Genomic DNA, 115343 nt, shown 5'->3' on the forward strand with positions numbered 1-115343 from the left:
CTAATATAGCACCCAAGGCATTTAATGCACTGCAAGAATTATTTAATGATCCTATAGTTTCAGTTTTAGTTGAAATAGTAAAAGCAAAGCCTAGTTTAGTAAAAGAAGCATTGAACATATTGAAAACACTAATCCGTAATGCTAATTATGTCAAATTTGATACTGTGCAATGTTTAAAATCAGAATAACTATTTGGTAACCCTAATAATGAAATTTTATATCAAGCTACTCGAAGCTTAACTGAAATGCTAAGTGTAATGCATGAACAAGAAGCTTTAAATACATTGCAAGATCTACTAAATGATTCTAATATTTATATTAAGGCTACGGCTGTTTTAAGCTTAGATTTAATAATATTGTACCAAGTTTAACATTAGCAATATTTAGTATATTGAAAGAAGTATTAAACGATTCCAGCAACAAAGTCAAAATTGTAGTTATTTGGAGCTTAACTGAAACAGTACGTATAAATCCTAGTTTAGCCCAAGAGACATACATATTAAAATATTGAATACACTACTTAATAACCCTAGTAATTATATTGAATTCACAATCGCCAAAATCCTAGGTTGGATAATACAAATAAACCACAATGTATCACATGACGCATCTAAAATAAAAATCTATTTAGTAATTCTGACTATAGTATGAAGCTGCTTGGAATTTAATTAAAATATTAAAAGTAATGTTAGTTAATAAAGGAGGTCATAAACAATTTAATGAATTATTAAAAATAATTTACTTTAATTAAAATTGAAGCATTCCAATTTGATAAAGATTTACACACAAAGGCAAACAACATCCTACACAAAATAACCGACCATATCACTGAAGAATATAAGAAAAGTAAAAATCCTTGAAGTATATAGAATGGTTTACTACAAATTTTAACGAATTACCAAAAATAAAAGAAAATAGCCACTATTTATCCAGCAGAAATTAACACAGAACTAAGAGGGTAACTATTAAACGAATTAGCAGCCCAAGAACAATGTGATTGCTTTATTAAGAATGAAAAGCTTAAGTCTGAAGAAGAAAAACAGATATTTAAACAAGTAGTAAGCTGAAGTTTGCAAGTGAAGTAATTCAAGGTGCAAAAATAAGGTTGAAAACCAGTAATTTAAAATTACTAGATGCCTATAAAATTAAGATAGATAGCCACAATAAAACACTAAAAGCTAGTGGAACAATACAAAAAGCAGAAATCTTTAGAGAAATTGAAAGTTTAGCACAAGAAAGCCCATTATTATACGATTACTGTAATGCATTTTATTGGAATATAAAAAATATCATAAATGTTTGCTGTATTGCTGAAACTAAAATATTTAAAAATAATATTAATAAGAAAGAGAGGGTATAATAAAAATATTAGCAAAAGGTATAGATTTAATAACGCAAAGTTTCTTAATAGATATTATTAACAGATTTGGCTTGCATTATAATAAGTAGCAGCAAGGCATGAGAGAAAGCATGGAAATAAAGTAATTAGTATAAACGATATTATTCGCAATAAAATTGGAATGGAAGATTTAGACGATAACTTAAAGAAAATAGCTATCATTAAAACACAAGAACGTAGAAACGAAATAATAAATCTCTCAAAAACACCTATATCAAATTCTTATTCCACTAAATTTCGAGCTAATATAAAAGAATTAGGTAATGTAGTTAAAGAATTTGGTCTTCCTAAAGCTATAGAAAGACATGATAAGGACAATATAGCTGTGCAACTAGCTTTAAAAAGGACTCTATTTTATTTATTGAATCTTTATATACAAACCGTGATGATATATTGAATGAAAAAAACGATTTTTACGTGCAGGATGAAAAGGGTGAAAATAGTAATATTCTCTAATGTTAATCTCTTCTGACACCTAATAAATGTAAAATCAGATAAGCAGCAATTGCCACTCTTCTAAGAATCGTGTATGCTGGTTTCCACGCACACAGCTCAAACCTTGTTAGACTCAGCTATTTTGTGTGTCACCTTACTCCCATTCAATGGAGCGTTTTATTATGAACCTAATGCACATGTGATGAGTTTCTTTTGAGTCGACTCACGCTTTTCAAAATATTTCTTATATGCCGGATCATATATTGTAGTATCCTTTTTAACTTTCACATGTCTTACAATCGGTAAATATTTCATTTTGAGTCTCTTTATTCATACTCTTAGGTTTCATCTAGTGACATAGATGGTTGCCTAGTGGAAGCAACTCTTTGATACAACCTCGTGTCACACACTATTTGATTATATGGCTTTTCGGTTATTTAGGTATATGTTAAATATTGCTGAATATCATAGAAAGTACTAAAAATACAAAATTTCCTTTCATATATCCGTTAGTGTTTTATAATGGTATACAAAAATATACTGCTCCTTTAAATTTATGAGAATTATTTGAAAATAGTGAATTAGTAAAAGCTAACTGGATTAATGATTATCAGCTAATTAATGTTCATGAAATTCCTGATGAAAAATTGACAGAAAATACTTGGTCCGGAATTTTATAATTTTTTATGAAGCACATTCATACACGAGATTTGTTAAAGAGATGGTAAGAAAAGTAGCGGACTTTTTACCTATATTTGCTGAGGTTAATATAGGGATTGATTATATAGAGTTAATTTTATTCTACATTTTGACCAAACTTGATCAAAATGATATAATAGAAATAGAAAAAATACTTAAATCACAATATAATATAGCCAAAAATTTAATCAAAGCCGGTGTAAAAACTGATTTAATAGCTACCTCAACCGGATTAAAGAATGAAGAGGTTGAAAAACTTAAATAAATTACTTATACATGTATTTATTATCATTTATATTAGGAGGATTAAATACATTACTCCGTCAATTACGTTTATCAATTAGCTCTATAGAGTTTTATAAAGACGTATATAAAAACTATCAAGGGTACGGAATAAGATATGTATTTACCTTATCTTTTATCCCATCAATAATTTATTGTATTTTTATATTAAATTACATAATAACTTTAAAAGATTATTTTAACGGAATACAATCATCATCAAAAGTTACAGCCAACATTGAATATATTATCAATCAATTACCAGAAATTAAATATAATAATTCAAACATTTCAGTTGAAGAAGTAGAGCCTATATATTTATATAGCAAGAATAACAATAAAATAGTCGTCATTGATACAAAAAATCAAGTTTCTAACAAAGAAAAAAGCAAAATACCGTTTGTACTTGAAGAGAATAAGCTGAAGATAAATTTAATTGTAGCTAATACTAAGAAAAATTTCCCAAGTACTGTTAACTATTCTGAGATATTCAAGCAAAATGAAGTAATTTTAACTCCTGAAATAATAAAAAAATATTTTGCCGATAATTTATTATATGCACCAAATTTATTTATTTATTTCGGTATGCCGGCTATTATATTATTTTGGTTTGTAACATTCTTATTAGAGAGAAGTATTATAGTTTTGTTAGTATATAGCTTAGCTAATTTACTTACTACTAAAACTTCAATACAAACTTCTATAAGGCTAGTAATGTTTTCAAGCGGAGTCCCGATAATATTACAACCGGTTATTATTATATTAATACCGGAATTAAGCATATTATTACAGCTACTACAAATGTTTACAACTTGTTTAGTATTTGTCGCTATTTGGCAAATTAACAAGAACCTATCGCACTATATATAAGAAAAATCAGTTATCATATAATATGTGATTTTAAATCCTCAATTTACTAAAAAACAACCTATTATTAAAAAAATAAAAGTTTTTATTGTTAAAATGAAGCCTAAAGTTATTTATAAATTTAGGTAATTTAAATGGGTAAGGAAAAAAAGAAAGTAAGGTTTGCAGAAGAGCCACCAGTTAAGGAATTTTCACAAGATAAGGAAGCAACAGAATTAGACCTTATAAGAGGAAGAGTAATTAATATTTATGATAAAGGCGGTTACTTAAAGTTGGATCAATTGGTAATTCATGAACGAGAAGCTATTGGAGTAAAAAACGTTGAAGTAAAGAGAAATCTAAATTTCTTTCAACAAATTTTCGCTGCAGTAGGTCTTATAAAGGACACAAAAACAATCAAAGAAGAATTTACTTATACTACCAGCGATATACAAGGAATATTAAAGGATAACGGTCAATTTATTAATAATTCTGAAGAAATTAGAAAATTTGTTGATAAAAATAGAGATATTCAAATTGCAGATATTGACGGTATCGGTATTGGTAATTTAAATCATCAGGGTAAAATACAAATTAATTCAAAGTTTGGACTAAGTAATGAAAAAATTATTCTTTATAAGGATGGTCAATTAGCTGCTATTGAAAGAAAAGGTCCACTTATAAATCAAGAAGGAGCGCCTTTATACAAAGATAACTGAGTCCAAAAAGATAATAAAGTTTATCTAGTTGGAGATGCCGGAAGAAATATTGATACACCTTTTAGAGATCCCCAAACTAGAGCTAGAGATAATTGGAATAGATTAATAAAGAAATTTAAGCATATTTTAATACCGGAACATGAGTTAGGAAAATTAAACGATGCTATAGTAGATTCTGTAAGAGTTAAAGTAGTTCATCCAAATCCAAAACTTGCAGAAAGAACATCATCTTCACGAAATAGCTCAAGGTAAACAAATATGGGATGGGTATGAATTTGAAATATTACGTATGGGACCAGAGGAAAAAAATCACCAATTATTCCATGATACCTCCTCTCAAAGATTACTTGATGCTAACGGTAAAGTAGCTTCTACTATCGGTAAAGAAAGTAAAAGCATGAATAATGTTCAAGCATTTGTAATGGGAGAGGATGGAACAATTTATATGGGTACTCATAAAAATCAATATTTGCCAAATACTAGAAATCTTGTTCACGGTTCATTTTTAAGTGGAAAGCCTGCGGAAGCAGCAGGAGTTATAGGTATAAAATGATAGGGGAAAAATTGATTACCTTCGTAATAATAGCGGTCATTATCAATCTGAAGCTTTAGATATTATACCGTGCTGTAAAAAAATACAAGAAACTATGCCCGGTGCTTTAGATAAAAATTGTCAAATTGATATTCAAGGGTATTCACGAATACTTGTTACTGATTTTGTAAAAAATATGGAAACCAAAGTAGGTTTCGGAAAAAATGCTAAGACTCATCTAAGAGAGGAAAGAATAAAAATTATCAAGCTAATTTAAAAAATATTGTTGCTTCTTCAAAACCTAAAGCTAGAAATAGAACAACAAACAGAGGGCGTGGATAATAAAATAATTAACTATTTATAATTAAATGTCATTCCTACGAAAGCAGGAATCCAGCTAAATTTCATACTCCAGCATTGTTGCATGGATTGGTAAAACCCACTATGTCACCCAGTTCTCTTGATCACTGGGACCATAAAAATAATTTAAAGTACTAATATTTTGGGTCCCGCTACAAGCTTGCGGGGTAATGACAAAGCAATTTTGGATTCCCGCTTCTAGCTAGGAATGACATCGAAGGTATTTTTTGCACCATGCAACAACGTTCCTATGTAATGTTAGGTTAATCACTTATTTATAATATTCTCTCTTTCTTTTTTACTTCTACTAGTGTTTCTACACAATTAAATTTTAGTTTATATTAACAAGCTAATTTTTTATTAAATAATATAATTATATACTTGACTAAATTACTTGGGTATTGTAGATATAAAACAATTTTAAGTTTTAATAGGTTGGTTATATGATGCTGACGACGAAAGGAAGATATGCCGTAATGGCAATACTTGAAATGGCTTCAAAATCAAGTGCCGAACCGGTCACTTTGAATGAAATGTCCGTAAAACAAAATATATCGCTTAACTATTTAGAGCAGATATTTTCTAAACTTAAAAACGCTGATCTAGTTAAGGCTATTAGAGGATCGAAAGGTGGGTGTATATTTTAATAGGTAACCTAGAAGAAATAAAAATTTCCGATATTATGGACGCCGTTAACGAAAATTTTATAATGACTACCTGCTATAAGAAGTCAGTTAAAACTTGCGTGCCTGATACAATAAAATGTAATTCGCATAAATTATGGCAAGGTTTTGGTAAGCATATTAGAGATTATTTTGAAAATATCTCAATTAAAGATGCTTTAAACTCAAATTTAAATATATGATATATTTAGACCATAATGCTACTACTTTTATCGACCCTAGAGTTAAGGAATTCATAATAAGTTTAATGGACAAGGAGCTTAACCCTTCATCAGCACATAGTTCAGGTAGATTTGCTAAGAATCTCATAGAAACGGCACGCGCACAAATAGCGGCGGCTCTTGGTATAACCTTATCACCTAGAGAATATGGTATTACTTTTACTTCATCAGGGACTGAAGGTAATAATTTAATAATGAAAAATTTTTATGACGGCGATATTTTTATTTCAGCTATTGAACATTTATCGATCTATAACCATATAGACTACGCTCCAAATATTAAAGTTATAAGAGTTAATACGCAAGGGCTAGTTGATTTAGAACATTTAGAAGAGTTGTTAGCTCAAAGTAATACTAGTAAAAAACTAGTTTCCGTAATAATGGCTAATAATGAGAGCGGAGTTTTACAAGATATACCTGAGATAGGTAAAATAACTAAAAAATATGAGGCAAAATTTCATAGCGATTTAGTGCAAGGTTTTGGCAGAATACCAATAAATATCAAAGCATTAGGATTAGATTTTGCTACAATTTCAGGGCATAAAATAGGAGGGGGGCAGGGTGGTGCTGCTTTAATTTCTAGCTCTAATTTTCAAGTTACTCCAATGATTATAGGAGGAGGGCAGGAAAAATCAGTACGCTCAGGCACTGAAAATGTTTTAGCAATTGCAGGATTTGGTTTAGCTTCTGCATTGAGGACAGACAATATCTCAGAAAATTATATAAAAATCAAAAAGTTACAAGAAAATTTAGAGAAAAAATTAAAAAAATATCCTAATGTAAATATTGTTAGTAATAACGTAGCTAGGTTGCCTAATACTACCTTAATTACTATACCAAATACGGATGCACAAGCGAAATTAATCGGGTTTGATTTACATAATATTTGCGTAAGTTCCGGTTCTGCTTGTTCATCGGGAAAAATATCTAAATCGTATGTATTAACCAATATGGGTGTAGGGGAAGAAGAAGCAAAATCTTCGATTAGGATATCTTTAAGCCATACTAATACGGTAAGTGATATAGAGGCTTTTATAGAGGCTTTTGAGGCGATTTACGATGTCATTTCTAGCTAAAAGCGACGTTGTTGCACGGCTCCGTTTATATGTCATTCCCGCTTCCGCGGGAATGACATCGATGACTGTTTAAACTATACCAAAACATGAATTAATTTAACCATATGAACTCACAATTAAACAATTTAACCTTACCTATATATATGGATTATCAGGCGACAACTCCAATAGATCCAAGAGTAATGGAGGCAATGTTGCCTTATTTTACTACCAAGTTCGGCAATCCTCATTCACGCAGCCATTCTTTCGGTTGGGAGGCAGAAAACGCCGTTGAAGAGGCAAGGAGTATGGTAGCAAAGTTAATAGGAGCCGATACTAAAGAAATTATTTTCACTTCCGGTGCAACTGAGTCTAACAACCTTGCAATAAAGGGAATAGCAAAATTTTACAGCAATAAAAAGAATCATATTATTACCGTAGTCAGTGAACATAAATGCGTACTTGATGCTTGCAGGCATTTAGAGCAAGAAGGTATAAAAATCACATACTTACCGATTAAGCCGAATGGAATAATCGATTTAGAAACTCTAAAAAATGCCATTACCGATCAGACTATGTTAGTTTCAGTTATGGTGGTTAATAATGAAATAGGTGTTGTTCAGCCTTTAAAGGAAATCGGGAAAATTTGCCGTGAAAAGGGCGTTTTTTTTCATTCCGATATTGCTCAAGGTTTTGGTAAAATTCCAATTGATGTTAACGAGTTTAATATTGATCTTGCCAGTATCTCAGGGCATAAAATTTACGGTCCGAAAGGAATAGGGGCATTATATGTAAGGAAAAAACCTCGTGTGCGTGTTACACCGCTCATAAACGGTGGCGGGCAGGAGAGAGGTATGCGTTCAGGTACGCTACCGACTCCTTTAATCGTAGGGCTTGGCATGGCTGCTGAAATAGCGTATAGTGAGATGGAAAAAGATACTAAGCACGTAAATTACTTATTCGACAGATTTTTAAATAATATACATAAGCGAATTTCAGAAGTTTATTTAAACGGCGATAAAAATCAAAGATATAAAGGTAATTTAAATTTAAGCTTTGCCGGAGTTGAAGGAGAATCAATTATCCTTGCCATTAAAGATTTAGCGGTTTCCTCCGGTTCTGCTTGTACTTCTGCCTCTTTAGAGCCATCATATGTTTTACGTTCTATGGGAATCGGTGAAGAGCTTGCCCATACTGCAATTAGATTCAGCATAGGTAGATTTACTACCGAGCAGGAAGTTGACTACGCAGTAAATTTAATATGCTCAAAAATCGATAAACTAAGGGAATTAAGTCCTCTTTGGGAAATGATGCAAGAGGGAATTGATTTGAAAAAGATTAAATGGGCTGTACATTGAGAATATCGTCATTGCGAGCAGCCGTAGGCTGCGTGGCAATCTTGTCAAATATCCTGAGATTGCTTCGTCAAAACTTGCAGTTTTCCCTCGCAATGACGTCTCAGGTATTCACGCAAGTATAACATACAAAACCAAATTTTAGAGAATAACAATGGCTTATAGCAAAAAAGTGATAGATCATTATGAAAATCCTCGTAATGTTGGATCGCTTGATAAAGAAAATAAAAATGTTGGTACAGGACTAGTTGGAGCTCCCGCTTGCGGTGACGTTATGAAGTTACAAATCGCAGTTGATGATGACGGGATTATTACAGATGCTAAATTTAAAACATTCGGCTGCGGTTCAGCGATTGCTTCAAGTTCTTTAGTAACGGAGTGGGTTAAAGGAAGATCGGTAGAAGATGCAGAGACTATTAAAAATACCGAAATAGCAAAAGAATTGTCACTTCCACCGGTAAAATTACATTGCTCATTACTTGCTGAAGATGCAATAAAAGCAGCTATAGCAGATTACAAACAGAAAAAAGAAAGCAAAAAAGACTCTTAAAATATGAAAAATGTTATTTCATTAACCGATTCTGCTGCAAAGCAAGTAAAATTGCTAATAGAAAAACGCACCAAGCCTACCTTTGGTATTAGGGTAGGGGTTAAGTCAGGCGGTTGTGCCGGTCAGACTTATTACGTGGAATATGCCGATAGTAAAAATCAATTCGATGAAGTAGTTGAAGAAAAGGGCGTACGGATACTAATCGACCCAAAGGCATTAATGTATATTCTAGGTTCTAAAATGGACTATTTAGAGACTAAATTCAAATCCCAATTCACTTTCACCAATCCCAACGAAAAAGCTAATTGCGGCTGTGGCAAATCTTTTAGCGTGTCACACTTTAAAATCAATAAAGGTTTTAAAAGTTTATAATAAAATATTCTCTTATCCTTCACCTAATATTGAAAGCTTACGAAAAAACTAGAGAAAAGAATTGATTTCTTTTTGGGTAATATGATGTTTTCAAACTTTTTTTCTGATTCGGCATTGTGGATGTTTTTAATCTTATCCAAATTTCACCAAGAACGGTTTATATTATTTAATAAAATGAGCATGGAATCAAAATAATTCAGAGTACGAATATTCGGTTTATAATATTAAAGTTAATGGTTTAGAATTTGCTGAATATGTTTTAAATGTCAGTAATATTAAAAGTTTGGATTCTGATAAAAAAATTGCCGTTGTTGGAGGAAATCTTAAATTTAATAATCAAGGCGTCCCTTTCTCTATTATTGCAGAGAAGGTAGAAAATATAGGTTTTGATTTAAGAGCAGCCTCTACTTTTCAAGAGATATTCACAAAAATGTTTTCATACTTTTGTTTTTCTATGAAAATATATAATTTGAAAAATAGTCATATTGTAGGAGGAAAAGATACTAGTGGGCATTATGAATATGTTAATAATACAAACACAACCGGACATTTAGACAAGTTTCAGGATAATGAAATTGTATGCTATGAAAACCCTAATGGTAATTGTTTTTAGGTAATGAGTCGGATATATTAGGTCAATTGATGGATTCATGATAGGGGAGATTACAAATCCCACCTGGTTAATTACCCACTATGTATTATTCTATAAGCTATGATATAAAAAGTAATTTGTATGACTCAAGCATGTATATTAAAACCGGATACGAAAGGAAGAATAACACTTGGTAAATTAGCTAAAGGAGTAAGTAGCTTTCACGTTATTGTTAATAGTAAAAAAGGACAAATTATTTTAGAACCCTATACGAAAATACCTTTAAAGAAAGTTGGCTATTTAATCACAAAAAGGCTTTAACGCAATTAAATAACGGTATTAAAGATTCCGTAAAGGGCAAGTTAAATTTATAGAAGATTTCAGTAAATATTTAGATGATGACTTTTAAAATTCTTTTTACTATTCAAGCTAGTAAAGATTTGGAAGAACTCGAAAATAATAAAGGATTAGAAAAACGTTTAAAAGCAGTAAAAAACACTGGCATATCTACAGGCAAATCCTCGTCATCCTAGTTTAAATACCCATAAACAGGAGTACCATAATTTTGTGAAATTTTTGATAAAGCATCTCCTGATTTCGCTGTATAAACTTTAGCGGTGTGATTTGTGGCATATTAACTCCTAAGATTATTTTTGATAGCTTAAAAAATATCAATCTTTTGTTTAGAAATCAAGAGTAAAATAATTATAGTAGTTTTAACTATTGCTAAAAATCATTATTTCAGCTATTTTAAAGCTGTTTCTTTAAATTAGATTAATATGTCACAAAAATTAGGTTTCTGGGCGGTTTTTGCCTTAGTAACCGGCAGTCAAATCGGTACTAGCGTTTTTATATTGCCGTTAAGTTTAGCACCGTTCGGTATATACAGCATTTTGGGCTGGGTACTTTCATTATTCGGTGCTATGAGTATAGCACTTGTATTTTCTACCCTTTGTGCAAAATTTCCTAAAACAGGAGGTCCGCACGTTTATGTACGGGAAAATTTCGGGGATAAAATAGCTTTTTTCACCGGTTGGACTTACTGGGTTATATCCTTTGTCAGTACAAGTATAGTAGTCATTTCGGCAATAGGTTATCTAACGCCTTTTTTTAAATCACAAGCAATTTTAGACTTAATATTACAGATCATATTATTGGGTGCTATTATGGTTTTAAATTTAAAAGGTCCTGAAGTAGTAGGAAAAGCAGAGTTTTATTTAACTCTCTTAAAATTTGTTCCATTACTTGTAGTAGGTTTATGTGCTTTATCACATTTTAATATAGATAATATAACTATTGCCGAGGAAGTAGAGAATTTAAGCATTCCGAGCATTATGGGAAGAGTTGCACTTCTTACTTTTTGGGGATTTATCGGCGTAGAATGTGCAACTACCACGGCAGGTGCGGTAAAAGATCCAGCAAAAACCATTCCACGAGCCATAATAGTTGGAACTTTTTGCGTAGCAGTGTTATATATTATTAATAGCATAGGTATAATGGGCTTAATCCCTGCTTCTGAACTTATTAGTGCTAAAGCTCCTTATGCCGATGCCGCTTCATTATTATTCGGAGGTAAATGGTCAAGCGTAATTACGGTTATAGCATCGATTATATGTATAGGTACACTTAATGCTTGGGTGCTAACTAGCGGACAGATAGCTCTTGGGCTTGCAGAAGACGGTTTATTACCGAAATTTTTTGCTAAGAAAAATAGCAATAACGCTCCAACTCACGGAATTATTGTAAGCTGCCTTGGCATTGTGCCGTTATTAGTCTTTACGGTAAATGATAATTTTGCCAAACAGATTACACAAATAATAGATTTTTCGGCAATAACATTCTTATTCATCTATTTAATTTGTAGCTTAGCTTTCTTAAAGGTGATTTTTAGCTCAAAAAAAAATTTTTCTTATTATTATTTACTTATAGCTATAATATCGATTATCTTTTGTGCATGGGTTATCTATGAAACGCCTGTTAAAACTCTGATTATAGCTAGTTCTTTTACTATCTTTGGTATTCCTTTGTATTATGGATGGTATAAATGTCATTCCAGTCTATGAGCGTTGCCTAGCTGGATGCTGAGCCGTTATTGCGAGCGACTGCAAGGAGCGTGGCAATCCAGAAAAAATAATAAAAAAATTCTGTAAATCAGAATTTTTTAACTGGATTGCTTCATCAATTACTTAAGTAATTTCTTCGCAATGACGGTTCAGTCTCCAAGCGGGCAAGAGCACGACATAAGAGATATAAACATGACAAAAATTCGCATTAATCTGCTTAGAAATTTATTCACAGAATATGATATAGACGGTTATATAATTCCGTCTAACGATAAATATATGAGTGAATATGTTCCAAGCTATGCAAAGAGACTTGAATATATAACAGGTTTTACTGGTTCAAACGGTATAGCTATTATATATAAAGATACAGCATTATTCTTTACCGATGGACGTTATTTAGAGCAAGCAAATAAAGAGCTGGATTTAGAGCTTTTTAAGCTTTTTGACTTAAAAGATATATCTAAGTTTAGTAAAGATGCAAAAATAGGATACGATTCTGAATTATTTACTTATCCCACTATATCAAATTTAAAGTTCAATTTTCAGAAGATTAATGGAAATTTAGTTGATAAGATTTGGCAAAATCAGCCGCTAGAGCCAAACTCTAAAGTTTATTTGCATGATATTAAGTTTGCGGGCGTTAGTCATACTGATAAAATAAGTAAATGTCGTGAAATTTTTTTGGATTCCCGCTTTTGCAGGAATGACACCGAGCAATCTGCCTTAGTCATTCTCGATAGCTCCTCCATATGTTGGTTACTAAATTTGCGGGCTAGTGACGTTGCTTATACGCCTTTAATGTTTGCAAAAGTTATACTCACTTCTACACAATTATATTTGTTTATAAATCCTACAAGAATCGATGCCGAAATTATTAATGCTCGTCCTGAAATAACGATTTTGCCGGAAGAAGAATTTGAAAATATTTTAAGAGATAGCGAGAATAAACATCTTTCCAAATGCAGCACCGCAGCGTACACGAGCGTACGTGAGGATGCGAGTATCGGATCGATGTCTAAATTACCTCTAGAAGTGAAGTTTGGGAAGATGTCTAATATTTTTATTGATGATACTATAGCATCTGTTCATATAATGGACTTAGTAGCTGATAAAAAAGTACAAAAAATTACCGATCCATGCTTAATGCTTAAAGCTTGTAAGAACGATGTAGAAATTAAGCATGCAATCGATTCGCATATTAAAGATGCAGTAGCTTTATGTGAATTTTTTGCTGATTTTTCTCAATGTCATCCCCGTGAAAACGGGGATCCAGAAAAACATAATATGGATTCCCGCCTTCGCGGGAATGACATAGGGAATAACAAATTGACCGAGTATTCACTCGGTTTAAAGCTTACAGAGCAACGAGCTAAACAAGAGGGATATGTTTCGGATAGTTTTCCTGCTATTTGCGGATTTCAGGAAAATAGTGCTATTATTCATTATAGAGCTGACCAAAAAACTGCTAAAAAAATTGAAGGGCATGGGATATTGCTGATAGATTCCGGCGGTCAGTATCAAGGTGCTACTACCGATATAACTAGAACAATAGTAATAGGTACGCCGACAGATGAGCAGAAAAAGCGTTATACGCAAGTACTTAAAGGACATATTGCTTTAGCTAAAGCCAAATTCCCAAAAAATATCATCGCAGGAGCTAATCTTGATATACTCGCTCGGCAATATTTATGGCAAGAAATGCTAGATTATCCACACGGTACAGGGCATGGGGTAGGGAGCTTCTTAAGTGTTCACGAAGGACCACAAAGTATAAATCTTCGTAATAAAACAATACTTAAAGCAGGTATGATCTTATCTAATGAACCGGGTTTTTATATTCCTGGAAAATATGGTATTAGAATTGAGAATTTGATGTATGTAAAAGAAAATAATGGATGGCTTGAGTTTGAGACCTTAAGCCTAGTGCCTTATGCTAGTAAATTGACTGATATGAAACTACTTAATATTGATGAAATAAACTATATCAAGGAATATTATAACAAAATTAGAGCTAAAATTTATGATTTATTATCCACGCAAGCGAGGAATTGGCTTAATAATGAGATAAATTTATTTTTACAATCATTATTGTAATTGACGTTTCCGCTATTTATTGGTATAAAGTCTATACATATTGGGACGTCGCCAAGTGGTAAGGCAACGGTTTTTGGTATCGTCATCCGGAGGTTCGAATCCTCCCGTCCCAGCCATTCGTCAATTTTCAATATTTTTACAATCCCTGAACATATAGCAATACTATATTTTAAGAATTAAGTAATTGCTCTATAATCTATATTATGGAAAATAAAAGTTAATTTAGTGGTGGTGCATTCGATTGGATTTGAACCAACGACCTTTGCCTTCGGAGGGCAACGCTCTATCCAGCTGAGCTACGAATGCAAATATTGCAAGCGAACGTAGACCTTGTTGCATGGCTCAAGAAATTTGCTCTGGATTCCGTGAATAAACCGGAGGACAGGGGCAGAATTGATCGACGCAACAATGCCTTCACGCAATAACTATTAATAAGAGCGATCCAAAATAAATTTAATAATCGAAAACAAATAGTCTTTATAAATATTCTGAACCGGAATTTTATTTAATAACTTACTTGCTTTATTTTCTAAGTTACTCAAATAATTAACTGTTTCATTGTAAATTTCATGCTTTACCATTAAGTCATGTATTTTTACAAAGTCATCTTTAGTATGCTTATCACATTTAATTATATTTTCGAGCCAAAGCTGCTTATCTTGCTCTAACTTATTATATAAAAAAATCAGCGGTAACGTAACTTTTCCTTCTAAGAAATCATCGCCAATATTTTTGCCTACCTGTTTATCATTACCCAAATAATCAAGCAAGTCATCTATAACCTGAAATATCGTACCGAGTAATTTCCCAAAGTCCTGCATATCTTTAGAAATATGGTCTACCTGCTCTGTTATAATAGCTCCAACTTCACAAGCAGCTCCAAATAGTTCGGCGGTTTTAGATTTAACTATTTGCTGATATTCGTCTATAGTTATAATACGTCGCTCATTTAACTTCACTAGCTGTACTACCTCCCCTTCGGAAATAATTGCTGAAGCTTTAGCTAGAACATTCATAGCTTTAATAGAGTCGGAAGCTACCATTAACTTAAAAGACTGACTAAAGAGGAAATCACCCACTAAAATACTTGTTTTACTTCCCCAAATAACGTTAGCCGTAGGTTTGAATCTTCTTAAAGTGCTGTCGTCTACCACATCATCATGAAGCAATGTGGCAGTGTGAATGAATTCAACGGCACTTGCAAGCTTTATATGATTATCGCCTTTATAATCAAACATTTTAGCAGTTATTATAGTTAAAAGCGGACGAATTCTTTTACCTCCTGCTTCTAGTAAATATTTACCGACCTTTTCTATTAACTCTTCATCACTTTTTAAACAGCTAATTATTAAATTGTTTAACTTAGTTACTTCATCTTTTAAATCTTGCTGTATTTTTACTATAATATTCATGGTATTTTTATAAATTTTCCCGTCATTGCGAGAAGAAATTGAAAATTTTGACGCAGCAATCTCGTGCCAAAATCCTGAGATTGCCACGCTCCTTTCAGTCGCTCGCAATGATGATTAACGAAGTTCATCGAGTATACATTCCTCTAATATTTTTTGATTAACATTAGGAATTAACTCCATAATTTTTTCTTTTACATTTTCACCGGGTTGCACTTTTTTTACTGCTGCTTGATATAAAGATAAATAATATAAAGGTATAAGTTTATTTATATCATCTATATTACCTATTTTAGCTTTGTTTAAATCGGACAAATCAAACATATACTCAATGCTAGCATCAATTAAATTAGATGAATTCGGGTGATCGGAAATAGTTTTTAAAAATGATTTCAAAGCATTCCCGTATACTTCCTTACTCTCTTCCGAAAAATTTTTAAAATCCCCTACTCCGTGTATATATGCACTTAAAACATCTATTATTCTAGAGTAATCATTAATTACTATCGTACCTTTACTGTAAGAATCTTTAAGAGCATTTACTATAGTTTCATTTGTTATATTAAATCCCGATGCGTTTGAATAGAGACTTAAAGCATTTATCTGTGCTCTAGTTAATTTGTTTAATTCAGTCACTAAATTAATATTTAAATTAAAATTATATTCCCTATCTTCAAAAATACTAAAATTATATTGTTTATTATTATTTAAAATATAGCTTAGTTCATTATTAAAATCTTTATATAGCTTGTTATCAGAAAGTTTAAATAAATAGGTTTGCTTATCGTAATATTTCTTTATAAGTTCTAATGAACCTATTATAAAACCAGGTTTTAGCTTAAATTGCGAATCTACCAAAAGATCAATATTATTATTGCCGAAATCGTTTAACTTACCTTTATATAATAAATTAATATTATTTTCAAAGTTATTACTATTGATTTTTGCATTAGTAACTTCAATTGTTAAATCTTTAGCAATATCTTTAAAATACACACTACTAGTACTAATCAAGAAATTACCGGAAAATTTGAAATTATTATTCCAAGCGGGTCTATATAATAATAAGCCGGCAGGTATTATTCTATCTTCAAGGTTACTTTGTACTATTTCGGTTTCATAATAAATTTCTAATTTTTGTGGTATGTTATCAAGGAAATCCTGTTTACTTGTATAATACTTACTTTTGTCAAATAACATAGTAAGTATAGTATGATCTTCTTCATATAATTTTTGATTATCGACTAAGTCAAAAATTTCTGTTTTACCGGAAGTAAATTTAATATTTTCTATTAAATTTATAACTTCAAATAAATCTTTTTTAAATCGTACTATTTCAAATAATTTAAAATTTAACGGTATTTTTGTTGATAATATACAGTTCTCATTATAAAATCTTACTCCAAAGCCTCTTTGAACCGGCTTAAATTTTCCGAATGCTTCTCCGGAAAAATGTATAAATAATTTCTGCTTAAGTAAATCATAACCGATATTTATCGGTGTGGTAAATTCAGTTGCTCTATTAATACTCTCTTCTTGCCAATTAATTACTGAAATACCTAATTTGAAAGGAAAACCATATGGCTGAACTTTAGAAAACTTAATAAGATATTGCTGATTAGGATTATTATAAGCCTCTTCTATATTAAGTATATTAAGGTTGGTACCGGCATATTTTTGATTTATAGAGTGTGATAAAGAGAACATAATAGTAAACCACAGCCCACTATATGCGAGTATAATAAAGATAGTTATAAATAATATTATTTTAAGAATTTTTTTCATCTTTAAATCGGTATTATAGTGTGATTTTCTGTTGTTGTATGGATAAGTTTTTTCATCATTGCAAGGAAAAATTGAAAATTTTGACGAAGCAATCTCAGGAGTTTGTTATTGTTTCGTGAGATTGCCACGTAGTCTACGACTGCTCGCAATGACTGGGTGGTATCCACGCAACAATGCCCGCTCGCAATGACGTTTACTTACACAGCTCTATATATTCCTTATTCAATTTTATAACGTTCCAAATCCATAAACTCATCATAACTATAAAAGTTACTAATAAATATATTATAATAGAATCAAAGGTAGCAGTCGGAATAATAATAAATATCAAAGACTGTATAAATGCTCCAAGCGATTTACCGAATTTAGTACCTATTACCTCTACTGCAGCTTTTCCCTTAGTTCTAAGCTCTAAAGATAAAGGAATATACGTCATTTCTTTTGTTGAATCGAATAATGAATATTTGGACGATTTACTCAGTATGTTCTGAATTGCTCCAACAATAATCGCTGCATATAGAAGATTAAAATCACCGAAACATGCTCCTATTTCTTCAATAAAAATTATAAAGATAAAAAATATCAAGCCGGTAATAGACAACATAATAGGAGTTAATAATGCAGAAATGAGCCAACCGAGTCTTCTAAGAATATTACTGCCTATTATCATGAAAGTAACGCATGATATCCCCATCCAAATATTAAACCTGCCCATAAAGTTAACATAGTCTATAGTGTTTGGATGTAATTCTTTTATTTTTGCTTTCCAAGGTCCTTCAACTATATTTATTAATAATCCATAACAGATTATTAATAAGGCAATACGACCTATATATTTTGAGTGAATTACTAATTTGATACTTTCAATTACCGAAAGTTTTGTTTTCATTTTAGCTGTAACTTTTTTTGCATTTAAAACATTTATGGAATCTGTTAAAATAAATCTATTTATTATTCTAAATAGAAGCATAGCAATTATTCCTGCAGTAACAATAATTGACATGATTGGCTGAAGCATTATAGCATTTCCGGCAGATGAATTAAAAGAATCCGGTAATAATTCTGAATCAATGACGTCCTGTCCGCTTGAGAAAAAGACAAGTACGCTGCCTGCTATTATAAGACCGATATTACCAACCATTCCAAGAATGGGATAGAATCTTTTAGCTTTAGAAGTATCAAAAATGTGATTGGCAAACTGCCAAAACATTAAGTTTATGACTACTGCACTCCATAATTCTGCGAAAATATACATCAGTGCATAACTCCATTGACTACCTATTTTAATAAACCATTTAAAATTAGGGTATGAAGCAATTAAGTTATTTATCATTTCATCATTAGGATGATAAATATCTTGATTTGGATAAATAATATAGGCAAATAATAAGAAAAATAGTAAAAAACTGCCGACTATAATGTAGAAAATATATTCAAAATTTAATTTATTACTAAGCTTAACATAAAGTATGGTAAAAATTACGCACGAGGGTAATACTAACCATAATTTTAAGAAGCTAATAATTTCAGCCCCCATAGAGGGTACTACTAAACTATCTTTGATAGATCTTAAAGCCCCAAAGTTAAAAAGGATACATAACATCATTAAAGCCATATATATAAATAGCTTTAATTCTTTCCTTTCTATAGGCCACATTATTTCTTTAACTTTTCCAAAGAAAATTTTAGGCGGTAACATTTTTATTGTAACCTTACATATTAAAGTTAATTTTTAAATCTCTTAAGTGCTAAAGTCAATTAAAATAATTAATCTATACTAATATCGCCAGTAATATTTTGTGATCTTATCTAAATTTGTCCTGATTTGTCTTCCATAATTCCTGCTTATCGGGTAGTCCATGGCTTAGGTCCTGCATAGTGTAAAATGAAATAAGAAAAATAAGGGCTTTGAGTCTCAAAATCAAGATATAATATAGAATCTAGATGAGGAAAGATTTGATCAAAATATAGCCTATACGTTATTGAACTAGGTCAATTTTGATATATTTCATGGAAGCTAATTTTTCTATTGATTCTTGACTTAACGGGGTCATTAGAATTCATAACAATATGAAATCTATAGAAATTATCTAAGTCACTATCCTTGTGTGTTCTACAATAGTGTGCAAAACTATATAGATTATATAGAGCTAATTTTGTCCTACACCTTGAATAAGATTAGGGAAAATGATAAAATAGAAATAGAAAAAATGCTTAAATCGCATTTAAACCCTGCATGCAGTTGATCTTTGTCTATCAATTCTTCATTTACTCGAAGTATATAAATTCATGTTAAATAACTCTCGTTTATGTATTATTTGGTTGTTTGGGCTTATTAGCGGTTTTAATCTAATGATTACCGGTAATACTTTAAATTATTGGCTTGCTAAAGAAGATATAGCACTGCAAACAATCGGTATATTATCATTCATAACGTTTCCCTACTCTATTAATTTCTTGTTAGCACCGATTTTTGATGCAGTGCAAATTAAATATTTAAACAAAATATTCGGTCATAGATTATCTTGGATTTGCTTAACTAGTAGCGCATTGATATTTCTTATATATATTTTCAGTTTTCTAGATCCTAGTACTAATCTATTATTATTTGCTTTCACGGCTTTAATTATTTCTTTTTTTAGTGCTGCACAAGATACTATATTAAGTGCTTTAAGAACGGAAATAGTACCTAAAGAATCTCTTGGGTTTACTTCAGGAATATATATATTCGGTTATCGGGTTGGTATGCTTTTAGCCGGTTCCGGAGCTATTTATTTATCTATTTATTTAACATTTAATGAAATATATAAAATCTTTGCCGGTTTAGTATTTATTTATTTAATTTTATTGATTGTAGGAATTAAGTATTGTTATTTAAACGAGAATATACATATACAGATAATCAAGAATGATATAAAAAATAATCACAATAAAAAAAACATAATAAATTTTATATATAATGCGTTAAAACCTATAGGTTCTGTTTATTTCATTATTCTTATATTAATTTTCCTAGTATTATATAGATTAACGGATAACTTAATTAATGTTATGATTAATCCGTTTTTGCTGCATCTTGAGTATGATGCTTTTGAAATAGCAAGCGTTGGAAAGTTTTGGGGAGTTGTAGGAGCTATAATCGGTGGACTTATCGGTGGTGTTATTATGAAACATAAAAATATATTAAATAGTATATTTTTATTTGGTATTATTCATGCTTTAGGACATATTTTATTTATTTTTCTTGAAATAAACGGTAAAAGTTCTTTATTATTATTTATTACGATAGGAATAGCAAGTATTACCGGCGGTATGACGATGACTGCTTATATCGCTTTTATTTCTTCACTCTGTCAAGGTAAATTTCGAGCTACTCAATATTCTTTTCTTTCATCGATGATGGGGATTTCGCGCTCAATTTTTCCTATAATTTCAGGCTATATGGTAGTAAATTTCGGTTGGCAAAATTTCTTTTTATTTACTACTATTATAACTATTCCATCTTTATTAATATTATTAAAAATAAAAACTAAATTACAATAATGAATGATATAAAGTATAATATTTTTAATACCGTATACCCAAGTATTTTTATATTAAATCAAAGTGCAAAAAAATATCGTTGCTTCAAAAAAGCTCTACCTAGTGTAATTGTTGCTTCGATATGTTATAATATAACTTATACATATATAATCGTTTTCAATCATGATTTCTTCTTTATTTTTATGATTTGGTATATAGCAATCCCTCTTTTCATAATTGGATTTATTTTTTTAATTTGTATGGAATATAATACTTGGAATCAATCATATTTTAATTTAACAATATAGAACCTTAGCCTATTTCTATGTGGAAACAAATTTTAGTTTCTATATTGTGAATCAATATTATCTATATTAAACCCATATATAATATTAAATATAATTAATAAAATAGGAGCAGTAACAATTTGGAGCATAGCTCTAGTATATATCGGACTTGATAAGTTCAATAAAATGGCTATTTAAATGAATAATGATATATTAAGTGCTTTTTTACATGGCATCGTTTTAGCTCCCGGTTTAATAGTGCCGCTCGGAGTACAGAATATTTTTATATTCAATCAAGGAGCAAAACAGCCAAAGTTTAGCAAAGCTTTACCTAGCATAATTGCAGCCTCAATATGTGATACTATGCTTATATGTATGGCAGTTCTTGGGATATCTTTGTTAATTCTTGAAATTTCTTGGTTAAAATTATCTATATTTATTGTTGGATTTATTTTCTTAATTTATATGGGATATAATACTTGGAATCAGCCGCCTATTGATCTTACAATGAATTCCGGGGCTTTTTCAGCTAAAAAACAAATTTTACTTGCTATATCGGTGTCAATATTAAATCCGCATGCAATTATGGATACGATTATAGTAATAGGTACTAGTGCTTTAAAGTATAGCGGTATTGCAAAAATTATATTTACCTTAACTTGCATACTTATATCTTGGATATGGTTTTTTTCTTTAGCAGTTGCAGGTTATAATATCAGAAAGCTAAATAAAAGTAGTACGATTTTAACTATAATTAATAAAATAGCTGCTATTATTATTGGGGCAGTTGCTTTTTATATTGGAGTACAAATATTGTATGAAATCGGTTTTATTAACTAGACATATTGAAGAAAATAATGAAACTATAAAGGAAATAAGTAAATATAATTTAGATTTACGTGATATTCATTGTCCTTTAATTAAATATAAAACTCTAGATTTTAATATCAATATTTTAGATAATTACTCGAATATAATAATAACTAGTAAATATGCGGCAAGTATCTTAACCGGTCATAACTTAAAACAAGATATTTGGGTAGTAGGTAATAAGTCAAAACGATTATTAGGCAAAAAAGTAATGTATACTGCTAAAAACGTGGAAGATTTGATTAAGCGTTTTCCTCCTGATTTATATGAGCAGACTATATATTTATCTTCAAATGAAATTACTAAAGATTTACCTAGCAAAATAGCTAGACATATCATTTATGATGTAGAATATTTGAATGAGCTGCCCGTATCTATTATAAAAGAATTTAAAAATAATATTGATTTTATATTACTTTATTCTCAAAATAGTGCTAGGACTTTAGTAAAATTATTACTTCAAAATAATTTATTAGAGTACTTACAAGATAGTTTAGTTGTAGCCATAAGTTTGAAAGTCGCAAATATAGTTAGACCTTTTATAAAAAATGTGGTTTATTGTGATGATCAAAACCTTAACGATATAATCAAGTTATTATCTGAAAATGCACAAATTCAATAGTTTATTTAAAAGCAAAAACATCTTTTTTATAGCAATAGTAATATTTGTCTTATCTTCTTTTACTCTTTATCATAATAGATCCGATATTTTAAAACTGTTTAAAATTGAAAATAAGGATTTAAGCAAAATTCCTGATCAAGTATTAGAAAATAAAGACAATACTACCCTGGAAGAAAAGGAAGCAGCTCCTCTATTATCTACCGAGCCGCTTTTAAATTACGTAAGTTCTTTAAAGTTTCCTGAAGCACCGACTAATTTAGTAGAACCAAAATTAGAAACTGTAGTCAATTCAGCCTCATTCGGATACAAGGAACAAGGAGCAAAGCCTATAACTAATAGGAGAGCGACGAGTGACGAGGTAGGCGGATGGGTATCACTTGACTATATTAATTACTTATTAAATGTAAATCTATTAATATATAATTTCATGCAAGATAAGGATTATAGTAAAGAACTAAGAATAGTAAAATCCCGCCTGCTGTCTCAAGATATAAGGAATATTTTAAATAACTTAGAAGCATATAATAATTATCTTTTTTCTAAATCAAGTAGTACGGAAGTAATTTTCCCTACCAACCATAAGTGGCTGGAGAAGTTTATCAAAATTGAAAAAAAAACTTCTGCTATGATGATAAAAGAACAAGATAAAGCTCTAATTTTAGAGAACTTAAACTATCTAATCAATTTTCTTTATTCAGAAAAATTTATGCAGGAGTTTGTAAATAAAGATGTTTAGGTTATTATTAATATGTGCTACTTTTTTACTGCTTTATTTCGGATTTACTTTTATAGAGAGCTTTGATTCAAAAGTTTTTATTAGTTTATATGATTATAATATTGAGACTACTTTGTTCTTTAGTCTTATTTTAGGGCTTTTATTACTAATCTCTTGTTTTATTGTCATTAGATTTCTAATATTAATTATCGATTTACCATCTAAAATACGTAATATTTTTAGTAAACGAAAAATTAATCATGATAGATATGCTTTAATTTTAGCTTTTGCCGAATATATTATGAATAATAAAGCTAAATCTGCTTCTATTGCTCGCAAAAATTTATCTTCTGAAGCTTTAAAAGATTCACAAGAATTCCATAATTTAATCTTAGCTGTAACTGAAGAGGATGTAGATAGAAAAATTTCCTATTTTCAAAAACTTGTTACATCTAAAGAATTTGTTTTTTACGGTAGCAAAAATCTAGCAAAACTTTATTATGATAAATCTTTGTATGAGAAAGCAGAAAATTACGCAACAAAGGCTTATAATTTCAATGAACTTGATATTGACAATTTAATTACTTTAATGCGTTGTTATGCTAGGCTTTCTCTATGGACGAAATTTATTTTTATAACGAATAAGCTCGCAAAATTTCATAAACATGAGTCTATGCCGGAAATTGCTGAGTATTATTTATTAGCAGCGAAGCAAGAAGTAGAAAGGAATAATACGGCTAATGCTATAGATTATTTGGCAACGGCTGTAGATTTAAATTTTTATAACGACGAATTACTAGAATTTTACTTTAATTTAAATAAATAAGCTTAATGTTAATAAAAAGATCAAAATATTAAAAGATGCTTTTCGTATTATCTTATCTCATCTTTAAAATTAGTGCAGTTATTTAAAAAATTTACTTCTCTATCAGATAGGCAAATTTACGAAGAATTAACTAAAGAGTTAGATGCTAAAAAAGATGAAATATTAATTTTGGCAATAGAAGCTTATTTAGAATTGTAGACGTTGTGATATGGATTCTTTTATGTCATTCCCACGTGGATATAGCAAATCGTCATTGCGTGCGAGCAACCGTAGACTGCGTGGCAATCCGGAAAAATAAAAAAAATTCTGATTTACAGAATTTTTAACTGGATTGCTTAGTCAATTGCTACGCAATCTCCTCGCAATGACGACTTTGGTACCTACGCAACAACGCCTGCTTGTAATGACGGATAAGCCGAACCACACAACAAAAACTAATATAAAAATAATTTCTTTCGGCTCTTACTAATTTCTTCATTTACATTATTATTATGGTGATGATAATTAGATTGAATTGTTATTAAATAAGCATTTATTGCTTTAGAAAATTCTTCAGTTTTATAACGAAAGAAATGGTCAGCTCCATTGATAATTTTATAATCAACTTTAATATGGGATTGTTGCTTAGATAATCTATTTGCTAGGTCTTTTACATCATCTGCCGATACTATACTATCATTATCTCCCTGTAATATAAACCCTGGAATAGGACAAGGTGAGAGGAATGAGAAGTCATATTTATGAATTGTATTAACCGGCGGCGAAATAGCAATAAAATGATTTATTTCCGGACGTCGCATTACAAGTTGCATAGCTATCCATGCTCCGAAAGAAAATCCTAATATCAGATTAGACTGAGCATTTGGGTTATTCTGCTGTAACCAGTCGAGAGCTGCCCCCGCATCAACCACTTCACCGACTCCGTTATCAAATTTACCTTGTGATCCCCCTACTCCTCTAAAATTAATACGTAAGACGGTATAACCGTTATCTGCTAAAATCTTATAGGCATTATAAACTACTTTATTATTCATATTACCCTCATATAAAGGATGAGGATGAAGAACTAATGCAATAGGGGCGTTAGGTGAGGTAGCTTTTGCATATCTTCCTTCAATTCGTCCTTCCGGACCGTTAAAATAAATTTGCGGCATAATTATTCATAATATTTAATTTGTTCGATATGATATTTTACCACTTTTTCTTATTAGTGCAACTATTCTTAATTAAAATATGATTGTATTGACGCATGCCGCCATATATACAAAATGTAGTCAAATCAGTTGGATTTAATTACAAGGAGCGAGAAGCGCAGCCTATAGATAATAGGAGAGCGACGAGAGACGATGTAAGTGAATTCAAATCATTTGACTATAGCGGATAATAATAACTGAATGGAGCTATATTATGAATATATTAGATTACGTGTTTCAGCAGATATAAAAATTGAAGCAGAAGAAATATTTAAGCAAATGGAGATGACTATGTCAGAAGCCATGAGGATATTCCTAAATCAATGTATAAACAGCGGCGGTTTGCCTTTCAAACCACATATTAAGATTCCTAATGAAAAGACTATAAAAACTTTTGAGGATACAGATAAGCAAATTGGTTTAACTATCTCAAATAATACAAAAGAAATGTTTAATAAGTTAGGCACCTAATTTGTATCATCATTGCAAGCGACTAAAAACCTTGTTGTACGACTTCTATGTCATTCCCGCGGAAGCGGGAATCTAGAAAAATCACCTTAATACTAGTATAAAAATTACAGATTATTGACAAAATAAACCTAAAAAACAAGTTTTTTATAGGTTTTACTGGATTCCCGCTTTCGCGGGAATGACATATAAAGATTATCTAAGAAAATACTGTTCGCTCCACTGCATCTACGCTATGTTGCACTAAATCCTTAGCAATTTCTTTAGTAATCATCTTTTTTAGACCATTTTTAAGTTTTTGTCTAACACATCCAAGCATTTGCGGTTCTGCTACAATAATCAATTCCTTATATTTAGCTTGATCAGCAGTAGTTACTTTCTCTAAATGTTTAATAACGCTCCTTGCTGCTTCTTTATGTTCTATATCTTTTAGCGAAGTATGCGGCTCAAACAACGAAGCCGGTGTAGATTTATTTTGGTAAAGGCTTTGTCTTTTTTCTCTATGGTGGTGACGCTCCTCTAAATCCAAAGATAATTTTAAAGGTGTATTAGTAGTAATTTTAACTCCTTGAGCGTCGTAAAGCATCATTTGCTTACTATCGATAACCGCAATTAATTTTAACGGTGCTGTACTTACCATAAATACCTCCATAAGAACTAAGTTGTAATTTTATGATAATACTAATTATTTTTAAAACCTAATATTAATTTAATAATTTTTGCTTTTCACTGTTAATAATTTGCTCAACCTTGTCATTAAGTATACGTACGTCTGTTTGCTCTATTTCTTCTTTTTCTATTACACCTATAATCTTTATCTTTATAGTTCCAGGTTGCTTAAACCAAAAACCTCTAGGCCAAAATAAACCGGCATTATGAGCCATCATCACAATTGGGACTTTAGTAATTGAAGCAAGCTTTACGGCACTTGGTTTAAATTTTACCGTTCTATCAGGCGGAACTTTAGTTGATTCCGGAAATATTATTAACCATAATCCTTCTTTTATTTTTTCCTGACCTTCTCTTAAAATCTGAGCAACCGAGCTATTAGTACCACGGTCAACCGCAATAGGTTTAACCATCCGAAGTCCCCAACCAAGCAGGGGTATATTAAATAATTCACGCTTTAATACCCAAGAATGTTTAGGAATAATCAGTTGCATAAACATTTGATCCCAAAAGGATTGGTGATTAGACACGACTATTGAAGTAGTCTTCGGTAATTTCTCAAGCCCCTCTACTTCATATTTTAAACCGCAACAAATTTTTGCAAGCCACACAAAAGCATAAGAAAAGATAATGGCAATTCTATATCTTATTTGATAGTTGACATTGAAAAATGTTACGGGTATGTAACATATAAGAAAAAAAATAAATGTAAATAACGATAATAATCCGTAAAATGATAAAATTCTTAAACGCCACAGCATAATTATTAAGATTAAGATAATTATATTAATTAAAATGGTATTTATAACATAATTTTACAATGAGTAAAATAAAAAGGTATTAAATGAAAAAAACTGTTCTTTCCGGTGTGCAAGCAACCGGTGCTTTACATCTCGGCAACTATCTTGGTGCAATTAAAAACTGGGTTAGAATGCAGGAAGAATATAATTGTTTTTTCTTCTTAGCAGATTTGCATGCTATCACGGTTGATATTAAGCCATCAGAACTTAACAATTCAATTATGGAGGTGCTTGCTGTTTATTTAGCAGCAGGGCTTAACCACGACAAAGTAACGATTTTTGCCCAAAGTATGGTGAAAGAGCATACTGAACTTGCTTGGCTACTAAATTGCGTTACACGGCTTGGATGGTTAAAGCGCATGACGCAATTTAAAGATAAAGTAGGTAGTAATCAAGAAAAGGCTTGTCTGGGGTTATTTTCCTATCCGGTACTTATGGTAGCAGATATCTTAATATATAAAGCCGATATAGTGCCTGTAGGTGAGGATCAGAAGCAGCATTTAGAGCTAACAAGAGATATTGCAGGGGTAATAAATAGAAGATTTAACAAAGAAATTCTAAAAGTTCCTGAGGTTTTAATTAATGAAACAGGCACAAGAATCATGAGCTTACGGGATGGATTAAAGAAAATGAGTAAATCTGATATTTCGGATTTTTCCCGTATCAATTTAAAAGACGATAACGATCTTATTCATCAAAAAATAAAAAAAGCCAAAACCGATCATTTAAGTTTTGTTAGCTATGATAAAGAAACAAGACCGGAAATTAGTAATTTATTAGATATTTATAGAAGTTTATCCGAAGAAAGCTTGGAAAAAATAATCGGTAATTATCAAAATCAAGGTTTCGCAAAATTTAAAGAAGATTTGGCAGAAATTATTATTACAAATCTACAACCGATACGTGATAAATATTTAGAATTAATGAATGATAAAGAATATTTATTAAAAATACTGCACAAAGGAGCAGAAAAAGCAAGAATTAGAGCTTCTGAAACGGTTAACGAAGTGAAAGAACAATTCGGATTTGTAATTTAAATTCATATATTGCAAGATTTCTCTTGAAATATATAAGATTATTTGGTATGAATCTTCTTGGATAGGTGGCCGAGCGGTTTAAGGCACTAGTCTTGAAAACTGGCGTACGGGCAACCGTACCGTGGGTTCGAATCCCACCCTATCCGCCAGCTCAGTTTATAGTATTATGCCCTTTTATTTTCTTTATAGTGCTTAGTATATTTATCTAGTAAAATCCTAATCATTTTTCGATAAGGAACATGTGCAGTTGCTGCTTCTGATTTAAAAAATTCTACACTCTCTTTACTTAAAGAAATGGTTACTGTTACTGAATCATCTTTTAATAGCAGTTCTCTAGGATGAAGAAATCTTTTACTATTTTTACTTCCCCTATTTCCCCATCAGTGTATTTTATTCTCTTGCTCATAAATTCAACTTTACCTAAACAAAAATATCTTTTTTCTGCAATACTATGGTCTACATCTTGAAGGATTATCCTTTTGATATCTAGAAAAGTTTTTTGAGCTTCATAAAAGCCTACGTTATGCTTACCAATATTAATTTTATTTTTTTCTTCGTCCCATTCAAAAGAAGAATGCATTTTTAGCCTTTAATCGATTAATTTAATAATACTTAGCTCTATACTAAATGTCCATATATTTATATGGGTAATAAACCATACTGTTTAGTTTTAAATTAAAATTTAAGAAAAAATTTATTAATTATTTTATCGCCATATTTCATTATTCCAAAGAGTATCTAAAAATTCTTGAATAGGCCAAGTGGTAATTTTTTTATTTTCTAAATTAATTATACGTTTTGTTTTAAGATATAGCATGTAATTTAAAATCAATTAAAATTTATTTACAGATAGCTTCCAACAGCATTTTAGCGGCTTTTATGCCTGCTTCTGTTGAAGTTTTTATATTGGTAGTTTCGGTATGGAAAGTTATTTTACTGCCGTCAAGGTTACCGAGCATAAAATCGGTTTGTATATTAGACATCTTCCCAAACTCTACTTCTAGGGGTAATTTGTACGTTAGTCCGGTACTCGCATCTGTGCAATCGCTTTTGTACGCTGCGGTGGCAAGTGCTTCCGTGTTTCCTTCAAATGCCTCCCTATAAGGGAGTTTGGGAAGATGTCTAGGATCTGCATCTAGATATTGTGAATAAGCAGCAATCGGGGTGCGGCAATTAGCATCTAGATACTCTAAAAATGCTCTTTCGGGTTTTATTAGTTCAAAAGTGGGAAGATGATTAATTTGGTTGCATATCTTAAGTATAGCATTATCGTCTTTTCTAATCTCAACTGCAATGACTCCCTGCCCTATGCACGGTAACATCTGTGAATACTCTATCAAATGGCAATACTCCGGATTAAACGCCTCTAACCTTTTAAGACCTGTATATGCTAAAATTGTTGCATCAACTTCGCCGGTCATTAGCTTTTTTATTCTTGAATCAACATTCCCTCTAAAAACCGTTACCTTTAAATCCGGTCTTATTTTTTGGATAAATGCTTTTCTTCGTACTGCCGAGCTACCTATTACAGCATTTTGCGGCAGCTCTTCTATAGATTTATATTTTAGACAAACAAAAACATCTCTGGGGTCTTCACGCTCTAAAACAGCAGCTATTACTAGCGGTTCAGGTATTCTACCCGGTACATCTTTTAAAGAATGAACAGCTAAGTCAATTTTTTTATCAAGCAAGGCTTGCTCTATTTCCTTTAAAAATAAAGCTTTACCGCCTATATCGTATAATGGTTTATTTTGGATTAAATCCCCGCTAGTAATAATCGGCACTATTTCACAATTAATATCAGGAAAAAATTGTTTGATTTGCTGAATAACTAAATTAGTGTGTATTAAAGCAAGTGGACTTTTTCTTGTACCTATTCTGATAGAGTTTGTCATTTGTTTTCTACTATTTCAAAAGGGTTAGTAAAACTTAAAACATTACTGTTTATAATTACTTCATGATTCATAATAACCGGATAATTTACTTCTCCATGCCCTATCCCTGCTGCTTTATAAGTTCCAATATTTTGAATATGATTTAAACAAAAACTTTTTATAGCTTGTTCTACAAACTCATCCCCTTTAGTAAAATCACCAAAGATTATTGCCTTTATGCATTCAAATATACCGGTATTTTTTAATTGAACTAGATTACGATGCACGGCATAGGCTTTTTCATTAACGTCTTCAAGCAATAGAATTTTATTGTCATCCCCGTGAGGATCCAGTATTATTTTTTCTGGATTCCCGCTTCCGCGGGAATGACATAAAGAAGCATAGGAATGAGAATGAATTTGCAAACCAGTACTAATCAATTTAGTTAAAACCGTTAAATTTCCGCCTGTCATTGTACCTGTTATATTTTCCTCACTAATTTTCTTTATAGGTATAAGTTGTATTTCACTCTTTTCTCCTTTAAGAACATTTATTATAGGCATAATATCCTGATTAGTAGGCAGTAGTAACGAAGTTAACACTGAGCCATGAATAGTTGGGATATTATAATGGTTATTTAGTAATAAATGCAAAACGGTAATATCGCTATAGCCTGTCAGGACTTTATCCCCTTTTTGTTCTATATTAAAACAATCTTCTACAAATTCACTGCATCCATATCCGCCGCGAAAAGCCCAAATTATTTTAACCTGTTCATTTTCCATAGCTTCTTTAAACATTCTCAACCTTTCCTCTTTAGAAGCAGCGAAAAAAGGCAATTCATCACCTGAAAAAATCTTATCATCTACTAAAGTTTTAAAATCATGCAACGCTAGTATTTTAATAGCTTCCTTTAATTTATCTTGTGCATCTGGACAGCTTGACGCCGGTGCTATAATTGATATAAAATCTCGTTGTTTATTAAAAATAATTTTTTTCATAATAATGTCATACTGTGGCCCCGCCACGGCGGTATCCGGTAAAAATGTTAAAAATGCGTGTTATAAGTTGTTTTTTAGATACCGTGGCGGGGCCACAGTATGACAGCAAAAAGTACTGGATTTCTGTGATCAACGGAATGACATTTTCAATTACAAAGGCATCGTAAAAATAAAAGTAGTCTTTTCCCTGTTTATCGTTTTCTGCCCAAATTTTTCCGGCGTGCAGTTCTATTACTTTCTTACATAATGCAAGTCCTACTCCTCTACCTCCTGCCGGTGTAAGTGTTTTAGAGCTTACGACAAATACACCGAATATACTCTGAAATTCCTCTTTCAGTACTCCTATGCCATCGTCTTTTATACTAAACAAGATATTATTTTCTTGCATGTGTAGATCAATTTTTATTATTCCCTCACTACAATAGCTGATAGCATTTATTATTAGATTATTGAATGTGTGTTTTAATATAATGAGGATCACAGTTAAAATTGAAAAGAATATAATAATTATATTCTTTTCAATATCAGATACAAAATTTAAGATTTTGCCGTTTAGATATAATTTCTTACATATTTTAATCCTTTCATGTAGCAATTCGCTTAAGTTTATATCTTTTTTATTTAGTTCATCATTAAGACTGGATAATTTTGAAAAATCTAGAATATTATTTATCAAGCTATTTAATTTAATAGAGCTTTTAGCTATAATCTCTACTGCATTGCGACGCTGATCTTCATTAAATTTATCATAATTAGCCCATAAGGTTTCACCAAGGCTAATAATACCGGTTAGCGGCGTATTGATTTCATGGTTTATATTACGTAAGAACTCATGTTTCAAATCAAGTAACTTCTCTAATTCTTGCTCTCTATAATTAACTCTATTACCTAAAGGAGTATTTTTTAGGTTAACTAATTTTTTTTGCTTTTGCCTTGGTTTTAAGCATACTATTAAAAGGCTACTAAATAAGGTTAGGAATATACTACTTTGAATTGAGAACTATCTATGCTAATTAATAACTTCTCATCCATAAAATATTTATAAAACTCTATTATACTAGCAAACACGCCTGTAACGGTCATAAGTAAAGTAGCTTGCCACCTGAATATCGTTGCAATTATAAGTAAGTTAATTATCGAACACATTAATTGCAGTTGATTAAAACTACTTGATATAACAAGTAAACTACCGAACAATATTAATATAATGAAAGTAGCCACAAACCAAGATAAAGATATAATATAATTCTTCTGAAACTTTAAAGACCATAAAGGATAAGTAATTAATATTGCAGTAGTTATAAGTGTGGTATGGTAAATAATATTATATATCTCCAAATGGTTCATTATTCTGCTACCTGATGTGGTATATAAAGATGAGAACATCGATATTAAAATAAATATACCGACATAACTATAAGTAATTTCTTGATTTAGTAGGGTACTTTCCCAATATTTAAGGATGTTAAAATTCTTAAGATCACGAAATAAAGTCAAACCTTTTCGTTCTCTTTCTTGCCTGATTATTTTAACGGCTAGCGGCTCTTTTAAAGAACTAAACTCTCCAGGGTGCTTTAAAATATAATGGCTTCCAAGGAAAAAGAGTAAATTTACAATAGTTGCGGGTAGTATCGGATAAATACCTAGAACTGCTCTTAAAGAAAATATTTGCCACAATATAATAGTTAATATTGCAGCAATCATACCGATAAAAAAACTTTTTGCACTTGATTTAAAACCGTATATTAACAAAATTAACGACAAAGTGATTAGCGGTAAATATATGCTAGTCAATAATAAAAATAGATTTATTAAATCTTTAGTGTAGAGCGATATAATAAAACCTATTAATCCTATAGTAATTGTAGTTATATAATTATAATTTAATGAAGCTTTTTTAATGATGTCATTAGTAAAAGTTACCACTGCGACGTTAATATAAGAGTTCGTACTTGCGATTATTATTGCCATAATAACGCCGACTATTAACCCCTTAAATCCTATATAACTTTTAATGATCCGTAAAAACAATTCATTGATGTTAACTACCGGATCTTGAGGCAATAATAATATTGCAATCCAAATGAATAAAACGGATAAACAAAGACAAATAACTGCCGAAATAAAAAATGTTCGTGATATTTGCCTTGTGTCTTTTGCCATCAATATTCTTTGAAAAATTGAAGGACCAAGTGACGGAATCGCAAAATATATAAAAATATTTAAAGAAATCCAAAATTTAGGACTAGTATAGTGAAACAATCCTTGTAAATCAGTAAGACGAGTTTGTACATTTGAGTCTATAACTATATGCGGATCGCTAAAAACATTCCATACGACAATTCCTATTACCGGAATAATTGCACTATAAGTAAAAAATTGTACGGCTTCGGTAAAAGTAACCGATTTTACACCGCCAAAAGCAGAATAGCTTATTATTACAGTGGCAATACATAAATCTATGTAAAAATTTGAAATGTTAAAGAATATCTGTAATATTAAACTTGCTACGTGGAATTGTATGGCAATCCTACCTATAGATATTAATATACTAACTATCGACGTAAGAATACGAACTTTGTTACCGTACGCCTCCCCTATTATTTCTGCTGCCGATAAGCTACCCAAAAAATTCTCAAAACGAGGAGCTATAAAGTCACTAATTAATAACCAACTAACGATGCTACCGAATACACTAGGTAATAAGTACAATAATCCGTCCCTATATATTCTTGAATTATCGATTAAAAAAGTACTAGTACCGATCCAAGTAGCAATAAGAGTTGCAACTATTGTACCTGTAGAAAAATTCCTTGTTCCTATCGCATATTCGCGAATATTTTTTATATTTAGAAGTCCAACTAGCAAATTAATCGCTAAAAAGCTAGTAAAAATAAGGAGATCTATATTTGGCATAGAGTTAAGTTATAGGGATTTTCTATGCAAATAATAATAAAGATAAAAAAAGAAACAAACAATAACATTTTTGTGGAGTTCAAAAAGTATGTCATTCCTATGAATACACATGGGTGTCATAAGACTCTATGTTATTCCCGCGTAGGCGGGAATCCAGTACTTCAAAACTTTTTAAAAGATTTTTTTAAAGCTTGCTTTATCTCGCTTTATGCTGAATTCCTGCTTCTGCGGGCATGACATAAACGAGCCATGCAATAAGGCCGCTTTTAGCTAGGAATGACATACAAGACTCATTTTTATTCATAAAGATTAAACTCTTCTACTGCCTGACCTAATGATGCTACAGTATAATCATTATTATACCAAGTTGTGTACTCATCAAGTGCATTATGACAATCATTGTAATCAACTATAGCTGTTTTTTCTCTTCTAATACATTTGCTGCAGTTTTATTACCCACCATCTTGATACTTGGATCAAACGGCGGCTTGTTTTCTTTGTTTAATAATGCTTTTAGAGTTGAGTTGGAAGTTTTGGGTTGCTAGCATTAACTTTTGAATTATTTAAAAATAATCTATGGCTAAGAGTAGCTGCATCTTGAGTACACTGAAGATTTACATTACCGCCATTTTGTATTAAAGTTTCTACGATTTTAGTAGCGTTATAATCGCTATACCAATCAAGTAGCGTTTTACCACTCTTATCATAGAAATTTACATCAGGTTTTGTATGTGTATTTTTTATGCATTTTTCTAAGAATGTGGCTCCAAATTCACCGAATCATGCTATTGCATTAGAATTCAATTGATCCATAATGTTAGGATTAAATCCTTGCTGTTTTACTATTTTTTCTATTATAGGCTCAGCTCTTGACCGGATGCTTTTGAAATATCTTGTTTAATAGACCATATTATATTACCAAGCATAGCAATTATATTATTACTGCCGGTAGAATTTTCAAGGTTACAATTTTCTAATGTTTTTTCTACTAATTCCTTTACATTCATTATTAAAGTTTTAAAACCTGCTTGAGCTAAATATTTATGACCGTTATCGGACATTTTAGATATTGTATTTTGTATTTGTAAAGTACCGGTAATAAATTTTAATATATTATTTGCTTCAAGCGAAGAATTAGCGCCAAATTTAACTAGATTCTCAATTATTTTATAATATTTATCCATTTGAGTTTGAAATAAACTTGTATTTTGATTACTCGGATTATTAGTAATAAGCTGATATTTATTTAAATATGTATTGTAGAATATAAAGCAATATGATTATCTTAACCAAGATCATTATTAATATCTAAACCTAATTGTGTAAATTTTTCAATTTGTGTCTTATGGAAATCATCAGAAATATGCGACTCCATAGCAACACGGAAAAAATTATGAATTTGTGTTTTCTCAGTTGAAACAAATTTTGCCATAAGTGCAGGGTTATGATGAAATACATCAATAACATTGGAACTATTACTCTAAATATCCCATTCAAGCATAGTATTACCATTTGTATCTTTCTTATCCCAATTAGTGTCAGGGATGAGGATCATTTTGTTTAATGTCTGTACAGCAGTATTTTCTAAAACATTTTTAACATTCTGATCTTATTGTTGATAAGCTACAAAGAGCTTCAAAAATATTAAGTTTGTTGTTAATATTAGTTCCGTTTAATATAGTCGGTATTAATTGTATGTTTCCTGAAGTTAATAATTGAAAAGGTGTATACATAAAAGTCTCAAATTTATATTAATTTTTTATAAAAAAATACCATGAAATATGGTTTATGTCTAATTATTATAATACATGAAAACTTAATAAATATCAAGTAGTTATTAAAAAGTTAACTATTATTTAATACCAAGGTGCGAGAGATAAGTTTATTTTAATCCCTTTAATGGTAACATCAGCTTCTTTATCGGCAAGATATTTTTCTTCTCTGATTAAGGCGATTGCTTTATTGTGATAACTTGAGCATATTACGCCGATTTTATTGTTATCTGCGAGTATTTCTTCATCTTTAACTAATGAAGATAAATCTTCATCTGCTGTAATTTTATATATCTTTCTTCTTATAACTCCTTGATATTTAGCCCTTGAAATCACTTCCTGCCCGACATAACAACCTTTATCAAAACTAATTGCATTTAACTCCTCAGCACCATACACATTTGGAATAGATTTACCTGTGATTAAATCTTCCACACCATCTATTATTGCAAAATTATATTTATCTTCTAGGTATATTGGATTCCAGCTTTCGCTGGGAGATGTTGTTGAGGGTGGCGGTTCCCCCTCTGTCACCCCGTGGCTTGACCACGGGGTCCAGTCTTTTTTAATTATTTTCTGGATACCGCGGTCAAGCCGCGGTATGACATCTAGCTTATTTATTGAGCGGAAACCAAGCTTAGCATAACGAGGATCACGAACCGTAATTAGCGAGTCTATATCTAATTTTTGAAGTGAGTAGATAACTTTATATTCGTCACTACAATCTATTACTTGTATTTTTGAGCGAAATTTATAGAAGTTTAAATGCTCTATCAAAGCAGCTTTATTACTTTTATCAATATCAAGGTAAATTTCCTCAGGGTTATGAACATACACGAAAAAATCAAATAAATATCTTCCTTGATTATTAAGTAAATAAGTATAGCAATAATTATAGTCAATTGATTTGGATTCACCTACTGCGTTACTCGTCGTCTCGCCTATTATTATAGGCTTCGCTCCTCGCTCCTTGTATCCGAATTCAACTGAATTGATTATACTCTTACAAATATCGTTAGTAATGAGATTTTGTAGGAACTTTACGGAATCGAAACCTATTATTTTGATAACTTCTCTATTACTTAATATTTCATACATAATTATAATATTATTGACTTTATAGGTTCCTAACTACTATACTCTAAATTTATATAAATTAAACTTAATAATCATGAGATGTTCATCTTACTGTACTTCTTCCGAATATGAGATGAGTGATCTAGTTACTAATTTAAAAAAGATTGGTCTTGAACCTCAACATTTTGACGATGTTTTATATATTCGGAAAGAGATAAATAAAGATTCTGATTTTATAGAGATATTTTTTTTCCCGTTTGGTTGTATAACTATTTGGGGCGGCGATGAAATTCAAGAAAAAATAGTTTTAAGCGATACTGATTTAGTACCAGTAAATAAGCTTAAAGAGCTGGTATCCGATTATATTTATTTTGAATATAATACGGAAGTCAAGAAAACATTTATTGATGAAGAAAAAAATAAAATAATCTTAGCAGATAAATCAGTTTTTGTTAAACTTTCTATTTCCCATGCTCTTGCACAATCGGTTAAACTTAGCGTTCTTGAGCAATCTGTTAGTAACTTGATTGTTCAGACAACCCCTATACAACAGGAACTAGCTAGAACCGGTAGCGTATCGCTTTCTAAAAAGGAGATATTACAGCAAATAGGTATATTATTTAACGAGCGTTATTCAATCAGTTTGCATAGCGATATATTTGATACTCCGGAATTCTTTTGGCGTCGTCCGAGTTATGAGCCTCTATATCTCATGACGGCAGAGTTTCAAGACATAGAAATACGGCAAAATATAATGAATCATCGTCTTAATATGATTCATGAGCTTTTAGACATTCTTTCAAACGATCTTAATTATAAACATTCCACCAAACTTGAGTGGATTATTATTATTTTAATCGGTCTTGAAGTTGTTCTGTCGTTATCTCATACTAATCTTTTCTTAAAAATTATCGGAGCTTTATAAATAGCTTCTATGAAAATTATTGATAATCAAAAAACATTAGAAGAATTTTGTAACCGGTTAGCAAATAAGGCATGCTTAAGCATAGATACGGAATTTGAGCGTCGCTATACTTATTATGCTCAGCTTAGTATAATTCAAGTTAAAGCAGAAGAATATTGTGGAATAATTGATGCATTAAGCAATTTAGATCTGAATATTTTTAGTAAGCTGCTTGCAGATAATAATATTACTAAAATATTTCATGCTCCTCGTGAAGATTTAGAGATTTTCTATAATTTATTTAAAACACTACCTGCTAATGTTTTTGATATACAAATTGCAGCAAATATTTGCGGATTCGGTAAACAGCTAAGCTATGATGACCTTTGCTGTAAGCTAATCGGTATTACTATCGATAAAATCCACCAAAAATCTAACTGGCTAAAACGCCCTATTACTAGTGATATGTTAAATTATGCAATGTTAGACGTGGAGTATTTGTATAAGATATATAAAGAGTTAAATAATATAATTATTAGAAATAATTTAACTAATAAATATCAAACTACTCTTAGTTCTTTATTAGATGTTAGAAATTATAAGGTTGAGTCGAAAGATGCTTGGAAAAAAATAAAATATAGAAGTGATGATAAGAGTTTTAATCACAAAATTCAAATGCTTGCAGCTTATCGTGAAGAGAATGCACAAACTATAAATATTCCTCGTAAGCATTTTATTTTAGATGAAGATTTAATAAAGCTTAGTAAATACCCGCCATTGAATCACAAGGATTTTAAAAATCTAAATTTAAAAAGCAAATATTTACACAAACAAAAATATAAAGATGAAATAATAAGTTTGTGTAATAACTTATAAGAAAAAAGCTATAAATCAAATAACTTGTAGCCTATTATGAATAGAAAAAAAATTGGCCAACTAAACTAATGTAACTTGTATCTCACTATCTTGTACTACTTTGACATGTTCGTTGTATACATCATCAGGCAAGTTACTAAATGCTTGATCTATAATAAGTGTTCCTACTCCTACTAATGCTAATTGAAAGCAAATATCTCCAGTCTGAGTATCGCCGGATATTTGTCCTATTTCTAGCCAATCTCTAACTGCTTGCGCAAAAAAAAAGCAAAAGGTACACCGCGATCAATACGACAATTTTTTTTATTATATCAACCATTTTACCCTAAGTTGATTTTTGTAATAAAAATATATAAGTATAATATTTTATACAATAAAAAAAGTTAAAAAAATTAAGGTTATTTATACCGAAATCATAAATTTAAGCTTACGATCATGAGATTCAATCAGAAAATTATCTATTAATTGTTCTTTTAAACAAACTCCGGCGGTTAATATATTTCGGTTATTATTAAGATATCGGTCAAAATATCCTTTGCCGTATCCAAGTCTATAACCCTCCTTACTAAACGCAAGCCCTGGGATAGTAACTAACTCAGGAATAAAAAAATCATTATTTATAGGTTCATAGGTTTTAAAAGCCCCTAAAGCCAATTGATCGTTATAATGATAAGGACAATATTTTATCTCATTTTTTATGATTTTCGGTAGGAAGAATCTTATTTTAGGATGTAAGTTTGTTATTTCAAGTAAGTTAATTTCGTATTTTAGAGGAAAGTAAAGTCCTACTGTCTTTACTTTTAACTTCTGTAATAACCGGCTAATTTTATTGATTAGAGAGTTTTTGACTAAATCGGAATTAATCTTATCTTGGTTTTTTATTAAAAATTCTTTGAAATAAAGACGCAGCTCTTGTTTGGTCATAAATATCCTTAAATTCGTCATTGCGAGCGACTGAAGGACTTGTGGTATGGCTCGCTTCATCTCTGTCATTCCGCGACTTGTTGTTGGATCTAGTTAAAAATACTAATAATATTAGCATTTTTAGTGGTTTTACTGGATACCGTGGTCAAGCCACGGGATGACACCGAACTGGTTTTTCAAGTCATGCAACAACGCCGCGACTGCAAGGAGCGTGGCAATCTCATAAGGCAGGACTCCTGAGATTGCTTAGTCAAAACTTACAGTTTTTCCTTGCAATGACGTAGAAATATATCACATATTAATAGTCCTCTTATCTACACTAAGTGCTGCCTCTTTTATAGCCTCGCTTAAAGTTGGGTGAGCGTGGCAGGTTCTTGCTATATCTTCTGAAGCTGCTCCGAATTCCATATAAGCTGTAAGCGCGGCAATTAACGTACCTGCATCAGCTCCTATAATATGAGCTCCTAAAACCCTATCGGTTTTACTATCGGCAAGGATCTTAACCATCCCTTCCGTACTACCGATTGCTCTTGCTCTACTATTTGCTAAAAACGGAAACTTACCGACTTTATAATTAATGCCTTTTTCTTTTAGCTGTTCTTCCGTTTCACCGACGCTTGCTACTTCAGGATAAGTATATATTACGCTTGGAATTAGGTTATAATTAACATGTCCTGCCTGCCCTGCCATAATTTCCACGGCAGCTACAGCCTCTTCCTCGGCTTTATGGGCAAGCATAGCTCCTTTTACCACATCACCGACTGCGTAAATATTTGAAATTGCTGTTTGAAACCGGTCATTAATCTCAATGCTACCTTGCTTATCCGTAATAATACCGACAGACTCAAGTCCTAGATTTTGCGTATAGGCTTTTCTGCCTACCGCCATCAACACAACATCGCTTGTTACTACCGAACTCTTACCGTCCTCCCCTATTGTCAGATTTACTTTTCCTGACTTTACTTCAGCAGATAGCACTTTAGTATTCAGTTTAAACTCTATACCTTGTTTTTGCTGTAGTTTCATAAATTGTGTAGAAATTTCTTTATCAAGCATAGGTACAATGCTCGGTGCATACTCAATAATCGTTACTTTAGCTCCCAAACGACGCCAAACTGAACCAAGTTCTAAGCCTATATACCCTCCGCCGACTACTATTAAGTTCTCAGGTACTTTAGAAAGTTTCAAAGCACCGGTAGATGAAACAATAAATTCTTCGTCTATTTTGATATTCGGTATTTCTATGACGCTGGAACCTGTAGTAATTAGGATATTTTGGGCTTTAATTTGCTCTTTATTTACTTCAACGATATTACTAGAGATAATTTTAGCTTCACCTTTTATCCTAGTAACTTTGTTTTTGGCAAATAGACTTTCTATACCTTTTGTAAGATCAAGAACTACTTTATCTTTATTAGCTAGCATTTTTTGTAAGTCTAGTTTTACATCTGCAGTAATGCCTATATTCTCAAAATGTTTTAGAGCTTCTTCATATTTTTCGGAAGAATTAAGTAAAGTTTTCGATGGTATGCATCCTATATTTAAACAAGTGCCGCCAAGAGTATCGCTTTTCTCAATACACGCTACTTTCATACCAAGCTGAGCAGCCCTAATACTGCCTGTATAACCGGCTGGACCGCTACCTATTACCACTAAATCAAATTCTTGCATATTTGTTTGACCTTAATAAATTGTTGGATCGTCATTGCAAGCAGCCATAGGCCTGCGTGGCAATCTTATCAAATATTCTGAGATTGCTTCGTCAATTACTTACATAATTTTCTCGCAATGACGTAATACTGCTAAAAATACACCACTATCACCTTTATCACAACTTTAATCTTATACTATTCTTATTTGGTGAAGCAATAAAACTAATTAAATTAATATTATCTTCAAAGACGTTTGTATAATTTTGTAGTAAAGAAAACATCTTTTTAGAAATAGCGTAATTATGACTAGCATTTAGTGAATTTGCCTCACCTATATTTTTTATTTCTCTCATTAAAGCTAAAGGATTATCAAATTTTAGCTCTATATTTTCATAGTCAGCAATTACTTCAGCAAATCTTGCTTGCGAAAATAAGATCGGAACATGATCAAAATGAATAAAAGGAGCAATATGAGGAGAGTGTTTAAAATCACTTGCTATTTCGGCATCTATTAAGGATTTACGTAAATTCTTTAAGCTATTCCCTCCGACAAAATTACCGATAAAAATACCGTCAGACTTTAAAAATATTCTTGTATTAGATAAAAAGCGTTGTACATCATTTATCCAGTGTAACCCTAATGAATAAATAATTAAATCAAAAGAGTCTTTTGGCAATTCTAAATCTTCATCATCGATTAATAATTTATGATTATGCTCAAAAGAATCAAGCAATAAAGGCGACATATCTGTTACGGTAATATCGGCACTTCGATAAGCATTTTTTAGTAAGCTCGTAAGATAACCGCATTTAGCCGATATTTCTAGAATATCCGAAAAATCCTTATCAATCATCCCTAATCGACTTATTATATCATTAGCTGCATGCTTGATAAATAAGCTGTTACTTATCCCCTGTACTGCATTATTCCGGTGATTTTTTAGCTTTAGTCTGTTGAATATATAATCCTCTCCTATCTTGAATTTTCTCTCCTAAAATTGTTGGTGGCGGTCAAGAAATAAAACCCCCTAAAAAATCTCCTAGTAAACTATTTGGAACAAGTTCTCTCTGTCTTGCAGTGCGAATATCATCCCCTTTAACTCTTCTATCTAGCCCTTCAAAATTCTCCTGAATATCTACAACTATAGGTTTCGTATTGTTATTATTAGGCGATAAAGGTTCTAAACTCAACAGGCTTTTTTCTGCAGGATTTAAATCCGAAGTTAGATCCAAATGCTCTAAGTAGACAGGTTTTAGTTGTTTATCATTACTAGAAACTTTTTTTCTTTCTATCGCTGAAACATTGTTCTTGGTCTTATTAGATTCTCCTAGAGATTTATAACTACTTATACACAACAATACTAATATAAATTTCTTTAACATAAATAACCCTGTACATTATTACAGTTAATATATTAAATAATATATGAATTAAGTACTGAAATAAATTAAGGGAATTATATACTTGTATAAATATTTATTTACCCAAGATGTAAATTCAGACATACTAAACACTTCTATTAAATTACTGCGCCAACTTGATCCTTGAGGCATTTCAAGGCTTCTTTTTTATATCCATCACCATCAATTATTATTATAGTATCATAAATTCCTTGTTTTTTTATGTTTAGTACAAGATAAGGATATTTTTCATCAACCGATCCTCCTGATTGTTGCCACTTAGATTCTATAACTAGGCAATTGGGGTGACGTTCTAGATGATATAATATAGCATTTCCATTTAGTATAATATTTTTGCCAACTTCAAACTGTCTAGTATAAATAGGCTGCTTAAGGATCCTAGCTGCACTAAATCTTTTATTAGGTACACAAAATAATACCCTTCTCTTTTTAGTCGATCATGTATAAAAATCTCAGGTTTGTTCCCAGTTTTATTAGCTTGTAAAATTGCAATTTGTTTTACCATTGTACTAATAATTTCTTATTAAAACTTCATTAGCTAGCTCTTTGCCTACTGTCGGATTTACAATTTATGCTTCTTGGTGCATTTTCATAAAGCTTAACCTGATCTGCCTCTGTAAAGCCAAGTTTTGTATATTTTGTAAATGAAGTATTATTAATAGGTTGATATGGCGGGTCTATATAAACGAAATCTATTTTGTAAAGCTTTACTACATGCGAGTATGTTATCCTTATCAAGAATATTAGGATTCATATAAGCTCCCATCGGGACATTGCACTCTCCTTTGCTATTTACTCTATAAAGACCATTATAACAAGTCTTGTTAAGGTATATGAAACGTGTTGCTATCTCAATAGGGTTATCGCTATTTGCGTTCTTTCTAACAGCATAGTAATAATCTTGAGAGTGATTAGCTTTATGCTTAGCTAACAGCTCAATTAATGCTCTAGCTTCATCCTTAACTGCCTTGTATGTAATAATCAAATCTAAGTTTATATCTGATATAATAGCTTTGTCTGAAACGAGTGCAAAAAAAGTGCTCCTCCTATAAAAGGCTCATAATAATTATTGTAACTAGCAGGTAAGCGTAAGCACAACTCTTTTATAATGCTTTTTGCCCATTTTATAAATGGTTTAGGGGTTTCATCTTCTTCAATCTCTGGAGAATTAATTTTTAACGGAGCTTGACCTATCATTGCTAAAGCCTCGTTAAAAGATAATTCTCCGTTTTTAACTACTTTGAGTTTTATACCGACCTGCCAAGGCTTTATTAAGATAAATAATTACCTGTATTTAAAAGTATAGCATTAAACATATTGCTTACGTTATAGTTTTTATAGTTGCACCTAAATACAAACTCGTTTAAATATCTCTCTATGTGTTTTTTGCTAATAGAATAAGATCCGACTATACCACGCTTAAACACCGCCCAAAAGCTTTCTATCGTGTTTGTGGACACAGACTCTCTTTATATATTTACCTAAGTCGTGATTTATATATTCATGATTATATAACTTTTCTAATACCTTATAAGCTCTCCATTCATCAGATAAAATAGTTGACCCTATTAGAATATTATTTATTGGAATTTTTTCTATGGTCTTTGAATTAACCTTTGTTATAACTTGAGCCTTAGCGTTATCTTTTCTCTCTATCATGCCGATTACAACGGTTTTTGTCTTTGTGCTGTGGCCTTGTGTACCGTCAGTTTTTTTATTTTGATGTTTGTCCTTTTCTTTACCACCAATATACGTCTCATCTATTTCTACAGTGCTTTTTAAAGGAATACTAAAACTTTCTAGTTTAGTCACTTCTCTAATCCTATGAAGCATAAACCATGCAGTTTTTTGGGTAACATTAATATCTCTTGAAAGCTGTAACGATTATAAACTTTTTTTTGGGCGTAGTAACTTGCAAAATTGCTGTAAACCATTTCTTTAAAGAAATCTTACTATTTTCAAAAATTGTGCCGACTTTGATACTAAAACGCTTTTTACATACCGAACATTTGTGATGCGTTCCATCCGCATAATGAAAAATCTTTTGGTTGTCGCAATACGGACAATAAGCTCCGTTAGCCCAACGTATATCAGTAAAATAATTTATGCACTTTTGTTCAGTAGGTAATTTTTCGAATAAATCAACAACACTTTTAAAATCTAACACTTAACTATACTAACACAATTTTATATAAAATTGTTATATCGAAACAATTTAGGTTATACAAGATATATAGTTGCCTTAATTATTTCTAAAGATATTATCTTCGTATTTTTTTCTATAATATATTTTGTAATTCTCATTTCTTATATCATTAAACCATTGGTCTTGTTGTTTTTTAATATAATAATTTAGGGAATTAGATTTATTTTTACGAGTTTGAAAATTATCTTCACAAAATTTTAAAAAACCTGATATTAAAGTTTCTACTCCATTAGTCTCAGATTTTTTCTCAAGAAATTGCATAGAAAAATTAGTAGGATTACTATGTTTTAAATAAAATTGTTTATATTTCTCATGAATTTTATTTTCTTTTTTTATTTGTTGTTCTGAAAAAGATAATTTTTCCTCTAATAATTTGTGAATTTCGGTACAATCGCTCCAAGGTAATTCTATTGTTAGTTGCTCTTCCTGATGTTCAAAATTATCTTGAATATTGTTAAAATCGGCATTTACTTTTACCGCACTTACTAATATTAAAAAACATGTAATTAATTTAATATTCATAGAATTAATTAATTTTAGCAGGAACCGGTATCATAATACTACTTCTGTATCTTTTATTGCCACTAAAAAGTGATTTTTTTTGAACTTTGTTATTATTTACTGGAATTGTATCTTCTAAAACCCCTTCATTATTATTTAGATAACTATGTAAGGATGCTTTATAAAGAGCCATATTACTTGCTATTTTAACTACGTCTTGTTTGTATTTAAACCCTAAAGAATGTGTAGCCGAATGATAATGAGCTATCGCCTTGTGCCAGCTCCCTAGCTGATCATACTTTGAACGCAAAAATTTTGCACCGTAACGAATGTTATTATTTGGATCAAATGCCTGTTCAAGGGAATTAAAAGCCCCTGAATGATGCCTTAAGTTAATCTGCATGCATCCGACATCAATACTCTCTCGCCCTTTTATAAGCTCTATTCTAACAAAACTTACAGCTTCTCTTTTTGTGTTAAAATAATAGCCTTTTCCTTCAACATTTACCGTCCAAGGCCATACTACTCTAATTTTACGGGTTGTATGTTTTTTTCCCGATTCTTTTAAAGCTATTGAATGTAACGTATTAGATGGGATATTAAATTTTTTTTCAAAGTAAGGAAAAAGTTTTGAACATTTAAAGGATTCAGCTATTTCAGGATCGGCAATAGCCGGCTTAGAGAAGAGGATAAAGGATAATAATAGGAGTAGTATGGTTTTAACGTCATTGCGAGGGAAATTACGTAGTAATTGACGAAGCAGTCCAGTAAAAAATTCTGATTTGCAGGATTTTTTTATTGTTTTGCTGGATTGCCACGCTCCTTGTAGTTGCTCGCAATGACAATTTTGGCATAATTCCCAAACCATACCGGCAACGCTAAAATAACTTGAGTTACAATAAGATAAACTAGCCTACCATAACTTATCTTATGAAGCAAGGGAAGTTATAGCATTTAAGAGGTAAGGATTTAATCTAAATCCCAAGCAGCATCATTAGTGTTTTGAGGATTACCTAATATATCGGGTACACCATATCCAACAAATTATTAATATCGCCTCCTGTCGCTTGTAAAAGATTACTTACTTATGTTACAAAGTCTTCAGCAGTGCTACCTTGAGCATCTTGAGGATTAGTAGAGTCCCATCTAAAGCTTGCACTCCGGCATTAATTAATGTTACTAAATCCAGCTTGCATACCTAAAATAGTATCTTCTGTACCGCTCTCTCCTCTATTAGAACTAATAGAAGGTTCTATATGTGGTATTTCCTCTCTGTTAGCGTGAGCAGTTGCTTGATGAACCAAAGCTACAAGTTGTTGATCGTTAAGATTATTTTGTTCCTTTGACATTTCTGGAGATATAGTAGAATCATCCTCAGATAGATCAATTAGATCTTCTTCTTGCAATATAGAGCTTGTATCCACACTATAGCTTAAAGCTTGTAACATTGAAAAATTATCATCTTTAATTACACTTTCATACCATTTTTTATGTTCGTTAGCTGCATGTTTTGCATTTTCATTATTTTTATAATTATTTGGAATAGCGTATAAGCCGTATTCTCCTTTATCTGCTTCGCCTATTATGATTTTAGCTATCTTCAGCTCATCTATACTTAAGCCAATACTTTGTTTAAAAGAAGTTTCAGTATCTGATCGCCTTGTGCTGCCCCTTTATTATTTTCCCAGCCTCTTCTCTTATTAAACTACAATAATCTATACCTGATGTTTTAGCATGCTCTTCTAGTACTGCTTTTATAGCTTTCCATTGATTATTAGCTTTTTCATTTTTACCTTGCTGCTCATCTTTAATAGCATTCTCAGCCCATTTAGCAAGTTGAGCATATGATGCTAGCTCCCCTACTGCATTAAATATGGATACATATTTACCTGGATAATCTACTTTTGTAATTATTTCAGATAGATCAAATTTTTGAACTAATTTCGGTAATTCAACAAGAAATTCATCATAATATGGTTTGTCTAAACTCCATTCTCTTCCATTTTGCTTGATTTCATTTATAGTTTCTTGAGTAAAGTTATACAATGAATTCATAATTTGATCACTTTGTAATTATTGGTTAAATTTATATTTAAAAACCACTAAGCATGCTATTTTTTAAATGCTTTAAATTGTTAGGTTCTGTACACTTTTGATTAATGATTATAATTTTGAGATATTTTTTAGCAAAAATTATAAGATTTTTGCAGAAATAGTTATTCATATTTCAAAAAATTATAATTTGCAGCTAAAAATAGTCATAATTATGATTATTCTATTACAAGAGTACAGAACCTAATTGACTGATTAAATAAAAATGTTTATTATCAATCCAAATTAAATGTAAAAGTATATTTTATGAAAGTTGTTAGCTCATTAAAATCGTTAAAAAAACGTGATAAAGATTGTCAGATCGTTCAAAGAAGAGGCAAAATTTTTGTAATAAATAAAAAGAATAAAAGATTTAAAGCAAAACAAGGTTAATTAATCGTTTTTGGAGAAAAAGAATATACTCGATGAACTTGAAAAATTAGTTACGTCGTCTTTGTAAGTCCTCGGGTGCTGAGTGTTTATTATATGCTCCGCTCCTCGGTTTGCAGACTTCTTGCTCTTTTTCAAGTTGACCTTCGTATATTGCTTTTCATTTTACTTCAGAGTATATAATATTACTTTTGAAAGACAAAGAAATAAATATGGCCGGTCATTCAAAGTTCAAAAATATTCAGCATCGTAAAGGGGCTCAAGATAAAAAAAGAGCAAAAGTTTTCACTAAATTAATTCGTGAAATAGTTACTGCAGCTAAAACCGGTTCTTCTAATAACCCTGAAAATAATCCACGTCTTAGAAGCGCTTTAACCGCCGCACGTAGTCAAAATCTTCCTAAAGAAAGAATAGATAAGGCTATTAATAGTGCTAATGATTCTTCTAATACCGAAAATTATACGGAAATTAGATATGAAGGTTATGCACCGAATGGTATTGCTATAATAGTTGAAGCTTTAACCGATAATAAAAACCGCACTGCTGCAGAAGTACGCTCTAGTTTTACTAAATATGGTGGGAGTTTAGGCGAAACCGGTAGTGTCAATTATTTATTCAACCATTGCGGAGTTATTCAGTATCCAATAAATATAGCATCTAATGAAGATGTTTTAGAAGCAGCCATAGAAGCCGGGGGGAATGATATTATATCCGATGATACCACCCATACAATCTATACGGATATTGAAAATTTCTCTAAAGTTCTAGAATTTTTAACTGGCAAATACGGCATACCTGAAGATTCGTATATAGGCTGGATCCCATTAAATACAATAATTATAGATGATAAGGAAAAAGCTGAAAAATTACTAAAGCTTGTGGAAGTTTTAGAAGAAAGCGATGATGTGCAAAGAGTTTTTGGGAATTATGAGTTATCTGATGATGTTTACGAAATAATACAAGGAGAACCATGACTTATAACGATGCAAATTATCAAATAATTATTTTAGCAGCCGGTAAAGGTACTAGAATGGAGTCCGATTTACCGAAAGTAATGCATAAAGTCGGTGGAGTTCCAATGCTTGAAACGGTATTAAAGAATTCGCTTAACGTCACAAATGATGTAATTATAGTTTATTCAGAAGAACTTAAAAAACATTTAACGCCCTATGAAAATATGTGTCGCTTTGTACTGCAAGAAGAACCTAAAGGCACAGCTCATGCTACTTATGCAGCAATAGATTTAATTAATAAAAATAAAACAATATTAGTTTTATACGCCGATCATCCTCTTATTACTCCAAAACTTATGCATGAATTAATAGCTTATTTAAGCCTTACTAATTCTGCATTAGTGACTTTAAGCTTTGAGAGAGCAAATCCGGTTCAATATGGAAGAATAGCTACTGATAAAAATGGTGAATTTTTAGAGATAATCGAACATAAAAATGCAAGCGAAGAAGAGAAAAACATAAAGCTTTGTAATTCAGGTATTATGGCTTTCAGTAGCGAAATTTTAAATAAATACTTACCTTTATTTGCTACTAATACTAATGGTCATAAGGAAGTTTATTTAACTGAAATAGTAAAAATATGTAAAAATCACGGTGAAAAAGTTTCATATTTATTATCTACTGATCATGATTTAATTGTTGGTGTTAATACTAAAAATGAGCTAGAAGAAGCTAATAATATTTTTTCTCAGAATAAGTCTTAGCTTTGTCGTATGGATACCCGAGTCGTCATTGCAAGCGACTAAAGGCTTTTTGCAGCATAGATCATTTTATGTCATTCCCGCGAAAGCGGGAATCCGGTATAGGTTTATTTTTTTGGCCCCTTGCTTTTGGGATGATATCGAGTAGGCTTTTTACTCTATGCAACAACATCAATACCTTGTGAGAATGACATAGGAAGCCATATAGGCAATGCTAAAAATTTGGAGAGATGGCCGAGCGGTTTAAGGCGCACGCCTGGAAAGCGTGTTCACGGTAACGTGTCGGGGGTTCGAATCCCCCTCTCTCCGCCAGCTCAGTTTATGGTATACTCTTCTGCTTTTAAGAATTGAATTTGTTATCTTCATGAATTCACGTACTCACTTATTAAGTATAAGAGCTGTATACACTCACCATTTGATAACAAACTCAATTCTTAAAAGCAGAAGAGTATGTTATGCTCGTTTATTTTCTTTATAATACTTAGTATATTTATCTAGTAAAATCCTAATCATTTTTTGATAAGGAACATGTGCAGTTGCTGCTTCTGATTTAAAAAATTCTACGCTCTCTTTACTTAAAGAAATGGTTACTTTTACTGAATCATCTTTTAATAAAAGTTCTCTAGGGTGCGGCAAGAAATCTTTTACTATTTTGACTTCCCCTATTCCCCCGTCAGTATATTTTATTCTCTTGCTCATAAATTCTCTCTTACCTTTACGCCAGTATCCTGCTCTAAAAATTCTTATATGATTATCTCGGAACGTAAAAAGGACTGTTAAAATATTACCATCAACTGTACCTAAACAAAAATATCTTTTTTCTGTAATACTAACGTACCACGCTCTAGTCTGGACAGTTAGCCAATTTTTGTAGTTTATCGAACCGGAAAGCCAAATAGTAATCAAGGTTTCCACTGTCGAGTATTTAAGTTTCATATGCATTTGTTATTACATTTATAAAGTCTAAAAGCTTTTTACAAAGCTTATCGTCTACTAATTACCTCATATTGATAGTCTTTTGATTTCTATTTTTACTTTTATAATAAAAATAGTTGTGTATTTATATTATTTGTTCTATTACAGCTATTATTTTATAAGTTACAATTATATACCTAATAATCAGTTAATTTATATTAAGTTATATAAGGATTTATCACATTTAACAGAAGAACAAATTAAAGATTTAATAAAACGTTATTATAACTATGAGAAAATAGCTAATTTATTAGAAGAATTTAATGTTAACGTATCTCCCAATAGTTTAGTTAATTTATTTCTGCTTGTTACGCATCATAAATTGTTCTGTAAATACTGCCGAGATACAAATTTAGTTATTAAGCTAAAGAGTAGAAATTATTATAGCTATGTTTATGGAGAAACGAGTTTTACTCTATTGGGTCCTATATGTAATCGTAACAATAACTCTAGTTGTTTCATGTGATAATTGTAAGAAAGCTATAAAACAGCAAAAACACACTGAAGAAGAAGCAAAAAGACGTATTTTAATAGATACATTTTTGTATAAAAATATTAAAGCTCCGCCAATTGAAGAATTAACTCTAAAAGATGCTTTTATATTTATTAAGTGTAGTAGAACATTCTGCTTCTGAAGACCTTGAATTTGTAAAGCCATATTTAAAAGGATATTCTGTACCGAGTTTAGCACTGGACGAAGATTTAAATGATCATATTGTAGGACATCTAGGTCGTAGAGGTTTTGTATTAATTAATCCTTTAACAAGCAGTCTTGATGTCTTCAAATTCAATTCAGAAAAAGTATTAACAGACTATTATCCAAACAAAGTTTTATGTGATCTTTTGCCTAATATGGATATTGAAGAAAAAAAGAATATTTAAATTCTGTGCGAAATATAGTTAAAGGCGAATGGTCTTCATCATGGAAAAAAGAAGTCAGTGATATATGGCATCAAATTGCTAAATATGAATGTATAGAAAATTTTAAATATTTATTGAAAAAACATAAATTTTCATAGATTAATATGGAGAGAAAGCAGCTTTAAAAGCTTTCAACATTTTATTACTATTTTTTTCAGTAGAGCACGTGTTTAATTTATCATGGCCAAGCAGTACGTGATGCACATATTAAGGATTTTTTATTAGAACTCGGTCAAGATTTTGCATTTATAGGTAATTAATACCATATAGAATTAGAAGGAGTGGATTATTACTTAGATTTAGTTTTTTATCATGTTAAACTTAAATGCTATGTTGTTATTGAATTAAAAACAGGTAAATTTAAACCGGAATATGCAGAAAAACTAAATTTTTATTTAAATTTAGTAGATCATAAAATTAAAGATGACACTGATAATCCTACAATTGGAGTAATTCTATGTGAAGAAAAACGAAATATTACAGTAGAATACGCTATAGAAAGCTTGCAAAAACCTATAGGAATAGCACAATTTAAATTAACCGAAGAATTACTACGAAATTAAAAAGCTATTTACCTAGTCCAAAAGATTTAGCTATGTTAAAGAAACGAAGAGAAAAAGGATAATTATGAGTAGTGTAAATATTAGTTTAGCAACTCCTGATAATATTACAAATATTTTACCTTTGATGGCTCAACTTGGCTATCCTTCTAGTTCAGAAGAATTAACAGCACGTTTTAAGAATTTTATAAATCGTGAGGGATATGGTGTGTTGCTTTAGCTAGTTTAGATAATAAAATAGTTGGATTTATTGCTTGGTCTAAATCGCTGCTTTTCGTCTCAGATAAAACTAGAATTCATATTGAATCTTTAGTTATTGATGAGAATTATCGGGAAAAGCAAATAGGTAAAAAGCTTATGGAATATTTAGAAGAAATAGCAAAAAAATATAGCTCCGTAATCGTTGATCTTACTTCTAGTTATCGACGTGCTAAAGGACAGTACGCATATATTTTATGAAGTGCTAGGTTATCATAATTCTGGAGAAATGGCTAAATTATATTTAAGAAAAGAGTTATGAAGAATGAATCTGTAAAGAATATACGTTTAACCACTGCAACCGTTGCTGATTACCCTCTAATCCAAAATATGGCACGGTTTTATATATATGATATATCGAGTTATTGTGGGTTTGAATCAGATGAGTATGATTGGACATTGCCACGAGATGGTTTATATGAAGCTGATGATTACAAAAAATATTTTATAGAAACGGATAGGAAAGCCTATTGAATTAAAGTAAATGGCGAAATAGCAGGTTTTATATTGCTTAATAAGGTTGGAATGCATTATAAAATCGATTGGAATATGGGGGAATTTTTTATTATAGCAAGATTTCAAAATAAAGGAGTTGGTAGGCAAGTAGCTAAGCAAATTTGGCAAATGCATAAAGGATTATGGGAAGGAAAATAAACCGGCATTAATATTTGGGCGGAAAGTCATTAACGAATTTACCAAAGGTAATTATCTTGAAGAAGTTAAACTTGTTCAAATGAGTGATTATAAGTTATTTTTGAATTTGGTGCCAATATATTATGAATATAAATTTTACTACAACCTAATCTCTGCTTTTGCTAAATCTTTTAAAGTGCGTGATCCGGTGCATAGCATGGTAATTTTAAGCTGCTCGATTATCAATTGTATCTCTTCGGAAAGCAAGCTTTCAGAAGTATCTGCCGCTTTTAAAAATTGACTGGCAAGTCCAAAAATATTAGCTCCTATACGAATTGCTTTTGCACCGTCAATGCCGGATTTTAATCCGCCACTGGTAATAATCGGAATATCTTTTGAAACTTCCCGCACCATTTTTAGAGAATCTAAAGTCGGGATTCCCCAGTTAATAAAGCTACTAGCTATACGGTTTTGTAACGAATTTGTAGCACGATAAGCCTCTACTTGACTCCAAGATGTCCCACCGCTCCCTGCAATATCAAGAACCTTAACCCCTGCGTCAATAAGACTCTCAGCAACTTTTTTAGATAAACCATATCCTACTTCCTTAACAATTACCGGAACAGAGAGGTAATTAACCACTTCTCTTATCTTAGGTAACAGCTTTTCCCAGTTTCTATTACCTTCCGGCTGAGTCAGTTCCTGTAACACGTTTAAGTGTAAAATTAAGGCATCGGCTTTAATAGCATCCACTAAATACTGACATTCTTTAGGTGTCACTCCGTAATTAAGCTGTACTGCACCGATATTGGCTAGTAAAGGGATATCGGGAGCTATATGCCTTACTGCAAATGTCGTGATTGTATCCGGTTCCGTTAACAAAACCCGCATAGAGCCAAGCCCCATAGCAATACCGGCTTTTTGAGCGACCTGTGCAAGTCTATAGTTAATATCTCTAGCTCTAGTCGTGCCTCCGGTCATACTAGAAATTAGGATAGGTGCTTGTAAAGATTTTCTGAGAAAAGTAGTAGTTGTATTTACGCTATCGTAGTTAATTTCCGGTAATGCATTGTGAATAAATTGAATAGATTCAAAACCGCTTTTAAGTTTAGATTCAACGTTTTTCGTAAGATTAATTTCAATATGGTCTTGTTTTCTTTCTATATCTAAATTCTGATCTTTTAGCATTTCTCACTAATTCTTTTTACACTTAATCTATATTAATATATCTAGGTTCTGTGAAGATTTCTAATTGATTTTTTATTTTGAAGTATTTTTTAGCGAAAATTAGTAAGATTTTTGAAGGAATAGTTATTCATATTTCAAAAAAAATCTTATAATTTGTAGCAAAAAAGAGTCATAATTATGATTATTTTATTAAATGTCCACAGAGCCTAAGCATTAAAGAAATAATCAAGTGTTGTAAGTTTTGAAGGTAAGTTTATTAATGGGTCTGAACACTCAAAATCATAAGCATTGTAAATTTGGATGTATCCATCTCATAGGAGTACGGTCTGCTTCTATAATGTAAGCGTGTATATTTTTAGGCTCATTATTTTCTAGCTTATACCCTCTAACATAGCTTGAGTATTTTTGTTCGATTAATTCTAAACTCCATTCTATATCCTTATCCCACCATAGTTTTATATGTAGCATTTCTAGCCATTTTAAAAAAAGCAAAAAATGAGAAGTAGAAAGTGGGGTAAAATAGCAATAAGACATGGTGGAGCCAGGGGGAGTCGAACCCCCGACCTTTTGAATGCCATTCAAACACTCTACCAACTGAGCTATGACCCCAATATAGTCAATTGATTTGGATCTGCCTGCATCGTCACTTGTCGTTCTCCTATTAGTTAGGCTTAACTCCTAGCTCCTGGTGTACAAATCCCACTGACTTGACTATAACAAATTAATTCTCTTATACTATAATAATAAAACTAAATCTATAAGATTTTTTTATAAAATTTAATCTTTATTTTGTTAACAATGCCATAGCATCTCTAGAAGAAATTATATTATCTACTAATCCAAATTTTTTTGCTTCTTCCGGTGACATGAAATTATCACGTTCCATACTTTTTTCAATATGTTTTAACTCTTGTCCAGTATGTTTACTATACAATTCGTTAAGTAACCTTTTGATTTTTAGGGTTTCTTGAGCGTGGATTTCTATATCGGTAGCTTGCCCTTTATAACCTCCTGACGGTTGATGGATCATAATACGACTGTGAGGTAAACTATAACGCATCCCCTTCTCGCCCCCGCACAGTAAAAGTGAACCCATAGAACAAGCTTGACCTATGCATAATGTAGCAACTTTAGGTTTTATATATTGAATTGTGTCATAAATCGCAAGACCTGCGGTTACAACTCCTCCGGGGGAATTGATATATATATATATATCTTTTTTAGGATTTTCTGCTTCAAGAAACAATAATTGTGCAACAATTAAGTTTGCCATATGATCCTCAACAGTACTACATACAAAGATTATACGTTCTTTTAGCAATCTTGAATATATATCATAAGCACGTTCACCGCGTGATGTTGATTCAATTACTATCGGTACATACGACATTAATATTTTCTCCTGAGATTGATGAATTAAATAGTTTTTCGTCATTACGAGGAGGTTATTTTAATAACTGACGTAGCAATCTCATGAAGTAGCATAGAACTCCTGAGATTGCTTCGTTGAAACTTACAGTTTCTCCTCGCAATGACTTATAGATTATTACTTCTTATCTTCTAAAGCATTAGCAAGTATATCTCCCATATTGGTAGTATTATCACTAGAACCATATTCTTTGAGAGCTTTTTGACGCTCTACTATTTTATGAGCTTTTACCGATAATAAAATTCTACCGGTTGATTTCTCTATAGAAACAACTTTTGCTTCTATTTCTTCATCTATTTGAAACATTTCAGGCTTCTGCTCGTCTTTTTTATCCGATAGTTCAGTTCTTTTAATAAAACCTGCTACTTTATTGTTTAATAATACTTCGAGTCCCTCATCTTTAACTTCTGTTATAAGGGCTTTAACTATTGTGCCTTTTTTATATTCATCACTGATTTCTTGATATGGATTTGGCGACAATTGTTTTATACCTAAACTAACTTGTTCTTTTTCAATATTAATGGCTAGAACTTTGCATTCTATTTCGTCACCTTTTCTATATGATTTTAATAGATCCGTTCCTTTATCTTCCCAGCTAATATCACCTTCATGAATCATGCCGTCCATATTATTACCGAGTGCAACAAAAATACCGAAATCCGTAATATTTCTAATCGGTGCTTTAATTATAGTACCGACAGGATTATTTTTAGCGAACTTTATTAAAGGATTTTCTTGGCATTGTTTAATACTTAAAGAAACACGATGCTTTTCAGTATCGACCTCTAAAACTACGAATTCTACTTCTTGTCCTATAGTTAGTGTTTTTCTAGGATTTTGATTAGATTTTAACCAACTAATTTCGCTTGAATGAACAAGTCCCTCAAGCCCGTCTTTTAATTCTATAAATACGCCGTAATCAGCAAAATTTGTAACTTTACCGGTCATTTGTTTACCGACGGGGAATTCTTCTTTAATTGCTTCCCATGGGTTAGAATCAAGTTGTTTTATACCGAGTGATATTCTTTTGGTTTTTTCATCAAACTTAATAACCATTACTTTAACCTTTTGGTTAAATTCTAACACCTCTGAAGGATGGTTAACTCTTCGCCAAGAAATATCGGTTAAATGTAATAAACCGTCAACACTTCCAAGATCGATAAACGCACCGTAATCAGTAATATTTTTTACGTTTCCTTCTAATACCATGCCTTCTTTAATTTTAGATAGCATCTCATCTCTAGCTTCGGAACGTGATTCTTCTAAAATAGCTCTTCTTGAAACTACTATATTACCAAGCTTTTTATCCATACTTAAAATTTTAAACGGTTGCTTGATATTTATTATAGAAGTAGGATCTTTAATAGGTCTAACGTCAACTTGGCTTCCCGGTAAGAATGCTATTACACCGGATAAATCCACGGTAAAGCCTCCTTTTACACGACCGAAAATCGTACCATCGACAAATTCGCCCTTGGAACACATGATTTCTAGTTGTCCCCATAATTCTTCTTTAACTGCTTTTTCACGGCTCAATATCGTTTTGCCGTTACGTCCTTCAATTTTCTCGATGAAAACTTCAACTACGTCCCCAACTTCAGGTAAAGCTAAAAATTCAGACTTAGGTATTCTACCTTCATTTTTTAATCCAACGTCAACAATAATCATATCGTTTTTTATTTCGATTACTTGGCCTTTAACTACCGTTTTTTCTTTTATATGACTTGTATCAACGGTTTCAAGCATTTTAGAGAAATCTTCTTCAAATTCGTGATTCATTGCTGCAAGTTGTGGAACAAATCGTTGTTTTAGTTTTATTGACATATTCTTCTCGTAATATTAGCTAAAGTGCCTAGGCTAATAAAATTTTTTTGAAAGGTTAATAAAATTGGAGGCTCTTGCATGACTAAAAAAAGCGTTCTATGTCATGCAACAACGCCATAAAATCGAATAAAATACCCTAGCACTTTTTCAAGTTATTTTATTCTTTATATAATTTGTTACTTCTTCTACGACTTCCATAGCTGAAAGCTTTGAAGTATCGATAATTAAAGCATCTGAAGCCGGTAATAACGGTGCAGCTTTTCGCTCTTTATCTCTTTTATCTCGCAAAATTATTTGCCGTAAAATCTCATCGAGTATACATGTTTTTCCTTTTGCTTGCAACTGCTTATATCGTCTTTCAGCCCTAATTTGAGGATTTGCGGTTATAAAAATCTTTAAATCGGCGTCAGGTGCAACAACAGTGCCTATATCCCTACCCTCCATAATCATTCTAGGTGTTGTTTTTACTAGATTAATCAGGTATTTGTTTAGATTATTTCTAATTTCACTTATTACGGCAATTTGCGATGCTATATTTCCTATATTCTCATTCTCTAAGTCAAAATTATTGTCGAGTTTTAATTCTTTAGATAAAGCAATTACCGCATCTATATCAGTGACATCTATTTTTTGACTAATACAGTCAAACGCAAGTTGCCTATAAACAATACTTGACTGAAAATATTTAAGAGAAAATTTCTTGGTTAGTATTAGACCGATAGTCCCTTTACCTGAAGCAGCAGGACCGTCAAGAGAAATAGTGAAATTTTGAGAAATATCAAAGGCTTTAGTTTTTAAATCCACCATAAAATTATAGACTAAATAATAAAATATTATAAATAATGGAAATAAAGCTTGAAATCTAGTACATTAATGAATTTTTTAAAAAAACAAGGGTTAAAAACTACATACAGATTTAGTAGTAGTACACCCTATGGGGTAATCAACAAATTAATTTTTTGATTTACAGCTTTAGCGTATTTTTGAAGGCTTAAGAAATTAGGAATATGATGTCCGCTTTCCATTCTTGCTATTTGAGCTTGAGAAGTAGACATTTTTTTAGCAACATCCGCCTGAGTCATATTAGATGCAAGACGAGCCTTTATTAAAGTGCTTGCTATCTCAAATTCCATTTTTCGTTCTTCATAAGCTTTTTTTACTTCAGGATTTGATAATAACTCTTTTTTAAATTCATCAAAGTTTTTCATTAAAACCTTCCTTTAATCTTAAGTTTTAGCTATTTGAAATGGCTGTTTTAGGAGTTTTTTCTGTTTTTTTAATAAATGTATGCAATATAACTATTTTTTTATCCATAGTTAAATAATAGTTCCCAAAGCTTGCCTTCGATATTTTTTGTGTAGGGCATCCATACGTTATGTGTACTAAACTCAATAAACAGTTCACATAGATGTAAAAAATCAGCTTGTAGATCATATAAGTAAGCTTCTGTACTTCTTTCTCTGCAGCATTATTGATAAATTCTATAATCCACTTTGTCATATGTATAATATATCAAATTTGATATATTATACAACTATTTTTTATCAATATAATCTTTTTAACATATAACTTGAACTAATCAATTGACACTTATCTTAATTGTAAATATTATAAGGTCCATATAAAGCCAAAACTACATAAAGATTAAAAAAATTATAAGGGTGATTAGCTCAGTTGGTTAGAGCATTACGTTGACATCGTAAAGGGCAGAGGTTCAAGTCCACTATCACCCACCACCTTACCTCCAAGCTTTTCATAATCTACTAATTTTACCTCCCTACTCTGTATGCTGCTTATATGCTCCTCACATTTTTAAAAATACTGCTTTAATTGCCTTATTACCTTGATTAAACCTGATGTTTAAGTTGAGGTCTTATGCACACTATATGCTGCTCACATTTCACTCCTGATTGTGTAATCCATGATGAGCATGATAATAATCTCACTATCTTCTATAATTTTGTTGGTAATTTTATCCCTCCTGAATGGAGTAATCTGGTCTCGAGTAATGGTAAGATATTAAGTAAGACTGCAAGACAGTTACTATTTCTAATAGTCTTCCGCATGCAAATCTATCATAATAATAGCATTGATGAACTTCAGGAAACCTATGATTTCTTTTAAGAGTCTCTCGGTGTTTGTCAAGAAGTATAAGACAGTGTCTACTTGAGTTAAAAAAGAGCGGCTTTATTGAAGTTTATAAAGCAACAGTCGTGAAATATGGCATTAAATGCCGTAATACTCCTTGTATTAAGCTAGCTAGAAATTTCCAACCTGCTTCTAGCAAAGTACCATCTGAAAATGAAAAAAATTTTGTACCTACTCCAAAAAACTTTGGGGTGAAACCTAAAGAAATTTTGCCTCAACCCCAAAAAAGTTTGGATGAGACAATATATATAGATAATAATAAAAATATATCTAATAAATCTAGATCTAGCAAATTTACAATTTTTCAAAATGAAAAAAATAAATTTAATTATAATAACCAAACTCAGTTACAAGAACAACAACTTGAAACAAATTTACAATTCAAAACAGCAAGCTCAAGCAACACTCAACAACAAGCTGATAATACCAGTGTATCTAGTGCTAATATCACAACAGGTGCTACGCAAATTAATACTGTACTACAAACAGTTATTAATAAAATCTCTAAAAAATATGATGTTGCAGTATCAAATAGCAATAATGTAGCAATGAATGCCGTTAATCATAAAGGCTGGTTCAAAAGAAAGAAATTAGCAGATTTTTATCCATTAAGCCAAGAAGATGCTGATTTACTGCAAGTAAAATCAAAGGGTGAATTTAATCTGGAATTTATTAATAAATTACTCTTAAAGCTTGCAGGAGAATATTCCAATCACCATTTTGGCCATAAGAAAGTGTTACTAAACTATATGGCTAAAGCTTTAGCTCATGAGTTACGTGAAACTACTAAAGCTAATAGTGCTACATTTCAGTTTAAATCCAGTGACTTAAACAACACTAAAGAGCGATATCTAGATAAGATAGAAAACAGCCTTGATACTAACTTGCAAGCTCAGTTAAAACGTAAAATCATCGGTATTTTTGATCCTGATATAGCTTATGAATTACTAAGCTGTTGCTGCTTTATTGGGGTAGTAGGTAATAGCTATCAAATAAAATTGCTTAAAAACATTACGCTTTCAGAATATATCCAAGATAAAATACTACAGCAAATACAAATGATCTACGGCAGTAGTATTAGGCAAATCATACCATTTACTGAGCTTGAAGCGAAGCAGAATAATACTAAAGATGAAAAATAAGATTATCTACTGCAGCTTAGCAAACAATTAAATCCTAATTCAGTATGGTACAGGGTACGGAAATTTCTTATTGAACGTTATAACCAATATATTGATTTTGGGGTATTGAGTAAATTAGTAGTAGTAAAGGAAGATATAATCAATAAGAAAATAATCCTTAAATCAATATCAGCTTTTAATGATTATTATATTAGGAATCGTCATATGCAAGATCTAGAAGAAGCTTTTGAAAACTCAAGATTATTGCTTTGAATTAATCAAGTTTGAATATAACTAAATTGTTGTGGTAATTGATAATTTGTAATAACTACTTCATCAGATATTTTATTGTGTTCAGGCATGGAATATTTAACCTTAATAGTACTAATATTAAAATTTTTGTATAAGTTTCTAATAAAAGGAGTGTCCCTATTAGAAATCATTATTTTAACATTTTTATCATTGAGTTCTGTAGCAAAATCTTTAAGTCTCGTTTGCTCATTTTCATCAAAGGGTAATCTGGTATAAAACTTCTCACCTGATTTATGATAAGGAGGATCAAAATAAACAAAATCATCTTTTTGTGGTTCAATGAAAGAAAAATCCATAGCACAAATAGATGTACCAGCTAAAAGCTGACTACACTATTTTAATTTAAAGGCAATATCAGATTTACTATAATTCCTACCAGAGAAAGTTTGAGCTGGTTTGCCATCAATATTAATCCGGTAAATACCTTTAAATGAATATCTATTAAGATAGATAAATCTTGCGGTAATCTTTGCTGGGTCATTACTGTCATTATTAATTCTAACTTGATAATAATGTTCTTTAGAGTGTTTTTCTTTATAGGAGTCTAGTAATTTACTAACCTTATCTGGATTCTTCTTTATTGCGTTATAGCTAGTTACTAGCTCTAGATTAATATCAGATAAATAGCATTTTTAAATTTATCTCTAATTTGAAAAAATAAAGCCCCACCACCAAGGAATGGTTCATAGTAATTATTTAGTAGTGATGGAAGAAACTTAATTAATTGATCGGCAATTTTTCTTTTACCACCAACCCATTGTAAGAATGGTTGTGCCTTGTTTGAGTTATTTACTGACATGAAATTATGATTAAAATATTTATACCATAAATTATAGTATTAAATAGGCTTAAATACCAGCAAAATACTGTATATTACAAGAGATTTTGGTGTTTTTTATAGCATAATTAATGCTGATTTTGATTTATATGTAATGGATAAAGAGTTGAGATAATAAACAATATTAATTTAGCACTGTTTCATTTGTGCAGCTGTTTGCCTAATTGTATAAAAATCTGTCAAAAAAGCTCTTAAATCCTCTGTACTTCACACAGAATTGTGGTGATATCTGTCCTTGTTAAGAGCGGCCGTGGTGCAACTCTAGTTCAGAGGCTAAATTCAAATCAACAAAATTTTATCTACTTAACCTCTGAGCTGTTTTCTTAACTTTAACAGCAAGGAAATGCTATGACAATTAATAACCAAAATCAACAAAAAGATAATCATAATGTTACTAATCTTACTAAAACAAATTGGAATCTTCAATTATCTCCCATATCTGTCACATTAATACCATATCAGCAAGAAGAGAATATCATTAACTCGACGATCACAAATTATACTGATATAATTAAATATAAATTAGAATTACAAGAAGCAAATAATAAATTGAAAGAATCTGAGTTATTTAAAAGAGATGTGGTGCAAAATATGGTACATGGATTAAAGATTCCATGTAATGGGATTTTTTCATTAGTAACAGCCCTTTATGAAATAGAGGATCATCCTGAAAAAAAAGGATTATTTAGCTAGTGTGGTAAGTTGTGCTGAAGAATTACTGGATTATTATAACAATATACTTAGTTATCTACAGAATAATTCTGGATTACCTCCTATAGTTTTAATAAGTTTGATCCAAAACAGTTGGTAAATAAGATTATTGATAAAGCGATGCCAATAGCTTAACGTAAGGGATTAAATTTATCTTGTAATTTTCAGTATGATTTAACAAATGCTATAATTAGTGATACTTATAGAATAGGAGCAATATTAGAGCAGTTAATAGATAATTCTATTAACTTTACTAAAGCAGGAAAAGTTGTGGTAACAGTGAACATGTTTGCTATTAGTCCTGCATTATCAGAATCAGAACAACAAAACAGAGAAATGGTATTCCAATTTATGGTGCATGATAGTGGCGTTGGGCCTGTCTAAAGAAATCAGGCAACATTTTCATGAAAAGATTGATAAATTTGATGTTGCTATGCAATATAAGGGACTTGGATCAGGATTAAGTTTTGTAAAACGTCTAATTGGTGAGCTAAATGGAGAGATTGAAGTAACAAGTGAAAAAGGTAAAAGTACTACTATCGTCTGTAATATACCAATTAAGTTACCTCTTCTTGATGATCTGATTTATGATACATAATGTTGATATTGATAAGGTTTTGATGATTATGCATTAACTAATAATGATGATTTTCTTGATTATTGTGCTTTACTTGTTACACTTAAGTAAATTATAGTAAGGAAGGATATATGGCAAGAAGTCAAGAAAATCATCAAAAAACTATAGATTCTATTATAGGAAAGTTAAAACCTAAAAGTATAGATCTTGAGCTAGACAAAATAAAAGTTACAGATCTATCAAATTGCGGATATAGTAAAAGGCTATTAACGAAGATCATTCTTATTAATAAGATTTCTAAGAACATGGTTGATCTTAATAAAATTAAAAAAGCAATTTATTTTGCTAAAAAGTATCATGGCAGGCAAAAGAGAGAAACAGGAGAATTCTATTACTCACATCCTTTAGAAGTAGCATACATGATTTCTGATTATTTATTTAGAACAGATATTATAGTAACTAGCATATTGCATGATTGTATTGAAGATACGTTACTTACTAAAGAAATGATTATACAAGAATTTGGCCATAAGATTGCTAATCAAGTTGAATATTTAACACGAGTTAAAAATGATAAAAAAATTAGTTCAGCAGAAATAGTTAAAATATTATATCAGCAAAAGAAAGAAGAGTTGCTATTAATTAAATTATTTGATCGATTACATAATATACAAACAGTCGGAGCTAAAATTCCTGAGAAAGGATGGAAAACAATTTTAGAGACTTTACAATTTTTCTTAACTATTGCTACTTATCTCAAGGTACCGAGAGTTGCAAGGCAATTATATACACATTGCTTAAATATAGCTGCAAATTACAAAAAATTAAATGTACTGAGAGTATTGCAAGATAAAATTTTTATTTCAGAATGAAAGTATTACGATTTCAGGATATAGATTTTATAGTGTGGTTAAAAATTTTTTGTAACACTCTCACATATGCTTAAGTAAATAATGTTATATCAAAATATCACCAATAATTCATGCATTAATCAAGCTTTAGAGTTATACTATCAATACTGCTCTGATAAAACAACAACCTATCCTGACCAAATACATACCATTATAAAAGCATTACAACTAGATTCTTCCTCATTCACAGCAGTACTATTACATGAAAATATACAACATCTTAATCTAGAAGATTATAATCATTTTAATAATAATATTATATATCTAGTTGATGTTATTAATAAATTATCTACTACTCACGATAAACCATATGCTGAGCAATATATCCATTTCAATAAGCTGTTATTAACTATTAATTCCAAACTACAGGAAACAGCAATATTAACTTCGCTTGTTCCATTATTACATAAGGTGAGTATCTTTAACCTTGAGTATAATAATACTGATGCTCAGCATATATCAGAGATCATCACTAATTGTTATATCCCTTATCTTTTATCATATACAGCACACAATGACCTTGCTTATCTTTTACAAGATTTATGTTTTAAGATTCAATATCCTGAAGAACGTAATAGAATTCTTCATTATATGAATTGGCTATATCCTGACATAGATAATATAGTTCACAATATAGAACAGCAATTTAGAAATATATTTAGAAAACTAAATATAAAAGCAAGCCTAAGCTACAGACTTAAGTCCCCGTATTCTATATGGATAAAAACACTTGTTAAAGATATCCATATTACAGCACTTAATGATATTTTGGCTTTTAGAGCAATTGTACCAAATAAAAAAGCATGTTACGATTTTTCTAAATTAATTCATCTACATTATAATACCATAACATCACAGTTTGTTGATTATATTAGATATCCCAAGAATAATGGATATCAATCAATACATTTAGTCATATCAGGTGGTAGTAATAAAGGTAATATTGAACTTCAAATACGCTCTACCACTATGCATAGGCAAACACAATACGGTAGTGCACATCACACTTATAAAGCAAATAAGTATTATATATCTCGTACTAATAATAATGTCAGTGTAATATTATGTAATATTACATTAAGTTATAGTAATAGCATACTCAATGTTGATATAAGCATCGTAACTATTACCAGTAAAATAATCAATAACGTGAGTACTTATAATACTTTTGCTTCATTTACCCACACTCAACATAGTACTCATTTTGTTGTCAATAACACTACAACATGCACATTGTCTCGGACCACCACCCCAGAATATATAACGTATTATAATAATAATTTATCACTTTTGATAAAAGACACTGATACTATACCTTACAACTTTTCTCTAAATATAAATCTCAATTTGCGTAATATTTTAGAATATGAATTAGTACCTTTAGCAGTAGTACAGATTCCGGCAAGTAATCTATTATTCGAACATAATAGTGTTTTTATTAACATCACTTACAAACCAATATTAGCTGAATGTGCTTTTCCGGCAACTATAACTTATACAAAGAGACATGAAGATTCCAATATCAGATCAATATTTAAGCCACCCTCGCCAAAAACAGGTATAATTAACACAATATACAATACATTATTGGCTACCATAAACGATAAAGTTGTTTTGGAACAATATGGTCAAAAGGAATTTTTATCAACTACTATAAACACAAACATTACTCAAATGCTTCCTATAATAACCTTATTAGTAGATCTATCAGAGCTGAATAAGAGAATAAATGATATATCAGATAGTAATAAGGACCAGTTATTACATCTTGGACTTCAACTTGGCTGTGTAGAATCAGTGCCATTATTAATCACACATGGTGCTAATCCTAATGCTACAAATTGTCATGGTGTAATATCATTACACTGTGCTGCTAAGAATGGTAACTTAGATTTAGCTAAATTATTAGCTAAAAATGGTGCTGATGTTAATGCTAAAACTAATAGTGGTGAAACAATATTATGTTCTGCAGTTGATTATGGTAGCCCAGATTTAGTATACTTACTAATGGTCTATGGTGCTGATGTTAATGCTAAAACTGATGATGGTCTAACAGCATTACACTATGCTGTTGAGTCTGGTAACTTAGCGTTAGTATCATTGCTAATGGTCTATGGTGCTGATGTCAATGCTAAAACTAATAGTGGTGAAACAGTATTAAACATTATTATGGATTTTAACAATTGTAATATTTTAAAATCTTTCATATTAGGCGGTGCAGACATTAATTTAGAAACAATGTTACCAGATGATCAGACAGACAGTATAATCAATTTGTGCGGTGATTTACGTATCAGTTAAATTGTGGAATATAGTGGGAAAAATGTGTGATTTATAGACATAGTTATAAATGTAATATCAAAGTATATGAAGTTACAACTAACTTTTATTCTTTAAACTCTAGTTTCGCAAGAGATCTAATAATAATAAAATCCTTTGATGCTATTATACCAATAGATGGTTTAACAAGACTCAATAATTATGATGTTGGTATACAAGATAAACAACAATAAAATAACTGTTTTGTTAATAATGAATTTGTTTTTACGGTTCAACAAGATAACTTTTTTATAAAACCAACAGAGTTAACAGGAGATATTGTATCAATATACTACTTAAAAAAGTGCCAAGAATAGAGCTATTGCTTATGTTCTCTAAATAATGAGGCAACTCTGTAATGAGGTTTTCAGATAATGGTAAAATAGAGATTGATAACAATGTTGCTGAATGAGCATAGTGGTAGGTATAAAAAACTGGCTTTTTTGTTGGATTATATGCTGGTGGAGAAATCACAGCTGTTATATATAATCATATAATCAAAAGATATAGGATTACTTGGAAAATTTAGGTAAAAAGTATTGAAAATAATTAATAAGCATTAATGAAAAAGATAGAAGGTTATCAAACAAATTTTGAGATATGTGTTTATGCTAAGAAGTTATTAGATAAAGTAATATATTTAAATAGTGTAGTAAAAGTACCACCAGTGGGTGTATTGGAGGTAAAGAAAGCTATATACTATGCTAAGAAATATCATGGTAGTCAGATGCGTCAATCAGGAGAACCATTTTATTCACATCCGATAGAAGTAGCATATATGATATCAGATTACTTATTTAGAACAGATATACTAGTAACTAGTATATTGCATGATACTATAGAGGATACAGAACTTACCAAGGAGAAAATATTACAAGAATTTGGAGAGAATATAGCCAATCAAGTAATGGATTTGACGAGGATTAAGGAGAATGGTATAAAGATTAGTTCTGCTGAAATGGTAGAGATGTTATACAAAGAGAAGAAACATGATGTACTTCTGATAAAGTTATTTGATAGACTGCATAATATACAGACAATAGGTGCTAAATCTCCTGAAAAAGCTAAAAAAATTATAAATGAAACTTTAATAAGTTTTATTGTTTTGATGCCTTACCTTGGAATTTCATCATTAGAAAAACACTTTTATCGCTTATGTTTTAATATTACACATAAAAGTAAATTAGTCGAAAATACATTATTAACTAGTAATCTTAAGTATAACTTTTGGAGTTATTTTAAACACAACACTGAAGCTATAAATATAATTTAGCATACTACTTGATTATTTATAGAATAGATTATTTTGGTAGTAATTGAAATACTTTATGCTTTAGGTTAATTCTATTAAATGTATATATTACATGAATTTCATTGTTATCAGGACTCATAATAATAGCAGGATATGAATATTCTTCAGACAGGATGTTATTATATTCTATATCCCCTTCAGGATAGATAGAATTTCTAATAGTGATAGGGTGCCAATTTAACCCCTCATCATAGGATGTAGCTACACTTAATATATTTCGTGATTTATGATTATTGATTACTCGATTATATGTAAGTAGTAATGTATCATCACCTAAATTAATGGCATCAATGGCACTATCAGGGTTTAATAAGTTTACTGGTTCTAAATTACTCCAATATATTCCATTATTTATGGATATTGATCTGTGTATGTAAGTAGACATTAAGGAATCAGTTTTTCTAGGTCTTACTAACATTATGATTTTATTTGGTAAATTACTACTAACTAAAGTTGGCTGTATAAAACCTCTGTAACCTTTTTGAAAAATTTGAGGGTTAGATGGTAATATAGGATTACTTAAATTCCATGTATGTAAATCTGATGAATATTCTATATATGAAAAATCATCAATACAACTTTCTCGAGAACACGGAGATAAAATATTATTTTCATAAATTAGTGGCTTATTACGTGCTGGTCCTAGAATACCATGTAATAGTTCTGGTTTTTGCCATGTTAATCCCTGATCATAAGAACGAGATAATATTCCACTCCATGTTCTTGGATAAGGTCCAATTTTACTAAAAATGAGTAACTGATTATTCAAGAAAGTAATTACTGGATTTCCACAACTGATTATCCCATTATCTTGCTTTAGAGGGATATGATGATCACGGAAATATTGCGGTGAAACGATTCTTTCTGGAGTAGTCCATTGATAATGATTATTACTTTTAAATCCTAAACTGATCCAAATGCTATTATTTTCTTCTGACTTACCTGATTCAGATCGTGTTTTACCAAAAAATGATGTTATTAATTTTTTATCATCAAAAGCAAATATGGTCGCAGCATGAACATCTTTTAGATCTGAATTATTTAAAATAAATTCTTCTATTTTTGTTTCTAAAATAAACATGATGTTTTATTTTTTTCTAAATTATTGAAATAATTTAATCCAAGTGTAAATCCTATTATTATTGGAAACAGTATCATTTGTATTCCCCAATGGCCAAAATATTTTGTTAAATATATAAGACCAAAAGATATAATAATATTCATGGAAACAGTCGATAAAGCAAAAATTATACTTGCTGTTCTAAAGCGTTTAAAAACTGGAAAATGTTTTAGAAAAATTGGCATAGCTGGATTGGCACTAAGAAAAAATAACATTACAAATGATTGAATTAAGAACAAATGAACAGAAGTAGTAATATTATTTAGTAAATAAGGACAAATGAGAGCAAAAATAAAAAATATTACTAATTTAATCTTAAGAATTTTTAATGGGTATATAATATAACTTAAATAAGTTAATATTAAATAAGCACAAAAATTTACTATTGCTACAATAAAATTGTGATGAATAACTGCTTCTGCTGTAAAATTAAAAGAATTTTTTAAAATTTCACCACAATAAATATAAGTAAAATAAAAACATATTGGCCAACCACATGATATTAATAATAAAAAGAAGACTGTTTTTAGATTGACCCTTTCATTGTAAATAAGATTATCTTTTAATGGATTATCTGTAGTTTTTTGTATTAAAGTAATATTTTTCTTAACACGACGTTTTGCATCAGCAAATTCAGGAGTTTCCCGTAAAGCAGTTCTAGCAACTGCTCCAACAATTGCTATTATAGTTCCAAGCAAAAACGCTATACGCCAATTAAATCCAAATGAGGTGACTAAAGATGCAACAGCTAAGGCTGTCATTCCTCCTAAATTAGCAAATACTGATGTCATTAAAACAATAGGATATTGTATAGGAGGTTTTGTTATTTCTAGTAAGTATAGTTGTGCTCCAACTATTTCACCCATAGAAGATAGACCTTGAATAATACGACATGTTATAACTATCACAGTAGCAATGAGTCCTTTCTCAGCATAAGTTGGGACAAGCGCCATTGCAAGACATGAAGACGACATTAAGAATGTAGTAATAATTACAGTTGCTTTACGACCAATTATGTCACCAACTAAGCCAAAAATTATGGCTCCAACAGGTCTCATCACATAAGTGGAACAAAATGCAAAAGCAGAGTAAATAGCTTGAGTATGAGGGTCTGCCTTAGGAAAAAATAATTCATTTAATAAAACTGTCATATGAACATATAGCATCAGATCAAAATATTCTAAAAATGTTCCAATTGATAATAATCCTACAGCTTTTTTTTGTTCTGTTGTTAATGAAGTAAATGTTCCTTCATTATGTTTAATATATTCTATCATTACTTGACTGTTTTAAATACCATATAATAGTATATCAGATGATATACAATTTATCTACTCCTTAATTTAAATATTAAAAATTTTTATATATGATATTAATATTAAATTATCTTAATTCGTGATTATCAAAAATACTTTTGCCGATTTTAGTCCACTGATCTTGGATATTAGGATTTTGTATTAATTTTTCTTTTAAAGAAACAAAAGCTCCTAGTAAACTGTTAGTGGGTAAATCATCAAGTTTAGCTTTAACAACTAAGCCACCGATTTCAATTAAACGACGGGTACGAGCTTTTCTTTCTTGAATTTTAAGTCTTGCTTCTTCAGTAATAATTTGAGCTTTTTTTTGTTCTAATTTTAATCTACGTTTTATGAGATTATCCATATAGATAGTTTTTTCATGATTATTATAATCATTATGAATCATCAATAAATTATGGAAGTCAACTTCATAACTATAAGTGCTAGGAAATTCTATAAATTTTTTCTAAAACAGACTAATGTTTGATACAACTTGTAAGCTTGTAAAGTCTGACATATTGGTAGAATAACAAGCCATTCAAAATTAAGATAATCCCTATACCTAACTGAACCAGCAAAACTAAGATCAACAAAAACAAATTAAAGATGATGATTATTCATCAACTATGTACAAAAGGAATGAATAGGAGGTTGGTACTTGTTGCATAAACAAAGTACCACTCGATATAGAAAAAGCAGTAAAAGAGATTAAAGAAGAAGCAGAGAAGTTCAAACTAATAAGGGAGGTATTAAATTCTGATAGATTAATCAAACTATATAATGAAGATGGCACTAATACTAAATACTATACTACCAAAGGCGTGCGAGATGAAGAATTAAGGATAGTTAGAATAGCAGATAAGGTAAATAGCCAGATAAAGTAGGTAATTGGTTTAAAGGGGTAGTGTAGAAGATATTAAGGATAGATTACACAGTAATGATAACTATTATCACTTAAGAGTGAAGTTAGAGCCACCTGCTAAAGTAGCAGAGATCTTAGGAAGTACTAGCACAAATCTTGCCACAAGCCATAAAGCCCAAGAAGAGCGAAAAAGCTCTTCTTATAACCTCAAGAATTGTAATAAACAAGATACAACAATAAGTGTTAAGTTACAAGAGGATATTATGGCAAAGACAAAAATAGATTATAATTCTATTAATAAACAAGAAACACTGGAATTAAAACAAAAATTATCATTTAAAGCTGAAGAAATAGGACGAAGCTTACTTGGTAGTCCAAATAAGCATTTATCAAATAGTCAAGTACTCCGCTGGGAGAAAGATGGTAAGATAGCGATGAAGATAAATGGCAGTAAAGCCGGCAGATGGTATGATTTTAGTAAAGGAGAGGGAGGAGATTTATTTACCTTAGTACAAAGAGAAAAAAATTGTGATTTTGTAGAAGCTAAGAAATATTTACAAAATATGGTTGGTGTGTCAAACAATAGCAAGTTATTAGAAGATAAGATAAAAGAGCAATTTGACCAAAAAGTTAAGAATCAAGATCAACAAGCGAAATATGCTGAAATATCTAAGATAAAGAGAGCTGAAGAATTATATGAAAAATCAGATTCTATAATCTATATGACGCCAAATAATATAGCAAAAAGATATTTATCAGAACATCGTGGAATTAAAGAAGTATTAAACAAGATACCAACTAAGTAACGATCTTAGAACCAATATGATGTGGGATATAGTAAACAATATTATCATGCATTAATTGCTTTTGCTAGAAATAAAGATGGTAATATTACCGGTGGACAATCAATTTATTTAAACAAAGACACAAATAATAAAGCTGATATTGAGGTTAATAAACGTTCATTTGGCAGAATCAGAGGCTCTTTTGTTGAGATTAATAAAAATAATGAACAACAAAACGTACAAAGCAGGAACGTACAAGTCAGTAAAGATGGCAATAATTCAGCAAGTAATGTAACGATTATAGCAGAGGGGTTCGAGACCGCTTTTAAGTATTAGGGAAGCTGGTATTAAAGGCAAAATTCTTTGTAGTTTAGGTGTAAGTAACATTAGGAACTATGAGCCTATCAAAGGAGAAAGAATAATAATTGCTGCTGATAATGATGGCAAAGACGCAGTATCAGTTAATACTGTAATTAAGGCTCAGGAAGAATTAATTAGGCAAGGAGCGACGGTAATAATACGACCACCGGAAAAAGGTGATTTTAATTATATGTTAAAATCCCAAGGAGCAGAATCTATAAACAAGCTTATAGAGCCTGAAATAGCAAAATTAACAGCAGCTAGTAAAGTAACAGAACTTAAATCATCCTTAAAAACAAGTGATGATAGAAAATCACAAATTAAATCTATAGAATTATTATTTTCAAAATTTGCAAATAACGATAATAACGGACTAAATAATTTGCAGCAACAGCAAATAAAAGCTCTAGCAAAGTTTGGCACAGCAGAAAATATCGATACTGCTTTACAAATCTACAGAGAAAAAGGTATAGATTCTTGTACTGCTTATAGTAACAAGATTTGCATAGCAGCAATAGAGCAGAAGATACAGAAAGATTTACAAATTATGCAGAATAAATTTATGATCTTGGTGATAGAAAATTTTGTGATATAGTAATACATGATTTTCAAGGCAAAAGCTATCTCGTCCCTGAAGATTACTTAAATGCCATAGGAAGAGATAAACAAGTAATGCAATATATAAAGTCTAAGCTCAGAAATAGGTAAAGAAATAAGAAGTGCGGTAAAGCAAGTATCTGAGATCAAGCTAAATCAAGGAATAAGAGTTTAGAGTGTAGTGTAATAATATTTTATCAAGTTAAAAAATATAAATATATAAGTGAACAAGGAAATCTGCTGGGTGATCCAGATAAAGGCACAAAGAAAGCTAAGCATGATAAGATATTTCGTAAGGCACTAGAGAATCCTCTAGTTGCCCATGAATTCTTTAATGCACATTTGCCCCCAAATATTAAAAGTTTAATAGATTTTCCTAGTTTAGCAATGGAAAATACCACTTTTGTAGAAAGCTCTTTAAAAGATTCTATCTCTTATGATTAATATTTGTGAGCGATATTTAATACAAAATCCTAAAGCTAAGACTTTACCATTAATAATACCCGATGATATTTTTCAATGGTCAGGAGAAATATAATGTTGCAAGGAATTTGTGGGATTTATTTGCTAATAACAAATTAGCAAGAGAATTATGGATTAGTGATTACCAATTAGTGAATGTCCATGAAATTCCTGATGAAGAGTTTAAACAAAGGATATGGTCAGGGATATTAGAATTTTTTCTCAAGCATATACATGAGAGGGAATTATTAAAAAGATGGCAAGAAATATCAGATATATTACCGGAATTAACCAAAATAACGATAGGTTATGATTATCTAGAAATGATATTATATTATACATTGACGAAGATAGAGCAAGATGATAAAATAAAACTAGAGAATTTATTATCAACAAAGTTGAATCCGAAAATAGGGACAAGGCTTATGAGAAGTTTAGCAGAACATTGGCAACAAGAAGGAAAAGAATTAGGCATTCTTGAAGGCTTACAAGTTGGTGAAGCTAAAGGTATCCAGATTGGAAAAGCTGAAGGGGAATATAATAAAGCAGTAGAGATAGCAAAAAAATGTTAGCTCCAAGGTTGTAATGTTTCTTTAATTTCTAGTGTAACCGGTCTTGATGAAGCTTTTATTAGTTCTTTAGAGTAAACATATTTCTTGTAAAATTTACTCTGCTGTTTGAAAAATCATTTATAAAAATTCTGAAATAACAAAAAAGTTTTTTATACACAGCTTACCTCTAAAACTCGTAATACTAAATTAGCGATTTAAAGGGGCATTATAATAGGATTTTTCTTTATAAGGTAAAATCCACCTATCAAACAATTGAAATCTTTTAAAAATGCCATTAAAATGGTTTGATATTTTTAGATTTAAATCAAGTTTGTAAATTCATTGGTAATTTAGTAATTGGGAAATTACCCGCAGGTTTTACATAACAGGTAAGATCTGGTAGATTCATAATTTAAGATGGCATTACTAATAATTTTCTTTTCTCTAAGCTATGCATATTTACTCCATCACGCATGGAGTTAGCGCCATAAGAGAGATTCTCTTGAGTTCCAATAATTTCTTGCTCACCAAGCATTAAAGCTGATTTATGTGCTGTCTGCTGATCACTCAGTCGAAAAATAAATTTACTGCCAAATAAATCAAGCATTGAAGCTGCTCCTGCATGACCATATATCTCCTCTAATTGATGAATATTCTGCATGCCTGCATGCAACAACGGCAGCCACCATATTTCCTGCTTTCAGCTAAAGCTATAGGGAGTGAAGATATCTTGTGTAAAGCTGGCAGCTCATCAATCACAAACCACATATTACTATGAGTATTATTGATGTTCCTATTCATTAATGCTTTTATCGCTATGCTAATCCATGCAGCAATAAGTGGTCGTAGCATTACTCGTTGATTAGGAGTACTAGTTATAAAAATAACCAACCTTTGTCCGCAGTAAACCACTTTCTAATACTAAAACTACCATCAGGCTTTAAATGTTGCAGAGCTTCAATATTTTTACTAATAGTTGCTTGAATACCTGAAGAAGTCTCAGGTGCACTACTGCTAATTATACCAGCTACTGGATAAATCGAGCTTTTAATTTTTTAAATTTAGTATGTCTAGACTTTTTAGTAACTGGATTCCCGCCTCCGCGGGAATGACATCGCGACTCATACAACTAGGTTTTTCATGAGTTATAATATTAGTTTTTTCTGTGCAAAACATTAAAAATCATCTCAGCAAGTGACTTGTTAATACCTTTTACTTTAGCAAGCTCATCTATGGTTGCATCGCATACTGCTTTATACGAACCGAAATAATGCAGTAATGCTTTTTTACGAGTTTCACCTACGCCATCTATATCGTCAAGGCTTGATATTTTTATAGCACGTGATCTACCTAGTCTATGATTCTTTATGGCAAAATTATGTGCCTCATCTCGCAAGATTTGTAAATATTTCATAACCGGTAAATTCTTATCTAGAGTAAATACTTCCTTACCTATCACATGGAACTGTTCAAGACCGACATTTCTATCTACTCCTTTTGACATACAAACAAAAGGAATATTCATTTCAAATTTATCCATCACCTCTTTAACGACGCCTAAATGCCCTTTGCCGCCATCTATAATCATTAAGCTTGGCAATTTATGCGGCTCTTGCCTTAACCTTGTAAGCCGCCTTATTATGACTTGCCGGAGCATCTCATAATCGTCACCTTTTATGTCACCCACACAGTTCTTTATGCCATCATTCCGGCGAAAGCGCGAATGACCTACGAGAGAGGGAGCATTGACATTAAAAACCCGATATTCTTTTTTATCAAAACCGACTTTACCAGTAACTACCATCACTCCAACCGCAAACTTACCTTGAATATGGCTATTATCATAAATCTCAATTCTTTCAGGAATTTCAGAAAGACCAAATAGCTCTTTAATTTCAAACATAATCTCTTGATTTTTTGCAAATTTCTTCAAATACTGCTCTAAAGAAAATAAAGCATTTGTCTCGGCATTTTGAACTAATTTAGCCTTACCACCTTTATTAGGTACTGTAATATTAAGCTGAAGTATATTGTTAATTTTCTTAATCGCCTCTATCACCTCTTTATCATTAATTTCATGATTAATTATAATTTCCGCAGGCACGTGTTGTTTTTGGTAAAATTGTAATAAAAAATATTCTAATACTTCTTCTTTGGTACTATTTTCGGTAGAAGTAGGAAAATAAGGAATATTACCGCATGCTTGCCCTGCCCTATATAAAAACACTTCCACGCAATAATTCCCGTTCTTTTCCACAATAGCGATTATATCTGCGTCTTTAACGACATCTGAACCCCCTGCCTTAAGCTGCACATAACTAAGTGCTTTAATGCGATCTCTAATTTCTGCCGCCTCTTCAAAACGCATCTGACTACTTAGCTCTTCCATCTTTCTAGATAGGTTCTCTTGGAGTTCTTTAGTGCGACCTTGTAAGAAATCTTTAACCTGAGTTACTAAGTCTCTATAGACTTCCTTGATTATTTTACCGACGCAAGGAGCATAACAACGTTTTATTTCATATTGTAAGCAAGGGCGAGTACGTGAATTAAAGTAATTATCCGTGCAGGAACGTAATTTAAAAATTTTTTGTAGTTCGGTCAAAGTAGTATTAACTTCCGCACTCGAGGCAAAAGGACCAAAAAACTTCCCGTCACTTAGAGTTTTACCTCGATATTTTAGTAATTGCGGGAAATCATGATCTAAACGTAACTTAATGAAAGGAAAAGACTTGTAGTCCTTAAGAAGAATATTAAATTTCGGCTGAAATTTCTTGATTAGCTGTGCTTCTAAAAGTAGTGCTTCAACCTCGGAATTAGTGATGATATACTCTAAAAAATAAGTATTTGCAATCATCCGAAGCGTCTTATTATCTAAATCGCTTTTAATGTAATTAGTAAGGCGTTTCTTTAAATTTTTAGCTTTACCGACATAGATAACTTGCTTGTTAACGTCAAACATTCGATAAACCCCTGAACGTTCAGGAGCATCTATAAGTTTAGATTTAATTAACTCACTTCCGGTAATTTCTAGGGTCATGTGTATAGTTTCCTATGTCATTCTTAGCTAAAAGCCGAAATCCAGAAAAAATAACCTTAATATTGATATAAAAATTACACATTAAACCTAAAAAAACAAGTTTTTTATAGGTTTTACTGGATTCCTACCTTTGCGGGCATGACATAGAAGAGTGAACCATGCAACAATAACCTTCAATTCCCCGTTTTATTATACGGATTGTCATTTGCGACTTTAACATTCACTATTTTTCGTGTATTGTCATCAAAGAAAAAGGTTATTTTAAACTCATCTCCTACATTTAAATCTACTTTTGGGTCATAAAGCATAATATGCATGCCACCGGGCTTAAAATCAACATTAATATTACCGGCAATTGAAAATGGATAATCCACTTTTACCATTTTACTAACACCTTGATCATTAATTGTTTGATGAATTTCTATTCCACTTATCTTATCTGAAGATATATTCACTAAATTATAACTCTTACTTTTACTATTTATTAATGTAAAATACATAGCAGAATTGCTAACTTTACCTTGCACATTTGTTGTAGGTCTTGCCCAAGGCTGTGCAAAGTGAACAGCTGCCTCTGCAGGTAAATCATCGGGCTGATCAGAGGAAGAATTTGTAGAATTAGGATTTTGAGCTGTTTGGTTATCAGCATAGCTTATTGCACAAATTAAAGTTATAAAACTAATTAGTAATGTTTTTAGCATAATAATACCCTTAATAAATTAAAATGAAATGTTAGCATAGATTAAATATAAATCTAGTTTTTTAAAAGATATTTTTTGTACAATTCTTGTGGTAATCTCTCTATAGCATAATGAACTGCGGTTCTTGGCATTTGTAAAGTATAGCGATCCCAAAAATCTATTAATTGTATTAATTGTTTTTCATCTTTTTTTCCTGTTTCACGTAGCATCCCAACCTACTGCTTTATGCATTAAATCATGTTTATCGTTTAAGAATAATTTTGCTATTTCAAAAGTCGTATCTAATGTATTATTTTTGATAAAATACCAAGTAGCAACTATAGCTATTCGTCTTTCCCACAGAATTTCCGATTTTGTTAGTGTAAAGAGATAATCCTTTTCTTTATCCCATAAATAAGCTCCGATTATATGATGAACTGATGCATACACTAAATTCCAATTATTTACGTGTTTTATATTGTTTAAATAAAAATTATACAAAAACTCTTTATCTTGTGCTGTCTGATATTGCATAATCAAAATAGCTAACGCTAAAAATCTCTCTTCATTAAATTCTGAAGTAATAAGTCGGCTTAAATCCTCCATATCCAAATTATAATAACTTTTAGCTATTGTACGTAAAGTCAGCACGGTAACACCAATAAATCGGTCATGCTCTCCATACTCTCCTTCTCTAGTTTTCAAGAATAGCGTTCTACGTTCTACAGGAATAGTAGCATTTTCAAGTAAAATATTTCTAATTTGTTGTAAATTTTCTCTCATGTTCAATAAGCCATTTTTTACGATGTAATCCCCCACCATATCCTCCAAGTTTGCCATTGCTATTAATAATACGATGACAAGGAACAATGATTGCTAACTGATTCATACCGTTAGCATTTGCAACGGCTCTATAAGATCTTTCCATACCTATTAATTTAGCTTGGGTAAAGTAACTTCTTGTTTCACCGTAAGGTACATTCATTAGCTCTTGCCATACTAATTTTTGAAATTCGCTTCCTAAAAGATATATAGGAGTATTAAATTTTTGCAAAGTACCGCTAAAGTAAGATTTAAGCTCCTCTTCAATTGATATAATCGGTCTAGTGCGATCTTCAGTAATAGCCGATTTTGTGTTAATTTTAAGTCTTTTAATTTTATACTCTAATCCTTTACTTTCAACAAAATCGAGCAAATAAAGCCTCTCTGTATCACTAATTGCCAGCATAGAACCAAGAGGCGTATCAAGCCAAGCGGATTTTAAACTCATTATTTTACCCTAAACTAACAATTTATAGGTAATCACTATGATAAAAGCTCATGTTTTTAAATATTCTCAGGTAATTTTAACCAAAAGGGAACTCTCTATAATAAAATTTAGCGAATACAGCAGACTAAGTATACCGGATATTGCTACTATGGCACAAGAAGAAGAAAAACCTAACGGAATAATAGATCAGTATAAAAACGGTAAAATAACTACCGCAAAATTTCGTAAGAAAATGAATGAGCTTATACAAGAAAAAAACGGTAATCCTATACGAGATAATGAGGTATTTGATAAAGGCTGGAATGCTATGGCTATGTGCAAAATAGAACCTGCAAAGCTAACAGAGCTATATAACTTACAACAGACGCATAAATTTCATATCCACATTATAGGTAATACAAACGAATTACAGCATAATTATATTCAACAAAAAATAGAAAAAGCTACAAATCAACCTACCATTTCTTATTACACTTTCATATAAACTTGGTAACTCAGGTGAGAGAGAATTAAAACATTATACAAAACATTTTTTAGCAGCTCACGATTATGAACCGGTATGGCATATGGAAGTTCAAAATGACTATGACCAAAACGCTTTAGACATATTAGGAAAATATTACGATAATACGACTACAGATATTATATAAATATTGATAGCTTAAAAATTCTACAATAGCGCATTATGCAATAATTCGCTATTTGCATTATTTCAGCCAAATCATTTAGCTTCATGATCTTTAGCAAAATCAATTAGGCTTTCCACAACATCACTTAAATTTTCATTATTAAAGTCAATCCTCATTTCTTTTTTAACAACATCAAAAAAATAATCATCAAGTAAATTTCTCATTTCATTTAAAATGGAAGTGTTTTTTGTCCAATGAACAATTATTTTCTGCTTCATGATGTATGTCATAGGTATCAAGAGCAATTTGAATGGCATTTTCACGCTGATTTTGATCTTTTTGATTCTGTAAGAAGCTAAGTGATTTTCTATAAAAAGCTATTATTGTTTTATTAGTGCCGAGTTCACTTGGCACATCATTTTTAAATTCAGCTCTTATTTTTTTAACTCTTAACTCTATTTAAAAGATCACTATCCCGACAAACATTTATTATGATGCTGTATTATTGTGTTATTTATAAGGATAGAAAATTTTTGATAAAAGGCAGGATCGATATTGATATAATCCTTAATAGTATCTTGTATTTGATTAGCCATATCCATCCATGACCGTGATATCTGTCCTTTTGATAAATTGTTCAAACATTTCATCGTCAAAAATGTTAACCGCTTCAGTTTTAGTAATATGACCGGCAATAACATGCTCATCAAGCAACTTCATGATTTGAGCGGTATATATTTTTTATCCAGTTTTTCTTTATAACGCTTTTCCACTATCTCTTTGAGCTTATTAAATTTTATTCATATTGTAAATTAACTCGTTCTTTTTCTTCATAAAATTTATAAGAATTAGAAGCTATAGACATCAGATTTTTAAATTTATTCAACAAGAAATAAAACTTATTGCGTATAGCTTCATCGGCTAAATGCTGTTCAAGCTGTTCAGAATCCAAATCGTTAGGCACATTTATAAAAATATTTTTAATCTCTTGTAGTAAAGGGAAAAGTGCTTTCAATTTATCATCTACAAAGAATATAGCATCTTCTAAATCTTCTTTATCAAAATTGTTTAAACCATAATTTTCAAATTGATGTGCTTGTTTTAATTGATTCGACAACCCTACATAGTCAATTATGTAACCGTATTCTTTAGTTTTCCCTTTTTCTTCAAATAGACAATTCGCACGAGCAATTGCTTGTAAAAGATTATGCTCTTTTAATTCTTTGCATATGTAAATAACGACATTACGCGGTGCATCAAAACCGGTTAGTAATTTTGAAACTACAATTAAAATTTCAGGATCATCGGAACTTTTAAATTTTTTAATAATTCTATTATTGAATTTTGCTCCATATTATTCCCTCATGTTTTTTATAAATTTATCTACTTCATTTTCGCTTTCAATATCTTTATAACCGTTCCGGTCATCAGTAGAAGACATAACAACTTCAGAACTTACTTGTCCTATATCATCTAAAATTTTTTTAAAACGAACGGCAATTAATCTAGAAGGAGCTATTAACATACCTTTTAAACCCGGACCTTTAAACGTTTTTAAATAGTGCGTTGAAATATCAAATGCTTTGGCATAAATAGCTTCCTTTGTTTGAGCAAGCATCTTTGAGCGACTGAATCTTGTTTTCAAAGCTGCTTTTTCTTCTTTATTTAATCCATTAGTAATCATATCAAAATATTTACAATGATTCATCTTCAAGATATTGCCGAATAATACGCCCTTCATAAAATAACGGTATAATCATATTATCTTTTCATCTTTTATAGTATATTTATGAATTAGCCCACCAAACTTTCTCATAGTGTTTTTTTGCTCTTTTAAAAGCGGTGTACCAGTAAATGCTATATAACAAGCGTTAGGCAAAATAGTTCGCATGCTATCTGCTAAATCACCGTATTTAGTACGATGACTTTCATCAATAAGAACCAAGATCTTATCGTTAGAATCTTTACAATAATCTTCAAGAACTATTTTAAATTTATTAATTACCGTAGTTATAATAGATACATCGCTTCTAATTAATTTAATTAGCTCTGCCGATGTAGTTGCAAGTTTAGGTTCAAGTTCACAAGTACTAAAAGTACTTTCGATTTGCCGTCAAGTTCAATTCTATCGGTTATAATTATGATATGTGGACTCGCAAGATTAGCGGATTTTAGTAGACATTTGGCAATCATTACTATTGTTAAAGATTTGCCCGTACCTTGCGTGTACCATAATTACCACACCTTTTCTAATGTTATACTTTTCACGTTCTCCTATCCTTTTTATAGTTGCATGCGTGCCGAAAAATTGATGATGACGAGCTATTTTTCTTATATCGTTATCAAAAACACAAAAATTTTTAACTAAATCAAGTCATCTTTCAGGGCGATATAGAGCATAAAGTACTTTATCTTGTTCGGTAGGTTCTACGCTACCTGCTAATTGTTGTTTATCAAAATAATTTCTATAAGTAGCAAAATCACCAGCCTAAAGAAGATTTTTGACCTCTTTAGTTAACGGCTTGTTAATTAAATTACGTATAATATTGATATTTTGTTTTTTTCTCCCTCTTCTCACCAAATCTCCAATATTTGTCCGAGCTGCCTACAGTAGCGTATTTCGCTTCATTTTTATTTATAGCAATTAATAATTGAGCATAATGAAAAAGATGCGGTATTTCATCTGACTTTTGATTACGTATATGCTGAGATATAGCTTGATCTAATGATTCGATAGGCGATTTACATTCAATTACTACAAAAGGTATGCCATTAACGAATAATACAATATCACATATAGGTATACTACCTTTACGTATTTGACTCTACCGGCATTTCAAAAACAGCATGATAAACATTATTTTTAGGCGTTATACCTACAATACTATCGGGAAAGGCTGAATCGAAATCAAGTATTGCAGTAATTTCTATGTTAGCTGCAATTGCTAATACAATAGTCCCTTTAGGAAATAATCTACTTACTTTTAAGCCTTTTTCGTTTAAAGTCTGTTTATAATATCTAACGTAACTACTTGACTTAGGTATATCACCAGTTTGGATAAAAAGAATTTCACCACCGTAATATCTAGGATCATTTCTTGGACGAATAGAAAACTTACCACGTTAAATATAAGCTATCTCTCCAAGGGTACTCTTGAATCATCCTTTAACAACCCCAAGCTCTTTTAGATGAATATCCAGCTGTGAACGATATTTACTAAATCTTTTTCGAGTTATTGGATTTCTTTTTGTAGTTCTGCTATGTTAACTTCTTCTTCATTCTCATATCTACCAATATAACGAATTTTATTAATATGCTCGTCTTCTAAAAAATTCTGCCCTTTTTTACCTGTGTTAAAAAATCCACTAGCATCGATAAATAATATATCTTTTCGTTGTTGGTTTTCTCCTTTCTCTTCTCTTGAGCGATCAAATACTAAAATAGCAACAGAAATACTAAGCTGAAGTAAAAAGATTAGCAGGCAGACCAATTACTGCATCTAATAAATTATCTTCGATTAAACTCTGACGAATTAAACCTTCGCTTCCCCCACGAAATAATACGCCGTGCGGTACTACTATAGTATATAGCAGCACGTCCACTCTGCAGCTTAGTGGTTTTAATCATATGCAAAATAAAGGCATAATCTCCCTTACTTTTAGGAGGGATACTACACTTAAAACGATTATACTCATCATTAGCTGCGTTTTCATGTCCCAATTTTTCTAAACTAAAAGGTGGGTTAGCAACAACTATATCAAACTCCATAAGCTTATCGTTTTCAAGTAATGCCAGATGATTTAGTGTATCACCCCAATAAAAATATGTACTCCACCTTTCGCATGCGAAAACATATTCATCTGTGCTAATGCCCATGTTGTATTAGTCATTTCTTAACCGTAAAGTGCATAATTATCATCCTCTACTTCTTTAGCCGCTCTAATTAATAGTGAACCAGAGCCACAAGCCGGATCACAAAATTGTATTGCCGGATTCCGGAGCAGCAAACTTGGCAAGTGAAGCTGATACGGCAGCAGGAGTATAAAATTCTTCGGCTTTTGTGCCTGCATCTGAAGCAAAGCGTGATATTAGATAAATATAACATTCGCCTATAATATCTACACTGACTCTATCGGAACTTAAATCTAATTCCGGTTTGTTAAAATCTTCTAACAGCATTTTTAAACAACGATTTCGTTCTTTGATCTTACCTAAATTATATTCTGAGTTAAAATTAACACAAAATACTTCACCTAATTTAGCAGAGCTCTCCTTTTCTATTTGTTCTAAAGCTTCATTTATAAGTTCACCGATATTAGATACTTCTCGTTGTCCGAAAACATCATAAAAATTTGCACCTTGCGGTATTATAAATTGTTCTCATTTTAATTGTTGTTCGGCTCTTAAAGGTTCGTCTTTATATTTTTCTTCATATTTTTTTGCATGCACTTTCCAAACATCTGAAATATATTTAAAGAATAGCATTATATGTAATCTTTATAATTTGCTGCATCCATCACACCGCGAAAAGTATCACAAGCAGCCCAAGCAGCACTATTTATTTGATTTTGTTTTACCTGATCAAGCATATCTTTATTTGATTTATTTTATCTAGTGATAGATTATATAGGTTAAAAATTGCAAAGCAACCAATCTAGTTTTCATAAAAATAGATGGTAACAATTATTTTTCAACTATATGTTCGTTTATAGCTCAAAATTAATAATAAAATATTTAGTTATAAATAAAAACTTACTTAATCTGAAAAATTAGTTTATTTGCAGCATATGGAATTTTTAGAAAATTTAGAAAGGTTGGAAAGCCTGAAGATATTTGGTGGAGACAAAGGGGTTCAAACCTGCGACCTTCTGTGCGACAGGCAGATGGTCTATTTTTATATAATTCGAGAACTATCATAATTTCTTCTTATTTTCCCCCTGAAATCCTAATAGTTATAACGTTTTAATCAATTTTATTCAAATAGTCCTTGAATACTATTTTAGATTGCCTTATCTAGCAATTATTATTAAATTCCAAGTCAAATTTTAATTAAATAGAACATATTGGGAACATTATAATTTCGTCAATTGCTATGAATTTTTTTGCAATGATGTTAATTTATTAACTCATCTGTTTTTAGTTAGCAATGCCATAATATTTTTTAAAATTAGGACTTGCATATCCTTTTTAATCGAGTTATATCAGTCAACTTATGGTTAAATATAAAATTTAAATTAAAAAATAATTATGACTAAGGACTCATTTAATTTTACACATAGCACATAGCGAGCTTATTAAAATTACAATGCCCAAAGAAGGTCAAGTAAAATATAAAGACGATAAATTACAAGGCCTAGTATTAATAGCATCTTATGGCGGTAGTAAAACTTTTTATTATGGTAAAAAAATAAACGCTAGGTACAAATTAAAGTGGATAGGACGCTTTCCGAAATTATCAATTGCGGCAGCACGAAAGAAAGCTAAAGCTACTGAATTTAAAGAGGAAATTGCTAGCGATGACAACACAAGTAATTTATCGAAAGAAGAAGTAAAAGCTATATTAAACTTTAAAACACTATTCGACAAATATATAAGTTATTATGCACAATATAAAATAAAAAGATGGAAAGATATTATTGCCGATATGAATAGACAAGCAAGTCATTTGTACGAAAAACCAATAACAGATATCACAAAGGAAGATATACAGAAAATTTTTAATGATTTAACTAAGGTTAAAAAACTTAGAACTACAAACGTAGCAGTGGAAAGGTTTAAAAGAATATTTAATAAACTTGATTACATGGGGTTTTCTTGAAAAGAACCCTATATATGATTATAATATAACACTTAATGATGAAGAAGAACGAGTTAGATACTTATTAGAAAAAGAAATACAAGCTTTTTTTAAAAGCATTAAAAAATGCTACACCGTTAATGAGAGATTATGTTTGTATTTCTCTTTATACTGCCGCTAGGAAAGGAAATGTATTAACAACGACATGGAAAGATATTAATTGGGAAAAAAAGACTTGGGAAATTCCAAATACTAAAAATGGGAAACCGCATGTAATACCACTTATTGCCACCAGCTATAGATATATTAGAAAGAAGACAAAAAGAAGCCGACACAAAAGAAATAATTAGCGAGTGGGTATTTCCAAGTCCTAGAAAAAGTAAAACAGGTCATTTACAAGAACCTAAAAAAGCTTGGAATAAAATTATTAATAAAGCAAAAATAGAAAACTTGAGAATACACGATCTTCGTAGAACCTTAGCCAGCTGGATGGCAAGTAAAAATATTGATACAAATACAATAGAGGTAAAACTCTTGGTTATAAAAGTATTAAGTCTACTCTAATTTATGCAAGGCTTAATGTTAAGGCAGTAAGAACTCACATGGAACAAGCACTAGAAGGGAAAATACCGATTATTCAATAATGAATATTGTGGCATTTATATCGAATATAATGCTAAGGGTGCTATTACAGTAACTGTTAATTCATTTGATAAAGCTCACCAAGAAGTAAAATACGATAAGCCTAAAGAAGTTGTTTTAGAATTCATAATAAAGTCGACCAAACCGATTCTATCTAAAGAGGAAGAGCAACTTATATATATATTGCTATAACAAAAATTCCGTTTCAATTTAAACATAGTAATGCATTTATTTTATCATTCACTGGTAAAGATAAATTCCTAGTTATTGAGGTGATGTCTTTAAGATTCATTTTTTCAAGAAGTAATTCTGTTATGTCAGTATCACCATTACTAACAGCCCAATGTAATACAGTTTGACAATGCTTATCAACTGCATTTAAAAGTTGTGATAATTTATTTAAATCAGTGCTAAGAACGCTTAATAGTTTTGTAACTATATTTTTATTACCACTATGCACTTCTAAATGTAAAACAATATAGCTGTTGCTATCTTCAGCTGATTTGATAATATTTTCAAAATCCATTGCTTCAAGAAGTAATTTTGTTATATTTGTATTACCTTTGCTAATCGCTAAATGTAATGCAGTTTGACCACTTTCATCAACAGAGTTTACAAGTTGTAACAATTTTTCTGTGTCACTTAACAAGCTAAACAATTTTTGAACTATTATTAAATTACTATTTTGTACTGCTAAACGTAAAACAGTATATCTATTACTATTTTTAGTTGGTTTAATAATAGCATCATTATTCATATTCTCAAGAAGTAACCCAACTATTTCAATGTTTCCTATATCAATAGCCATATGTAAAAGAGTCTGCCTATCTTCATCACATATATCGGTAAATTCTGAAGCAGTACTCAGCACTGGCTTAACTTTTTCTATACTATTATCTTGTACGGCTAGGTGTAATAGATTTTCTTAATTTCTCTTTTTAAAATATACTACCTTATTTATCTTTTTGTTACTACTTGAAGTTTATTTAGATCTTGTAACAGTGGTTGAATTGCCGGTTGATTACAAAATGTTTCTACTTCAGTTAGCAATCTATCAAACTTCTGTAATTTTGCTAAAGTCGTAATACCTCCCTTTTGTGCAAGATTAGTATTACCTTTATATTTTGTTAATAAATTAATTGTTTCCTCTCTACAAGCAGCAGATGAATCTTGTAATTCACACATATTTATCTCATCATATGGTATTAAAATATTAACTGCTTTTTGATTTGATAAAGATTTTATACTATCCAATAGGGTTGCTATAATATTTAATACCTTTTTGTTGTTCTTCGTTTAATTTAAATACAATTTTAACTGCAACATCTGTGCAATCTCTTGAATTATTTGTTCCTCTTCCAACAGGTATTGTTGGATCAGATTTATAAAATTTTTGCTTATTACCGTGAATATTTTGTTCTATTTCTATGGTGAAAGTTGCGATTAGGCTAGGAAGTAGAGATGACCCAAGAAATTTAACAAAGTTTTCTAATGGATTACTAAAAATGAAATTATTTGGATCAATTAAAGTGACTATATTATTTTCTTTTTTCAATAAACATACAGTATGAATGCCAGCAGAAAAACCAGTAATATTATCTATTTGTATTTGCTGAGTACCTAGATCTCTTTTAAAAAAATCTACTAATACTACGTTATTTGGAAAATTACCTGGTCCAACAACCCCAATAATAGAGCTTGCAGGGCTTGTAAGCATTAATTCATGCAAGACATAAGTAAATATATCTTGTTCAATTTGGGTTAATCCTGAGATTGAGTTAGGTAATATATGACTGTTCAAACTTACAGGATCTGAAGGATCAAATTTTATTGCAAAACGTATAACATATAGATTTGAATATCCATTCTGCAGAATATGTTCTTGATATTCTTTAATAATAATAGGCTCTGTTCCTCCTACGGTTGCTGTTATCGGAGTATTAATTACTGCATTCATTGTTCTAGGAGTAATAGATGCAGATTCATATTGTGGCACTGGAGTAGAACCTGTAGGATGAGTTGGAAGCACTCCTCCTAAGCCTTGGTGATCTACGTAAAGTTTATACTCTCCATAACTTAATACAACTACTTTCGCATAAATATTGCTACAAAACGCTTCAAATACTTTTGAATCAATTTAAACCTATCAAATTTTTTGGAGTCTTTTCATTCTTTATTTCAATAATTTTATTATCTTCACTAATATACGCTGAAACTTTCTTAATTATCGGAGAATAAATAAGGTGGATTTTTTGTCCATTAATGGCGGTTAACTCCTTAATCAATGGATTTTCTTCAGAAGATGATAGATGATATATTATTAAGTGACATATGTGGAATCGAATTTATCTTATTTAAAGTATCCAATATATTAAAAGAATTGTTTTCTATATATAATTTTAATGTGGCGTCTTTTTGTTCAATTTGAGATTCAAAATCTAATATATTTTGTTACTCTTTTAGGTACATAATTAATTTAACTAAATAAAATATTAATTTATTTATCTTTAGTTAAAGTGAAATTATCTTGCTAAAATTTTATTTAGTCAAGATAAAAATTGAAAACTATATTATATAAATTAATTTTTAGATGCTAAAATGACACTCTATAACGATGATTAATAAAATAATTTTGTATTCTAACTTATTTAATATTCACCTCATTTTAGCCAAGTAGACGAAAGTATATAAGGTCTCTTCGTCGTTTTTAGTCATTATATAATAAGGCACTTTAAATATATACGCATTTGTTCTACTTGATCATTTATTTTAGCTTTTGCTGAAAAAATAAGTAACTTATGAATAATATTGTTTTCAATTCTATTTATTACAGTTGTTCGAGAATTATCGTTAGAATAGTTTAACACATCTTAAATAACTGGTTTAATTTCCAATCATTTTCAAGCTCTGGGTGTGTTAATAATCTTACTTCTTCTAGATGAAAATATTGTTTAACCTCTTCAAGTGCCAAATAGCTGCCACGGTTATTATTAAGAAGCTTGCACAAAAATATTTTATCTAAATAGGCAGGTATTATTTTTAAGCCCTTATTGATAATTTGCTGTTTATAAAAAGATATTTGTACCATTGTTAAATTACTGTAACCAACAGTGGTATAATATTTCTTATATTTCGATCTAAAAATGAATTTATATCTATTTGCTCTTTTAGTTACTAAATTTATTTATCATATATTTATCGTACCACTAATAGAGTAAAGTAAATTTTTTTGATAATGCCGTTGTCGGCACTACATCTCGGCTAACTACTTCAGCTTTACCTCCTAGCTCCTTATATGTTCCGGCATTATTAAAGCCAACGCTCATCTGCATACCAAACATCCGTGCTTGTATTAAGTCCTGCAAACTCTCAACTACTAAATTATTTGTAGTACTTACTCCCCTTGATACCTACATACCAAATCTTACAGAGTCAAGATTTTGTAAATTTTTCTTTAAGTCTACCAGCGATGTGCTTGCTACTAGCTTTCTTATATCGCCTGCTATCTGCATAGTCTGAGTACCTAGCTGGTATAAATTTAATGCCCGATCTAGAACATCAAGCCATTGCGTACCATTTTTATGTATTAAGTGATTGGCAAGCTTTGCCGTGTAGCTTAAATCTTCTTGCATGCCAATATGTATGCCAGCTTGCATTGTAGTAGATAGAGGATAATTATATAGAGGATTTAGCTGTCATTTGCCTATTATATCGACTTCGTCCTCTAAAAATAAGAAGCTATATGATATTTTAGGTCAACAAGCAGTAGATTAAGGATTGGACTTTCTTCTAAAGATTTGTTTACTAATTTAAAAATGGAGTATGATCTTTAAAAGGATTTCCAGTTTGATCAGAGCTATAAAAAAGCTTATAATTTTGTCCTATAAATAAATTTAATGCCTCTTTATCTATTGCTTTATATTATTTATCTGCAATCTCCTTTATTTCTTCTAGCATATAATTATTAGATAAAATTTTAACAAATTCTGTATGAGGTAGATTAGCTATTTTTGCTAACGTATTTATATCTTGGAAACTCATTTTATCTTGATAATGATTTGTAAAAGTATAATATTGCTCATTTTCATAGATAAAATTAACTTTAGCATTTTGCCCCAAAGTTATAGGCATAGAAGGACATTCTTCGTCTAGTATTCTAAGAGCAATGCCTTGATATATCTCTATTACAAGAGAATCATAGGTGTTAAACTCTGCAATTTTTATAGAAAAAATCCTCGTCTACAATCAATTTAAAAGGTCTGTTATTAGCATTTATTTCTAAAGCTCTATTAGTTATATTAAAATTAACACGTGCATTATTTATGTCTATACTATACCTAAGCCATTATAGTAATTCATAGTATCGGTGATACCTAAAAAAATATTACTATTAGTATCTAAACTAAAAGAGTGAGTAATATTATCACCTATAGTAAAGCCAACTATCAAGACCCACACTTGCTGCTCCCTTTGCATTTATATTTTTTGTTGTACTACTCATAGTCCTTATTTTTTTGTTAATTTATAAGAAAATAATATTAATAAGTCAATAAGTTGTATTTAATAATTTATTATTCTCTTCACTGCTATAATTTTACTGAGTTCTAGCAAAGCTTCGTGTATTTCTCTTTCTCAAGTAAATAGTAACCTAAGCTTTTGAGTATGTAGATTATTGTTTTTGCCTAGATTCTGCTATTGTAAATACTTCCCATAACCAATAGTAGGTACAGAATATTTTTTTAGCAAGACATGGAGTGAAAATTAAAACAAAAGGAACATTCAAAGTTTTTACTAAATTTCAAAAAGCCTTGAAATCCTTATCGGAAGTGGTGGAGGCAAAGGGGATCGAACCCTTGACCCTCTGCGTGCAAAGCAGATGCTCTACCCCTGAGCTATGCCCCCGATTATTTATTGGCGAGATTTTTGGAAGTGAAAATATTAAGATAAGCTTTTAACTAATCCCCAAGGTAATGGCTGACCATTGCTCCCTACGACTAAATCTCCGGAAGATTCATATTCGGCAGCTAGAAAAGACTTTTGAGCAGCAATAAGCTTGACCGGTTTGATTTTCTGACCGTTATGAAAATATTCTTTAGCCTGTTCCCTAGAAGTCGGGTTATTTTTGGAAGCTGTTTTTGCTTTAGACATATACTATTAACTTTTTCTTAAACTTGTGAAGAATATAAAACTTTTTCCTAAACTTGTCAATAACTACCGTGTCAATAAATAGGCATTGCCTAGAAAAAGTTGATAATTTGAAAAGTTTGCGTCATTGCGAGGAAAATTACAAAGTAATTGACGAAACAATCTAGTAAAATGCGTAGTATTTTTATTAACGCTCCTTACAGAGTCGCTCGCAATGACGATTTGGTATCCATGCAACAGGAGCCTACAACCGCTTACAATGAGGGTATCAACGATTTCTAGGCAATGCCTATAAATATGTTAAGATATCTCAAAACATCATTATTCTTCCGTTATTACTTCACTTTCACCGACGAATGCTATTTTAAATTCTACTATTTCTGATATCGTTTTTCCATCATATATACTAAACCCTACTCCTTTAAATTCTACTTTTGCGTTGATATCAGCACCATATGATACTAACAGCTTATATATTTCATCATCCTTAATATCTTTAGAAATACATCGAACGTTAAAGTGCTTACCGCTGCTTCATATAAAGGTGATCCTAGCCAAGCTCCATCGTTCCCGTTTATTGCAGCGCCTTTTGATATTAGATATTCTGCTACTTTATAATTTCCATGACATACGACTGAATTTCAAGGAGTATCCTTCAAAATATCACTACACATATTAACATTTGCTTTTTTTTCTTCAACCAACCATTTAGCAACTTTTAGTGCATTATTTGTAGATGCCGGAAGTAGTTCAGTAGTAGTAGATACTGCACGTAATTCATTTAAACTCCTTACTACGCCCACTTTATCAAGAAAAATAGACTCTTTTAAAACATTTTCAAAGCTACATTGTTTTACATAATGTTCTATATCTTGCACTACTCTATTTGACTTTAGCAACAGAGTTAAATTACCATTTAATAGTTCTTTTATCATATTCTACTTATTTATACTTTGTATTTCTTAAAGATGATAAAGATCTCATTGTCATTCCTGCAAAAGGCTTGCTTGGATACCCAAATCGTCATTGCGAGCAGCCAGCCGTAGGCTGCGTGGCAATCTTATGAAATAATAACAAACTCCTGAGATTGCTTCGTCAATTGCTATGCAATTTCCTCGCAATGACGATTAGGAAGTCATGCAGACAATACTGAAAACTCCTACTGATTAATTCTTGCCGTGTAGATTCTTTCGGTGATTTCTTTCAACTTTTCTACTCTATCGATTAAATAAAGCAGCTGTTCTTTTATAATTTTATAGTTTTTATCATATCTTGCGTCAACATAAGCTTTTTGAAGTAACTCAAAACATTCTTTTTGCTCAGGGGTTGCTATAAAATACTTGCAATAGCTCACTATTATAATTTTCTGCCATACTCCCTAATTGTTCTATATCATGCAATTTAGGTTTGTAATTGGAAAAAACTAACAAGATGCTACTGTAAAAACTCTCCGTAGCTTGATGAAGATAAAAAGCACTTTTGTTTAATTCGCCTCTTTCAAATGGATATTTGCAATCAATCAAAAACCCGCATCCACTTCTAAACCATTCTTCATAGTAATCTTTAGCAATTTCTTTCATCTCGCTCCAAGGAAAATCTTTAGCTTCGCTAAGTGTAAATTCCTTGCTATCATATAAAAGAATGCCTTCTTTTTTTATATCCGTATAAAAATAACGTCCTTTTTCTAACTGCCAGTTTACTTCATCTATTGATTCAGGAATTATTGATATTCGTGAGTCATATGGGATAATTTGAGGCTTTATTACTCCTGTCTTTTTTAATTTGGTATATATTGTACCTTTTAATCTTAAAGCAGTATATCCTTTATATTTACCTTTCTTCAGAATTATCAAAATATCGGTATCGCTATGGTAACCGTTAGGTAGATCACGCACCCAATCACCTCTTGCAAAAGAGCCATACAAGATAATCATAGCGATTTTATCTTGTGCAATATCTAGATTTGCTGCACTATAAAATTAAGACTAGCTTGGATTTTTAGAGAACGCTGAGGTAAAGTGGTTTTTATCTATTCATTTGCACCATGACAATATTTATATTTCTTGCCTGAACCGCACGGACATAGCTCATTACGAGATACCCTACCCCAACTAGTAGGATCGTCAGGGTTTCTATCTTTTGGGTCAATGCGTGATACGACTGGTTTAAGGTCAGTCTCAAGGCTACTTCCTGCGTTATATTTACTAAATGCCGGATCTTCCCGACTCTCACGCATATTTTTCTGAAGTTTTTTATACTCAAGCGAAACATCTTCTTTTTGAACATGTTTTAAGTCAATATGGAAATGGTATACGGTTTGAATAAATAATTCTTTTAAATTATTTAGCATCTGCTCGAATAAGTTAAATGCTTCTCTTTTATACTCACTAAGAGGGTCTTTTTGGGCATAAGCTCGAAGAGATATGCCTTGTCTTAAATGATCTAAGCTATATAAATGATCTTTCCAAACTTGATCAAGGGTAGTTAGTAAAATATATTTCACGGCATTATGCATTAACTCACTACTATAGGCTTCTTCTTTTGACTTATATATACCATGAGCCATTTGTATAACGGTCTTCGTGATTTCTTCTTCCGTTACATCATTTTTACTTACTACATTATGATCAAATTTTATAGAAAAAACACGATGTAATTCTACGCTTAAATTCTCTATATCCCAATCTTCTCTATAAGAGCCTACCGGCATGAAAGTTAATACTATCTTTTTGGCGAGTTCCTCAGTAGTACTATTTAAGAAACCGTAACTATCTTTAGATTTAATAATTTCAGTACGTTGCTCGTATATTATCTTACGTTGGTCATTCATTACATCATCAAAACGTAATAAATTTTTACGCATTTCGTAGTTATGTCCTTCCACTTTTTGCTGCGCTTTCTCAAGTGAACGACTAATCATCGGATGGTGGATAGCTTCTCCGTCTTTCAATCCAAGTGTTCTAAGGACTCCTGATATACGATCTGATGCAAAAATACGCATTAAATCGTCATCAAGCGATAGGAAAAACTTAGTTTTACCAGGATCACCTTGTCTACCTGATCTTCCTCTTAGCTGATTATCTATCCTACGGCTTTCATGCCTTTCCGTACCTATCACAAATAAGCCGCCTGCTTCAATAACCTGCTTCTTTTCTTCGGCAATTTGAGCTTTTATTTCAGCTATTTTAGCTTCATAATTATGTTCTTTATCCAGCTGTTCTATTAACATTTCAGGATTACCGCCAAGCATAATATCAGTACCGCGCCCTGCCATATTAGTTGCAATCGTTACTGCCTTAAACCTACCTGCTTGAGCAATAATAAAAGCTTCCTGCTCATGAAATTTGGCGTTTAATACTTTATGAGGGATTTTTTCTTTATTTAAAACGCTTGAAAGTTCTTCTGACTTTTCTATGCTTATCGTACCGACAAGTATAGGCTGTCCACGATCATAACAATCCTTAATTAGCTTTAAGATAGCATCATATTTTTCTTTTTTACTGCCGTAAATCTCGTCATCAAGGTCAAGCCTTGTAACTTTATTATGGGTTGGGACTGCGACCACATCGAGATTATATATATCTTTCAGTTCCGGTGCTTCGGTCATAGCCGTACCGGTCATACCCGATAATTTAGGATAATTACGAAAATAATTTTGGAAAGTAATAGATGCTAAAGTTTGGTTCTCATTTTGAATTTTCACATTTTCTTTTGCTTCTAATGCTTGATGTAATCCTTCCGAATATCTACGCCCTTCCATTACACGACCGGTAAACTCATCAATAATCATTACTTTACCTTCACGCACCAAATAATCTACATTAACAGTAAACATATTATGAGCTCTTAAGGCTTGGTTAACATAATGTACTAAATTTAAATTCTCAAAATCATATAAACCGGTATCCGGTTTTATAATATTTTCTTTACTTAAAAGCGATTCTATATGTGTAATGCCGGTTTCCGTTAAATTGATAGTTTTTAATTTTTCGTCTTTTTCAAAATCACTTGCATTAAGCAGACGTACTATTTTATCAATTTTACCGTATAATTCTGAATTATCATTAACCGGACCCGAGATAACGAGCGGAGTTCTTGCTTCATCTATCAAAATCGAATCAACCTCATCGATGATAGCAAAATTAAAAGGACGAAGTACCCGCTCCTGCAAGCTATATTTCATATTATCCCTTAAATAATCGAAACCGAGTTCATTATTTGTTACATGAGTAATATCGGCGTTATAGGCGGCTCGTTTTACCTCATCAGGCATACCGCCAACAATACATCCAACCGATAAACCTAAAAAATTGTAAATTTTACCCATGGAAGCAGAATCACGGCTTGCTAGATAATCATTTACGGTTACAACATGTACACCTTTTCCGGTTAAAGCATTTAAGTAAGCAGGAAGCGTTGCAACTAAGGTCTTACCCTCACCGGTACGCATTTCGGTAATCATGCCTCGATGTAATATCAGGCCGCCTATAAGCTGAACGTCAAAATGACGCATACCGCAAACTCTTCTAGCTGCTTCCCTAACTACCGCAAACGCCTCATATACTATATCGTCTAAAGTAGCTCCGTTTTTAAGCTTTTCTTTAAACTCCACAGTTTTATTCTTCACCCCCTCATCTGATAATTTTTGTATAGCAGGTTCAAGCGAGTTAATTTTTGTAATTTCGGAAAATAGTTTTTTTACAGTACGATCATTTGCAGTACCGAAAAGTTTTTTTAAAATAGAAAACATTAAAGTCCTTATGATATTTTTAGTATTTCAGTACTCAAATATAGGTATATTTTATAAAATTATCAAATATTATAATTTTACTTAAATGAATAATTTTTTATTGAAAGGCATTTTTTTACTACAAATATTTGTAAATATTATTAATAAATAAAATATTCTCAAATAGCTGTTGACGGTTATATATTATTTTTATAAAATTTAAGCTTATATTCAACACAATTATGAGTCATAAATGAAAAAATTATCTGTTATATTTTTATCAGTTAGCATGCTTTCCGGTATTGCTTTTGCTGATAAAGACAAGGTAGTTGCTACCTATAAAGGCGGCGAAGTAAAAGAATCGCAAATTATGAAAGAATTTAAGCCTCAGCTTAATCTTCAATCAGGCGAAACAATCAAAAATTTTGATGATTTTCCACCACAAGATCAGGAAAAATTAATAAAAATTTATGTTAATAATCTTTTGTTAAAAGAGGAAGTTGCTAAGTCAAATATTACTTCTTCTAAAGAATTCCAAGAAAAACTTGAAAATGCAAAAAATCAATTAGCTCAACAAGAATTACTAGCAAACTACATAAAATCTAACATTACAGATAAGATGTTTGATGACGAATATAATAAATATGTCGGTAATCTTAAAGGTAAAGAACAAATAAAAGTTGCTCATATTTTAGTTAAATCTCAAAAAGAAGCTAATGATATAAAAACCAAATTAAGCAAAGGCGGAAACTTTACTAAGCTTGCAGAAGAGTTATCTCTTGATAAAGCTTCAGCTTCAAACGGCGGCATTATCGGTTATATTCTACTAAATCAACCTGGGCAGTTAGTACCGGAATTTGAAAAGAAAGCTTTTGCTTTAAAAGTAAATGAAGTTTCAACTCCTGTAAAAACCGATTTCGGTTGGCATATTATCAAAGTGCTTGAGAAAAAACCTGTGCCTATTCCAACAAAAGAAGAAGCAAAAGTAACTATTGATAATATATTAGCTGCAGAAGTACTAAAGAAATATATTTCTGATTTAGAAGCTAAAGCTGATTTAAAAATCATGTTACCTAAAGCAGACAGTAAAGCCGGATCGTAATTTATATTTTGTCATTGCGAGAACAGGCATTCCCCGCATACCAAGTCGTCATTACGAGGGAAAGTGTAAGTTTTGACGAAGCAATCTCAGGAGTTTGTTATTACTGCATGAGATTGTCACGTCGCTTCGCTCCTCGCAATAACGGTTTGGGTATCCACGCAACAATGCCTCCGCGGAAATGACATAGGGTTCACACAGTAACACCTCTACCCAAGAATAACATTATAACTACTCTCAATCACAGCAAATGCTACGCATACAGGGTAATCATCAGCAAGAGAAAGGTAAATATTAAAAGGAGAGAGTTTGTTTGTATAGTTTGAGCTAACTTCTACTATAGGCTTACCTAAATCATTATTTAGTATAGTAATATCTTTAAAATTTATACCTTGACCTATACCGACTCCAAAGGCTTTACTAACGGCCTCTTTAGCAGCAAAACGCTTGGCTAAAAAAGCAGCATGGTTTATTTTCCCCAACAAAGCAAACTGTTTTAATTCCTTTGAAGTTAAAATTTTTTTAGCAAAAAGTTCCGGATATAAATGTAATATTTTTTCGATTCTAGGAATTTGTACTATATCAGTACCAACACCGATAAGCATTTACTTATCGGTTTCATAATCTTCGCCATTCTCATCAATAAAGATTTGATCATCTAAATCAGAATAATCTTCCCCGATATAAACTTCAGGTAAATACTCAAATTTTTCTTCTACATCTTCTGATTCATCTTGATTAACAAGCGGCTCTATCATAGTTTTTGTACGCAGACTATTTATTAAATCTTGTTCTAACTGAGCTACCGATACTTTTCCGGCAGCAATTCTACGTAATGAGATAACAGGAGGCTTATCACGCTTTTCTTTTTTGATTTGATTAGTTTCTACTTTATAATTTAATAATTTAGCATATCTTGTTGCTAGGACAACAAGCCGAAACCTATCCGGTATAATTTTACTACAATCTTCTGCTGTAATTCTTGCCATAATTTTTCTCCGTTAAAAATAGTATACTACAAATAAATAGGAAACGAGTATACGAAGATCAACTTCAAAAAGAGCAAGGGGTTCACAAGGCAAGGAACGCAGCGTATACTTAATACGTGAGTACCGCAGCTCTTGTAGAACGACGTAGCCAATTTTTGAAGTTGATCGAGTATATTATACCCTTTTTATATCTGCACCACAATTACTTAATTTTTTTTCTAAATCTTGGAAGCCACGATCTAAATGATATATTCGGTGTAATACGGTTTTGCTATTAGTACTAAGACCGGCGAGTATTAGCGATACCGAAGCTCTAAGATCACTTGCCATAACTTCTGCGCCTTTTAACATTTCTACACCTCGAACAACCGCCTTATTACCTCGTACTACTATATCTGCTCCCATTCTACATAATTCAGGTACATGCATGAAACGATTTTCAAAAATATTCTCGGTGATCATTGAAACACCGCTACTAAGCGTCATAAGGCTCATAAATTGTGCTTGCAAATCAGTAGCAAAGCCAGGATAGGGATTAGTTTCTAAATCAACTGAATTTAACTTCCCTTCATAAGTTACTTGAACTCCGTTATTGATCGGCACGACTTTTATACCCGTTTCGATAAGTTTTAAAGCTATATTTTCTACAATATGGTAATCAATCCCACAAATTTTTACATCACCTTTAGTAATAGCTGCCGCAAACATATAAGTACCGGCTTCAATACGATCAGAAAGTACTTTATAGCTCGCTTTATTTAAAGAATCCTTGCCTTTAATTGTTATTTCGCTAGTGCCGATACCTGAAATATCGGCTCCCATTGTGATAAGACAATTACATAAATCAACTATTTCCGGTTCTCGACCACAATTAAAAAGCACAGTTTTCCCCTCTGCTAAAACAGCTGCAAGTATTGCATTAATCGTAGCACCTACGGAAACTTTATCAAAAACAAAATGAGTACCTTTTAAGCGTCCTTTACTTGAAGCGTTAATATAACCGTCTTCTATTTCAATCGTAGCTTCCATAGCTTTTAATACAGCAATATGCAAATCTACTTGCCTTGCTCCAATAGCACACCCCCCCGGAAGCGATACTTTTGCTTTACCGTATTTGGTAAGCAAAGGACCAAGCACCCAAATCGATGCTCTCATTTTACGGACTATTTCATAATCTGCAGTAAAGTTATTTATATTTTCGGTATTAATTATAAGCTCAAATTTATTTTGATGTTCTATTATTTCAATATCTGCCCCGTGACTTCGGAGCAAATCTTTCATAGTACTAACATCTGTTAACTTTGGAACATTAGTAATATGCAGTTTATCGGTAAGAATAGACGCTGCCATAATAGGTAGCACGGCATTTTTAGCACCGCTAATATTAATACTACCTTTAAGAGGTTTACCACCGTGAATAATTAATTTGTGCATAAATTATTTTGATAAAATTGTAACATCATTGCGAGGAGAAACTGATTAAATTGTCATCCCGCGACTTGATCGCGTGATCCAGTTAAAAATACTAATATTATTAATATTTTTAGTTATTTTCTGGATACTGTGGTCAAGCCACGGTATGACACCGATTATACTACACATCCAAATTCACGACATTCAACGCATTTGCTTGGATAAATAACCTGCGAGGTTCAACAACGTCACCCATTAAAGTAGAGAAAATGCCTTCTGCTTCATCAATTTCTGCAACTCTTACCTGAAGCAAAGTTCTTTTTGTAGGGTCAAGAGTAGTTTCCCATAGCTGGTCGGAATTCATCTCACCAAGACCCTTAAAACGCTGAATATTTATACCTCTTTTCCCGCATTCTATAATGGTATTTAACAACTGACTCGGTGTTAAAATATCGAATTCCTGACTTTTCACTATAAGCTTTAATTGCTTACTAAATATATCAAAAATCGTTAAAGCAAACTTTGATATTTGTACAAACTCAAATGATTCTAACTGCTCTTTCAATAATATTTTACTTTCTTTTAAACCCCTACTAAAGCGGAAGAACTCTATTTTATTTTCATGTTTTAAAACTTCCCAATTAGTCTTATCAGGCGAATCTTCTAAGCTATCTAAAACATCTAAAGCTTTTTTAAGTCTTAAACCACTTTCAGGCTCAAATACTTTGTTATTAAGTAAGTCATTAATCGCAAGAATTTCGGTAATTGAGCTATTAAATTTTTTGCTAGCATGGTCAAGCAAGCCGTTAAACTTAACTACTTTATTAATTAGCTCTTCTAAATTATCACCCACTAACTGCTCTTTACCGTCTAGAATTAAGGTTGCATCATTAATAGTTGATTTGATCAAATAATATTGCAGCGCTTGCTCATTCTTTAAATAAAGCTCGGCTGCTCCTTTCTTTACTTTATAAAGCGGTGGTTGAGCTATATATAGATAGCCTTTATTTATTAGCTCAGGCATATGACGATAGAAAAACGTGAGTAATAAAGTTCTAATGTGCGAGCCGTCAACATCAGCATCGGTCATAATAATAACTTTATGGTATCTAAGCTTTTCTAAGGAAAATTCTTGTTCAACACTAATTCCAAGAGCTGTGATTAACGTACCGATTTGGTCCGAACCGAGCATTTTATCAAATCTTGCACGTTCAACGTTCAAAATTTTACCACGCAAAGGCAATATAGCCTGAATTTTGCTATCCCTACCCTGCTTTGCAGTACCGCCCGCAGAGTCCCCCTCAACAATAAACAATTCTGAAATAGCAGGATCTTTTGCATGGCAATCTGCAAGTTTACCTGGTAAATTCGAGACTTCTAAAGCTGATTTTCTTCGAGTCAGTTCCCTTGCTTTTCTAGCAGCTTCACGAGCATTCGCAGCTTCCATAATCTTAGCTATAATTGCCTTAGCTTCTGCTGGATGCTCTTCAAACCATTCAAGAACCTTTGTATAAACGGCATTCTCAACAACCGGTCGTACTTCGGAACTTACTAGCTTATCTTTTGTTTGAGAAGAAAATTTAGGATCAGGAACTTTAACGGAAAGCACACAACATAGCCCTTCCCTAGTATCTTCACCGCTAAAGTCATTTTTAGCTTTTTTATTAAGACCCGTAGTATCAAGATACGAGGTAATAACACGTGTTATCGCTGATTTGAAAGCACTAAGATGAGTTCCGCCATCACGCTGCCTAATATTATTAGTAAAGCATAAAATATTTTCATGATAAGAATCGTTCCAATGCATCGCAAGCTCAAAGCTCATACCGGACTCAGCATTCTCCGTATTAACTACTATACATGGATGGATAGCGTGCTTCGCTCTGTCTATATATTTTACATAAGCTTCTATACCGCCCGTATAATAAAACTCTACTTTTTTAACTTCTTCAAAGCGATTATCGACGAGTAAAATCTTTACGCCTGAATTTAAAAAAGCAAGCTCACGAAGACGATGCTCTATAGTGCCGAAATCAAATTCTATACTAGTAAACGTTTCTACAGACGGAAAAAAAGTAACTTCCGTACCTTTTTTATCAATATTTTCTTTGACAACCGCAAGCGGAGCTTCCGTTATACCGTTATTAAATCTAATCAAATATTCCTTATTATTACGCCAAATACGCAGCTCAAGCCATTCAGAGAGAGCATTTACAACCGATACACCGACACCGTGTAGACCGCCTGCAACCTTATAAGCGTTCTGGTCAAACTTACCGCCGGCGTGAAGTTGCGTCATAATAACTTCAGCTGCCGATATTCCTTCTTCTTCATGAATTTCAACGGGTATACCTCGCCCGTTATCGGATACGGTTACTGAACCGTTTTTATTTAATGTTACTCGTACTAGATCGCAATAACCGGCAAGCGACTCGTCGATAGCGTTGTCGACTACTTCATAAATCATATGATGTAGACCCGACCCGTCCCCAACATCCCCGATATACATTCCCGGTCTTTTTCTTACGGCTTCAAGACCTTTTAAAACCTTTATGGAATCAGCACTGTATGATGATTCGTTAAATTTTTCTTCAATTTCCGACATATTATATATTTGGCTCTATTACTTGTTGCTAGAAACAATAAAAATGACTATAACGTAACTTATTAAAATAGTAAAGTTTCGTGATTTAAAATTAGCGAGATAACAAAATAAAGATTGATAATTTAAAAAATTTACGTCATTGCAAGAAAATTACAAAGTAATTGTACGTCCGCAATCTTAGGATATTTGCGGGATTGCCATGCAGCCTATGGCTGCTCGCAATGATGATATCAATTGATTCTAGTCAATACCAAATTAGTGAGATAACAATGAATATATTAAAGTTAAAAAATATTTTCGACGTAATTAATGATTATGACGTGTTTTTATTCGATCTTTGGGGGGTAATAATTGAAGGGGGGCGTACCTATCCGGGCGTCGTACAAAATATCAATAAGATTATCGAACGAAAAAAAGTATATTTTGTCACTAATGCTCCACGAAATATTTTTTCACTGCATCAAACAATTAAATCTTGGGGATTAAATGCAGAACCGGAAATGATCATTAGCTCAGGCGAAATAGCAATAGAAATGATACTAGAAAGTAAAGAACGGTTCGGTATAGAAAAACCAGTAATATATCATTTAGGACATTTAGAAAATGATATAATAAACAAAATTCAATGTCCTATCACTGATAATATTAACAAAGCTAATATTTTCTTAATGACTATTTACAGAGACGAAAACAAAAATTTAGATTTAAACGAATTCGATGAATTATTTAAAATTGTTGTACAACGTAAAATGGTCAATATTTGTGCTAATCCTGACCTTGGAATAAATCAGCACGGTATTTATAGATATTGTAGCGGCTATTATGCCGAAAAAATAAAGCAGCTTGGCGGAAAAGTAATTTATAGCGGTAAGCCATATGAAGAAATATATAGCAAAATTTTAAAAGAATGTCATAATACCCCTAAGAATCGCATGTTAATGATTGGGGACACTGTTTACACCGATATACTTGCAGCAAATCGCCTTGGTATAGACTCTGCCCTAGTGTTAACCGGAAATTCTAGAGAATATCACATCGATTTTGATAATATTGATGAAAAACTAGATAGTTTAATGAAAGCTGCTGTTAAGCAATCGATTACACCTAGTTTTGTTGTTGATTTATCTTGAATAGCTTTGCCGTCATTGCGAACAACTAAAGGTGTTGTCGCATGGCTAGCCTATGTCATTCCCGCGGAAGCGGGAATGACATAGAAAGGCGGAAATGACATCAAAAGAACTCTATTGATATTTTACTCATAATCTGCTATAGAGTAAAACTTAAGCGGTCGTGGCGAAATTGGTAGACGCGCAGCATTGAGGGTGCTGTTCTGTAAAAAGATTGGAAGTTCAAGTCTTCTCGACCGCACCATTCGCCGGTTTTTCACAAAGTCAAATTTTTGTCTGTTTCGACACTTCAGATTTTATATTTACTCCTAAGTTCTTCTTGTTAGCAAATGTTTGTGCTAATTGTATACTCCTGATAAATGAAAAGGAGTTGAAATAAAAACTATTGCTTATTTGTACTCTGTGATTTATATTGATTAGCAAATTGTACACAATTCTGTGCCAAGCCTAGCTAACCAGATTTAAATAATTATAATAAGTCTATAATAAACTATTAGGTCAATAGGCTATGCCTAATTTTAATGTATTTAAAAGCATCTTACCAGATCATCACGATCAATTTGCTGAAATTTTTGATCAAATTAACGATCTGATCGAAGATCACAATTATGATGCTGCTGCAAGCAGGCTGACCAAACTTCATTATGCCGATTTAGCAGATTTCTTAGATAATCTTAACAATAAAACATATAAAATAATTATTCCTTTATTACAGGATAAAATTAAGCCTGAAACTTTAGTATCATTAAATGCTTATAGTAAACCTTTAATAATAGAAACTTTAGGCATAAAAAAATCTGCAGAATTAATCAATAAGCTAGTTATAGAAGATGCTATTGAAGTAGTAATCGATCTAGACGATGATATAAAAGACCTTATCCTAAGTAACCTCACTAAAGAAAAAAAACACCAAATTACCGTAGGTTGTACATATCCTGAAAATACGGTAGGTAGGGTAATTGAGCGAGATTTTATTAATCTTCAAGAAGGATGGACGGTCGAGGAATCATTAAATTTTATCAAGAACGTAAAGAATGACTTTTATGCGGCAATCGTTACGGATAATAAATTACGCCCTATCGGTATTATTTCTCTTAGCACGCTAATTAAAGGCAAAAAAAATGAATTGATAAAAGATTTGATGAGCAAAGATTTTAAGCTTGCAGATGCTTTTACCGACTTAAATGAACTAAGCTTCATTTTTAGACAATATGCTTTAACTATTGTACCGGTAGTAAATAAAAGCGGTAAGTTAGTAGGTAGCGTATCAATCGATAATATAATTTATATTATCGAAGAACAAGCTGGAAAAGATATATTATCATTAAGTGGGGTACACACTCAAGATACTTTCTTCAATGTATTTTATACCGTTAAACATCGTTTTCCTTGGCTCTTTGTTAATCTAATCACTGCCTGCATGACTTCACTTATCATTAACCATTTTAACGATACTATTGCAAAACTTGTAACGCTTGCAGCCACTATGCCTATTGTAGCTTCAATGGGCGGAAATGCCGGAACACAAGCCATGACCGTTACGGTTAGAGCCCTTGCTAATAAAGATATTCATTATAATAATGTCAATAAAGTTATATTAAAAGAAATAGCCGTATCGGCTTTTAATGGTTTTGTACTTGCAATTATCGGAGCAGGACTTAGCTTTGTGATGTTGCTTGACTTAAATCTTAGCGTTATTTTTGCTATTGCAGTTATTTTAAATTTTTTAGTAGCCGGATTATTCGGCTCTGCTATTCCTATAATACTGCATTATTTTGATATAGATCCCGCTACAGGCTCCGGTGTATTTCTAACAACCATAACCGATGCTCTAGGTTTCCTAACTTTCTTAAGCCTTGCTCATATTTTTTTAGTGTAAAATCTGGTGTTTATTCAAATAAAAATACATACACATTGCAGCAAACAGTAGCTATAGCTTTAAGACATTTACATATACCACAACTTGTATCCTGATTTTCAAAGTCGGTATAATATTATTAATATTATTCTCATAAGATATATTATTATCTCTTTGTATATTCTGATTATTATTAATATTTGACTCTTTGAACAATAAATTTGCAACAGAATCTATCTTTATTTAGCAATGCCAATAAATTTCTAATTTAATACTTGCAATTTATCTTATAATTACTTATATTTAGGTTCGCTTAGATTAAAAAGCACTAGAGCGTTTTATATGTAATTAATTTTGATCCCCTTAAACTTTTTACATTAAAACGCCATTATTTTATTTAAGCGGGTGTAGCTCAGGGGTAGAGCGCTACCTTGCCAAGGTCGAAGTCGAGGGTTCGAATCCCTTCACCCGCTCCAGTGATTTTTTCCGTTTTATGTTATTCCAGCGTAGGCGGGAATCCAGAATAAATAGCTTCAATATTGATATAGAAGTTACATATTTGATAAAACAAACAGATAAAAAAATAAGTTTTTTATCTGTTTTACTGGATTCCCGCCTACGTGGGAATAACATAGAGCATGTTTTTCGAGCTAAGCAACAACGCCCTTTTGCAAATGACATCAGTAAGTTTATCATAAATTCAATCTTCTAAACCATATTTTTTCTTAATATCTTCTAATGAAATTACTTCTTCTCCTTTTTCTATACGAGACAAAGCAATTAATAAATCTGCTTTTTCTTCTATATAACTTATCTATTGCTTTACGTATAATATATCCTTTTGGTCTATCGATTTCCTTAGCAATATTAGAAAGTATAATATCTAGTTCATTAGAAATTCTAGTAGTTATAACTGTCATAAAAATAGCTATTTATCAGTCTTGTGATAATTTTTATTAGTATAAAATACATTTAAATATATTTTATATTATTATTTTACCCTTGCATTAAAGCTATTAGGTAGCTATTTTTATTTTATTAGACTTAGTGCATAACCTATCTTATAAAGAGAAATTTTAAGGAAACACGGCACACAGCACCGCAGCGTACAAAAAGGTACGTGAGATGGGAGTACCGGATTGATGTATACCGCAGATACTTCAAAAGTTGGAAGCCAAATAAGTGGTGAGCCTGCGGAGCGTAGAAAACTACGTGAGCAAAGGCAAAGCCCCAAATTTGATGTACCAAATCTTGAAGTATCTGCGGTATACAAATTACTTTTAGAAAGAGGTTATACAGGAAGACTATTGCAACAATTAGGAAATTACATATGTCAGCAAATACGCAAGATAATCAGGCAAATAATAACGACACTATAGAAATGCAGGAAACTGAGGTAGTGCCTGTAGAAACAAATTCTTTACAATCAGGGTTAACAAGCTTAATACCGATGGTTTTAATTTTTGCTGTATTTTACTTCTTATTATTACGTCCACAAGAAACACGACGCAAAGAAAGAGAGAAATTAGTAAGTGAAGTTAAAAAAGGCGAAGAAGTTCTAACAAATAGCGGCATTTACGGTATTGTGACTAAAGTAAGTGAAAATGACAATAATATTGAAATCGAAATAGCTAAAGACGTACGTATTAAAGCTTTAAAAAGTGCTATTATCGATATAACTAGTCGTACAAAAGAAGTAGTAGTAAAAAAAGAAAACAACAAAAAAGATAAGAAGGTAAGCGGTGCAAAATCTTCCTAAGTGGAAAATTTTTCTTTCAATTATATGTACGGTTTTTGCGGTTGTTTGTGCCTTACCTAATTTCATGCAGGTAAACTCTAAGTTTCTGCCTCATGATTCAGTAAATCTAGGACTTGACCTTAGGGGAGGAGCCCATTTATTACTCGATGTTGATTTTGACACCTACTTAAATGATTCAATGGAAAATCTTGCAGACACTTTACGCAAAAATTTTCGTGAGGATAAAATCGGTTATAAAAATCTGTTAGTTAGACAAAATAGCATTCAATTAGAAGTAAGATCGTCTGAGAAATTAAAGACGTTAAAGAAAATAATTAATAAAATCGATCCAGAAATTATCACTGAAGTAAACGAAAATAAAATAAAGCTTAGCTACAGCGAATCTAGATTAAATGAATTACTTAATAAGGTAGTAGACCAATCTATTGAGATCGTTCGCATGAGAGTTGATAGTACCGGCACTAAAGAGCCGACCCTACAGAAACAAGGCGATAAGCATATATTACTACAAGTTCCCGGTGAAGAAAATCCCTCTTACCTGAAGAATATATTAGGGAAAACTGCAAAGCTAACTTTTCATTTAGTTGATGAAAATGCCAATATCGAAGAAGCGGTAAAAGGACATGTTCCAGTAGGTTCAATGCTAGTTAAGGGAGATAGCGAAAATCATGGGGAGTATTATGTCGTTATAAAGAAAAAAGTTGTTTTGGGTGGGGATCAGCTTACAACCGCTTCAGCTTCTTTTGACCAAAATTCGCAAGCGGTAGTTGCTTTTTCTTTCAACAATTTAGGTAGTAAAATATTTGGTAAAATAACCAAAAATAATACCGGTAAACGCCTTGCTATAGTTTTAGACAATAAATTACTAAGTGCTCCAACGATAAACGGAGCGATTATGGGCGGAAGCGGTATAATAACAGGAAATTTTACCATTGAGTCGGCAAATGAGCTTGCACTATTATTGCGAGCCGGTGCGCTTCCTGCCCCACTTAAAATTATTGAAGAGAGAAGTATAGGTCCAAATTTGGGTGCTGATTCTATAGAGTCAGGCAAAAAGGCAGGACTTATAGGATTTATAGCAGTGTGTATATTTATGGTTTGGTCTTACGGTGTGCTTGGTTTATTTGCCAATATAGCCTTAAGCCTTGCATTGTTATATATTTTAGCTTTACTTTCACTTTTCCAAGCTACTTTAACTCTGCCGGGAATTGCAGGAATAATACTCACTATGGGTATGGCTGTTGATGCTAATGTATTGATTTACGAAAGAATTAAAGAGGAACTGCATAAAGGAATTTCTAATCTTTATGCTATTAGAACCGGTTTTGAATCTGCGTTTACCACTATCCTTGATGCTAACTTAACTACTTTAATCGTTGCTTTTTTACTTTATATATTTGGAGTAGGTGCAATAAAAGGTTTTGCCGTTGCATTAACGATCGGGATTATATCTTCAATGTTTTCGGCGATTATCATTACTAAATTGTTAATAGATATTTGGGTAAAATATTTTAAACCTAAAAAATTAGGACTTGTGTAAAAGAGTAGACTTTGTTGTATGGTCTTCTTATGTCATGCAGCAAGACCAGCTAGGATGACAACGCAAAAATGGATAATATCTTATGAAAATACAGTCAAATGTTATAAAAATAATTATCGTAATTAGCTTATTAATAGGAGTAGGAGCATTATATTTGTTGTTATCTTTAAGAACGCCTGAAAAACCGCTTGCCGGTCAAGTCAATATCTATGAAGATAACGTAAAAATCGGCGGTGATTTTGAACTAATAGACCAAAATGGAGAGATATTTAATAGTGATAAGTTGAAAGGCAACTTAAGCCTCATTTACTTTGGATTTACTAGTTGTCCTGATATATGCCCAACCTCTCTAAATAAAATGACGGAAATTGTAGAAATTTTAAATAAACATAAAATAGATATTCTACCTGTTTTTATCACTATTGACCCAAAACGCGATACTCCTATAGCACTTAAAGAATATCTAAAACATTTTCATCCGAAATTTATAGGTCTTACCGGTAACGAGCAGCAAATAAAAGATGTAACTGATAAATTCAAGGTTTTCTATGCTCGTGTGCATGGTGATGATGACGACCCGAATTATATGCTTGATCATTCATCTTTTACATATTTAATCGATGCAAACGGAAAATATTTGAAACATTTCTATTTAGATTCTTCACCTAAGGAAATTATGGAATTTTTAAGAAATGAATAATTATATATCGGTAGCGTATTTATTTACCTTTTTAACCTTAGCGATATTGTTAATTGTAAGTTTTTTAAATTACAAGTCATTGAAAAATAAACAGAACTTTAATGCAAAAGAGAATAAGAAATAGATTAATAACAATAATTATTTGTTTCTGCTCAGCATGTTTAGGAATTAGTATAATACTTTACAATTTAGAGAAAAATATAATATTTTTTTTGCCGCCGTCAAAAATTAATGAAATAGAACAAGGCAAAGAGTTAAGAGTCGGTGGGCTTGTTAAAACAGACTCAATAAATAAAATTACTGATGATAAGATAAGTTTTGTTATTACCGATAACATTAAGGATTTAGAGATATTATATCAAGGAGCTCTTCCGGCTCTATTTCGTAAAGGACAAGGAATTATTGCCATCGGGCAATTATCGAACGGGAAATTTATAGCAAGACAATTACTTGCAAAGCATGATGAGAATTACAGACCTCCGAAATAACAATGTCATTGCGAGGAGCGAAGCGACGTGGCAATCTAGTAAAATAGGCCTGAGATTGCTTCGTCGAATTACGTTGTAATTCTCCTCGCAATGATAAAAAATAACTAAACCAACCAAATAAATAAAAACATGTTTATAGATAAAATCAAAGCAAAAGCAAATAATTACGAAATAAACGTAATTATCGAAATTCCGATGAATAGCGGTCCAATCAAATACGAATTTGACAAAGAATCAGGAGCAATTTTTGTTGATCGCTTCATGCAAACTACCATGAGCTATCCATGCAATTACGGTTTTATTCCTCATACTCTTTCAAATGACGGTGATCCGGTAGACGTACTTGTCGTAGCTCATCATCCGGTGGTGCCTGGGTCGGTTATAAAATGCCGAGCAGTCGGCGTATTGATGATGGAAGACGAATCAGGGCTTGATGAGAAAATAATCGCAGTACCGACTTCTAAGCTCGATATTACTTTCGATCATATTAAAGAGCTAGATGATTTATGTGACATGCTCAAGAAACGTATCGTGCATTTCTTTGAGCATTATAAAGATTTAGAAAAAGGTAAATGGGTTAAAGTTACTGGATGGGAAAATAAATCAAAAGCAGACACTTTAATCAATGAAGGAATAGATAGAGTCAGCTAGGGATAAGAATTCATGACGTTGCTTGCATGGTGCTTGATGTCATTCCCGCGGAGGCAGGAATCCAGAAAAAGTAGCCTTAATCCCGATCTCAACAATTGCACATTAATTAACAAAATAAACCTATAAAAACTTGTTTTTATAGGTTTTACTGGATTCCCGCCTCCGCGGGAATGACATCAGAAAAATAAGATAAAAAACAAACAGTGACCGACTTCTTGCATAACGTAGTTAATAAAGAGGAATTTGAAGGAAACACGGAACACAGAGCCGCAGCGTACACTTTAGTACGTGAGGATGCGAGTACCGGATTGATGCACAAATTACCTTTAGAAGCAAGTTATGCAAGAAGTCGATTATTTCGTTCAGGAGTCGTAGTAGCTTTTTCCACATTGATTTCTCGGATATTTGGCTTAGTGCGTGAACAGTTTATCGCATCATTATTCGGCTCTACGCCTATGGGTGATAGCATTAATATTGCTTTTAAACTACCGAATCTATTTAGAAGAATTTTTGCAGAAGGAGCATTATCAAGCGTATTCATTCCTATTTATAGTGAAAAAATGCTTATTTCTAAGAAAGCTGCTAATAATTTTTCAGGTGAGGTTTTTACCCTTTTACTTCTGACATTAATAGTAATAATAGCATTAATGCAAATCTTCATGCCACAATTAATGTTGTTTATTGCTCCTGGATTTCACGGTAAAAAAGAAAAGTTTGAGCTTACGGTATTTTTATGCCGAATTACAATACCTTATTTAATATTTGTTTCATTAACGGCTCTACTTGGCGGAATATTAAACTCTGTAAAAAAATTCGCTGCATTTGCTTTTTCACCGGTTATTTTAAGTATATGCGTAATAATTTTTACTTTAACATTTGATCATTATATAGAATCTACTATCTCAATTAGCTTATCTTTAATAATCGCCGGAATATTACAAGTTTCTTTTATGTTTGTCTGTGTGAAAAGAGCGGATTTAAACTTTCCGATAATTTTTAACCCAAGCGATCCCGATGTAAAAAAGCTTTTGATTAACATGGGACCGGCAACCATTAGCTCCGGCGCACAGCAATTAAACCTTTTCATATCCCAATCTATTGCTAGCTTTATTGAAGGTGCTATTTCTGTATTATCTTATGCCGACCGGATATATCAATTTCCTCTATCAATAATAGGTACTAGCTTCTCTACTATATTGCTACCTGAGCTGTCAAAAATCTATAAATCAAATGATATAGTAACTGCAAAAAAAATACAGAATAATGCTATTAGAATGGGATTATTATTATCGTTGCCTGCTACATTCGGTATTATAATTCTATCTCATCCGATTATTAATATAATTTATGAAAGAGGAGTATTCACGAGCCAAGATACTACAAATACAGCTGAGGCTATTTCTGCGTTTGCACTTGGGCTGCCTGCTTTTATTTTGGCAAAAATTTTAACTCCTATTTTTTATGCTAACGGAGATACTAAAACACCGCTCAAAATAACCTTATTTTCAATAATAATTAATACCGGCATGAACCTATTATTAATGGATTCTTTGAAACATATCGGTATTGCAGTCGGTACATCTATTGCAGCTTGGTATAATCTAGGTTTATTATATAGCTATACTACAAAACAAAATAAGCTTCATATAGAAGCCGGTATAAAACTTTTCTGCGGTAAAATTTTGTTATGCTGTACATTAATGTCTATTATAATTGCTTTAATGAAGCATTATTATTTAGAATATTTTTATTCGGAATATTTACTGATTAAAGTCTGTATGCTAGGTAGTACAATTACAGTTGGAATGGGAGCATTTTTCGGCACGGCATATTTATTAAAAGCGGTTAATTATGATAATAACAAGAAATAAGCACCAATCAAATTATCAGGATTGGCTAAAAGCCTTAGCTATTATAGCCATGATCATTGATCATGTAGGTTTATATCTATATCCTGAATTAACGATTATGCGGATCATAGGTCGTACAGCTATGCCAGTATTTTGCTTTTTTGCCGGTTATAATTTTCATGATAAACCAAAAACCCATATAATAATATTCGGTGTTTTATTACAAATATATACCACTGTACTATTTAAACAGTTGCTTACTACAAATATTCTAATCTCTATCTATTTAGGGCAATGGTATATTTATTATTTTCGTAATTCTTTAACTCGCTTTTTCTATAGCGGTTATTGTCATGCAATTATAATGGTACTATTGTGGTATATTAGCTGGGCTTTGATTGATTACGGGACTCTTGTAATTGCTATAATGATACTTGGATTTATTTCAAAACATGAGCAGGCAAACCTAAAACTTTGCTGTTTTATAGCAATTTTTGCTTCTTTCGTGCATTCAACTCTTTTTACTCTTGCGATTTCCTTTAATGAGTTTAATTTTTCAAATACTGACTTAATTTTAAACCTCACTTTCTTAACAATTACCTATATATTAATGATCCTAAGCGATTATTCACAAAAAATAGCTATAAATCTAAAATGGATAAGTCGCAATGTTTTATATATTTACTGCATACAAATTATGATCTTACAATTCATATTCATCTATAAATACACATATGGTTTTAAAAATTGGTAAATAAACATTAATAATGAGTGACAGCGTAATTTAGTTAATATTAATATATTTAAATAAATTGATAATTAAATATATGAATATAATAGATCATTTAATTTTGTATAATGAACAATATAAAGAGCAATTTAAAAAAAACAAACTATTTAAAATTAAGTTAGATAGTACACTACGAAAAAATAAATTTCTTAAACATTTTCGGATTTGGTCAGACGAATTTCAAAAAATGGTATTAGCAAGAGTAGTGTTTTCTGAAACAAAAGAATTTCAACAACTTGCATGGAAGCATCTTACCAATGAATTTGGACATAATATAGAATTATTCCAAAATCTAGAAAATAATGAAGAAACTACAGATTCTATTTTTGAGGCCTTAGGTTCTTGGTTTACGCTAAAAATGATGACTCTTGGAGATAGTGAACGAGCCGTCCTTGTCCATTTAGTAATAGAGTCTTGTGCTACTATATTTTATGAAAAACTAGGATCAATATTTTTTAATCATAAAGCAGCAAAACATTTCAAAACACATATGCATCTTGATCCTGAACATGAACAAATAGGAATAGATTTATTAAAACAAATAAACATTAATGATTCTTCTTTACTCACTATTCAAAAAAAAGGCTGGGATATGATTGACGCTCTGTTTACTAGACTTGCTGAAATCACACAGGATTAGCTTTAACTTATAGTATTCTAGATTTTCATTTTATAAAAAAGCTTGCTTGCACGGTGCGGTTTTTCGTCATTGCGAGCGACTAAAAGGAGCACGGCAATCTCAGAACTTTGGCACGAGATTGCTTCGTCGAATTATTGCGTAATTCTTCTCGCAATGACGGTAAAAATCGAACCACACAACAACGCCAATGCCAAGCGGAAATAACATATTCAAACTAAACCAACTCGCTTACTTGAGATTTAGCAAAGAGCTTTATCTGAAAGTTAACAAAATTTACATTACCTTTTGAGCCTATTTTCGCAAATTTATGCGCTTTAAGAAGTAGGTCATAATCATCCGCTAAATCGGCGAAGAAAAATTCGATTTCGCCGCTTTGTTTTACTCCTAAAATCTCACCGCTACCTCGAAGTTTTAAATCCTGCTCAGCTATATAAAATCCATCATTAGTTTGTTTCATTATCTCAAGCCTACCTCGTGCAACTTTTCTAAGCCTTTTAGGATTGTATAACAATATACAATATGACTGCAAACTACCCCGCCCTACTCTACCTCTAAGCTGATGAAGTTGAGCGAGACCAAATTGCTCAGCATTTTCAATAATTATCAAAGTGGCTTCAGGTATGTCTATTCCGACTTCAATAACGGTTGTTGCAACTAATATCTTAATTTCACCTTCCTTAAATTGCTTCATTATTTGGTCTTTCTGCTCGTTCTTCATCTTACCGTGAATAATACCGGTATAACCTTGATAGATATTGTCGATAGAGTTAAAACGATTCATCAGATCCATCAATAAACTATCCTCTTCCGGGGTTTCTTTCTCTCCCTGCTCTATCAATGGACAAATCCAATATACCCGCTCACCTGCAATAAGCTTCTTATTTATCGCTACTATAATATGCTCTATCTTATTAACGGACATGGTATTTGTAGCGATAGGTAAACGACTTTTCGGCTTACCCATTAGCTTTGAGATAGTCATATCACCAAACATAGTAAGTGCAAGGCTTCGAGGAATCGGCGTTGCAGTCATAACTAACACATCGGGATTTACTCCTTTATTTATTAAATTCAAACGCTGTTGCACCCCAAATCTATGCTGCTCATCAATAACTATATAACCTAGTTTCTTAAAACTTACTTTTTCTTGAAATAAAGCATGAGTGCCGACTAATATATCGATCTCATCGTTGTCAAGTTGTATCATAATATTTTTACGAGCTGCACCTATTATCTTACCTGTAAGTAATCCGACTCTTATATTAGTATTTTTTAAAGCTTTAACAAAAAACTCATAATGCTGATTGGCAAGCAAATCAGTTGGAGCCATAAGCGTTGCTTGAAATCCAGTGACTACCACATTTACCATCGTCAGCAGAGCTACCAAAGTTTTACCGGAGCCAACATCACCTTGCAACAATCTCATCATTTCTATTTTATCGCTTTGATCACACTCTATTTCTTCTATGACTTGCTTTTGATAAGAAGTTAACTCAAATCCTAGCTCATTTAATATATTTGCTTGAATAGATACAGCTTTAGGGTAAATATTACCTTGTCTTCTACTTATTTGCGTACGTATATTTAAAAGAGATATTTGATTAGCGATAAGCTCCTTAGCTGCTAGTTGTTTTTTGGCGTTAGTATATAAATCATCATTGCGAAGCCCCTTTAGGGGCTGCGGCAACCTAGAATTTATTAATTTTACATTACTGGATTGCTTCGTCGGCATGCATGCCTCCTCGCAACGACCGAAAACATGCAACATTTGCAAATTTTGCAATATAATATCTAAATAATCTTTTACTTCTTTATCTTCTATACTCTTACACTTCTCTTCAAATATCTCTATTGCTTTTATGATATATGAATATAACTGCTTGTTACTAAGTAAATATGTCAGGGAATAAATCGGCTCTATTTCTTTTGCGAGTTTAGGATTTACAATAAATTCAGGATGTGAAATTTGTAAGTAATGATCAAAAAATTGTACCTTTCCGCTGATAATATGAGAAGTACCAACTTGCAGCTTATTAAAAATAAACGGTG

At 31.4% G+C, this 115343-nt stretch carries 115 protein-coding genes, 9 tRNA genes and 29 pseudogenes (1 of these 153 running past the window's edge); 67 read left to right on the forward strand and 86 right to left on the reverse strand.

Annotation, left to right across the window (positions count from 1 at the left end; translation table 11 throughout):
• From AB4K15_RS05255 to AB4K15_RS05270, 4 genes and pseudogenes are all read left to right on the forward strand, one after another.
• Nucleotides 1–188 (forward strand): annotated as a pseudogene (locus AB4K15_RS05255) (hypothetical protein); the annotation flags it as partial.
• Nucleotides 189–245: 57 nt separating this feature from the next.
• Nucleotides 246–371: a hypothetical protein gene (locus tag AB4K15_RS05260; RefSeq protein WP_500224900.1), complete on the forward strand. Its 126-nt coding sequence runs from the start codon at nt 246–248 to the stop codon at nt 369–371.
• 734 nt (nt 372–1105) lie between these two features.
• Nucleotides 1106–1360 carry a hypothetical protein gene (locus AB4K15_RS05265; protein WP_500224902.1) on the forward strand — a complete coding sequence of 85 codons (255 nt, stop codon included), beginning with the start codon at nt 1106–1108 and terminating at the stop codon, nt 1358–1360.
• 160 nt (nt 1361–1520) lie between these two features.
• Entirely contained in the window at nt 1521–1796 is a 276-nt protein-coding gene (locus AB4K15_RS05270) for a hypothetical protein (protein WP_500224904.1), read from the forward strand.
• Nucleotides 1797–2014: 218 nt separating this feature from the next.
• Here AB4K15_RS05270 and AB4K15_RS05275 read toward each other — a convergent pair whose 3' ends face one another.
• Nucleotides 2015–2149 carry a hypothetical protein gene (locus AB4K15_RS05275; RefSeq protein ID WP_500224907.1) on the reverse strand — a complete coding sequence of 45 codons (135 nt, stop codon included), beginning with the start codon at nt 2147–2149 and terminating at the stop codon, nt 2015–2017.
• Between the two features lie 406 nt (nt 2150–2555).
• Between AB4K15_RS05275 and AB4K15_RS05280 the strand changes: the two genes are divergently transcribed.
• The 13 genes and pseudogenes from AB4K15_RS05280 (at nt 2556) to AB4K15_RS05340 (ending at nt 10633) form a co-directional block, all read left to right on the forward strand.
• A complete protein-coding gene (locus AB4K15_RS05280; RefSeq protein ID WP_053081804.1) occupies nt 2556–2798 on the forward strand; it encodes a hypothetical protein in 243 nt (80 codons plus the stop codon).
• 11 nt (nt 2799–2809) lie between these two features.
• On the forward strand, nt 2810–3685 hold the full coding sequence (locus AB4K15_RS05285; RefSeq protein WP_032073419.1) for a DUF1189 family protein: 876 nt from the start codon (nt 2810–2812) through the stop codon (nt 3683–3685).
• A gap of 131 nt (nt 3686–3816) precedes the next feature.
• Nucleotides 3817–4380: a hypothetical protein gene (locus tag AB4K15_RS05290; RefSeq protein ID WP_500224909.1), complete on the forward strand. Its 564-nt coding sequence runs from the start codon at nt 3817–3819 to the stop codon at nt 4378–4380.
• Between the two features lie 211 nt (nt 4381–4591).
• Nucleotides 4592–4933, forward strand: a complete 342-nt coding sequence (locus AB4K15_RS05295) for a hypothetical protein (RefSeq protein WP_500224911.1) — start codon at nt 4592–4594, stop codon at nt 4931–4933.
• Nucleotides 4934–5027: 94 nt separating this feature from the next.
• Nucleotides 5028–5254, forward strand: a pseudogene (locus AB4K15_RS05300) (hypothetical protein).
• 461 nt (nt 5255–5715) lie between these two features.
• Nucleotides 5716–6137, forward strand: a pseudogene (locus tag AB4K15_RS05305) (Fe-S cluster assembly transcription factor).
• A complete protein-coding gene (locus AB4K15_RS05310) occupies nt 6134–7252 on the forward strand; it encodes a cysteine desulfurase family protein (RefSeq protein WP_032073418.1) in 1119 nt (372 codons plus the stop codon). Before AB4K15_RS05305 ends, AB4K15_RS05310 begins: the two are co-directional and overlap by 4 nt.
• Nucleotides 7253–7356: 104 nt before the next feature.
• Complete coding sequence (locus tag AB4K15_RS05315; RefSeq protein WP_032073417.1) at nt 7357–8589, forward strand: IscS subfamily cysteine desulfurase; 1233 nt, start codon at nt 7357–7359, stop codon at nt 8587–8589.
• Between the two features lie 151 nt (nt 8590–8740).
• Nucleotides 8741–9136, forward strand: a complete 396-nt coding sequence (gene iscU, locus AB4K15_RS05320; protein WP_010977348.1) for a Fe-S cluster assembly scaffold IscU — start codon at nt 8741–8743, stop codon at nt 9134–9136.
• 3 nt (nt 9137–9139) lie between these two features.
• Complete coding sequence (locus tag AB4K15_RS05325) at nt 9140–9508, forward strand: HesB/IscA family protein (protein WP_032073416.1); 369 nt, start codon at nt 9140–9142, stop codon at nt 9506–9508.
• A gap of 283 nt (nt 9509–9791) precedes the next feature.
• Nucleotides 9792–10121, forward strand: coding sequence for a hypothetical protein (locus AB4K15_RS05330; RefSeq protein ID WP_032073415.1), 330 nt, complete (start codon nt 9792–9794; stop codon nt 10119–10121).
• Between the two features lie 120 nt (nt 10122–10241).
• Nucleotides 10242–10421 carry a hypothetical protein gene (locus AB4K15_RS05335; RefSeq protein ID WP_500224916.1) on the forward strand — a complete coding sequence of 60 codons (180 nt, stop codon included), beginning with the start codon at nt 10242–10244 and terminating at the stop codon, nt 10419–10421.
• Between the two features lie 74 nt (nt 10422–10495).
• Entirely contained in the window at nt 10496–10633 is a 138-nt protein-coding gene (locus tag AB4K15_RS05340; protein WP_500225048.1) for a hypothetical protein, read from the forward strand.
• A gap of 14 nt (nt 10634–10647) precedes the next feature.
• On the opposite strand, the pseudogene AB4K15_RS05345 reads toward AB4K15_RS05340, so the two are convergent.
• Nucleotides 10648–10725 (reverse strand): annotated as a pseudogene (locus AB4K15_RS05345) (LysM peptidoglycan-binding domain-containing protein); the annotation flags it as partial.
• A gap of 154 nt (nt 10726–10879) precedes the next feature.
• Here AB4K15_RS05345 and AB4K15_RS05350 point away from each other — a divergent pair.
• The 3 genes from AB4K15_RS05350 to AB4K15_RS05360 all read left to right on the forward strand — a co-directional run bounded on the left by AB4K15_RS05350 (nt 10880) and on the right by AB4K15_RS05360 (nt 14376).
• Nucleotides 10880–12163 (forward strand): amino acid permease, encoded by a 1284-nt coding sequence (locus tag AB4K15_RS05350; protein WP_032073414.1) that lies wholly within the window; start codon nt 10880–10882, stop codon nt 12161–12163.
• A gap of 192 nt (nt 12164–12355) precedes the next feature.
• Nucleotides 12356–14260 (forward strand): M24 family metallopeptidase, encoded by a 1905-nt coding sequence (locus AB4K15_RS05355; RefSeq protein WP_032073439.1) that lies wholly within the window; start codon nt 12356–12358, stop codon nt 14258–14260.
• A gap of 41 nt (nt 14261–14301) precedes the next feature.
• Nucleotides 14302–14376 (forward strand) — tRNA-Gln (locus tag AB4K15_RS05360).
• Nucleotides 14377–14489: 113 nt separating this feature from the next.
• On the opposite strand, the gene AB4K15_RS05365 is transcribed toward AB4K15_RS05360, so the two are convergent.
• The 5 genes and pseudogenes from AB4K15_RS05365 to AB4K15_RS05385 all read right to left on the reverse strand — a co-directional run.
• Nucleotides 14490–14566, reverse strand: a tRNA-Arg gene (locus AB4K15_RS05365).
• 122 nt (nt 14567–14688) lie between these two features.
• Nucleotides 14689–15672 (reverse strand): polyprenyl synthetase family protein, encoded by a 984-nt coding sequence (locus AB4K15_RS05370; protein ID WP_032073413.1) that lies wholly within the window; start codon nt 15670–15672, stop codon nt 14689–14691.
• Nucleotides 15673–15786: 114 nt separating this feature from the next.
• Entirely contained in the window at nt 15787–17454 is a 1668-nt protein-coding gene (locus AB4K15_RS05375) for a hypothetical protein (RefSeq protein ID WP_500224918.1), read from the reverse strand.
• 193 nt (nt 17455–17647) lie between these two features.
• Complete coding sequence (gene tlc3 / locus AB4K15_RS05380; protein ID WP_032073410.1) at nt 17648–19153, reverse strand: nucleotide exchange transporter Tlc3; 1506 nt, start codon at nt 19151–19153, stop codon at nt 17648–17650.
• A gap of 78 nt (nt 19154–19231) precedes the next feature.
• Nucleotides 19232–19374 (reverse strand): annotated as a pseudogene (locus AB4K15_RS05385) (lipopolysaccharide 1,2-glucosyltransferase); the annotation flags it as partial.
• Nucleotides 19375–19743: 369 nt separating this feature from the next.
• Between AB4K15_RS05385 and AB4K15_RS05390 the strand changes: the two are divergent.
• From AB4K15_RS05390 to AB4K15_RS05410, 5 genes and pseudogenes are all read left to right on the forward strand, one after another.
• A complete protein-coding gene (locus tag AB4K15_RS05390; protein WP_032073409.1) occupies nt 19744–20997 on the forward strand; it encodes an AmpG family muropeptide MFS transporter in 1254 nt (417 codons plus the stop codon).
• Nucleotides 20998–21461: 464 nt separating this feature from the next.
• A complete protein-coding gene (locus AB4K15_RS05395) occupies nt 21462–22103 on the forward strand; it encodes a LysE/ArgO family amino acid transporter (protein ID WP_032073408.1) in 642 nt (213 codons plus the stop codon).
• On the forward strand, nt 22081–22755 hold the full coding sequence (locus AB4K15_RS05400) for a uroporphyrinogen-III synthase (protein WP_032073407.1): 675 nt from the start codon (nt 22081–22083) through the stop codon (nt 22753–22755). The genes AB4K15_RS05395 and AB4K15_RS05400 overlap by 23 nt, the downstream gene beginning before the upstream one ends.
• Nucleotides 22739–23491: a palindromic element RPE2 domain-containing protein gene (locus AB4K15_RS05405; RefSeq protein ID WP_032073406.1), complete on the forward strand. Its 753-nt coding sequence runs from the start codon at nt 22739–22741 to the stop codon at nt 23489–23491. The genes AB4K15_RS05400 and AB4K15_RS05405 overlap by 17 nt, the downstream gene beginning before the upstream one ends.
• A pseudogene (locus tag AB4K15_RS05410) lies at nt 23484–24494 on the forward strand (tetratricopeptide repeat protein). The gene AB4K15_RS05405 and the pseudogene AB4K15_RS05410 overlap by 8 nt, the downstream one beginning before the upstream one ends.
• A 236-nt stretch (nt 24495–24730) precedes the next feature.
• Here AB4K15_RS05410 and AB4K15_RS05415 read toward each other — a convergent pair.
• Nucleotides 24731–25450: an alpha/beta hydrolase gene (locus AB4K15_RS05415; protein ID WP_032073405.1), complete on the reverse strand. Its 720-nt coding sequence runs from the start codon at nt 25448–25450 to the stop codon at nt 24731–24733.
• Between the two features lie 240 nt (nt 25451–25690).
• On the opposite strand from AB4K15_RS05415, the gene AB4K15_RS05420 reads away from it, so the two are divergent.
• Nucleotides 25691–25960, forward strand: coding sequence for a type II toxin-antitoxin system RelB/DinJ family antitoxin (locus AB4K15_RS05420; RefSeq protein ID WP_084698704.1), 270 nt, complete (start codon nt 25691–25693; stop codon nt 25958–25960).
• A gap of 196 nt (nt 25961–26156) precedes the next feature.
• Here the strand turns inward: AB4K15_RS05420 and AB4K15_RS05425 are convergent, their stop codons facing one another.
• Together AB4K15_RS05425 and AB4K15_RS05430 are read right to left on the reverse strand one after the other, a co-directional pair.
• Entirely contained in the window at nt 26157–26597 is a 441-nt protein-coding gene (locus AB4K15_RS05425; RefSeq protein ID WP_032073404.1) for a host attachment protein, read from the reverse strand.
• Nucleotides 26598–26661: 64 nt separating this feature from the next.
• Nucleotides 26662–27387, reverse strand: coding sequence for a lysophospholipid acyltransferase family protein (locus tag AB4K15_RS05430; protein ID WP_032073403.1), 726 nt, complete (start codon nt 27385–27387; stop codon nt 26662–26664).
• Between the two features lie 83 nt (nt 27388–27470).
• On the opposite strand from AB4K15_RS05430, the gene trpS reads away from it, so the two are divergent.
• Nucleotides 27471–28463, forward strand: coding sequence for a tryptophan--tRNA ligase (trpS, locus tag AB4K15_RS05435; protein WP_032073402.1), 993 nt, complete (start codon nt 27471–27473; stop codon nt 28461–28463).
• A gap of 59 nt (nt 28464–28522) precedes the next feature.
• Nucleotides 28523–28612: transfer RNA gene (locus tag AB4K15_RS05440), tRNA-Ser, on the forward strand.
• A gap of 15 nt (nt 28613–28627) precedes the next feature.
• Here AB4K15_RS05440 and AB4K15_RS05445 read toward each other — a convergent pair.
• The 9 genes and pseudogenes from AB4K15_RS05445 to ygfZ form a co-directional block, all read right to left on the reverse strand.
• A pseudogene (locus AB4K15_RS05445) lies at nt 28628–28869 on the reverse strand (CopG family transcriptional regulator).
• 66 nt (nt 28870–28935) lie between these two features.
• A pseudogene (locus AB4K15_RS05450) lies at nt 28936–29043 on the reverse strand (BrnT family toxin); the annotation flags it as partial.
• Nucleotides 29044–29302: 259 nt separating this feature from the next.
• The gene (gene hemC, locus AB4K15_RS05455; protein ID WP_032073400.1) at nt 29303–30358 is read right to left on the reverse strand and encodes a hydroxymethylbilane synthase; all 1056 of its coding nucleotides are present in this window, start codon (nt 30356–30358) and stop codon (nt 29303–29305) included.
• Nucleotides 30355–31338, reverse strand: a complete 984-nt coding sequence (locus tag AB4K15_RS05460; protein WP_500225734.1) for an LD-carboxypeptidase — start codon at nt 31336–31338, stop codon at nt 30355–30357. The genes hemC and AB4K15_RS05460 overlap by 4 nt, the downstream gene beginning before the upstream one ends.
• Nucleotides 31339–31488: 150 nt before the next feature.
• Nucleotides 31489–34254, reverse strand: a pseudogene (locus AB4K15_RS05465) (sodium:solute symporter family transporter).
• An 854-nt stretch (nt 34255–35108) separates the two neighbouring features.
• The gene (locus AB4K15_RS05470; protein WP_500224925.1) at nt 35109–35438 is read right to left on the reverse strand and encodes a hypothetical protein; all 330 of its coding nucleotides are present in this window, start codon (nt 35436–35438) and stop codon (nt 35109–35111) included.
• A 62-nt stretch (nt 35439–35500) separates the two neighbouring features.
• Nucleotides 35501–35809, reverse strand: a pseudogene (locus AB4K15_RS05475) (hypothetical protein).
• Between the two features lie 40 nt (nt 35810–35849).
• Nucleotides 35850–35987, reverse strand: coding sequence for a hypothetical protein (locus tag AB4K15_RS05480; protein ID WP_500224927.1), 138 nt, complete (start codon nt 35985–35987; stop codon nt 35850–35852).
• Nucleotides 35988–36110: 123 nt separating this feature from the next.
• Nucleotides 36111–37124, reverse strand: a complete 1014-nt coding sequence (gene ygfZ, locus AB4K15_RS05485; RefSeq protein ID WP_032073397.1) for a CAF17-like 4Fe-4S cluster assembly/insertion protein YgfZ — start codon at nt 37122–37124, stop codon at nt 36111–36113.
• A gap of 112 nt (nt 37125–37236) precedes the next feature.
• Here ygfZ and AB4K15_RS05490 point away from each other — a divergent pair, with 112 nt between their 5' ends.
• A complete protein-coding gene (locus AB4K15_RS05490) occupies nt 37237–38028 on the forward strand; it encodes an RMD1 family protein (RefSeq protein WP_032073396.1) in 792 nt (263 codons plus the stop codon).
• A gap of 9 nt (nt 38029–38037) precedes the next feature.
• Nucleotides 38038–38883: a ribonuclease D gene (locus tag AB4K15_RS05495; RefSeq protein ID WP_032073395.1), complete on the forward strand. Its 846-nt coding sequence runs from the start codon at nt 38038–38040 to the stop codon at nt 38881–38883.
• Nucleotides 38884–38943: 60 nt separating this feature from the next.
• On the opposite strand, the pseudogene AB4K15_RS05500 reads toward AB4K15_RS05495, so the two are convergent.
• From AB4K15_RS05500 to AB4K15_RS05575, 16 genes and pseudogenes are all read right to left on the reverse strand, one after another.
• A pseudogene (locus AB4K15_RS05500) lies at nt 38944–39202 on the reverse strand (hypothetical protein).
• 83 nt (nt 39203–39285) lie between these two features.
• Nucleotides 39286–39807, reverse strand: a complete 522-nt coding sequence (locus AB4K15_RS05505) for a 5-formyltetrahydrofolate cyclo-ligase (RefSeq protein ID WP_032073394.1) — start codon at nt 39805–39807, stop codon at nt 39286–39288.
• Between the two features lie 95 nt (nt 39808–39902).
• Nucleotides 39903–40002, reverse strand: a pseudogene (locus AB4K15_RS05510) (permease); the annotation flags it as partial.
• Nucleotides 40003–40098: 96 nt separating this feature from the next.
• On the reverse strand, nt 40099–41478 hold the full coding sequence (gene lpdA / locus AB4K15_RS05515) for a dihydrolipoyl dehydrogenase (RefSeq protein WP_032073393.1): 1380 nt from the start codon (nt 41476–41478) through the stop codon (nt 40099–40101).
• A 157-nt stretch (nt 41479–41635) separates the two neighbouring features.
• Complete coding sequence (locus AB4K15_RS05520; protein WP_500225040.1) at nt 41636–42352, reverse strand: methyltransferase domain-containing protein; 717 nt, start codon at nt 42350–42352, stop codon at nt 41636–41638.
• A gap of 31 nt (nt 42353–42383) precedes the next feature.
• Nucleotides 42384–42842 (reverse strand): annotated as a pseudogene (locus AB4K15_RS05525) (hypothetical protein).
• Between the two features lie 48 nt (nt 42843–42890).
• Nucleotides 42891–43189: pseudogene (locus AB4K15_RS05530) on the reverse strand (PD-(D/E)XK nuclease superfamily protein); the annotation flags it as partial.
• A 226-nt stretch (nt 43190–43415) separates the two neighbouring features.
• Nucleotides 43416–43866 (reverse strand): annotated as a pseudogene (locus AB4K15_RS05535) (DNA adenine methylase).
• A gap of 61 nt (nt 43867–43927) precedes the next feature.
• Nucleotides 43928–44132, reverse strand: a pseudogene (locus tag AB4K15_RS05540) (hypothetical protein).
• Between the two features lie 20 nt (nt 44133–44152).
• A complete protein-coding gene (locus tag AB4K15_RS05545; protein WP_500224931.1) occupies nt 44153–44341 on the reverse strand; it encodes a transposase in 189 nt (62 codons plus the stop codon).
• Nucleotides 44301–44750 (reverse strand): annotated as a pseudogene (locus AB4K15_RS05550) (IS1595 family transposase); the annotation flags it as partial. The pseudogene AB4K15_RS05550 and the gene AB4K15_RS05545, both read right to left, overlap by 41 nt.
• Nucleotides 44740–45048 (reverse strand): transposase, encoded by a 309-nt coding sequence (locus AB4K15_RS05555; protein WP_032073390.1) that lies wholly within the window; start codon nt 45046–45048, stop codon nt 44740–44742. The gene AB4K15_RS05555 and the pseudogene AB4K15_RS05550, both read right to left, overlap by 11 nt.
• A gap of 75 nt (nt 45049–45123) precedes the next feature.
• A complete protein-coding gene (locus AB4K15_RS05560) occupies nt 45124–45609 on the reverse strand; it encodes a DUF2532 domain-containing protein (protein ID WP_500224935.1) in 486 nt (161 codons plus the stop codon).
• 4 nt (nt 45610–45613) lie between these two features.
• Entirely contained in the window at nt 45614–46456 is an 843-nt protein-coding gene (locus AB4K15_RS05565) for a lytic transglycosylase domain-containing protein (RefSeq protein WP_032073388.1), read from the reverse strand.
• A 298-nt stretch (nt 46457–46754) separates the two neighbouring features.
• The gene (locus AB4K15_RS05570) at nt 46755–47012 is read right to left on the reverse strand and encodes a hypothetical protein (protein WP_032073435.1); all 258 of its coding nucleotides are present in this window, start codon (nt 47010–47012) and stop codon (nt 46755–46757) included.
• Nucleotides 47013–47232: 220 nt separating this feature from the next.
• The gene (locus tag AB4K15_RS05575; protein ID WP_084698698.1) at nt 47233–47643 is read right to left on the reverse strand and encodes a hypothetical protein; all 411 of its coding nucleotides are present in this window, start codon (nt 47641–47643) and stop codon (nt 47233–47235) included.
• 303 nt (nt 47644–47946) lie between these two features.
• Here AB4K15_RS05575 and ykgO point away from each other — a divergent pair, with 303 nt between their 5' ends.
• From ykgO to AB4K15_RS05595, 4 genes are all read left to right on the forward strand, one after another.
• Nucleotides 47947–48072, forward strand: a complete 126-nt coding sequence (ykgO, locus tag AB4K15_RS05580) for a type B 50S ribosomal protein L36 (RefSeq protein WP_012152884.1) — start codon at nt 47947–47949, stop codon at nt 48070–48072.
• A 209-nt stretch (nt 48073–48281) separates the two neighbouring features.
• Nucleotides 48282–49043, forward strand: a complete 762-nt coding sequence (locus tag AB4K15_RS05585; protein ID WP_032073387.1) for a YebC/PmpR family DNA-binding transcriptional regulator — start codon at nt 48282–48284, stop codon at nt 49041–49043.
• Complete coding sequence (locus AB4K15_RS05590; protein WP_014365744.1) at nt 49040–49786, forward strand: sugar phosphate nucleotidyltransferase; 747 nt, start codon at nt 49040–49042, stop codon at nt 49784–49786. The genes AB4K15_RS05585 and AB4K15_RS05590 overlap by 4 nt, the downstream gene beginning before the upstream one ends.
• 221 nt (nt 49787–50007) lie before the next feature.
• Nucleotides 50008–50095, forward strand: a tRNA-Ser gene (locus AB4K15_RS05595).
• 141 nt (nt 50096–50236) lie between these two features.
• On the opposite strand, the gene AB4K15_RS05600 is transcribed toward AB4K15_RS05595, so the two are convergent.
• Complete coding sequence (locus tag AB4K15_RS05600) at nt 50237–50719, reverse strand: hypothetical protein (protein WP_500224940.1); 483 nt, start codon at nt 50717–50719, stop codon at nt 50237–50239.
• A gap of 428 nt (nt 50720–51147) precedes the next feature.
• Between AB4K15_RS05600 and AB4K15_RS05605 the strand changes: the two genes are divergently transcribed.
• The 7 genes and pseudogenes from AB4K15_RS05605 (at nt 51148) to AB4K15_RS05635 (ending at nt 53151) form a co-directional block, all read left to right on the forward strand.
• A complete protein-coding gene (locus tag AB4K15_RS05605) occupies nt 51148–51393 on the forward strand; it encodes a hypothetical protein (protein WP_500225735.1) in 246 nt (81 codons plus the stop codon).
• Nucleotides 51350–51640 (forward strand): hypothetical protein, encoded by a 291-nt coding sequence (locus AB4K15_RS05610; protein ID WP_032073384.1) that lies wholly within the window; start codon nt 51350–51352, stop codon nt 51638–51640. The genes AB4K15_RS05605 and AB4K15_RS05610 overlap by 44 nt, the downstream gene beginning before the upstream one ends.
• A 5-nt stretch (nt 51641–51645) precedes the next feature.
• Entirely contained in the window at nt 51646–51777 is a 132-nt protein-coding gene (locus AB4K15_RS05615; protein WP_500224944.1) for a hypothetical protein, read from the forward strand.
• Nucleotides 51778–51960: 183 nt separating this feature from the next.
• Nucleotides 51961–52242, forward strand: coding sequence for a PDDEXK nuclease domain-containing protein (locus AB4K15_RS05620; protein ID WP_500224946.1), 282 nt, complete (start codon nt 51961–51963; stop codon nt 52240–52242).
• 64 nt (nt 52243–52306) lie between these two features.
• Nucleotides 52307–52759: pseudogene (locus AB4K15_RS05625) on the forward strand (GNAT family N-acetyltransferase).
• Entirely contained in the window at nt 52756–52971 is a 216-nt protein-coding gene (locus AB4K15_RS05630; RefSeq protein WP_032073383.1) for a hypothetical protein, read from the forward strand. Before AB4K15_RS05625 ends, AB4K15_RS05630 begins: the two are co-directional and overlap by 4 nt.
• A gap of 33 nt (nt 52972–53004) precedes the next feature.
• On the forward strand, nt 53005–53151 hold the full coding sequence (locus AB4K15_RS05635) for an acetyltransferase (protein WP_500224947.1): 147 nt from the start codon (nt 53005–53007) through the stop codon (nt 53149–53151).
• 138 nt (nt 53152–53289) lie between these two features.
• Here the strand turns inward: AB4K15_RS05635 and fni are convergent, their stop codons facing one another.
• The 7 genes from fni to AB4K15_RS05670 all read right to left on the reverse strand — a co-directional run bounded on the left by fni (nt 53290) and on the right by AB4K15_RS05670 (nt 58779).
• A complete protein-coding gene (gene fni / locus AB4K15_RS05640; RefSeq protein ID WP_032073382.1) occupies nt 53290–54318 on the reverse strand; it encodes a type 2 isopentenyl-diphosphate Delta-isomerase in 1029 nt (342 codons plus the stop codon).
• A 279-nt stretch (nt 54319–54597) separates the two neighbouring features.
• Nucleotides 54598–54852 carry a hypothetical protein gene (locus AB4K15_RS05645; protein ID WP_500224950.1) on the reverse strand — a complete coding sequence of 85 codons (255 nt, stop codon included), beginning with the start codon at nt 54850–54852 and terminating at the stop codon, nt 54598–54600.
• Nucleotides 54852–54927: transfer RNA gene (locus AB4K15_RS05650), tRNA-Ala, on the reverse strand. The genes AB4K15_RS05645 and AB4K15_RS05650 overlap by 1 nt, the downstream gene beginning before the upstream one ends.
• Nucleotides 54928–55102: 175 nt before the next feature.
• Entirely contained in the window at nt 55103–55708 is a 606-nt protein-coding gene (clpP, locus tag AB4K15_RS05655; protein WP_032073381.1) for an ATP-dependent Clp endopeptidase proteolytic subunit ClpP, read from the reverse strand.
• A 156-nt stretch (nt 55709–55864) separates the two neighbouring features.
• On the reverse strand, nt 55865–57571 hold the full coding sequence (locus tag AB4K15_RS05660) for a 30S ribosomal protein S1 (RefSeq protein WP_500224952.1): 1707 nt from the start codon (nt 57569–57571) through the stop codon (nt 55865–55867).
• Between the two features lie 147 nt (nt 57572–57718).
• Nucleotides 57719–58378, reverse strand: a complete 660-nt coding sequence (gene cmk / locus AB4K15_RS05665; protein ID WP_032073379.1) for a (d)CMP kinase — start codon at nt 58376–58378, stop codon at nt 57719–57721.
• A 125-nt stretch (nt 58379–58503) separates the two neighbouring features.
• A complete protein-coding gene (locus AB4K15_RS05670) occupies nt 58504–58779 on the reverse strand; it encodes a helix-turn-helix domain-containing protein (RefSeq protein ID WP_032073378.1) in 276 nt (91 codons plus the stop codon).
• A gap of 451 nt (nt 58780–59230) precedes the next feature.
• Here AB4K15_RS05670 and AB4K15_RS05675 point away from each other — a divergent pair.
• Both AB4K15_RS05675 and AB4K15_RS05680 read left to right on the forward strand, forming a co-directional pair.
• A tRNA-Val gene (locus AB4K15_RS05675) sits at nt 59231–59307 on the forward strand.
• A 139-nt stretch (nt 59308–59446) separates the two neighbouring features.
• Nucleotides 59447–61138, forward strand: a pseudogene (locus AB4K15_RS05680) (hypothetical protein).
• Here AB4K15_RS05680 and AB4K15_RS05685 read toward each other — a convergent pair.
• Nucleotides 61119–61951 (reverse strand): annotated as a pseudogene (locus AB4K15_RS05685) (DNA adenine methylase). The pseudogenes AB4K15_RS05680 and AB4K15_RS05685 sit on opposite strands and share 20 nt — an antisense overlap.
• 387 nt (nt 61952–62338) lie before the next feature.
• On the opposite strand from AB4K15_RS05685, the pseudogene AB4K15_RS05690 reads away from it, so the two are divergent.
• The 4 genes and pseudogenes from AB4K15_RS05690 (at nt 62339) to AB4K15_RS05705 (ending at nt 67781) form a co-directional block, all read left to right on the forward strand.
• A pseudogene (locus AB4K15_RS05690) lies at nt 62339–63299 on the forward strand (sensor histidine kinase).
• A 110-nt stretch (nt 63300–63409) separates the two neighbouring features.
• On the forward strand, nt 63410–64150 hold the full coding sequence (locus tag AB4K15_RS05695) for an HD domain-containing protein (protein WP_500224955.1): 741 nt from the start codon (nt 63410–63412) through the stop codon (nt 64148–64150).
• Nucleotides 64151–64231: 81 nt separating this feature from the next.
• A complete protein-coding gene (locus tag AB4K15_RS05700) occupies nt 64232–66490 on the forward strand; it encodes an ankyrin repeat domain-containing protein (RefSeq protein ID WP_500225737.1) in 2259 nt (752 codons plus the stop codon).
• Nucleotides 66491–67070: 580 nt separating this feature from the next.
• Nucleotides 67071–67781, forward strand: a complete 711-nt coding sequence (locus tag AB4K15_RS05705; protein WP_500224959.1) for an HD domain-containing protein — start codon at nt 67071–67073, stop codon at nt 67779–67781.
• 28 nt (nt 67782–67809) lie between these two features.
• On the opposite strand, the gene AB4K15_RS05710 is transcribed toward AB4K15_RS05705, so the two are convergent.
• The 3 genes from AB4K15_RS05710 to AB4K15_RS05720 all read right to left on the reverse strand — a co-directional run bounded on the left by AB4K15_RS05710 (nt 67810) and on the right by AB4K15_RS05720 (nt 70602).
• Nucleotides 67810–68901: an exo-alpha-sialidase gene (locus AB4K15_RS05710; RefSeq protein WP_032073373.1), complete on the reverse strand. Its 1092-nt coding sequence runs from the start codon at nt 68899–68901 to the stop codon at nt 67810–67812.
• Entirely contained in the window at nt 68889–70217 is a 1329-nt protein-coding gene (locus AB4K15_RS05715) for an MFS transporter (protein ID WP_032073372.1), read from the reverse strand. The genes AB4K15_RS05710 and AB4K15_RS05715 overlap by 13 nt, the downstream gene beginning before the upstream one ends.
• Nucleotides 70218–70323: 106 nt before the next feature.
• Entirely contained in the window at nt 70324–70602 is a 279-nt protein-coding gene (locus tag AB4K15_RS05720) for a conjugal transfer protein TraD (protein ID WP_032073432.1), read from the reverse strand.
• Between the two features lie 510 nt (nt 70603–71112).
• On the opposite strand from AB4K15_RS05720, the pseudogene AB4K15_RS05725 reads away from it, so the two are divergent.
• Both AB4K15_RS05725 and AB4K15_RS05730 read left to right on the forward strand, forming a co-directional pair.
• Nucleotides 71113–73017, forward strand: a pseudogene (locus AB4K15_RS05725) (toprim domain-containing protein); the annotation flags it as partial.
• Between the two features lie 44 nt (nt 73018–73061).
• Nucleotides 73062–73951 (forward strand): annotated as a pseudogene (locus AB4K15_RS05730) (Rpn family recombination-promoting nuclease/putative transposase).
• A 229-nt stretch (nt 73952–74180) separates the two neighbouring features.
• On the opposite strand, the pseudogene AB4K15_RS05735 reads toward AB4K15_RS05730, so the two are convergent.
• From AB4K15_RS05735 to AB4K15_RS05760, 6 genes and pseudogenes are all read right to left on the reverse strand, one after another.
• Nucleotides 74181–74886: pseudogene (locus AB4K15_RS05735) on the reverse strand (type IV secretion system DNA-binding domain-containing protein); the annotation flags it as partial.
• Between the two features lie 122 nt (nt 74887–75008).
• Nucleotides 75009–76892 (reverse strand): excinuclease ABC subunit UvrC, encoded by a 1884-nt coding sequence (uvrC, locus tag AB4K15_RS05740; protein WP_500224961.1) that lies wholly within the window; start codon nt 76890–76892, stop codon nt 75009–75011.
• A gap of 173 nt (nt 76893–77065) precedes the next feature.
• Nucleotides 77066–77593 (reverse strand): copper chaperone PCu(A)C, encoded by a 528-nt coding sequence (locus tag AB4K15_RS05745; protein WP_032073370.1) that lies wholly within the window; start codon nt 77591–77593, stop codon nt 77066–77068.
• Nucleotides 77594–77646: 53 nt separating this feature from the next.
• A complete protein-coding gene (locus AB4K15_RS05750) occupies nt 77647–77802 on the reverse strand; it encodes a hypothetical protein (protein ID WP_500224964.1) in 156 nt (51 codons plus the stop codon).
• Nucleotides 77792–78355 carry a DNA alkylation repair protein gene (locus AB4K15_RS05755; protein ID WP_500225738.1) on the reverse strand — a complete coding sequence of 188 codons (564 nt, stop codon included), beginning with the start codon at nt 78353–78355 and terminating at the stop codon, nt 77792–77794. Before AB4K15_RS05755 ends, AB4K15_RS05750 begins: the two co-directional genes overlap by 11 nt.
• A complete protein-coding gene (locus AB4K15_RS05760) occupies nt 78330–78842 on the reverse strand; it encodes a methylated-DNA--[protein]-cysteine S-methyltransferase (protein WP_032073369.1) in 513 nt (170 codons plus the stop codon). Before AB4K15_RS05760 ends, AB4K15_RS05755 begins: the two co-directional genes overlap by 26 nt.
• A gap of 232 nt (nt 78843–79074) precedes the next feature.
• Between AB4K15_RS05760 and AB4K15_RS05765 the strand changes: the two are divergent.
• A pseudogene (locus AB4K15_RS05765) lies at nt 79075–79269 on the forward strand (hypothetical protein); the annotation flags it as partial.
• Nucleotides 79270–79563: 294 nt separating this feature from the next.
• On the opposite strand, the gene AB4K15_RS05770 reads toward AB4K15_RS05765, so the two are convergent.
• The 11 genes and pseudogenes from AB4K15_RS05770 to AB4K15_RS05820 all read right to left on the reverse strand — a co-directional run bounded on the left by AB4K15_RS05770 (nt 79564) and on the right by AB4K15_RS05820 (nt 83651).
• A complete protein-coding gene (locus AB4K15_RS05770; protein WP_032073429.1) occupies nt 79564–79695 on the reverse strand; it encodes a hypothetical protein in 132 nt (43 codons plus the stop codon).
• A 1-nt stretch (nt 79696) separates the two neighbouring features.
• Nucleotides 79697–79885: a hypothetical protein gene (locus tag AB4K15_RS05775; RefSeq protein WP_500224971.1), complete on the reverse strand. Its 189-nt coding sequence runs from the start codon at nt 79883–79885 to the stop codon at nt 79697–79699.
• A gap of 174 nt (nt 79886–80059) precedes the next feature.
• Nucleotides 80060–80191 (reverse strand): hypothetical protein, encoded by a 132-nt coding sequence (locus tag AB4K15_RS05780; protein ID WP_500224973.1) that lies wholly within the window; start codon nt 80189–80191, stop codon nt 80060–80062.
• A 76-nt stretch (nt 80192–80267) separates the two neighbouring features.
• Nucleotides 80268–80588, reverse strand: a complete 321-nt coding sequence (locus AB4K15_RS05785; RefSeq protein WP_500225050.1) for a hypothetical protein — start codon at nt 80586–80588, stop codon at nt 80268–80270.
• 18 nt (nt 80589–80606) lie between these two features.
• A pseudogene (locus AB4K15_RS05790) lies at nt 80607–81155 on the reverse strand (type I restriction enzyme subunit R domain-containing protein); the annotation flags it as partial.
• A gap of 72 nt (nt 81156–81227) precedes the next feature.
• A pseudogene (locus AB4K15_RS05795) lies at nt 81228–81664 on the reverse strand (DEAD/DEAH box helicase family protein).
• 341 nt (nt 81665–82005) lie between these two features.
• Nucleotides 82006–82290: a type I restriction endonuclease gene (locus AB4K15_RS05800; protein WP_084698710.1), complete on the reverse strand. Its 285-nt coding sequence runs from the start codon at nt 82288–82290 to the stop codon at nt 82006–82008.
• A gap of 414 nt (nt 82291–82704) precedes the next feature.
• Complete coding sequence (locus AB4K15_RS05805; protein WP_500225740.1) at nt 82705–82962, reverse strand: N-6 DNA methylase; 258 nt, start codon at nt 82960–82962, stop codon at nt 82705–82707.
• Nucleotides 82928–83005 carry a hypothetical protein gene (locus AB4K15_RS05810; protein WP_500225042.1) on the reverse strand — a complete coding sequence of 26 codons (78 nt, stop codon included), beginning with the start codon at nt 83003–83005 and terminating at the stop codon, nt 82928–82930. Before AB4K15_RS05810 ends, AB4K15_RS05805 begins: the two co-directional genes overlap by 35 nt.
• Nucleotides 82980–83348: an N-6 DNA methylase gene (locus tag AB4K15_RS05815; protein ID WP_500224981.1), complete on the reverse strand. Its 369-nt coding sequence runs from the start codon at nt 83346–83348 to the stop codon at nt 82980–82982. Before AB4K15_RS05815 ends, AB4K15_RS05810 begins: the two co-directional genes overlap by 26 nt.
• Before the next feature lie 96 nt (nt 83349–83444).
• Nucleotides 83445–83651 (reverse strand): N-6 DNA methylase, encoded by a 207-nt coding sequence (locus AB4K15_RS05820; RefSeq protein ID WP_500224983.1) that lies wholly within the window; start codon nt 83649–83651, stop codon nt 83445–83447.
• 1126 nt (nt 83652–84777) lie between these two features.
• Here AB4K15_RS05820 and AB4K15_RS05825 point away from each other — a divergent pair.
• From AB4K15_RS05825 to AB4K15_RS05835, 3 genes are all read left to right on the forward strand, one after another.
• The gene (locus AB4K15_RS05825; RefSeq protein ID WP_500224984.1) at nt 84778–85290 is read left to right on the forward strand and encodes an integrase arm-type DNA-binding domain-containing protein; all 513 of its coding nucleotides are present in this window, start codon (nt 84778–84780) and stop codon (nt 85288–85290) included.
• A gap of 119 nt (nt 85291–85409) precedes the next feature.
• The gene (locus AB4K15_RS05830) at nt 85410–85619 is read left to right on the forward strand and encodes a tyrosine-type recombinase/integrase (protein ID WP_084698695.1); all 210 of its coding nucleotides are present in this window, start codon (nt 85410–85412) and stop codon (nt 85617–85619) included.
• Nucleotides 85555–85833 carry a tyrosine-type recombinase/integrase gene (locus tag AB4K15_RS05835; RefSeq protein WP_500224987.1) on the forward strand — a complete coding sequence of 93 codons (279 nt, stop codon included), beginning with the start codon at nt 85555–85557 and terminating at the stop codon, nt 85831–85833. Before AB4K15_RS05830 ends, AB4K15_RS05835 begins: the two co-directional genes overlap by 65 nt.
• 283 nt (nt 85834–86116) lie before the next feature.
• Here AB4K15_RS05835 and AB4K15_RS05840 read toward each other — a convergent pair whose 3' ends face one another.
• From AB4K15_RS05840 to secA, 15 genes are all read right to left on the reverse strand, one after another.
• Entirely contained in the window at nt 86117–86782 is a 666-nt protein-coding gene (locus AB4K15_RS05840) for an ankyrin repeat domain-containing protein (protein WP_500224989.1), read from the reverse strand.
• Nucleotides 86783–86868: 86 nt separating this feature from the next.
• Nucleotides 86869–87165, reverse strand: a complete 297-nt coding sequence (locus AB4K15_RS05845) for a hypothetical protein (RefSeq protein ID WP_500224992.1) — start codon at nt 87163–87165, stop codon at nt 86869–86871.
• Nucleotides 87158–87940 carry a hypothetical protein gene (locus AB4K15_RS05850; RefSeq protein ID WP_500224994.1) on the reverse strand — a complete coding sequence of 261 codons (783 nt, stop codon included), beginning with the start codon at nt 87938–87940 and terminating at the stop codon, nt 87158–87160. Before AB4K15_RS05850 ends, AB4K15_RS05845 begins: the two co-directional genes overlap by 8 nt.
• A gap of 831 nt (nt 87941–88771) precedes the next feature.
• Nucleotides 88772–88999, reverse strand: coding sequence for a hypothetical protein (locus AB4K15_RS05855; protein ID WP_053081801.1), 228 nt, complete (start codon nt 88997–88999; stop codon nt 88772–88774).
• A 118-nt stretch (nt 89000–89117) separates the two neighbouring features.
• Entirely contained in the window at nt 89118–89276 is a 159-nt protein-coding gene (locus AB4K15_RS05860; RefSeq protein ID WP_500224998.1) for a hypothetical protein, read from the reverse strand.
• Between the two features lie 45 nt (nt 89277–89321).
• Entirely contained in the window at nt 89322–89543 is a 222-nt protein-coding gene (locus AB4K15_RS05865; RefSeq protein WP_500225742.1) for a hypothetical protein, read from the reverse strand.
• A gap of 289 nt (nt 89544–89832) precedes the next feature.
• Nucleotides 89833–90042 carry a hypothetical protein gene (locus tag AB4K15_RS05870; protein ID WP_500225053.1) on the reverse strand — a complete coding sequence of 70 codons (210 nt, stop codon included), beginning with the start codon at nt 90040–90042 and terminating at the stop codon, nt 89833–89835.
• Nucleotides 90043–90237: 195 nt separating this feature from the next.
• Nucleotides 90238–90387 (reverse strand): hypothetical protein, encoded by a 150-nt coding sequence (locus tag AB4K15_RS05875; protein WP_500225752.1) that lies wholly within the window; start codon nt 90385–90387, stop codon nt 90238–90240.
• 351 nt (nt 90388–90738) lie between these two features.
• Nucleotides 90739–90813 (reverse strand) — tRNA-Ala (locus AB4K15_RS05880).
• A gap of 36 nt (nt 90814–90849) precedes the next feature.
• The gene (locus tag AB4K15_RS05885) at nt 90850–91059 is read right to left on the reverse strand and encodes a hypothetical protein (protein ID WP_004998070.1); all 210 of its coding nucleotides are present in this window, start codon (nt 91057–91059) and stop codon (nt 90850–90852) included.
• A 318-nt stretch (nt 91060–91377) separates the two neighbouring features.
• Nucleotides 91378–91560, reverse strand: coding sequence for a hypothetical protein (locus AB4K15_RS05890; RefSeq protein ID WP_084698708.1), 183 nt, complete (start codon nt 91558–91560; stop codon nt 91378–91380).
• Nucleotides 91561–91697: 137 nt separating this feature from the next.
• Nucleotides 91698–91991 (reverse strand): hypothetical protein, encoded by a 294-nt coding sequence (locus AB4K15_RS05895; protein ID WP_500225000.1) that lies wholly within the window; start codon nt 91989–91991, stop codon nt 91698–91700.
• Between the two features lie 224 nt (nt 91992–92215).
• A complete protein-coding gene (locus tag AB4K15_RS05900) occupies nt 92216–92410 on the reverse strand; it encodes a nucleotidyltransferase (protein WP_084698694.1) in 195 nt (64 codons plus the stop codon).
• Entirely contained in the window at nt 92376–92990 is a 615-nt protein-coding gene (locus AB4K15_RS05905) for a nucleotidyltransferase (RefSeq protein ID WP_500225002.1), read from the reverse strand. Before AB4K15_RS05905 ends, AB4K15_RS05900 begins: the two co-directional genes overlap by 35 nt.
• Before the next feature lie 95 nt (nt 92991–93085).
• Entirely contained in the window at nt 93086–95806 is a 2721-nt protein-coding gene (gene secA / locus AB4K15_RS05910) for a preprotein translocase subunit SecA (RefSeq protein ID WP_500225003.1), read from the reverse strand.
• A gap of 232 nt (nt 95807–96038) precedes the next feature.
• Here secA and AB4K15_RS05915 point away from each other — a divergent pair, with 232 nt between their 5' ends.
• Nucleotides 96039–96887, forward strand: coding sequence for a peptidylprolyl isomerase (locus tag AB4K15_RS05915; protein ID WP_032073364.1), 849 nt, complete (start codon nt 96039–96041; stop codon nt 96885–96887).
• Nucleotides 96888–97093: 206 nt separating this feature from the next.
• Here AB4K15_RS05915 and acpS read toward each other — a convergent pair whose 3' ends face one another.
• The 4 genes from acpS to gyrB form a co-directional block, all read right to left on the reverse strand.
• Nucleotides 97094–97489 (reverse strand): holo-ACP synthase, encoded by a 396-nt coding sequence (gene acpS / locus AB4K15_RS05920; RefSeq protein ID WP_032073363.1) that lies wholly within the window; start codon nt 97487–97489, stop codon nt 97094–97096.
• The gene (rpoZ, locus tag AB4K15_RS05925) at nt 97490–97873 is read right to left on the reverse strand and encodes a DNA-directed RNA polymerase subunit omega (RefSeq protein ID WP_032073362.1); all 384 of its coding nucleotides are present in this window, start codon (nt 97871–97873) and stop codon (nt 97490–97492) included.
• A gap of 174 nt (nt 97874–98047) precedes the next feature.
• Nucleotides 98048–99307 (reverse strand): UDP-N-acetylglucosamine 1-carboxyvinyltransferase, encoded by a 1260-nt coding sequence (murA, locus tag AB4K15_RS05930; RefSeq protein WP_032073361.1) that lies wholly within the window; start codon nt 99305–99307, stop codon nt 98048–98050.
• Between the two features lie 160 nt (nt 99308–99467).
• On the reverse strand, nt 99468–101891 hold the full coding sequence (gene gyrB / locus AB4K15_RS05935) for a DNA topoisomerase (ATP-hydrolyzing) subunit B (RefSeq protein WP_032073360.1): 2424 nt from the start codon (nt 101889–101891) through the stop codon (nt 99468–99470).
• 269 nt (nt 101892–102160) lie between these two features.
• Here gyrB and AB4K15_RS05940 point away from each other — a divergent pair, with 269 nt between their 5' ends.
• The 3 genes from AB4K15_RS05940 to mgtE all read left to right on the forward strand — a co-directional run bounded on the left by AB4K15_RS05940 (nt 102161) and on the right by mgtE (nt 104897).
• On the forward strand, nt 102161–103021 hold the full coding sequence (locus tag AB4K15_RS05940; RefSeq protein ID WP_032073426.1) for a TIGR01459 family HAD-type hydrolase: 861 nt from the start codon (nt 102161–102163) through the stop codon (nt 103019–103021).
• 154 nt (nt 103022–103175) lie between these two features.
• Nucleotides 103176–103262 (forward strand) — tRNA-Leu (locus AB4K15_RS05945).
• A 264-nt stretch (nt 103263–103526) separates the two neighbouring features.
• Complete coding sequence (mgtE, locus tag AB4K15_RS05950; RefSeq protein WP_032073359.1) at nt 103527–104897, forward strand: magnesium transporter; 1371 nt, start codon at nt 103527–103529, stop codon at nt 104895–104897.
• A gap of 10 nt (nt 104898–104907) precedes the next feature.
• On the opposite strand, the pseudogene AB4K15_RS05955 reads toward mgtE, so the two are convergent.
• Nucleotides 104908–105107 (reverse strand): annotated as a pseudogene (locus AB4K15_RS05955) (hypothetical protein); the annotation flags it as partial.
• A gap of 170 nt (nt 105108–105277) precedes the next feature.
• Here AB4K15_RS05955 and AB4K15_RS05960 point away from each other — a divergent pair.
• Nucleotides 105278–105352, forward strand: a tRNA-Gly gene (locus tag AB4K15_RS05960).
• 224 nt (nt 105353–105576) lie between these two features.
• Here AB4K15_RS05960 and AB4K15_RS05965 read toward each other — a convergent pair.
• A pseudogene (locus AB4K15_RS05965) lies at nt 105577–105808 on the reverse strand (antitoxin of toxin-antitoxin stability system).
• A 207-nt stretch (nt 105809–106015) separates the two neighbouring features.
• Here AB4K15_RS05965 and AB4K15_RS05970 point away from each other — a divergent pair.
• The 9 genes from AB4K15_RS05970 to AB4K15_RS06010 all read left to right on the forward strand — a co-directional run bounded on the left by AB4K15_RS05970 (nt 106016) and on the right by AB4K15_RS06010 (nt 113294).
• Complete coding sequence (locus tag AB4K15_RS05970) at nt 106016–106255, forward strand: palindromic element RPE5 domain-containing protein (protein ID WP_032073358.1); 240 nt, start codon at nt 106016–106018, stop codon at nt 106253–106255.
• The gene (gene yajC / locus AB4K15_RS05975; protein WP_032073357.1) at nt 106207–106635 is read left to right on the forward strand and encodes a preprotein translocase subunit YajC; all 429 of its coding nucleotides are present in this window, start codon (nt 106207–106209) and stop codon (nt 106633–106635) included. Before AB4K15_RS05970 ends, yajC begins: the two co-directional genes overlap by 49 nt.
• Entirely contained in the window at nt 106619–108175 is a 1557-nt protein-coding gene (gene secD / locus AB4K15_RS05980; protein ID WP_032073356.1) for a protein translocase subunit SecD, read from the forward strand. Before yajC ends, secD begins: the two co-directional genes overlap by 17 nt.
• Nucleotides 108176–108257: 82 nt before the next feature.
• On the forward strand, nt 108258–108875 hold the full coding sequence (locus AB4K15_RS05985) for an SCO family protein (RefSeq protein ID WP_012736692.1): 618 nt from the start codon (nt 108258–108260) through the stop codon (nt 108873–108875).
• Between the two features lie 101 nt (nt 108876–108976).
• A complete protein-coding gene (gene ccmE, locus AB4K15_RS05990; protein ID WP_032073355.1) occupies nt 108977–109363 on the forward strand; it encodes a cytochrome c maturation protein CcmE in 387 nt (128 codons plus the stop codon).
• A 129-nt stretch (nt 109364–109492) separates the two neighbouring features.
• Nucleotides 109493–110014 (forward strand): inorganic diphosphatase, encoded by a 522-nt coding sequence (gene ppa / locus AB4K15_RS05995; protein WP_014273640.1) that lies wholly within the window; start codon nt 109493–109495, stop codon nt 110012–110014.
• 311 nt (nt 110015–110325) lie between these two features.
• Complete coding sequence (gene murJ / locus AB4K15_RS06000) at nt 110326–111885, forward strand: murein biosynthesis integral membrane protein MurJ (protein ID WP_500225045.1); 1560 nt, start codon at nt 110326–110328, stop codon at nt 111883–111885.
• On the forward strand, nt 111866–112618 hold the full coding sequence (locus AB4K15_RS06005) for a TraX family protein (RefSeq protein WP_032073353.1): 753 nt from the start codon (nt 111866–111868) through the stop codon (nt 112616–112618). Before murJ ends, AB4K15_RS06005 begins: the two co-directional genes overlap by 20 nt.
• A gap of 73 nt (nt 112619–112691) precedes the next feature.
• The gene (locus tag AB4K15_RS06010) at nt 112692–113294 is read left to right on the forward strand and encodes a hypothetical protein (RefSeq protein WP_500225011.1); all 603 of its coding nucleotides are present in this window, start codon (nt 112692–112694) and stop codon (nt 113292–113294) included.
• 214 nt (nt 113295–113508) lie between these two features.
• Here AB4K15_RS06010 and AB4K15_RS06015 read toward each other — a convergent pair whose 3' ends face one another.
• Nucleotides 113509–115343 carry the 3' portion of an ATP-dependent DNA helicase RecG gene (locus AB4K15_RS06015; RefSeq protein WP_032073352.1) on the reverse strand. The gene runs 307 nt beyond the window's last position, so the window shows 1835 of its 2142 coding nt (coding positions 308–2142); the start codon falls outside the window, past its right edge; it ends in the stop codon at nt 113509–113511.

Origin of the sequence: Rickettsia aeschlimannii (assembly GCF_047973405.1) — a bacterium.
In the GTDB taxonomy this organism is placed as follows: Bacteria; Pseudomonadota; Alphaproteobacteria; order Rickettsiales; family Rickettsiaceae; genus Rickettsia; species Rickettsia rickettsii.

Bases quoted from the DNA above. Each gene is read 5' to 3' on its own strand.
- AB4K15_RS05260 (WP_500224900.1), top strand. From the start codon at position 246: ATGCTAAGTGTAATGCATGAACAAGAAGCTTTAAATACATTGCAAGAT.
- AB4K15_RS05270 (WP_500224904.1), top strand. From the start codon at position 1,521: ATGGAAGATTTAGACGATAACTTAAAGAAAATAGCTATCATTAAAACA.
- AB4K15_RS05275 (WP_500224907.1), bottom strand. From the start codon at position 2,149: ATGAAATATTTACCGATTGTAAGACATGTGAAAGTTAAAAAGGATACT.
- AB4K15_RS05280 (WP_053081804.1), top strand. From the start codon at position 2,556: ATGGTAAGAAAAGTAGCGGACTTTTTACCTATATTTGCTGAGGTTAAT.
- AB4K15_RS05285 (WP_032073419.1), top strand. From the start codon at position 2,810: ATGTATTTATTATCATTTATATTAGGAGGATTAAATACATTACTCCGT.
- AB4K15_RS05290 (WP_500224909.1), top strand. From the start codon at position 3,817: ATGGGTAAGGAAAAAAAGAAAGTAAGGTTTGCAGAAGAGCCACCAGTT.
- AB4K15_RS05310 (WP_032073418.1), top strand. From the start codon at position 6,134: ATGATATATTTAGACCATAATGCTACTACTTTTATCGACCCTAGAGTT.
- AB4K15_RS05315 (WP_032073417.1), top strand. From the start codon at position 7,357: ATGAACTCACAATTAAACAATTTAACCTTACCTATATATATGGATTAT.
- iscU (WP_010977348.1), top strand. From the start codon at position 8,741: ATGGCTTATAGCAAAAAAGTGATAGATCATTATGAAAATCCTCGTAAT.
- AB4K15_RS05325 (WP_032073416.1), top strand. From the start codon at position 9,140: ATGAAAAATGTTATTTCATTAACCGATTCTGCTGCAAAGCAAGTAAAA.
- AB4K15_RS05335 (WP_500224916.1), top strand. From the start codon at position 10,242: ATGACTCAAGCATGTATATTAAAACCGGATACGAAAGGAAGAATAACA.
- AB4K15_RS05340 (WP_500225048.1), top strand. From the start codon at position 10,496: ATGATGACTTTTAAAATTCTTTTTACTATTCAAGCTAGTAAAGATTTG.
- AB4K15_RS05350 (WP_032073414.1), top strand. From the start codon at position 10,880: ATGTCACAAAAATTAGGTTTCTGGGCGGTTTTTGCCTTAGTAACCGGC.
- AB4K15_RS05355 (WP_032073439.1), top strand. From the start codon at position 12,356: ATGACAAAAATTCGCATTAATCTGCTTAGAAATTTATTCACAGAATAT.
- AB4K15_RS05370 (WP_032073413.1), bottom strand. From the start codon at position 15,672: ATGAATATTATAGTAAAAATACAGCAAGATTTAAAAGATGAAGTAACT.
- AB4K15_RS05375 (WP_500224918.1), bottom strand. From the start codon at position 17,454: ATGAAAAAAATTCTTAAAATAATATTATTTATAACTATCTTTATTATA.
- tlc3 (WP_032073410.1), bottom strand. From the start codon at position 19,153: ATGTTACCGCCTAAAATTTTCTTTGGAAAAGTTAAAGAAATAATGTGG.
- AB4K15_RS05390 (WP_032073409.1), top strand. From the start codon at position 19,744: ATGTTAAATAACTCTCGTTTATGTATTATTTGGTTGTTTGGGCTTATT.
- AB4K15_RS05395 (WP_032073408.1), top strand. From the start codon at position 21,462: ATGAATAATGATATATTAAGTGCTTTTTTACATGGCATCGTTTTAGCT.
- AB4K15_RS05400 (WP_032073407.1), top strand. From the start codon at position 22,081: ATGAAATCGGTTTTATTAACTAGACATATTGAAGAAAATAATGAAACT.
- AB4K15_RS05405 (WP_032073406.1), top strand. From the start codon at position 22,739: ATGCACAAATTCAATAGTTTATTTAAAAGCAAAAACATCTTTTTTATA.
- AB4K15_RS05415 (WP_032073405.1), bottom strand. From the start codon at position 25,450: ATGCCGCAAATTTATTTTAACGGTCCGGAAGGACGAATTGAAGGAAGA.
- AB4K15_RS05420 (WP_084698704.1), top strand. From the start codon at position 25,691: ATGGAGCTATATTATGAATATATTAGATTACGTGTTTCAGCAGATATA.
- AB4K15_RS05425 (WP_032073404.1), bottom strand. From the start codon at position 26,597: ATGGTAAGTACAGCACCGTTAAAATTAATTGCGGTTATCGATAGTAAG.
- AB4K15_RS05430 (WP_032073403.1), bottom strand. From the start codon at position 27,387: ATGCTGTGGCGTTTAAGAATTTTATCATTTTACGGATTATTATCGTTA.
- trpS (WP_032073402.1), top strand. From the start codon at position 27,471: ATGAAAAAAACTGTTCTTTCCGGTGTGCAAGCAACCGGTGCTTTACAT.
- hemC (WP_032073400.1), bottom strand. From the start codon at position 30,358: ATGACAAACTCTATCAGAATAGGTACAAGAAAAAGTCCACTTGCTTTA.
- AB4K15_RS05460 (WP_500225734.1), bottom strand. From the start codon at position 31,338: ATGAAAAAAATTATTTTTAATAAACAACGAGATTTTATATCAATTATA.
- AB4K15_RS05470 (WP_500224925.1), bottom strand. From the start codon at position 35,438: ATGGATAAATATTATAAAATAATTGAGAATCTAGTTAAATTTGGCGCT.
- AB4K15_RS05480 (WP_500224927.1), bottom strand. From the start codon at position 35,987: ATGTATACACCTTTTCAATTATTAACTTCAGGAAACATACAATTAATA.
- ygfZ (WP_032073397.1), bottom strand. From the start codon at position 37,124: ATGTATGAAATATTAAGTAATAGAGAAGTTATCAAAATAATAGGTTTC.
- AB4K15_RS05490 (WP_032073396.1), top strand. From the start codon at position 37,237: ATGAGTGATCTAGTTACTAATTTAAAAAAGATTGGTCTTGAACCTCAA.
- AB4K15_RS05495 (WP_032073395.1), top strand. From the start codon at position 38,038: ATGAAAATTATTGATAATCAAAAAACATTAGAAGAATTTTGTAACCGG.
- AB4K15_RS05505 (WP_032073394.1), bottom strand. From the start codon at position 39,807: ATGACCAAACAAGAGCTGCGTCTTTATTTCAAAGAATTTTTAATAAAA.
- lpdA (WP_032073393.1), bottom strand. From the start codon at position 41,478: ATGCAAGAATTTGATTTAGTGGTAATAGGTAGCGGTCCAGCCGGTTAT.
- AB4K15_RS05560 (WP_500224935.1), bottom strand. From the start codon at position 45,609: ATGAATATTAAATTAATTACATGTTTTTTAATATTAGTAAGTGCGGTA.
- AB4K15_RS05565 (WP_032073388.1), bottom strand. From the start codon at position 46,456: ATGGTTTGGGAATTATGCCAAAATTGTCATTGCGAGCAACTACAAGGA.
- AB4K15_RS05575 (WP_084698698.1), bottom strand. From the start codon at position 47,643: ATGAATTCATTGTATAACTTTACTCAAGAAACTATAAATGAAATCAAG.
- ykgO (WP_012152884.1), top strand. From the start codon at position 47,947: ATGAAAGTTGTTAGCTCATTAAAATCGTTAAAAAAACGTGATAAAGAT.
- AB4K15_RS05585 (WP_032073387.1), top strand. From the start codon at position 48,282: ATGGCCGGTCATTCAAAGTTCAAAAATATTCAGCATCGTAAAGGGGCT.
- AB4K15_RS05590 (WP_014365744.1), top strand. From the start codon at position 49,040: ATGACTTATAACGATGCAAATTATCAAATAATTATTTTAGCAGCCGGT.
- AB4K15_RS05600 (WP_500224940.1), bottom strand. From the start codon at position 50,719: ATGAAACTTAAATACTCGACAGTGGAAACCTTGATTACTATTTGGCTT.
- AB4K15_RS05605 (WP_500225735.1), top strand. From the start codon at position 51,148: ATGTTTATGGAGAAACGAGTTTTACTCTATTGGGTCCTATATGTAATC.
- AB4K15_RS05610 (WP_032073384.1), top strand. From the start codon at position 51,350: ATGCTTTTATATTTATTAAGTGTAGTAGAACATTCTGCTTCTGAAGAC.
- AB4K15_RS05630 (WP_032073383.1), top strand. From the start codon at position 52,756: ATGAAGAATGAATCTGTAAAGAATATACGTTTAACCACTGCAACCGTT.
- fni (WP_032073382.1), bottom strand. From the start codon at position 54,318: ATGCTAAAAGATCAGAATTTAGATATAGAAAGAAAACAAGACCATATT.
- AB4K15_RS05645 (WP_500224950.1), bottom strand. From the start codon at position 54,852: ATGTCTTATTGCTATTTTACCCCACTTTCTACTTCTCATTTTTTGCTT.
- clpP (WP_032073381.1), bottom strand. From the start codon at position 55,708: ATGTCGTATGTACCGATAGTAATTGAATCAACATCACGCGGTGAACGT.
- AB4K15_RS05660 (WP_500224952.1), bottom strand. From the start codon at position 57,571: ATGTCAATAAAACTAAAACAACGATTTGTTCCACAACTTGCAGCAATG.
- cmk (WP_032073379.1), bottom strand. From the start codon at position 58,378: ATGGTGGATTTAAAAACTAAAGCCTTTGATATTTCTCAAAATTTCACT.
- AB4K15_RS05670 (WP_032073378.1), bottom strand. From the start codon at position 58,779: ATGAAAAACTTTGATGAATTTAAAAAAGAGTTATTATCAAATCCTGAA.
- AB4K15_RS05695 (WP_500224955.1), top strand. From the start codon at position 63,410: ATGGCAAGAAGTCAAGAAAATCATCAAAAAACTATAGATTCTATTATA.
- AB4K15_RS05700 (WP_500225737.1), top strand. From the start codon at position 64,232: ATGTTATATCAAAATATCACCAATAATTCATGCATTAATCAAGCTTTA.
- AB4K15_RS05705 (WP_500224959.1), top strand. From the start codon at position 67,071: ATGAAAAAGATAGAAGGTTATCAAACAAATTTTGAGATATGTGTTTAT.
- AB4K15_RS05710 (WP_032073373.1), bottom strand. From the start codon at position 68,901: ATGTTTATTTTAGAAACAAAAATAGAAGAATTTATTTTAAATAATTCA.
- AB4K15_RS05715 (WP_032073372.1), bottom strand. From the start codon at position 70,217: ATGATAGAATATATTAAACATAATGAAGGAACATTTACTTCATTAACA.
- AB4K15_RS05720 (WP_032073432.1), bottom strand. From the start codon at position 70,602: ATGGATAATCTCATAAAACGTAGATTAAAATTAGAACAAAAAAAAGCT.
- uvrC (WP_500224961.1), bottom strand. From the start codon at position 76,892: ATGACCCTAGAAATTACCGGAAGTGAGTTAATTAAATCTAAACTTATA.
- AB4K15_RS05745 (WP_032073370.1), bottom strand. From the start codon at position 77,593: ATGCTAAAAACATTACTAATTAGTTTTATAACTTTAATTTGTGCAATA.
- AB4K15_RS05750 (WP_500224964.1), bottom strand. From the start codon at position 77,802: ATGCTACGTGAAACAGGAAAAAAAGATGAAAAACAATTAATACAATTA.
- AB4K15_RS05755 (WP_500225738.1), bottom strand. From the start codon at position 78,355: ATGAGAGAAAATTTACAACAAATTAGAAATATTTTACTTGAAAATGCT.
- AB4K15_RS05760 (WP_032073369.1), bottom strand. From the start codon at position 78,842: ATGAGTTTAAAATCCGCTTGGCTTGATACGCCTCTTGGTTCTATGCTG.
- AB4K15_RS05770 (WP_032073429.1), bottom strand. From the start codon at position 79,695: ATGAGAAATTTACTTGATGATTATTTTTTTGATGTTGTTAAAAAAGAA.
- AB4K15_RS05780 (WP_500224973.1), bottom strand. From the start codon at position 80,191: ATGAAGTTGCTTGATGAGCATGTTATTGCCGGTCATATTACTAAAACT.
- AB4K15_RS05815 (WP_500224981.1), bottom strand. From the start codon at position 83,348: ATGGGCATTAGCACAGATGAATATGTTTTCGCATGCGAAAGGTGGAGT.
- AB4K15_RS05820 (WP_500224983.1), bottom strand. From the start codon at position 83,651: ATGCTGTTAGAAGATTTTAACAAACCGGAATTAGATTTAAGTTCCGAT.
- AB4K15_RS05825 (WP_500224984.1), top strand. From the start codon at position 84,778: ATGCCCAAAGAAGGTCAAGTAAAATATAAAGACGATAAATTACAAGGC.
- AB4K15_RS05830 (WP_084698695.1), top strand. From the start codon at position 85,410: ATGAGAGATTATGTTTGTATTTCTCTTTATACTGCCGCTAGGAAAGGA.
- AB4K15_RS05855 (WP_053081801.1), bottom strand. From the start codon at position 88,999: ATGGTACAAATATCTTTTTATAAACAGCAAATTATCAATAAGGGCTTA.
- AB4K15_RS05865 (WP_500225742.1), bottom strand. From the start codon at position 89,543: ATGCAAGAAGATTTAAGCTACACGGCAAAGCTTGCCAATCACTTAATA.
- AB4K15_RS05870 (WP_500225053.1), bottom strand. From the start codon at position 90,042: ATGCCTATAACTTTGGGGCAAAATGCTAAAGTTAATTTTATCTATGAA.
- AB4K15_RS05875 (WP_500225752.1), bottom strand. From the start codon at position 90,387: ATGCAAAGGGAGCAGCAAGTGTGGGTCTTGATAGTTGGCTTTACTATA.
- AB4K15_RS05885 (WP_004998070.1), bottom strand. From the start codon at position 91,059: ATGTCTAAAGCAAAAACAGCTTCCAAAAATAACCCGACTTCTAGGGAA.
- AB4K15_RS05895 (WP_500225000.1), bottom strand. From the start codon at position 91,991: ATGATAAAAGAACTATTAAATGGTAATTTAACTCTGTTGCTAAAGTCA.
- AB4K15_RS05905 (WP_500225002.1), bottom strand. From the start codon at position 92,990: ATGATTATCTTGTATGGCTCTTTTGCAAGAGGTGATTGGGTGCGTGAT.
- secA (WP_500225003.1), bottom strand. From the start codon at position 95,806: ATGTTTTCTATTTTAAAAAAACTTTTCGGTACTGCAAATGATCGTACT.
- AB4K15_RS05915 (WP_032073364.1), top strand. From the start codon at position 96,039: ATGAAAAAATTATCTGTTATATTTTTATCAGTTAGCATGCTTTCCGGT.
- acpS (WP_032073363.1), bottom strand. From the start codon at position 97,489: ATGCTTATCGGTGTTGGTACTGATATAGTACAAATTCCTAGAATCGAA.
- rpoZ (WP_032073362.1), bottom strand. From the start codon at position 97,873: ATGGCAAGAATTACAGCAGAAGATTGTAGTAAAATTATACCGGATAGG.
- murA (WP_032073361.1), bottom strand. From the start codon at position 99,307: ATGCACAAATTAATTATTCACGGTGGTAAACCTCTTAAAGGTAGTATT.
- gyrB (WP_032073360.1), bottom strand. From the start codon at position 101,891: ATGTCGGAAATTGAAGAAAAATTTAACGAATCATCATACAGTGCTGAT.
- AB4K15_RS05940 (WP_032073426.1), top strand. From the start codon at position 102,161: ATGAATATATTAAAGTTAAAAAATATTTTCGACGTAATTAATGATTAT.
- mgtE (WP_032073359.1), top strand. From the start codon at position 103,527: ATGCCTAATTTTAATGTATTTAAAAGCATCTTACCAGATCATCACGAT.
- yajC (WP_032073357.1), top strand. From the start codon at position 106,207: ATGTCAGCAAATACGCAAGATAATCAGGCAAATAATAACGACACTATA.
- AB4K15_RS05985 (WP_012736692.1), top strand. From the start codon at position 108,258: ATGAAAATACAGTCAAATGTTATAAAAATAATTATCGTAATTAGCTTA.
- ccmE (WP_032073355.1), top strand. From the start codon at position 108,977: ATGCAAAAGAGAATAAGAAATAGATTAATAACAATAATTATTTGTTTC.
- ppa (WP_014273640.1), top strand. From the start codon at position 109,493: ATGTTTATAGATAAAATCAAAGCAAAAGCAAATAATTACGAAATAAAC.
- murJ (WP_500225045.1), top strand. From the start codon at position 110,326: ATGCACAAATTACCTTTAGAAGCAAGTTATGCAAGAAGTCGATTATTT.
- AB4K15_RS06005 (WP_032073353.1), top strand. From the start codon at position 111,866: ATGATAATAACAAGAAATAAGCACCAATCAAATTATCAGGATTGGCTA.
- AB4K15_RS06010 (WP_500225011.1), top strand. From the start codon at position 112,692: ATGAATATAATAGATCATTTAATTTTGTATAATGAACAATATAAAGAG.